Below are 115,343 nucleotides of genomic sequence, written 5' to 3' on the forward strand. Positions count from 1 at the left end.
ACCGATGCGCAGTTCTGCCTGCTGGAACCTCAAGGCCGGGCCCCAAACAGACAAAGCGTCAACCTCTTCCGCCAGTGGCTGATGGCGCATCTGGCGGAGACAGTCGACGTTTGATGGGCCTGGCGACCTAGCCGATTTTCACATTCATGGTGATGCGCGCCGTGAAGACCTTCACCCCAGCCTCGTCGAAGATCTCGACCGGGACAATCTTGTCGCCCGAAGTCTGCCAGTCGATTTCGCTACCGTCGGCAATCGCATGGATGGAGGTCTTGGCCTTGGCCAAGTACTCGACGGTCATGCCTTTGGGAATCCAGCGCGCGCCGCTGGGGATGGACACCTCGGTCATCATCCCGCCCGCCAGTTCTGCCGCGTTGCACAACGCGATCGCGTGAACGGACGCCAGGTGATTGGTGATTTCCTTGCGAAACGGCACCTTCACTTCACCGCGACCGGGGGTCAACACAGAAATTTCCGGGTTGATGGTGCCGAAATACGGTGCCATCTGGCAGGCCATATTGCTGAAAGCGGACGGGCCAACGCTTTGGTACATGCTGAGAGTCTGGCTCATGGGGGATCTCTGGTCAGGTGGATTGAAGTCACGGACAGAACATCATTCCTTTACAGAATATTGCTCTGTTACAGAACAATATTCTGTAAATGTCCGCCCTGTCAATCGCTCGTGCCTGGCCGTCGTTTCAATTACCATGGCCCCTTTTTGCCTGGGCCGAAAAATGGAACCTGTCGATCTCCTCGAGCGTTGCTACCCAGGGCGCCGTGCCGAGTCCAAGCGGCACATTCTCCGATGTGCCCTGGCGCTGTTTAACCAACAGGGCATAGAAGCAACCACCATCGACATCATCCGGGCCGAAAGCCAGATGAGCGTGGGAGCGATCTATCACCATTTCGATAACAAGGAAGGCTTGGTCGCGGCGTTGTACATGACCGCCCTGGATGACCAGGCACGGCTCAGGGACAGCTACCTCGGCGCTGTCACGTCAACCAGGGAATGGGTCCACGCCTTGGTGTTCAGCTACGTGGATTGGGTGGTCAGCCAACCCGATTGGGCGCGGTTCCAGTACCAGGCTCGCTTTGCGGTCGCACGCAGCAGCTTCAACGAGCGGCTCGCCGAGGCGAATGTCGCCAGGAACGCCGCGCTCAAGCAATGGTTCAGCGACCCTGCCCACCAGCAGGATTTGCAGGACCTGCCTTTTGAACTGATCCCGTCACTGATCATCGGTTCAGCGGAGAGCTATTGCCGCGCCTGGCTCTCGGCCCGAGTCAAACGCAGCCCTGAACTCTACCGGCAGCAACTGGCCGAGGCCGCCTGGCGCGCCGTTGGCGCTGGCGGCTGAGCAGTTCGCTCGCGTTTCTCCGGGTTCATGGCGCTCCCAGTCAACTCTGGCCGTTGCGCTCAAGCATCACCCAACACCGGGACTTAAAGTCGAAGTGCCAGGGGACATTCCCCCGCTCACAATTCCAAGAATAGAGCCACTTCAATGAGCCTGACCAAATCCCTGCCAGCGTGCCTGGCACTCAGCTTCGCGTCATTTGCCGCCCATGCAGCCGACGGCCCTCCTCCACCTTCCGTAAGCCAACCCAGCGGTATCAACCTGGGCGGCACCAGCTTCTACGACGGGTTTGCGGGGCCACCCGGGCTGACTCACCAGACCTACCTGAAGTTCAGCACCGCCAGCAGCATCAGGACCAACGGCGGCAAGAAAAACGGCGCCTTCGATGACCCGAAGATCAACGTCATCACGATGATCAATCAGCTGAGCTACTACTCCCCCGACACCTTCGCGGGAGGGGCGCACCTGGGGTGGAGCCTGCTGGTCCCCGTCGTCTCCCTGGACGGCGACTTCGGTGACAACGGTGCCAAGCTCAAGGACAACGCTACCGGCCTGGGCGATGTCACGGTCGGGCCACAGGTCCAGTTCGATCCGATCGTCGACGCCAGCGGCCGGCCGGTTTTCGTGCAGCGCATGGCCTTCGACACCATCCTGCCAACGGGCAAGTACGACAAAGACAAAGACCTGAACCCTGGCTCCAACCACTTCTCCCTGAACCCCTACTGGGCAGCGACCTGGATGCCGGCACCCCGTTGGGAAGTGAGCTGGAGACTGAACTATCTGTACAACTTCAAGAACGACGATCCGGCGAGCAGTTCGCAGCAGTTCTTTGAAGGGCAAGCGGTGCGCGACACCCAGTCAGGACAGTCGGCATGGGCCAACTTCACCGCCTCGTACGAAGTGTTTCCGAAAGTCTCGGTGGGCATCAACGGCTACTACTTCCGGCAGATCTCGGATGACAAGGTCAACGGCAACACCCTGACCGACTCCCGGGAAAAGGTGCTGGGCTTTGGCCCGGGTCTGTTCTGGAAAATCACCGAAGACAAAGCCTTCTGGCTCAACACCTATAAAGAAACCGGCGTCGAGAACCGCTCCCGAGCGGATTACCAGGTGCAGGTTCGCTACGTCCACAAGTTCTGATTGACGTGTAGGCCGGCTCACGCATGAGCGGGCTCTTTACCTGAGGTGATGCTTCATGAACGCACTCGACTCCATCGACAGCAAAAAATCACTGGGCGCCATCTGCCTGATGATGGTCATTTCCCTGGGGACTCTACAGATCCAGCCGATCCTGGGCGGTGCCTTGATCGACCAACTCGGCCTGCCGCTCAATGCAATCGGCGCTCTTTTCGCCGCTGAACTCATGGCGATGGCCATCGCTTGCGGGGTCTGCGCCCTGTTCATGGCGAGCGTCGACCGCCGTCGCTTCGCCCTGGTGGCCTTGTTGATCCTGGCATTGGGTAACCTGGCCAGCACACAACTGCACAGCCAGGCCGGACTGGTCATTTCCAGGATGATCTGCGGCGCCAGCGGCGGCGCGGTCATGGCGGTTGTCTATGCCACCGCAGCGCTGCGCACGTCCAAGGACGCGACTTTCGCGATCATCAACATCGGCAACCTGCTGTGGGGCATGCTGCTGGTGACCTCCATGCCGCTGGTCCTTCAAGCATTTGGCGTGAATGGCGCGTTTTCCCTGTTGGCGATCACCAGCGTGCTCGCGGCGCTGGGTTGCTGGAGAGTGCCCAAGCGCTACCCGGACGCCCATCGCGCGGCCAATGGCTCGATCCAGCCATTTGGTCTCACTGCCGTGCTGTTGATCCTGCTGTTTGCCCTGCTGTTCTTCGGCCACTCCGCCCTGTGGGTGTACCAGGAACGCATCGGCAAGAGCATCGGCCTGGAGCCCCAGCAGATTGGCGGAATCCTCGGCGGCAGCATCCTTGCCGGTGCCCTAGGCGCCGGGCTGGCCGGGCTGATCGGACGGCGCCTGGGCCTGCTGTTTCCACAACTGTTGAGCTTCGGCACGGCATTGCTGGCGACTTTGATCATGGTCTATGGCACCAGCCCCGTTGCCTTTATCACCACGGCCTGCCTGATCCATATGGTCTGGTTTTTCAGCCTGCCCTACCTGCTTTCCATGGCGGCGGAACTGGACCCTTCCGGCCGACTGGCAGGCCTGGGTAACGCTGCGATTTTCATCGGCCAGGGACTCGGCCCGTTTGGCGCCGCACTGGTCGTGGGCGAGGGACACTTGCGCGCGGTCGGATGGCTGGCCGCCTCAGCCTATCTGCTAGCCTTGGTGATCTCGTGCCTGGTCGTTGCACGCTTTCGCCGCGGCGTGAAACCTTCCGGGCCGGCGATGTCCCCGCAATCGGCCTGAACATGAACGAACCCGCACATTGACGAGATTGCCCGATGAGTATTCCATTCCCTCAAACCCCTGAATTTTCCGGCGCTCTCTATACGCCCAGCCGCATGGAAGCAGAGGTGTTCGATCTTGAGATCGAAGGCATCCTGCCCGCTTCGATCTGTGGGACTTTTTATCAGGTGGCGCCAGACCCGCAGTACCCTCCCATGCTGGGTAACGACATTTTCTTCAACGGCGACGGCATGGTTAGCCGCTTCAACTTTGCCAATGGCAAAGTCTCGATGCGACGCCGCTACGTGAAGACCGATCGCCTGCTGGCCCAGCGCCGTGAAGGGCGTTCGCTCAACGGCGTCTATCGAAACGTCTACACCAATGACCCCCTCGCGGCGAAAAACAACACCACCGCCAACACCACCGTCATCCCCCACAACGGCGTCCTGTTGGCGCTCAAGGAAGATGCCCTGCCTTGGGCGATGGATCTCGAAACCCTGGAGACCCTCGGCGAATGGAGCTTTGATGGGCAGATCAAAGCTGCGACGTTCACCGCCCACCCCAAGCTCGATCCGGTGACAGGCAACCTGCTGGCCTGCAGTTATGAGGCCAAAGGCGACGGCACGCCCGACCTGGCCTATTTCGAAATCTCGCCGGACGGAAAGCTGCTGCACGAGATCTGGTTCCAGGCGCCTTATGCGGCCATGGTGCACGATTTCGCGGTGACCGAACGCTACGTCGTGTTCCCGTTGATTCCGTTGACGGTTGACGTCGATCGCATGAAAAACGGCGGGCCGCATTTCCAGTGGCAACCCGACCTGCCCCAGCTGTTCGCCATCGTGCCGCGCAACGGGCGTGGGCAAGATGTGCGTTGGTTCAAGGGGCCCAAGGACGGTTTCCAGGGGCATACGCTCAATGCGTTCGATGAGGACGACAAGGTGTATGTGGACATGCCGGTCACCGGCGGGAATATCTTCTACTTCTTCCCCCAGGCCGACGGCTACGTACCACCGCCTGAAACCCTGGCCGCCAGCCTGATGCGCTGGACCTTCGACCTGAATGGCGCGCAGGAGGACGTTCAACCGCAGCCACTGACGGAATATCCCTGCGAGTTCCCACGGTGTGATGATCGCTACATCGGTCGAAAGTACCAGCATGGTTTCCTGCTCGCCTTCGATCCTGAGCGCCCCTACAACCCGGCGAATGGGCCAATCCCCTTCCAGTTTTTCAACCTGCTGGCGCACCTGGACCTGCAGACAGGCCGCACCGACGCCTGGTTTCCCGGCGACAGCGGATGCTTCCAGGAACCCATCTTCATACCGCGCTCGGCGGATGCAGAGGAAGCCGATGGCTACGTCGTAGCCCTGCTCAACCTCATCGCAGAGGGACGCAGTGAGCTGGTTGTGCTGGACACCCGTGACATGGCCAGCGGGCCCATTGCCCGCATCAGGATTCCCTTCCGGATGCGCATGTCGCTGCATGGCTGCTGGGCACCAATCGATTGATTGGCATCGGGTCCTGATGCCCGTCAATTAAGCACAATCCCTGTGGGAGCGAGCTTGCTCGCGATGGCGGCGGTTCAGTTACATGAGTATTGAACTGGCTGGCCTCATCGCGAGCAAGCTCGCTCCCACAGGTTTAGAGCCCTTTTCGCACCTCCCCTTGCTCCCCAGGTCCGCCAAAGGGACAGTCGCGCCAAAAAATACATAAATTCCATATTTTAGGATTTTTGTATAAATCCTACTTTACAGGATTTTATAGCAAGACTAGATTAACCCTCATTGCACCCTTCCTCTCTCCAGGAGCCTCCATGAAACTCGCAAGTTTTATTGTCCAAGGCCGTAGCAGCTACGGTGTGGTCGAAGGTGATCAAATCATCGACCTGGAATCGCTCAAGCCAACCCTTGGCAGCGATCTCAAACAGGCCATCGGTCATAACCGCCTGAACGAACTGAGCACTGCGCGCCTGGCAAGCCTGCCGCGTATCCCCTTGGCTGACGTGACCTTCCTGCCGGTGATCCCGAACCCGGGCAAAGTGCTGTGCATCGGCATCAACTACGCCACTCACGTGCGCGAAACCGGTCGGGAAATGCCGACCTATCCGATGATCTTTACCCGCTTCGCCGACAGCCAGACCGCCCACCTGCAACCCATCGTTCGCCCGACCGCGTCCCACAAGCTTGATTTCGAGGGCGAGCTGGCGGTGGTGATCGGTAAAGCGGCCCGCCACGTCAAACCTGCCGACGCGCTGGACTACGTCGCCGGTTATGCCTGCTACAACGACGGCAGTGTCCGCGACTGGCAGAAGCACACCATTCAGTTCGTCCCAGGCAAGAACTTCCCGAACACCGGTGGTTTCGGCCCCTGGCTGGTGACCGGCGACGAGATCGGCGACCCGCAGGACCTGGAATTGACCACCCGGCTGAACGGCGAAGTGATGCAGCACACCCGCACCAGCGACATGATTTTCGATGTGCGCCAGCTGATCGAGTACTGCTCCACCTTCACCGAACTGGCCCCCGGTGACGTGATTGTCACCGGCACCACTGGCGGCGTCGGAGCGTTCCGCGAGCCGCCGGTGTGGATGAAACCGGGCGACGAAGTCGAGATCGAGATCGCTCGAATCGGCACCCTGCGCAACAGCATCGTGGACGAGCAATAAGCATGGAAAACCTACACACCCCTGACGCCCTGCCCGAGCAGGATGGCGACAGCAAAGGCTCGAGCCTGGAGCGCATGCTGCGGGTACTCGACCTGTTCACCGAACAGAGCCCGATCTGGGCGGTGGACGACATGGGCGGCGCCTTGGGTTTTACCCGTTCGACGATCTACCGCTACGTGCGCGAATTGGCCGAGGCCAACCTGTTGTTCCAGGTCGAAGCCGGGCGTTATGCCCTGGGCGCGCGGATCATTACCTGGGATCGCCAGCTGCGCCTGAGCGACCCCCTCGTACGCGCCGCACAATCGCTTGAGCCCAGCTTCCCGCAGTGGAGCGAACATCAGGTGTGGCTGATCTGCCGGCTGTTCAAGGACCAGGTCGTGTGCATTCACCAGCACGGAGACCTGTTCAGTGAGGTCAGCTACTCCCGTGGCTCGCCCAGGCCTTTGTTCCTGGGGGCGACGTCCAAGGCGATCCTCGCCAACATGACCTCGCGCCAACACAGCCAACTGTTTCTCGACCACCCCGATGAAGTGCGCGCCAGTCAACTTGGCCAGACCTGGGAGGCATTTCGTCGCTCGCTGCAGCAACTGCGTCGCCAAGGCTATGTGGCCAGCGCAGGTGAAGTCGACGCGGGCGTCTATGGCCTGGCCGCGCCGATCTTCGATGGCGATGGCAAGGTCGTCGGCAGCATCAGTTGCGTGCGCCCGGTGCGAGAACGCGACAGTGCCCAGGAGGAGACACAAGGGCAGCAGATCCTTGCCCTGGCGCAGGAACTGTCGCAACGCATGGGTGCGCTCGCCAACCGCGCCAAGCCACTGGGCTGAGCCATCCGGAAGGGAATAACAATGACAACCCTCAAACGCATCAATACCCAGGTCCTGGTCATCGGTGCCGGTCCTACCGGGCTGACCCTGGCCAACCTGCTCGGCCAAGCCGATGTGGACACGCTGATCATCGATCGCAAGCCGGGCACCGTGACCGAGCCGCGCGCGGTTTCAATCGATGACGAATCCTTGCGCACCATGCAGGCCATCGGGCTCGATGCCGCCGTGCTGCGTGATGTCGTGCCCGGCTACGGCGTGCATTACTTCACCCGGCCCGGCGGTCGCTGCTTCGGCAAGGTCGAGCCGACCGGCAAGCTGTATGGCTTCCCCAAGCGCAACGCCTTTCGCCAACCGCTGTTTGAAAACACCCTCAGGACAGGTCTCGAACGCTTTGCCAGCCTGACGGCTCGGTTCAGCCACGAGCTGGTGGAATTCACCCAGGACCCACACGGCGTGTGCGCGCTGGTGCGTGACGCTGATGGGCAACTGATGGAAGTCCACGCGGCTTACCTGGTGGCCTGCGACGGCGGCCGTAGCCCGGTGCGCAAGCAACTCGGGATCGAGATGGTCGGCTCGAGCTTCTCCTCGCGCTGGCTGGTGGTCGATACCGACCAGGACGACGACCCCTTCTGGCAGACCCGCGTGTATTGCGACGCCAGACGCCCGGTGGTGGAAGTACCCGGCCCTCACCGTACGCGCCGATTCGAGTTCCTGCTCAAGCCCGATGAAACGGACGAACAGGTGCTCGACGAAACCTGCCTGCAAGCATTGCTGCGCCCGTTCAAGGGAGACGCGCCGGTTTCCATCGTGCGCAAGACGGTCTACACCTTCCACGCCCGGGTCGCCGAGCGGTGGCAGGTGCAGCGGGTGTTTCTCGCCGGCGACGCCGCGCACCTGACCCCGCCCTATGCCGGGCAAGGCATGAACAGCGGCGTGCGCGATGCCCACAACCTGGGCTGGAAGCTGGTCGGCGTGCTGAAGGGAAAAATGGCGGAAAGCGCACTGCTGTCCTACGAAAGCGAGCGTCGTGATCATGCATGGGCCTTGATCAAGTTGGCCTTGAACCTCGGCGTGGTCATGGCACCGGCCACCGTCCTGCGCGCTCGCCTGATCAGTGGTGCATTCGCCTTGATCGGCCTGTTGCCGCCGTTGCGCGATTATTTCCTGCAAATGCGCTTCAAGCCCAAACCCCGCTTCACCCGGGGCCTGGTGCTGACCGAGGGGCAAGCAGGCACGTTGTCCTGCGGACAGATGTTCCCGCAACCGATACTCACCGACGCCCACGGCCAGGAACGCCTGCTCGATGACGCCATCGGCGCCGGCTTCGCCTTGATTCAATACGGCGACCCGACCCGCCAGCGTATCGATGAACTCAAGCATGGCCTCTGGAGCCACCTTGAAGCCAGACGCATCCTGATCCTGCCCGCGTCTGTCCAGGCGATGCCGTCGATCCCCGGCTGCACGGTGCTCCAGGACCGTGAAGACCAGCTCAAAACCCTGCTGGGCGATTCGCACCCGTTCCTGCTGCTGCGTCCGGATCGCTATATCGCCGCGATTTTCGACAAGGCTACCGAAACCCGGGCCGCCGAATCGTTGCAGTCGCTGTTCGGCATCGCCGTGGCCCACAGCAGCGCAATCGAGCCGAGCATCGCGCCCGTCTTTCATTAAACCTTCAAGCACAGAGGTGGTTATGCAAACACTCCAGACTTCCACACCTGCACGCCTGTGCTACCTGCACCTGGCGAGCAAGGACGCGCAACGGCAAATCGATTTCTATCGACGGATGCTGGACATGGACAGCCAGGCGCAAGCCGATGGCAGCTGGATGCTCAGCGGCCCGCAACGCGCCATGCTCGTGTCTCCCGCCGACCACAGCGGCCTGCTCGCGGCGGCGTTCGACCTGGGCAGTCAGCCTCGACTGCAATCACTGCGGGTTCGCCTGCTCGGCAACGGCTGCGTCATCGAAGAGGTCGACTCGCCGCTGCTCGAAACGGGGGCTTTCCTGATCCGTGATCCCCAGGGCCGGCAAACGATATTTGGCGTCGCTCACCCCGCTCTCCAGGCCTCCGGCCAAGGCATGCCCGGCCGCTTGCAACATGTGGTGTTCCAGACCACAGAGCTGGAAGCCATGATCGATTTCTACGTCAACACGGTGGGCTTCACTGTTTCGGACAATGTCGTGGATGAGCAGACCGGCCAACTGATGACGTGCTTCCTGCGCTCGGACGACGAGCACCACACCTTGGCATTTTTCCGCGGTTCGAAAAACGAGTGGGACCACCACTGTTACGAAACCAACGAATGGAATGACATCCGCGACTGGGGCGATCGTTTCGCCAAGGAGCGCATCACCATTTTCTTCGGGCCCGGCCGACATGGGCCGGGCAACAACCTGTTCTTCATGGTGGTCGATGCCGATCGCAACCGCCTGGAGTTCTCGGCTGAGCTCGAAGTCACCGATGCCAGCCGCCAGCCCGGTGTCTGGGCACAGGAGGAATACACACTCAATTCCTGGGGCCGCGCCTGGATCAGGAGCTGAGCAATTTTCCCCATCGGCGTTTGCACCCTTGATTTCTAAACGAGGCGACCACCTGCCTCCAAAGGTAAAAGACCATGACGACTCAACCGCTCGTGCCCTACGCCATCAACGGCGACCAATACATCAACGGCACCTGGCGTGCAGGGCGCTCCGCACGCCGCCTGGACGACCGCAACCCTTTCAACGACGAACAGCTGCTGGAGATGCCCCTGGCCTCGATTGCCGATCTCGACGACGCCTATCAGGCAGCGCAGCAGGCGCAGGCAGCGTGGGCACAGCTGCACCCCACCCAGCGCGGCGCACAACTTGAAAAGCTCGCCCAGGTCATCCAGAACCGCCGCGAAGAAATCATCGACTGGCTGATCCACGAGTCCGGCAGCACCCGGATCAAGGCGAGCATGGAATGGCAATTCACGCTGAACCTGGTGCGCGAATGCACGACGATGCCGATGCAGGTAGAAGGTCGGATCCTGACCAGCTACAAGCCCGGCGAACAGAGTTTTGTCTTCCGTGAGCCCTTGGGTGTGGTGGGCGTGATCAGCCCATGGAATTTCCCGCTGTACCTGAGCATGCGCTCGGTGGTGCCGGCACTCGCCCTGGGCAACACGATTGTGCTCAAGCCCGCCAGCGACACAGCGGTGACCGGCGGCCTACTGATCGCCCACCTGTTCGAAGAAGCCGGCTTCCCCGAGGGTTCGCTCAACGTCGTGGTCGGCGCAGGCTCGGAAATCGGCGATGCCTTCGTCGAGCACCCGGTGCCGAGCCTGATTTCCTTCACCGGTTCGACGGATGTGGGGCGCAATGTCGGCCGTATTGCCACCGGAGGCAAACACATCAAGCGCGTGGCCCTGGAACTGGGCGGCAACGCGCCGCTGGTGGTGCTGGATGACGCCGATATCGAAATTGCGGCACACGCCGCGGTGGTCGGGCGTTTCCTGCACCAGGGCCAGATCTGCATGAGCGTCAACCGGGTGATCGTCGACCGCTCGCTGTATGCCGATTTCGCAGCGCTGGTGGTGGAGCGCGTGCGCAACCTCAAGATTGGTGATCCGACCAAGGCCGACACGGTGATCGGGCCAGTGGTCAATCAGAGCCAGCTCGATGGCCTGCTGCGTAAGCTCGACGGCGCCCGGAGTGCTGGCCTCAAGCAGCTTTGCGGCGGCCCGGCATCCGGGCTGGTGCTACCTGCCCATGTGTTCGGTGAAGTGGGAGCCGATCAGGAACTAGCCCGCGATGAGACGTTCGGCCCCCTGCTGCCGCTGCTGGTCGCAGAAAACGAAACCCATGCATTGGCGTTGGCGAACGCCAGCGAGTATGGCCTGTCCAGCGCCGTGTTCACCCGGGACATGGCCCGTGGCTTGAACTTCGCCCGTGGCATTGTGGCGGGCATGACCCATATCAACGACATCACCGTCGATGACCAGCCCAATGCCCCGTTCGGTGGTGAAAAGAATTCCGGCCTCGGTCGCTTCAACGGTCACTATGCCCTGGATGAGTTTACCCGTGCCCATTGGGTGACCTGGCAGCCCGGAGGCCATCACTACCCGTTCTGAGTCTTTGGCACCCTTGATCAGGCCCGGATCGGGCAAATCGACCCCTTTGCCCGATCCGTCAGAAAACAATAATAAATAGAGGCGAAAAATGAACCATTTAGCCTGCGTGTCCACCGATCAGGTTGTTCGCTCCGACCGCCTGATGAAATGGAAAGAGTTCATGAGCGATCACCTGGGGCGTACGCCGGACTATATAAAACGGCTGGAATCGACGTTCATCGACCCGTTGCATGAGAGCAACTTCCAGGGTCGGCTGGAGTACGGGGACCTGGGCCAGTTGCGTTTCTGTCGAATGACCGCCAGCGCCCATCGATATTCGCGCCACCTGAGCAAGGCGGTCGACGCCCTCGATACGCCGCGCATGTTGATCATGCAGGTGGCTGGTGTCAGTCATTTCGAGCAGGGCCAGCAAAGCAGCGTACTGGCCCCTGACGAAATGCTCCTGGTCGACTGCGGCAAACCTTTCAATGTGACCAGCACGCAAGGTTGCGAACACTTCATCCTGCTGTTCCAGGGTGCATCCGGGCAACTGGCGCAAACCGGCGACATGCACCTTAACGGTCGCAATGGACTGGGGCGGATGCTCATGCACCTGATCAGCGATGCCTACAATCAATATCCCTTGCTGAACAACCATTCGGCCGGGCTGATCGGTGACAGCATCACCGGGCTGCTGGATAACGCGCTGAAGAACAAACAGGAAGAAAAGCAACTCGAACACGACTTCCGCTTCTTCAAGCAGAACCGCCTCAAGGCGTACATCGAGCGCCACCTGGCCGACCGCGACCTGACCATCGAACGCATCGCCAACGCCGAACAGTGCTCGGTCCGCAGCCTGCACCGCGCCTTCCAGGATGAACTGGGGTGCAGTGTCAGCGAATACATCTGGCAGCGGCGCCTGTCACGTTGCGCCGAAGACCTGCGCAACCGGGAACATGCCCACCGCTCGCTCACCGAGATCGCCTACGCCTGGGGCTATGGCAGCAGTTCCCACTTCAGCCGGCATTTCAAATCGACGTTCGGCATGTCACCCAGACTGTTCCGCGACACCGCGAGTGACAGCCGGGAAAAATCGACAGCGGCTTGAGCCTGTTTCCAATTCCTATGGTTCACCATTGCCCTGTGGGAGCTGGATTCGGTGCTCACCACAAATCTTCTGTGGGAGCTGAGCTTGCTCCCACGGGGTGCTCCGGGGAGGCATGGGGCCGATGCTCACCACAGATCCCCTGTGGGAGCAAAGCTTGCTCGCGATGGCGGTGGGTCAGTCTGCCGTGATGTTGGATGTGCTGACGCTATCGCGAGCAAGCTTTGCTCCCACAGGGGCGGGTTCCTTAATTCCAGCCGCCGCCCATCACCTTGTACAACGTCACGCGGTTGCTCTGCTCGGTCAGGCGCAGGGTGATCAGGTCCTGTTGCGCGCTGTACAGGGAACGCTGGGCGTCGAGGGCTTCGAGATAGCTTTGCGAACCGCCACGGTATAACGCGTCGGAGAGTTCGAAGCTCTTGCGACTGGCGTCGGTCAACGCCTGTTGGGCCTCGATACGGCGATCCAGCGTGCTGCGCTCCGCCAGGGCATCGGCCACTTCCTTGAAGGCGCTCTGCAGTGTTTGCTGATAGGTCTGCACCTGAATCTCGCGCTCGGTCTTGGCCGAGTCCAGCGTCGCGCGGTTACTGCCGGCATCGAAGATCGGCAGGCTGATGCTCGGGGCAAATGTCCAGGCGCCACTGCCGGACTTGAACAGGCCGGACAGGGCCGAGCTTGAGGAGCCGGCATTGGCCGTCAGGCTGATGCTGGGAAAGAACGCCGCACGGGCGGCGCCGATGTCGATATTGGCCGACTTGAGCGTATGCTCGGCGGCCAGCACATCGGGGCGTCGTTGCAACAGGCTGGAAGGCAGCTCTGCCGGCACCTGCACCAGCGCCGCGGCCGATTCCAGGTACGCGCCCGGCAACAACTCTTCGGGAATGTCGCTGCCCACCAGCAAGCGCAGTGCGTTGCGATCCTGCAGGATCTGGCTTTCATACGCCGCCGCGTCGACCCGCGCCGACTCCACGGTGGTTTGCGCCTGGGCCACGGACAGACCGGAGGAGCCGCCCAAGGCGTGGCTGCGTTGGGTCAGTTCGTAGGTCGCCTGCTGGCTGCGCAAGGTTTCCTGGGCCAGGTGCAGGCGCTCGTTGTCGGCCGCCAGGGTCAGCCAGGCCGTGGCCACTTCGGCCACCAGGCTGATCTGCGTGCTGCGTCGGGTTTCGGTCAGGGCCAGATAGTCTTCCAGGGCTTCGTCCTGGAGGTTCTGCACCCGTCCAAACAGGTCCACTTCATAACTGCTCAAACCCAGTTGCGCACTGTAGTCATGGGTGGTGGCCGCCGAGCCCGTGTTGGACAACGAGCCGGGCGTGCGACTGTGAGTGCCACTGACACTGGCATCGATCGAAGGCAAGGACTCGGCGCGCTGGATACGGTATTGCGCCTGGGCCTTTTCAACGTTCAGGACCGCCAGGCGCAGGTCGCGGTTGTTGCTCAGCGCCAGGGACTGCAAGCGCGCCAGGCGGCTGTCGGTGAAGAAGCTTTGCCACTCGATGTCGGCGCTCACCTGGCCCTTGGGCGTGCTAGCGGCCGGCAGCCATTGCTCGGCGACTGGCGCCTCAGGGCGTTCATACTGCGGCGCCAGATTCATGCAGCCACCGAGCAGCGTGAGGATGGCCAGCAATGGCCAGCGGAACTTGATCATGCGTCACCTGACTGGGCGGATGGAACAGAGGTCGAAGCCGTGGAAACGCGACCGAAACGCCGGCGAATCTGCACGAAAAACAAAGGAACGAAGAAGATCCCCAACACCGTGGCGGACAACATGCCGCCCAGCACACCGGTACCAATGGCCTGACGTCCGGCGGAACCGGCACCGCTACTCAGGGCCAGGGGCAATACGCCGAACATGAAGGCCAGGGACGTCATGAGAATCGGCCGCAGGCGTTGGCGCACAGCGATCAATGTCGCCTCGCGCAAGCTGTTGCCCTGCTCTTGCAGGTGCTTGGCGAACTCGACGATCAGAATGGCGTTCTTGGCGGCCAATCCCACGGTGGTCAAAAGCCCGACCTGAAAGTACACGTCGTTGCTCAAGCCACTGACACGCGTGGCCAGCACCGCGCCCACCACCCCCAGCGGCACCACCAGCATCACCGAAAAAGGCACCGACCAACTCTCATAGAGCGCAGCGAGGCAGAGGAATACGAACAGCACCGAAATCCCGTACAGCAACGGTGCCTGCGAACCGGAAAGGCGCAACTGATAGGACTGCCCGGTCCACTCGTAGCCGATGCCCTCCGGCAATTGCTTGACCAGCGCTTCCACCGCATCCATGGCGTCCCCGGAACTGACGCCGGGCGCCGGATCGCCAACCACCTCCAGCGAGGCGTTGCCGTTGTAGCGCTCCAGCAACGGCGAGCCGTAGCTCCAGGAACTGCTGGCGAACGAGGAAAACGGCACCATTTCATCGTTGCTGTTGCGTACGAACCAGTGCTCCAGGTCAGCCGCCTGCATCCGCGCCGCAGCTTCACCCTGGACGTAGACCTTCTTCACCCGCCCCTGGTTGAGGAAGTCATTGACGTAAGTGCCGCCCAACGCCGTGGACAACGTGGTGTTGATGTCGCTGGTGCTCAGGCCCAAGGCCCCGGCCTTGCGATCATCGATGCTGACCTTGAGCTGCGGTGCGTCGTCCAGGCCATTGCTGCGTACCCCGAGCAAGCGAGGGTCCTGGTTGGCCAGCTCGATGAGTTTTTCCCGCGCCGCCACCAGCGCATCATGCCCCAGGCCGGCAAGGTCCTTGAGTTGCAGGTCGAAGCCGGACGTCTGTCCCAGGCCGCGCACGGCCGGCGGTTGCATGACGAACACATTGGCATCGCCGATGCTCGACAGCGCCATGGTCGCGCGCTGGGCGAAGGACGCCGCACCCTGCCCTGCGCCCGTGCGCTCGCTCCAGTCCTTGAGCCGGATAAAAGCACGGGCGCTGTTCTGGCTGTTGCCGTTCATGCCCAGGCCGGAAATGCTGATCAGCGCTTCGACTTCCGGCTGTTCGAGGAGGTAGCTTTCGAACTGCTTGACCACCGCTTGGGTGCGGCTGTCCGTGGCCCCGACTGGCAACTGCACCTGGGCCATGAGAATGCCCTGGTCTTCGTCAGGCAGGAACGAAGTCGGCAGGCTGAAATAACCGGCGGCCATCACCAGCAGCACCAGCCCATACACCAGCCAGCCGACGCGCCCGCGCTGCAAAATGCCCCCCACCTGGCGTTTATAGGCCTCGGCAGCCCGCTCGAACGTGCGGTTGAACCAACCGAAGAATCCGCGTTGAGCGCCATGGCCCTGACCATCGGACGGCTTGAGCAGGGTCGCGCACAATGCCGGCGTCAGCGTCATGGCGACGAGTACCGAGAGCACCATGGCCGAGACGATGGTGACCGAAAACTGCCGGTAGATAACGCCTGTGGAGCCGCCAAAAAACGCCATGGGAATGAACACCGCACTGAGCACCAGGGCGATGCCGACCAGGGCGCTGGTGATTTCATCCATCGACTGGCGCGTGGCGTCCAGGGCCGACAGCCCCTGCTCGCCCATTACCCGCTCGACGTTCTCCACCACCACAATCGCGTCGTCCACCAACAGGCCGATGGCCAGGACCATGGCGAACATGGTCAGGGTGTTGATCGAATAACCGAACAGCGCCAGCACGCCGAATGTACCCAGCAGCACCACCGGCACCGTGATCGCGGGGATCAACGTGGCCCGCAAGTTCTGCAGGAAAAGGAACATGATCAGCACCACCAGGACAATCGCCTCGCCCAGTGACTTGACCACTTCTTCGATGGACAGGCTGACAAAGGGCGTGGTGTCGTAGGCAATCACGTTCTTGAGTTGCATCTCCGTCGGATAGAACGGTTCCAGCTCCTTGAGCTTGGCCTTCACCGCCTCGCCGACGTTCAGGGCATTGGCCCCAGCGGCGAGCTGGACGCCCATGGCGGCAGCGGGTTTGCCGTTGAGGGCAGAACTGACGTCGTAGCTTTCACTACCCAATTCAACCCGCGCCACATCCCCAAGCAGCACCACCGCACCGTCGCTGGTAGACTTGACCACCACATTGCGAAACTCCTCGACGGTTTGCAGCTTGCTGCGGGCGCTGATGGTGGCGTTCAACTGCTGCCCCTTCACCGCCGGCATGGCGCCGAGTTGACCGGCAGAAACCTCGGTGTTCTGCGCCTCCAGGGCCGTGCTGACATCCGAAGGCATCAGCGCGTATTTTTCCAGCAGGGCCGGGTCCAGCCAGATGCGCATGGCATAGCCGGAGCCCAATGTCTGCACATCGCCGACACCGTCGATGCGGCTGATGGAATCGAGCAAGGTGCTGGAAATGTAATCCCCGATCTGCGTGCCGGTGACGCTCGGATTGTCGGAGGCCAAGGCGGCAATCATCAGGAAGTCCGAACCGCCCTTGGTCACGGTCAGCCCCTCGCTTTGCACCGACTGCGGCAGCCTCGACTCGGCCTGTTGCAGCTTGTTCTGCACTTGCATCTGGGCCACGTCCGGGTTGGTGCCGGCGGTGAAGGTCAGGCTGATGCTGGCGCTGCCATCCGAGCTGCTGGAGGCCGACATGTAGGTCAGGTTGTCCAGGCCCTTCATTTGCTGTTCGATGACCTGGGTCACCGAGTCTTCCACGGTCTTGGCCGAGGCGCCGGTGTAGGTCGCGGAAATGCGCACCGTCGGCGGCGCGATGTCCGGGTACTGTTCCAAGGGCAACTGGCTGATGGACAAGGCGCCAGCGAGCATGATGACGATGGCGATGACCCAGGCGAAAATCGGCCGGTCGATAAAGAAACGCGCCATGTTCAGCCCTCCTGCGCAATGGCAACAGGCGTCGCTTTCTGCGTACGGCTGCGGGTGCCGGCGTTCTGTGCCACGACGCTTTCACCGACCCGGACCTTTTGCCCGCCCTCGACAATCACCTGGTCTCCCGCGTTCAGCCCCGCCGTGACCCACCATTGGTTATCCACGGCGCGGTCGATGGTCAACATGCGCTGCTCGACCTTGCCATTGACCACCACCAGCACCGAAGTCGCACCGCTGGCACTGCGGGTCACCGCCTTCTGTGGAATCAGGATGGCCTTGTCATCCCGCGCCTGCTCCAGCACCGCTCTCACGTACATGCCCGGCAGCAACAGTCGGTCCGGGTTGGCGATTTGCGCCCGCAGGGTCACCGTGCCCGTGCCCTCATTGACGCTGACCCCACTGAACTTCAAGCGACCTTCATGGGCATAGGTGCTGCCGTCATCGAGCTTGAGGCTGATCCGCGCTTCACCTTCGCCATTGCTCTGCAGCACACCGCTGGCCAGGTCGCGCTTGAGCCGCAACAGTTCGGTGGTCGACTGAGTGACGTCTACATACATCGGGTCCAACTGCTGCACGGTGGTCAGTGCGCTGTCCTGGTTGGCCACCACCAGCGCGCCGGGCGTGACCGTCGAGGTTTCGATGCGCCCACTGACGGGGGAACTGATTCGGGTATACGCCAGGTTGATGCGTGCGGTGTCAACATCGGCCTGGGCCACTTGCACTTCCGCTTCGGCGGTCAGCAGGCTGGCCTGGGCATCCTCGTTGTCCTGCTGGCTGATGGCATCGATCTTTACCAACTGGGCGTCACGCTTGGCAGTGGCCTGGGCCGACTTCAAGGTGGCGCGTGCCTTGGCGAGGTTCGCCTGGGCCTCAGCCAATGCGGCCTTGTAAGAGGAAGCATCCAGTTGATACAGCGCCTGTCCGGCCTTGACCTCGGCCCCTTCGACAAACAACCGCTGCTGGACGATACCGCCAACCTGCGGGCGTATCTCGGCGATCATGAACGCCTGGGTGCGTCCGGCCAGCTCAGTGGTCAGCGCCTGGCTTTGCGGCTGCACGGTGATCACCGAGACCTTGGGCGGTTCGGGCGTGGGTGCCGATTCGCCGGAGCAACCGCCCAACATGAACAAAATGATCAAGCACACCAGGATGGCGGCGGTCACCAGGGATTTGGCGAATAATTTGGTCGACATAAATGCCTCTGCAGGACGGATGGTTCAAGCCAGGCGCCATACTGCGAGGCAAATGTGCAGGAAAATTGAAGATTGCCCGCCACCCTTGAATCTTCATCGCACCAGGGCCTAAATGGTCGGGCCATTCATCGAACTGCCCGAGCCCATGAAACTGAGCATCTCCACCAAGCTGTTTATTGCCGTCATGGCCAGCGTGCTGTTTGTCATCCTGAGCATGGGGGTGGCCAACGGCTGGAGCTTTGGCAACGGTTTTCTCGACTACCTCAACGAACAGGCACTGTTGCGCATGAAGCCGGTGCTACCCCGCCTGGCCAGTGCCTACGAACGCGAAGGCAACTGGGAGTTCCTGCGCAACCAGCCGGATCGCTGGTTCGAACTCCTGCGTCCGGAGCCGGGGGAAAACACCACCTACCCGGAACGGCCGCCCATGTCGATGTCCGACCTGACCGGGGCTGTGTTTCGCATCGCCCTGCTCGACCAACAAAAGCAATTGGTCATGGGCTACTCGGCGATTGCCGACGACGCGCTGATGCGCCCGATCGAGGTTGCCGGCAAAACCGTCGGCTGGCTGGCAGTGACGCCGTTCCAGAACGTGACCGAAGCTGGCGGTGAACGCTTTCGTCAGTATTTGGTGCGCACCAGCCTGGCCGTGGGCGTGCTCTCGTTGCTGTTGGCGATGCTGATTGCCTGGTGGATCGCCCGTACCCTGCTTGACCCGGTCAAGCGGGTGGCCGCCGCCACGCACCGCTTGGCCGCTGGGGAATACAGCAACCGCGTGTCGGTGGCCTCCAATGACGAAGTCGGTCAGTTGGCCCGAGACTTCAACCAACTGGCGTATACCCTGGAACGCAACGAAAAAATGCGCCGGGAATTCATGGCCGATGTGTCCCACGAACTGCGCACCCCGTTGTCGGTATTGCGCGGCGAGCTGGAAGCCATCGAAGACGGCGTGCGCACCCTCGACCCTTCCTCGATGAAATCGCTGCAAGGCGAAGTCAGCATGCTCAGCAAACTGGTGGATGATCTCTACGAACTGTCCCTGGCCGATGTCGGCGCGCTGACCTACCGCAAGAGCGAATGCGACCTCAACGACTTGCTGGACGGTTGCGTGGCGATGTTCCAGGAGCGCTGCAATGCCCGGCATCTGCGTTTGGAGCTGGAACTGCCGACAACACCGCTGCAGGTCGAAGCCGACCCCAAGCGTTTGCAACAACTGTTCAGCAATCTGTTGGAAAACGCGGTGCGCTATACCGATGAAGGCGGTGTGCTGCGCATTCGTGCCGCCAGCGAGGACGACGTCGTGCGCATCGACTTTCTCGACTCCGGCCCCGGGGTCGATGCGGATCAACTGCCGCGACTGTTCGAGCGCTTTTACCGCGGCGAAACCTCACGCAATCGCGCCAGTGGCGGCGCCGGCCTGGGACTGGCCATCTGTCACAGCATCGCCCTGGCCCATGGCGGCAGCCTCAGCGCCGATCACTCGCCGCTGGGCGGCCTTTGGCTGACCCTGCGCCTGCCACGGAATGCCTGAACATGACCCCTGACAGCCCAATCCTTATTGTCGAAGACGAACCCAAACTGGCTGCTTTGATGCGCGACTACCTGATTGCCGCCGGCTACGCGACCCAATGCCTGGACAATGGCCTTCAAGTGGTGCCGGCGGTACGGGCCAGCGAGCCACGGTTGATCCTGCTCGACCTCATGCTGCCGGGGCGCGACGGCCTGCAAGTCTGCCAGGAGCTGCGCAGCTTCAGTGCCGTGCCAATCATCATGATCACTGCCCGCGTGGAGGAAGTGGATCGCCTGCTCGGGTTGGACCTGGGGGCCGACGACTACATCTGCAAGCCCTTCAGCCCGCGTGAAGTGGTGGCCAGGGTCAAGGCGATCCTGCGGCGCAGCCCGCAACTACTCGTCACCGCGCCAGCCCGCCTGCTGATTGATGAAGACCGCTACCAGGCGTCACTCGATGGCGTCGCCCTGGACCTGACGCCCTTGGAACTGCGCCTGCTCAGCACGCTGGCCCAGTCCCCCGGGCGGGTGTTTTCCCGGGATCAGTTGCTCGACCGGATCTATTCCGATCATCGGGTGGTTACCGATCGTACGGTTGACAGCCATATCCGTAATCTGCGGCGCAAGCTTGAGCAGGCCTGCCCGGCGGAGAATCCTATCGAGTCGTTGTATGGGGTGGGTTATCGGTTTCAGCTTGCTGACGTTTGAAGCGTGGCTAAAACGGTGCGTCATGGTGAAAGGGAGGATGGGTACATATCCGTTTTTTCGGTAACGGCGGCTTAGGGTTCCGCCGAATAGATAATGGTTTGCGCACTACCCCCCGCAGCAGGCCGGCGAGTGAAATAGGTGTCGCCTTCGTCTGTCTGGATCTCGTAGTCGGCCTTGCTGGCGACCCGGCTCGCTGCATCGGTGTGCTTGATGATTTTCAGCACCCGCTGGAACTTCACGCCTTGCGTGCCGTTCTGGGCGGGGCCGGTGAGTACATTGACTTTCTGGAACCAACCTTCCTGCTTTTTGTTCGACACCAAGGTGCCGCTCAGTGCTTCAAAACGCTCAAGACGGGTAAATCCCCAGAGTGTCTGTTCCTCGACCACCTTGCCCGGGGTGGCGGAACCGGTGAAGACGAACAGGTTAAGGCTCGGATTGTCTTCGCAGAAGAAGTCATAAGGCACCAGACCGTCGACCATTCTCTTGCCGGGAACGAAACCCTTCTTATGAACCAGAAACATGAGCACCTCCACGCTGAAACACCAGCAAACGCTGAGTAAGTTTGAGCGCAAAGTCTACTGAGGCGGGGCGTACAGGGCCGTCAAGCCAATGTAATATCGTGTAAAGATCACGCCCTACGAGGCAAGCTGATTTCCACGGTCAGCCCACCGGACGGCTCGTTGTGCGCCAGGATGGAGCCGCCGTGTATTTCCACGGCCCTTGAGGCAATGGCCAGGCCCAGGCCGAAGCCGGCACTGGCTTCGTTCAAGCCACGTTCGAACGGGTTGAAGATGCTCTGTAGCCGCGAATGTTCAACACCCGGGCCCTGATCGCGGATCTGCACCGTCAGGCCGTCTGCGGCGCCATTGACCTCGGCCACGACCATCACCGTGGTGTTTGGCCGGGTATGGCGCACCGCGTTTCGAATGACGTTCTCGAAACACCGATACAACAGCTCACCGCTGACCCGACTGACAAACGCCGGGCATGCCTGCAAGGTGACCTGGCAGCCTTTCATTTGTGCTTCGAATCGGGCGTCCTCGACGATCACCGACAGCAACTCGACGACATCGATTGGCTCGCGCTCGATACTCTCCGGTCGCCCCTGCAGGCGTGCCAGGGTCAACAGCGCTTCGATCAGCGTGTCCATGCGCACCGACTCACGGTCGATGCGTTCCACCATTTCCAGGCGAGCCGGATCTTGCTGCAGCAGCCCGATGGCCGCTTGCATGCGGGTCAGCGGTGAGCGCAGTTCGTGGGAGATGTCGTGCAACAAGTGTTGCTGGGCGTCTACCAACAGCTTCAACTGGTTGGCCATTCGATCGCAGTCTTCGGCCAGATCGACGATTTCATCACGTCGCGCGCCCATGATCGGCTTGACCCGGGTCTCGAAGCGCCCCTGGGCCACGTCACTCATGGCGCGCCGAAGATAGGCCAGCGGCCATGCCAGGTAGAACGCCATGTAGCCGCTGAACAGCGCACTCATGACCGTGCCAATGATCAACGGCGTCCAGTGGCTGGGCCCTCTGTCGCCTTTCTTGCCCAGGGGATGGGTTGACTTGAGCGACAGCACGATGCCGTCCTTGCCGATGATCGATCGCTCGTAGGCCGGTTGCCGCACCGGCGTGCCGGCCAACAGCTGACCGGCGCTGTCATAGACGCCAACGGCCTGGTCATCCGGGTGTTCCCACACCGCCAGCAGTTGCCGGCCCGACTCGATGCCAAACTGTCGCAATAGCTGCTCTTCCGTGGCAAGGATCGTTTCCAGATGAGGATCACCAGGCCTGGAACTGCCCATGACGAAGAGACCCAACCCCACCAGAAACGTCAAGCTGGTGGCGAGCCAGAACGCCAGGAACAGTTTCCAGAACAGTCGGCTAGGCTTCATCATTCGGCGATCAACAGGTAACCGAGGCCCCGCACGCTCTGGATCCAGGCCTTGGCATCGGGGCGCGGTCCCAGCTTGTGGCGAATGCTGCTGATGTGCACATCGATGCGCCGGTCATAGCGAGTCAAGGGGCAGCCCAGGGCATTGAGCGACAGGTTCTGTTTACTCACCACCTGCCCGGCACAGCGGGCCAGTTCCTCGAGCAAACTGAACTCGGTGCTGGTCACCCCCAGTTCGCGCCCCTGCCAGAGCGCCTGGCGCTTGCCGGGCCACAGGACCAGCGGCCCGGTCCTGATTACTTCACTGGTGGACTGATCCACTGGCTGCACCCGGCGCATGATCGCCCGCAAACGCGCCACCAGCTCCCCCGGCGAACTGGGCTTGGGCACATAGTCATCGGCGCCCAGCTCCAGGCCGGTGATCTTGTCGATGTTGTCGCCACGAGCCGTCAGCAACACCACCGGCACCTGGCTCACGGCCCGAATGCGCCTGAGCACCTCGATACCCGACAATCGCGGCAGCATCACGTCCAGCACCACGATGCTGTAGCGACCGGACAGCGCTTGCACTTCGCCCTCCTCCCCCGTGTGCACGGCAGTCGCCTCAAAGCCTTCGCGCTCCAGGTATTGGCTGAGCATTCCCGTCAGTTCCTGGTCATCGTCGACTAGCAATACAGAGATCATGGGGCGCTCTTGAGTAGGTGTCGGCCCATTATCGCCCGTGCGCCGCGCACCGTCATCGCCGCAGGCCAACCTTTACCTAACTTGACATTGGGTTAACCGCACCAAACGCAGCGAACTTTTATGCTTGCTCACCACCAGCCCGCTCGCTCCCGCGGTGACTCGTCTTGCGGTGAGATATCCGCGTCCACCTACACCACCTGTCGATGTGTCCTGGATAAGATCTTGATGAATTTTTCGCGCCTGCTCTGCTCGGCTGCACTGCTGCTCAATGTCACACTTGCCCACGCCCAAGGCTTCAAGATTTCCGATATTCGTATCAACGGCCTCCAGCGCGTTTCCGCAGGCAGTGTCTTCGGTGCCTTGCCATTGAACGTCGGTGATAACGCGGATGAGCGGCGCCTGGTGGAGTCCACGCGTGCGCTGTTCAAGACCGGTTTTTTCCAGGATATCCAACTGGGACACGACGGTGATGTGCTGGTCATTACCGTTGTCGAGCGTCCCTCTATCGCCAGTATCGAGATCGAAGGCAACAAGGCGATCTCCACTGAAGACCTGATGAAAGGCCTCAAGCAATCCGGCCTGGCCGAAGGCGAGATCTTCCAGCGCGCCACCCTCGAAGGTGTACGTAACGAGCTGCAACGCCAGTACGTTGCCCAGGGCCGCTACTCGGCCACCGTCGACACCGAAGTGGTGCCGCAGCCGCGCAACCGCGTCGGCCTGAAGGTCAACATCAACGAAGGCACCGTGGCAGCCATCCAGCACATCAACGTGGTGGGCAACACGGTTTTCCCTGATGAAGACCTGATCGACCTGTTCGAGCTCAAGACCACCAACTGGCTGTCGTTCTTCAAGAACGACGACAAGTACGCCCGTGAAAAACTTTCCGGTGACCTGGAGCGCCTGCGTTCCTACTACCTGGACCGCGGCTACATCAACATGGACATCGCCTCGACCCAGGTGTCCATCACCCCGGACAAGAAGCACGTCTACATCACCGTCAACGTCAACGAAGGCGAGAAGTACACCGTTCGTGACGTCAAGCTCAGCGGCGACCTGAAAGTGCCTGAAGACCAGGTCAAGTCGCTGCTGCTGGTGCAGAAGGGCCAGGTGTTCTCGCGCAAGCTGATGACCACCACGTCCGAGCTGATCACCCGTCGCCTGGGTAACGAGGGCTACACCTTCGCCAACGTCAACGGCGTGCCACAGCCGCACGATGAAGACCACACCGTCGACATCACCTTCGCCGTGGACCCGGGCAAGCGTGCCTACGTCAACCGCATCAACTTCCGTGGCAACACCAAGTCCGAAGACGAAGTGCTGCGCCGTGAAATGCGCCAGATGGAAGGTGGCTGGGCCTCGACCTACCTGATCGACCAGTCCAAGACCCGCCTGGAGCGCCTGGGCTTCTTCAAGGAAGTCAACGTCGAGACCCCGGCCGTACCGGGCGTCGATGACCAGGTCGATGTGAACTACAGCGTCGAAGAGCAGGCTTCCGGCTCGATCAGCGCCAGCGTCGGTTTCTCGCAAAGCGCCGGCCTGATCCTGGGCGGCTCGATCACCCAGAACAACTTTCTCGGCACCGGCAACTACGCCAGCCTGGGCCTGACCCGCTCGTCCTACCAAAGCAAGTACAACATCGGTTTTACCGACCCCTACTTCACGCCGGACGGCGTGAGCCTGGGTTACAACGCGTTCTATAACGCCACCGACTACAACGAATACTACGATGACGATAATTCGTACTATTCCATCAACAGCTACGGCGCCGGCACCTCCCTCGGCTACCCGATCAATGAAACCTCACGATTGAATTTCGGCGTGACGGTGCAACATGACAGCATCGAACCGGGGACCTACAGCGCCGATGAGATCTACGATTTCATCGAGCGTGAAGGCAAGGACTTCACCAACTTCAAGGCCAACCTCGGCTGGTCGGAATCGACCCTGAACAAGGGCGTGCTGGCCACCCGTGGGCATTCGCAAAGCCTGAACCTGATGGCGACGGTGCCCGGCAGCGACCTGAGCTTCTACAAGATCGACTACACCGGGCAGACGTTCCTGCCGGTCAGCGACGCGACCTCGCTGCGCTTGCACACCAAGCTCGGCTACGGCAACAGCTACGGTTCGACCGACGGCCTGCCGTTCTATGAAAACTACACCGCCGGTGGCGAAGGCTCGGTGCGTGGTTTTGAAAGCGGCACTCTCGGCCCGCGCAACACACCGGCCACCGGCACCTATGCCAGTGCCGGCCAAGCGTACTACTCCGACCGGGACACCGAGTCACTGGGCGGCAACATACTCATCACCGGCGGCGTGGAATACCTGTTCCCACTGCCCTTCATCAAAGACAACAAATCACTGCGCACCTCGGTGTTCTGGGACGTGGGCAGCGTCTATTCCGACAAGTGCTATCTGAGCACCACCCAGGGATGCGACGGGGTCGATCTCAGCCAGATGGCCAGCTCGGTGGGGGTCGGGGTGACCTGGTATAGCCCGCTGGGCCCATTGAGCGCCAACGTGGCCTTTCCGGTCCGAACGCCGGATAACGCTGATACGCAGGTGTTTCAGTTTTCCTTGGGACAAACGTTCTGAAAGCGCTGGCCGGAACTGGTCGTAGGGCACGGATCTGCTATCTTGGATACAGACCTGAGTAGTTGCGATCCCATACGTATCCAGGTTTGAGCAATGGAGTGATGAAGTTGGAAGCAGTGGAACTGCTCGTTATTGATGAATGGGGCACATCATCTCTACGTGGCGAGTGTGATGTGATCATCGTCAATTACAATGCCGGTGAACTTTTGTTGGCGTGTGTAAGGTCGGCGTTTGCCGCCGGCGCTTCCAGCGTGATCGTGGTGGACAACGATTCCCACGACGATAGCCTGATGCTGGTGGAGCGAACCCACGCTGTCGGCGACTCGCTTCAAATCGTACGCAATGCCGCCAACCTCGGCTTCGCCGTGGCGTGCAACCAAGGTGCCCGCCTGTCAGCGGCTCCCAATTTATTTTTCTTGAACCCGGACACCGTGCTGGCCGCCGATGCCATAGACCACTTGCTGCTGGCACTGCGCAGCTCGCCGGAAATCGGCATGGTCGGAGGGTTCCTGTGCAACCCGGACGGCAGCGAGCAAGCCGGTGGGCGCCGGGTATTTCCAACGCCCAGACGCGCCTTCATGCGGGCTTTCGGACTTTCGCGGCTCTCAGCACTTTTCCCATCACTGTTGTCCGACTTTTTATTGCACAAGGAGCCGCTACCCGGCACCCCCATTGTCGTTGAGGCCATTTCCGGGGCTTGCATGCTGGTCAAGCGCGAAGCGATCGAGAGTGTCGGGTTATGGGACGAAGACTATTTCCTTCATTGCGAGGACCTGGACTGGTGCATGCGCTTCCATCAGGCCGGCTGGCGCGTGCTGTTCGTGCCAGATGCCCAGGTGATGCATGTATTCGGTGGCTGCAGTCGCCAGCGTCCCTATTTCGTCGAATGGCACAAACACCTGGGGATCCTGCGTTTCTATCGCAAGTTTTTCCGCCGCAAATACCCTGCCGTGCTATGGGTCAGCGTGGTGATCGGGGTCTGGTTTCGATTCAGCCTGATGGTCCTTCGTCACGCGGCTACCCGGTTTAAACATGCATGGAACCTACGATAAGAGACCCCAATTGCGGATAGGAATATTGGGCGGCTCCAGCCTCTTGGGCGAGCACGCCCTGCCATTGCTGGCACAAACCGGTCTCCCGACAAGCGCCTTCACTCGAAGCCTGCCCACGGTGTCCTGCCCCGGTGTGACGTGGCGAAATGCTGACGACTGGCACGGACTGACGCTGGACACCTTCCTGTCATTCGCCCCTGTCTGGGTGTTACCCGACTATCTGGAACGCCTGGCCAGCACCCACGTCAAACGCGTTGTCGTGCTATCCTCCACAAGCCGTTTTGCCAAGCAAACATCGCCCGATGCTCGGGAACGGGACGTGGCGCAACGCTTGATACGCGCAGAAGAACAGCTCGAGCAGTGGGCGATCGAACGGCAAGTCGAATGGGTGATCCTGCGGCCGACCATGATCTATGGCTTTGGTCGCGACAAGAACATCTCGCAAATAGCACGTTTCATTCAACGCTTCGGATTTTTCCCGCTTATCGGGGGCGGAACCGGACTGCGCCAGCCGGTGCATGCTGGTGACGTGATCCAGGCGTGCCTGTCCGCCATGAGCACGCCTGGCCTGCCCAGTGGCGGCTATAACCTCTCAGGGGGGAAGTCTTGCCGTATCACACGATGGTGAGGCGAATATTCCAGGCCATGGGGCGTCCGGAGCGAACGCTGCCCCTCCCTGCCCAGGTATTAAGCCGGGGCGTTTCGATCATGCGGTGTCTGCCGCGCTATCGACATCTTTCAAGTGCGCTGGTGGCGCGGATGAACGAGGACTTGGTGTTTGACCATTCGCCCGCCAGTGATTGGCTTGGTTTTGCTCCCAGGGCGTTTCATCTGATGGGTGAGGATTTGCCTGGTCGATAGGTGGGATGGTTTGGGTCTGGATTGCTTAGGGAAAAATGTGCTTCTCTGGGGCGGGGTGTATATCCGTTGCTGCGGTAACGGCGGCTTAGGGTTCCGCCCTTACGGCGGGTCACTTTTGGAAAAGCGCCAAAAGTAACCAAAAACGCTTTGCCCCACCACTCGGTGCCTCGCCTAGGCTCGGCATGCCTGAACGAAGGCATCGCTCCGTGGGCCGCCGCGAAGGGCCATCCATGGCCCAGCGCGGCTAACCCGGCATCCATGCCGGGTTGCCCACTGCGCAATACCTTCGTTCAGCCAGCGTGGTTAACGGGGCGCCCGAGATCAACGTCCACGCCGAGGCGGCCTAGTAGCCGACCTGGCTCTCCCGGTCGTACACCCATCAGAACTGTGGGAGCAAAGCTTGCTCGCGACGGCGGAGTCACCGTCGACGAGGATGTTGAAGGTCATGGCCTTGTCGCGATCTAGCCCTTGTCCCCTGTCTCCACGCCAGGCTCGTCGCGATGAACGTGGGCTTGCCAAGCGCCCCATTTGCTTTCGAAGTACGCCTGGTTTTTGTCCCAGAGGGCCTGGTACTCACCACTGGCGATCAGCTTCCTGAACGAAGCCTGCCCGTAATGATGGATAAACGCGTCTTCGGCGCAGACCGTCCGGTAGCCAGCCGCCTGCACGCGACGGCTGTAGTCGTCGTCCTCGAACATTCCGATACCGAATGCTTCATCCAGATACCCCACCTCTTCGAGAATGCCTCGGCGAAAGGCGACACAAAACATGGCGAGCATCGAGATATCGAACGACTGCCCCTTGTGGGCTTTGGTATAGCAGTCTGAAAAATCCTGCATCTGTTGAATGTCGGTGTAGGAAACTTCGATTTTCGCTTCGTTTCCTACCGCATTCGTGACCGGTCCGACCAAGCCGATACTAGGGTCTCTCAAATGCCGGACCAGCGGATCCAGCCAGCCGTCTGGCACTACCGTGTCGTTATTGAGCAACAGCAGTATGTCACCGTCGGCTTCTCGCAAGCCCTGGTTATTGGCCGCAGCGAAGCCTCGGTTGTCCGGGTTGAGGATGACCTTCGCGGTCGGCACTTCCTGGCGCAGGCGCTCGAGATAATCGCCCGTACCATCCTCCGAGCCGTTGTCGACGACAATGAGCTGGTAATTGGGCCAGGTGGTATTGCGCAGAATGCTGTTTACACATTGAATCGTCAGATTGAGGTTGTTGTACGTCACGAGCACGATGGAGACTTTTTCATACAGCCCGACGATAGCCAGTTGCATGCTATCGAATCGATCTTTCCAATCATTGGCCCGGGCAAGTTCTACGCGTCGTTTGTACAGGGCCAGGTCGCGCTCGGCCAAGGCACCCTCGATCTGCTCGATGAACTCATCGACTCCGGTTGCGAAGTACAACAGGTCTTTGTAAATGCTCATCTCCGCCAAAGGCGTGGAAATCACCGGCTTGCCTGCACTGATGTACTCGTAGAACTTCACCGGATCGACCGCGTGCGTCACGTTGTAGAGCCTGAAAGGAATCAGGCAGGCATCGAAATGATCCAGGTAAAGCGGCATTTGCGAGTAAGGCTTCCTGCCCAACAACTGGACATTGGGCTTGTGCTCAAGACCCGCCAGATCGTCGACAAAAATATCCCCCACCAGAATGAAGTTCCACTCTGGCCGCCTGTCCGCCAACGCCGCCAGCAAGGGATAATCGAGCCATTGCGCCAGGGCACCGTAGTAACCAATGACAGGCCCGGCAAGCCCGCTCAGCACATCATTGGTAAAGCAGTGCTGCCGAAAAAAAGCGAAATCCACCGCGTTTCGCACCAGCACGCAGCGTGGGTTATGGGCGCACCACTTGTGGTAAAGCAACGCGGCGGAAACGGTCACCAGGTCGGCCTGGACAATCAGGGTCTTTTCCTCGCTCAACAGCTGTTCGCCGATGTTCGGGAAACCATCCCAGTCATCCATGCAGTCATAGAGAATGCGCCAGCCATGCATGGTTCGCAGGCTGAGTGCCACGGGGCTCCAGTAAGCAATATGCACCACCGAGAGGGCGGTTCTGATCTGCATATCGGCGACCAGTGCGGCCATGGCGAGCAGCAAAGCCTGATGATTCTCAGGCGTCACCACTTTTTCGTAATACGCCTCTTGCACATCACGCTGCAGCGCCACTTCAAAAATATTGGGCGCCACTGAGGTCAACCGATAGAGCTGTCCCTGTTCCGGCACGCTGGAGGGGACGATATAAAACACCCGGTAACCATTGCTCGCAAACTGGTTCATCAACTGCTGCGGTCGCTGGAAGCGTGCAGCCCACTCAATGTTGGCGAAGCAGAGAATATCCAGGCGCCCTTTCGTGGTGAAATCCGGGGCGACGTCAGGGTTCGGCAACGGCTGTGGTGCGGTCGGATAGACGATTGCAGCGGCCGTCTCGGGGAATTCCTGCGTGGCGCTAAAACCATAACGCATCAACCGGAAAAGCGAGCGCAGTGGTCGGGTGAAACGCCACGAACGGGTGTTTTGCAGGAAGTCGACTTTTGCCAAGGCAATATCGCGCTCATTGATGGCCGCATCTCTTTGAGCCAAGGCGGCGTCGCGGTCGATCAAGGTGCTGTCGAGCTTAAGCACGTGGGTATCCATGCAGTGGAGTGCTGTCGCCCGGCGGCCACATGGAACTGAGGGACCCCGGTCGGTAGAACGTCGCCGTCAGGCTGCGGCGGGAGGAATGGCAGCCGCTTACCACGGGCGTGACAGCATGCCAGGAGTTATCCGAACGCACCAGGATCGCCGAATTGCCCACCAGGGGCTCGATCTCGGCCGCCACGGCAGTGGGATCGTTGCGGTGCAGGATGTTCAGGCACCCGCCGTCGTTGCGGTCCCAGGACTCATTGAAATACAGGATATGGGTGACCAGTTTATCGGGCAGGTCCGGATGCGCCCCCAGGCTCGCGCCAGGACCGTAATGAAAAACGTTGACCTCCATCGGCACGCTGCGCAGATCAATCCCGGCCAGCTCCGACATGGCCTCTCGATAGCCGGCCGAGCCAAGATCCTGCGCCAGCCTCAACCACGCCTCGCTCAGTTCTTCGGGGAAAGCGATGGTATGGGTGCCCATGTCTACCAGGGCGCGGGCCTCATAGTCATAGTTTTTTTCACCACCATAACCACTCACCGTCTTGAAGTGATCATGAGGGAAGGTCGCCGCCAACGCAGCGGCATCCTCGGCCGAATACAGACTGTCAATTTCAGCCCATGAGAACGGGTGAGACTTTAGCGCCGCTGGCGTGAGACGAGAGAGATCTAGCATTGTCTGTTCTTGTTCGCTGTCAGGTTTCTGATACCACGGGCGATGGAACGCAGTGGTGCGGTCATTCGGAATGAATTGGAATTCTGCAACTCAAGCATCCTGGCGTCACTGAGGGCCAGTTGCTGACTGAGCTGGGCAATCCGTTGCTGCTGGGCAAGCGTCTCTACTGCCGGCTCCGGCGCCGGCTCGATGACCTCAGGCTCCGGCACGGCGGGGCTTACCGGACATTCAGCCGGCAATGGATCACGCCCCTCGGCCGCGGCTTCGAGCAGGTTGGGTAGATGCTGTAGAAAAGCGCCCAACACCGGCTGGGACGAGGTTTTGCCCTGGCGGATGATCGCCGCGACCCGGTCCCAGTGCTCGACCAACCGATCCGCCGCCGCACGCGCCGCAGGCGATGGCCGGGTCTTGCCCACGCGCGCGAGGAACCATTGTGGATCGACCGTCGCCGCGTCCGGCAACGCATGGAGTGAATCGAACTCCGCCAGCGCCGTGTACTTGCCCGTGGTCAGATCCGCCGAGCAGAACACCGGGACGCCAAACGCCAGAGCGGTGATTGCCAGGTGATAGCTATGGCCGATCACCGCTTGGGCCTGGCTGAGAATTTCCGCCATCAGCAACGGCTCTGGCCAGAACGACAAGGTGATGGCCTGGGGCAGGCGCGCCGCAATGACCGACGGATCGTCACCCAGGACAGGGCCAATCGGCACCACCAGGAACTGATAGCCCTGGAACGCCTCGGCGTGGTCTTCGAACAGTTTTACAAAAGATTCCACCACATGAATGGCGTGGATCACGATGTAGGGCCCGGTCAGCCCGGCCTGCTCGCGCAGGCGAACGAACTCGGCGCCAGGCTGCTGCTCATCGATCAGGCGGGGCAAGCCGAACGCGGTGTCGGGCAGCACTTCGATCTCGGCCTGCTGGGTGAGCGCGCCGAGGGCATCGCGCGACAGCGCATCACGGACTCGCACGTACTGGCTCTGCTCAAGAGCCATCGTCAACAACGGCCTGGCCCAGTCGGGAATACTGTTGCAATGCATCCCGGGGGCATTCCACATGACCGGAACCCCGTGCTGCTGCGCGATGAGTGCAGGGGTCAGCCAATAACCGGTAGGGTGATGGATATTGGCGGTTGTCGGACCATAGCCGTGGGCAACGACTTTATCGAAGCGGATCAGGAAGCCACCGCCGATCAAAACACCATCCAGGCTGGCCGCTACATGAGGCAACTGCGTCAACGACGTCACCGCATAGGGCCATTCAGATCGGGTTTTCCCGTGATAGGAAAACCGATGCAGGTTGACTGAACCCAAGCGCCGGGCCAGCTCCGCCTCGGCAATGATCGGAAACAGCAGGTCACCGTAGTTTTCTACATCAAAGGTTCCGAATATAGCGACCTGCCACGTGCGCTCGTCCAGGTGTTGCGTCAAAACCTTCTCTCCTTGAGTCCCGCAGGCCTTGGCAAGCGCCTCGACTGGTCGAGGGTCGATCCTCTGCAAGCCCAGGTCAACCATGCCCAGGAAATTCTTGTGGTTCGGCAACATGTCGAACGCCAAGGGCGCCACCTGTTTCTCGATCAGTTGCGAGGTATCTTCCGTCGCGCCATGCAACAGCTTGAGCGTGACATGATAGCGCCCCTCGGCGAGGTTGGCCGGGAAGCGCACCGTGATCGCTGTGCGCCGCCAGCCATTCTCGGCCGGGCCTGGTTGCAGTGCGAAGTTGCCCCCGCCGATCACCAGCAGCCTGGCTTCCTGGATGGTGAAGCTGATGTTGGGTTGCGTGATCGACTCATGGAGCAACGCCTCGACGCGGATCTCGATGTCGTCGCCATACAGGTAACTGGAGGAGAGCTGCCGGGTGTTGGTGAAGCAGGCAGCGCTGATGTGCCCCTCTTCGGTCCCAAAGGCCATCCCCTCCTGCCCGCCCATGAATGACTTGCGCGTAACCGGTATGACCCCGCCACTGGCCCAGCGGCGTTGCTCGTCGCGCATGTCGAGCAAATGCAGCTCGGCCATTTCATCGGGCGAGCCGCTGGCAACGACCCGGCCTGCGCGCAGATAGATGACCCGGTGGCAAAAGCGCTTGACCATGCTCATGTCATGGGAGACGAACAGCAGCGTCGTGCCGTTGGCAGCCAGTTCTTCCAGCCGATTCAAGCATTTGAATTGAAACGAGGCATCGCCGACGGACAGGGCTTCATCGACGATCAGGATCTCGGGCTCGACACAGACCGAAACCGCGAAGGCCAACCGTACCAGCATCCCGCTGGAATAGATTTTGGTGGGCTGGTCGATAAAGTCGCCGATATTGGCAAAGGCGAGGATGTCATCGAAGCGGGTGTCGATTTCCGAGCGACTCAAGCCCAGCACCGCCGCATTCACATAGACGTTTTCCCGGCCAGTGAACTCCGGATTGAAACCGGACCCCAGCTCAAGCAACGCCGCAATCCGGCCATGCCCCTGGACACTGCCCCGGGTTGGCATCAACGTTCCGCAGATCAGTTGCAACAGGGTGGATTTGCCACTGCCATTACGGCCGATGATACCGACAGTCTCCCCCCTTGCGATAGTCAGGGAAACATCGTCCAGGGCCCAGAACTCGCGATAGAACCGCTTCCTGCCACGTACCAGCATCTGCAACAGACGGTCCTTGGGCGCATCGTAGATCTGATAACACTTGCTCAGGTTTTCGGCGCAGATGGCCACTTCAAACGACATCGGCAAAACCCTTCCATGAATCACGGCCATTATTGCGGCGTTACTGAATCAGTCCTTCGCTGGATGCTGCGGATGAGTTAAGCACAGATGGGATAAAAAACTGCGAATGAATCTACACTTGGCCTACCCTCCATGAGGATGCGACTCAAGAAGCATCCGCTATTGTCCTAAGGATCAAGCACCGATGCAGTCGTTCAGCACGTCCCCTGCCGCCATGGTCAAGAGTGTCCTGATCAATCGAATATTGATCTACGTGTTGATCCGCAGAGAAGTCATCGGTCGCTACAAAGGCTCGATGCTCGGTATTTTATGGTCGTTCTTCACACCGGTTTTCATGCTGGTGGTCTACACGTTCGTGTTCAGCGTTGTCTTCAAGGCCCGCTGGTCTGGCGGCGGAGAATCCAAGAGCGAATTCGCCCTGGTGCTGTTCGCTGGCCTGCTGGTGTTCAACCTGTTTTCCGAATGCGTGAACCGTGCGCCGGGCCTGGTGCTGGCCAATACCAACTACGTCAAGAAGATTGTGTTCCCACTGGAAACCCTGCCCCTGGTGTCCCTCGGCGCAGCGCTGTTTCACATGGGTGTCAGCGTCCTGGCCTGGCTGGTCTTCTATATCGTCCTGTTCGGTACCCCTCCGGTAACCGCTCTTCTGCTACCGGTGGTGCTGTTCCCATTGGTGTTGCTGACGCTGGGGATCTCCTGGTTTCTCGCCTCGATAAGCGTCTACCTGCGCGATATAGGCCAGTTCATCGGCATTATCATCACGGCGATGCTGTTCCTCTCACCGATTTTCTATCCACTTTCGATACTGCCCCAAAGCTACCAGGCCGCCCTGCAGGCAAACCCCCTGACGCTGCCGGTGGAAATGGTTCGCGATGTCATGTTCTGGGGCAAGGCGCCACAATGGGAGCACCTGGCCGCTTATTCGGCGATCTCCGTGCTGATTGCCTGCGCAGGGTTCGCCTGGTTCCAGAGGACACGCAAAGGCTTTGCCGACGTCATATGACGCTTGGTTGCGTGGCGCCCCATCCAGCAACCGCTATGATGATTCATGGCACGGCTGGAGCCTGGGCCTGTCTGATGATTGAAGCCAACATCGATCCTGCAAGACCGAGTTTGCGTTGCCGTATTGACCAAAGGACCAGAAAACCGCATGGACCAGATCAACCGTCTTGTTGATTGCATTGACAAATTGACTCGCTCAACACAATCCAGATCCATCGAAGCCTTGCAACTGGTCAAGGAAATCGAGAATCGAGATCGGCTTATCAAACAACTGAACCTTGATTCAAAAGCGCTTCGCACTCGCGTGTCACTTCAAGAAGGTGAGACCGGGCGACTGCGCGAGCAACTGCGGGCGGCTGAAAAGCGCCTCAAAGAGGTCGAGACACTACTCCAGACAAAAGAAAGCGAAGCTGTCGCGCTGTCCGATTGGGCGGTGGATTTGCGCGCCCAACTGGCGGCAAAGCAGGCTGAGCTGTTCAAGCTTTCGGACTGGGGCAACGCCATCGAACGCGCTCCGCTGCGTTATTCGATACGCAAGCAGTTGTACAAGCTATCGCGCCGGGTCTACGCCTGGCTGCCACTCACCGCCCAGCAGAAAAGCAAGCTGGCGCACCGGATTCGAAGCTGGTTGAAGCGCCGCAAGGCAACGCCGGGCGAATCAGCGGCGCCAGCAAGCCTCACCCCGTTGCAACACCTGCCACCGCCCGTAAACCTTGAAGTACCGTCTTGCCCCGGGCAACCCATGATCCTGATGTTCGGCGTGATTGACTGGCACTTCCGCATCCAGCGCCCGCAAAACCTGGCCAAGGAGTTGGCCCGGGCGGGACAAACGACATTTTATATCTCGAACCATTTTATCGACGATGAGGCCCCCGGCTTCGAAGTGGAACCCTTGGAGGGCTCCAACCGGCTGTTCCAGATCCGGTTCAAGGTGCTCGGCGCACCGGCCATTTATCATGCCCCACCGTCAGCTGCCGCGATCCGCCAGTTGTGCCAAGGCCTGGCCATGCTCCTGCAATGGGCGAACGTCGATGTCGTGGATTGCATCGTCCAGCACGCCTACTGGTTCCCGCTGGCAAGGCGTGTCCCCAACTCCACGCTGGTCTATGACTGCATGGATCACCATGAAGGCTTTGGCAACGTTGCCCAGGAGTTGCTCGACCTTGAAATCGCCCTGATGCGCAGGGCGGATTTGCTGGTGGCGACATCCGACTGGATCGAACAACACGGCAAGCGGGAAAACCGCAACGTCGAGGTGATCCGCAACGCCTGCGAGTTCAGCTTCTTCAGCCAACGTCCCGACAAAATCTATCGGGACCCCGCCAACAGAAAAATCATTGGCTACTACGGCGTCATTGCCGAATGGTTCGACCTGGACCTGATCAAGCAAGTCGCCCAGGCATTCCCAAAGCACCTGATACTGTTGATCGGCAGCGATACCGTCCAGGCGAAAAAATACTTCAAGGCCTGCCCGAATGTGGTCCTGGAAGGCGAAGTCCCGTACGCCTCCCTGCCTTATTATCTCTATGCCATGGACGTTTGCCTGCTGCCGTTCAAGGTCATGCCTTTGACCCTCGCCACCAATCCGGTCAAGGTCTATGAATACCTGAGCGCGGGAAAACCGGTGGTCTCGGTGAAACTGCCGGAGTTGAGCCAGTTCGGCAAGCTGGTCTGGGCGGTTGAGGAGCCGACCGAGTTCATCTCGGCCATACGCGATGCGCTGGACGCAGTGCCAGAAGCCAGCGCCACGCCAAAGGCGCGCCAATCGTTCGCCCGGGGCCAGACCTGGCAGCATCGGGCCGCCAGCTTGCGCAAGGCCATCGCAACATTGCCCCGGCCCAAAGTCAGCGTCGTGGTGTTGACCTACAACAACCTCGAACTGACCAAGGCCTGCCTCGACAGCCTGTTGACTCAGAGCCAATACCCGAACCTTGAAATAATCGTTGTCGATAACCACTCCAGCGACCAGACCCCGGCCTACCTCACCGCCTGGGCGAAGGGGCATCCAGACCGGATCGTCATCCTCAACCCGGACAACAAGGGATTTGCCGCCGGTAACAACCTGGGCCTAGCGGCAGCCAGTGGCGACTATCTGGTGGTCCTGAACAACGACACGGTCGTCACCGCCGGTTGGATCAAAGGCTTGATCCGTCATCTGCAGGACAACAAGGAAATCGGCATCATCGGCCCGATCACCAACAACATCGGCAATGAGGCCAAAGTCAGCACCGGCTATGACCGGTTAGAAGACATGCCCGCCGAAGCCGCGCAAATGACCCGCGCGCGCATGGGTGAGTGGTTCGAGATCAACACCCTGGCCTTTTTCTGCGTGATGTTCCCGCGTTCGACCTACGAGCAGATCGGTGGCCTGTGCGAAGAGTATGGCCTGGGGTTCTTCGAGGATGACGATTACTGCCGTCGCGTGCAGCGGCGTGGCATGCGCGCGGCCTGTGCCGAGGACGTCTTCGTTCACCACCACCTGTCCGCCTCGTTCGACACCTTGGGTGCCAAGAAAAAACAGGCACTTTTCGAAAAGAACCGGGCGATCTACGAAAGCAAGTGGGGATCCTGGGTCCCGCACACCTACCGAGACGTATAAGCACCCTTTTGCATGGCACCGAGGTGCTGAACAGCCGAGACGATATTTTGCCCAGATTCAGCCTGAAATACGCAGTGGTGTTGTTGGTTTTACTGGCGAGTGCGGTGGTCGGCGTATACGGTTTTTCGACGCTTGAACTGGCGTCCATGAACAGCGGCACCCGAACGATATTGCTGTCACTGGCAGGCCTGGCCGCCCTCACCGTCTTCACTCGCAAGCCACCGATCATTCTTTGCCTGGGTCTGCTGGCGTGCCTGTCCATTGTCTGCGCACAGATTTGGCCGGTGATGGTCGTCGCGGTGTTCGCACTGTCTTCGACCGTGCTCGGCAGGTGGCTGCTCAGGCAGGACGCCTTGGACGACTGGAGCGTCCACCTGCTGGTGGGAGCCGGTACGTTCGGCACACTGACAGGCCTGGCGGCCTACTTGCCGATCAACTACCCCTGGCTGTATGGCGCGCTGCTGTTGTTGCCGCTTGTATTGGGTCACAGGCACGTCACGTCGATAGGCCGTGAACTGTTGCGGCAAATCCGGGCCAGCCGCTCAGCGCAAACACCCCTCCAGACGGGGTTCGACGTACTGATCTGCAGCTTCGCCTGCCTCTACGTGTTGGTCGCCTTCATGCCGGAGGTCGGGCATGACGCGTTGGCCATGCACCTCTTCGTCCCGTCACACCTGGCCCAACAGCATCAATGGAAGTTCGATGCAAACACCTATGTGTGGGCGGTCATGCCCATGCTGGCCGACTGGATCTACAGCATTGTCTATATGCTGGCCGGTGAAACCGCCTCGCGCCTGAGCAACAGCGCATTCACCTTGCTGCTGGCCTGGCAGATCCGCAACATGACCCTCTGGGCCGGTGGCTCTGCCACAAGCGCCCGCTGGGCCAGCCTGATCTTTCTGTCAACGCCCCTCGCCTTCGCTGAAAGCAGCAGCCTGCATATCGAATCGGCGTGGACCGCCTTCATGATGGCCGGGACGCTGGCGATCCTGAAGGTCTCAAGCTTCACGCCGGAGCCCAGGGAGCGCCTGTCGCAATTGCTCCTGGCGGGCCTCCTGCTGGGCTTCGCCATGGCGACCAAGGCCGTGACCTTGAGCGTCCTGCCGGTCCTGCTGGTGATCCTCTTGCTGCACTACAAGGCCTGGGCTGTCCCAGGAATCGTCAAGACACTCCTGCTGGGCAGTGCCGGCCTGATACTGGCCGGTGCTACCCCTTACGTCTCTGCCGGGTACTTGACCGGCAACCCCGTGTTCCCGTTTTTCAATGCCATTTTCCATTCGCCGCTCTGGCCGGACATCGACTTCGAACCACCGGCCATTTTCGGTACCGGGGTAACCTGGGACACCCTCTATCGAATGGTCTTCAAGTCGCCGCAGTTCATCGAGGGGCGGGTTGGCGCGGCGGGCTTTCAATGGCTGCTGCTGCCCACGGCGGCCGTCGCCGTGCTGTTGAGCGGCAACAAGAAAGCCCTGTGCATCCTCCTGGTCGGCGCCGGCGCGATGTTCATGACGTTCCACTCAACAGCCTACCTGCGTTATGTGTTCCCCTCCTTCGCGCTGTTCTCAGTGATCCTGGCCCTGCCCTTTTCCGACGCCAGGATCTTCCCGCGCAGCCTCGCCATCGTGGCCGGTGCCGTGTTGGTCCTGACCAATACCCGTTTCATCCAGGCCGCGACTTACTATGGCGAAATCAAACCTTCTGCACTGTTGAGCACGGCAGGTCGGGACGCCTATCTATTGGAACGCCTGCCCATCCGAAAAATGGTCGACACCGTCAATGCCTTGAATACCGGGCATCAGCCCGTAGCGGTCTTTGCGTCGCCCTTGATGGCGGGTTTGCATGGCGATGCTCTTTACGCGTCGTGGTACAACCTGAAATGGAAAAGCGAGTTCGACGCGGCGGCCTCGCCATCAGAACTTGCCCAGCGCTTGCGCCGGCGCCAGGTGAGCTGGCTGGTGATCGACCTCAAGTCCCTTCCCCAGGCACCACTCGATCGGCTGCTCACGGTGTCCACGTCGTATGCCAGACTGGGTGACATGGAACTGCGCAAGCTCAATGACACGCACTACGAGCACCTGCTCAACCCAGAGCTGTCCAGCCTTGAGGGCTGGAGCCTGACGTCACCCTCGACCTACGACGCCGCGCGCAAGATCCTGACCGTCAGTGTCAAGACACCGGCAACCCAGCGTGTCGACGTGACGCCGGGGCTGACGTACATCAACAGCGTGTCGGCACGCTGCGCAACGACAGCCACGGCCGGAAGAATCCAGGCCAATTGGATGGACGAACAAGGCGACTTCATTACCACCAGCATCGAGACGTTTGACTGCACCACGCAATGGGAGACCCATGAGATGAACGTCGTTGCCCCTGCCAATGCCACATCCGTGATCATTTACGCATCCGGGCATACCGACACTCCCCTGGAGTTCAAGTCACTTTCATTCAGGCAATAGTTGGCGATATCGATGAACTCAAAAACAGCGCTTTTCACGGACGAGCAACGCGTCGCCGTCGTCATCCCCAGCTATCGGGTCACCGCTCATATAGGCGCCGTCATAGCGGCCATAGGGCCGGAGGTCTGGCGCATCTACGTGATCGACGATGCCTGCCCGGACGGTTCAGGCGGGCATGTCCTGGTCTCCTGTAACGACCCTCGGGTCAAGGTGCTGCCCCATGACGTCAACAAAGGCGTGGGCGGTGCGGTCATGACCGGTTATCGAGCCGCCCTCGACGACGGCGCGAGTATCATCGTCAAAGTCGACGGGGACGGTCAGATGGACCCGACCCTGATCCCGCTGTTCATCGAGCCGATCCTGGCGGGAGAAGCCGACTACACCAAGGGCAATCGGTTTTTCGATCTGGAAGAAGTCCAATCGATGCCGCGCATTCGCCTTTTCGGCAACGCCGTGTTGTCGCTGATGGCCAAACTGTCGACGGGTTACTGGGATCTGTTCGACCCCACCAACGGCTACACGGCGATTCACCGTGACGTCGCCAGGCTGTTACCCCTGGACAAGGTCAGCCAACGCTACTTTTTCGAGACCGACATTCTGTTCCGCCTGAATACCGTGCGCGCCGTCGTGGTGGATATTCCGATGGAAGCCCGGTACGGCGATGAGGTCAGTCACCTCAAGATCTCGAAAATCGTCGGTGAATTCCTGTTCAAACACCTGCGCAATTTCACCAAGCGCGTGCTCTACAACTATTATCTGCGCGACATGTCCCTGGCTTCGATCGAGCTGCCGATCGGGATTCTCATGTTCCTGTTCGGCATCTTTTTCGGCAGTTATCACTGGTATGAATCGGCACAGAATGGCATCGCGACGCCGGCCGGAACCGTGATGCTCAGCGCTCTGCCCATGCTCATGGGGTTGCAACTGATCATGGCGTTCCTCGGTTATGACATCGCCTCCGTACCCAGCAGGCCACGGCAATCCAGGCGTGGTAGAGCCACCTCATTGCGGGAAGAAAACTCATTAAAGCGCTGAGAGAGATTTTATCGGACCCGTCGCTCAAGACATTGGATGTCGATGGCAGCGAACGCCTGGAACTTCACGGCAAAGTGCTTGAACGCAAGCGAATGCTTCGGGAAGTATTCGTGGAGTTCCACCACGCGTTTCATCGCCTGGCAGACCGCTATTTCAAGGTCGAAGGTCTTGAGGTGGAGTTGGGGGCAGGCATCGCGCCCATGCGCAATTCGTACCCTGAAGTATTGGCGACGGACATTGTCGCCACCGAGCAACTGGACATGGCGCTCAATGCCGAGGCAATGAGCCTGGACGATCATTCGGCCAGAGTATTTTACGGCCAGAACTGTTTTCACCACTTCCCTCATCCCGATCGTTTCTTCACGGAGCTGGAAAGAACCCTCAAGGTCGGCGGCGGCGCCATATTGATCGAACCCTTCCACGGCCCCTTTGCCGCTTTTCTCTATAAGCGCCTGTTCAAGTCCGAAGGCTTCGATATGCACTTCCCGTCTTGGGAAACCCCGTCGACCGGGCCCATGAACGGCGCCAACCAGGCCCTCAGCTACATCGTCTTCGTTCGCGACAGGCAGGCGTTCGAGCGCAAGCACCCGGGCCTGGAAATCGTCCACCAGGAAATCTGCGGCAATTATCTGCGCTACCTGATTTCCGGTGGCTTGAACTTTCGCCAGTTGCTGCCCGACGCGCTGATCCCTGTGCTCAAGGTCGTTGAAAAACTGCTGTATCCGTTGAGACGGGTATTGGCGCTGCACCACATCGTGGTCATCCGGAGGAAGTCTTGACCTTTATCCGGTACGGCGCCATCCAACTCGTGGCTTATGCGTTGGACATGGGAACCTTTTTGCTGTTGATGGCCTTGTTCAACGATCAACCCGTCCTGGCCAACATCGCCGGTAAAGGCGTCGCCGGTGTGTTCGCGTTCTTTTTGCATAGGCACTTCACGTTCCAGTCGACCGGGGGCAGCAGCAAGGTTCAAGCGGTGCGCTATTTCTCATTGCTTGCCATCAATATTCCGCTCGCTTCAGCGCTGTTCAGCGTGGGGCTGTATTTCGTCAACAGCCCTGCCCCGGTGAAATTCGTCTCCGACGTGGTCTGTGTGGCCCTGACCTACTGGATCAGCAAACTGTTCGTGTTCCATTCCGCTGCGCGCCCGCCTGTTCCCGCTGACCGCGGCGAAGGCGCATGACGATGAAGCTACTGATTACCGGCGCGACAGGCTACATCGGACAACGCTTGTCTGTCCTCGCGGCGGCAAGCGGACACGAGGTCGTGTGCGCCACGCGCCAGCCGTGTCCCGCCACCTATACTTGGCTCCCTTATGACCTGCGGGGCCCGGCGCCCGAGTTCCCGGCGGGCACCCAGGTGTTGATCCATTTGGCGGCCGACACATCGACAAGCGCTGACGCCGACGCGGACGACGAAATAAAGGCGGCCCAGGCACTGATCCGTTGCGCCCAACAAGGCTCGGCCAGGTTCATCTTCATCTCCAGTCAAACCGCCGAGGCCACGGCCCCTGGCGTTTATGGCCGGACAAAATGGCGTATCGAACAGCACGTGCTGGCCGCCGGGGGCAGCGTGATCCGTCCCGGCCAAGTGTATGGTGGCCCCGAACGCGGGCTCTTTGGCCTGTTGTCAGGGCTGGTGCGCCGAAGCCCGTTTATTCCGATCCTGATGCCGGCGCCTGGCGTACAACCTATTCATGTCGACGACCTGGCAGCCTCGATACTGGCGGTCGTCGAGCGGGATGACCTTCACGCCGAAATCCTCAATCTGGGCGCCGTACAGCCGATTGCCTTTGGCCGCTTCCTGATGTCGATTGCCGCGCACCGGGTGCGTGCCGCTCGCCTGCCTGTCCCTCTGCCGGTGGCATTGCTCAGGCTATTGCGCCTGTCACTCGGACAATCCTTGAGCGCCAAACTGGGCCTTGAACGGATTTTTTCCCTCATCCACCTGCCGCCCATGGACAGCGAACGTTCCTTGCAGAAACTCGGCATCCGGTTGCGCCCCCTTGCCCACGGCATGCATCGCTCCGGCCATGGGCAACGTCGTGGGCTTCTGCAAGAAGCCACGGTGCTCTTGCACTACCTGCTCAAACGCCCGCCGCAAAAAAGCCTGGTCAGTCGCTACGCCAGGGCGTTGGAACGTGCGGGCAAAACCCGATCCATCATTCATTCACGCTTGCTGATGCGCTGGCCGATATTCCTGGCGCTCCTGGACAATCCCGGTGTCCTGCACAAGCCCGACGGCCAGGAACTGGCCTGGCGCCTGCAGATTGCACTCGGTATTGCCGAAGCCAGCCCTCAGGGGGCGCAGGTGTTTCTCGGCACCCAACAGCCGCGCAGCCTGATCGCCACGCTGGTTGCGCTGGGACTCACCTCGGTCAAAGCGCTGGCGTGGAAGATAGCGGCGCTGTTGGGCCGCCCCTTTGCCCGCCAGTTGTTGCTTGGAAGTGAAGCCCACCGTGAAGCCTGAATTTGATGTGATCATTGTCGGCAGCGGCCCGGCCGGGACTTCGGCGGCCTATCCGCTGGTCAAGGCGGGCCTGAACGTCCTGATGGTCGACGCCCAGGCCAATACAGGCTCAGCGCCGCCGCCGACGCGTCCATTTCTCAGCGCCAGGGCAAACGATGAGCATCAGTGGAAATGGATGATCGGCGAACACTTCCACGCCTTGAACCAACTGGACGCGGTATCGCCCAAGCTGAAGACGCCGACCCACGCCCATGTCTTCGAAGGGTTCAGCGCCCGCAATCGCATCGAGACCGACAACTTTATCGGCATCGGTTCACTGGCCACCGGAGGCCTGTCCAATGCCTGGGGTTGCGGCGTGGCAACGCTCGGGGCCAGCGACTTTGCCGGGCTACCCATCGATTGTTCCGAGATGCAGGCATCCTATGAAACGGTATCTCGCCGGATCGGTATCAGTGGCCGGATCGACGACGACCTCTCAAGCTACTTCGGCCTCGATGAGTGGTCGCAACCGCCCCTGCCGTTGGACACACTGCACCAGCGTCTGCTCGATCAGTACACCCGGCGCCGCTCGGCGTTTCCCGAACTGGGGTTTCGCCTTGGCCGCTCCAGGGTCGCCGTATTGAGCCAGCCGCTGGACGAGCGCAAGGCTTGCGACCTGTCTGGAAACTGCTTGTGGGGCTGTCAGAACCAGGCCTTGTACAGCGCCTCGCAAGAGCTGCAAAAACTCAAGCAATACCCTGGGTTCCAGCACGTCCAGGACTTCCTCGTGGAGGATCTGCAGAAACTGGACGGTGCATGGGCGATCACCGACCATCGCTCCGCCCGGCGCTTCTGCGGTACGCGCCTGCTGCTGGCGGCGGGCACCCTGGCCACGACCCGGCTCGCCCTCAAGGGCTTGAACCATTCGGCCCCGATACCGCTGCTGTCATCACCGACGGCCGCCTTCCTGCTGTGGCTGCCAAAAATGCTCGGAACCCCAAGGGTGTCGACATTCGGCCTGGGCCAGCTATCGTTCGCCTTGACGCTGACGGCCAGTACCACGGCTTTCGGTTCGACGTTCAGTACCACAGGCTTGCCGATGACCGAGTTTGTCAGCCGGATCCCCATGAGCAAACGCTACAGCATCGAACTGCTGAAAAACCTGCTAAGCGCTTGCCTCGTCGGGAACATCTTCCTTCCCGGGCACCTGTCCAATAACACCGCGGTCCTGCGCCCCGACGGCTCGTTGCGCATCAACGGCCAAGCACATCCCGAGCTCCCCGGGCTCATGAAAACTGCCGAGGCAACGCTGCGCCGGATCTATTGGAAAATGGGCGCACTGTTGATGCCCATGAGCTTCACCGTCGGCAAGCCGGGGGCGGATATCCATTATGCGGGAACCCTGCCCATGCACTCGACGCCCAGGATCGGGCAGACCGATTGCATTGGCGAAGTCGCGGGCCTTGGCGGCGTGCATATTGTCGACGGCGCCTGCCTGCCCAGCCTTACCGAGAAATCCCACACGCTGACCCTCATGGCCAACGCGGACCGGATAGCACGCTCACTCGTAACAACGATAGGAAATCAAAAGGCATGACCCGCAAGGTACTCTGCATCGTCGGTACGCGTCCGGAGGCCATCAAAATGGCCCCCGTGATCAAGGCGCTCCAGGCCCAAGACAATATCGTTTGTCGGGTGCTCGCCACCGCCCAGCACCGAGACCTGCTGGATCAGGTGCTTGAGGGCTTCGCAATCACCGCCGACCTGGACCTGGACATCATGCGCCCCAACCAGTCATTGGCGGCGCTGACCTCACGCTTGCTGCTTGGACTCGACGGCGTACTGCAAGCCGAGAAACCGGATGTCGTGCTGGCTCAAGGCGACACGACCACGGTCATGAGTGCTGCACTGGCGTGTTTCTACCTGCGGATTCCCTTTGGCCATGTCGAAGCGGGCCTGCGTACCGGGGACCTCGGCAATCCGTTCCCCGAAGAAGCCAACCGGGTGATCGCCGGCAAGCTGACCCGCTGGCATTTCGCGCCCACCCAGCAGGCCGTGGACAACTTGCTGCGTGAGGGTGTCGCCACCAGCGATATCACCCTGACCGGCAATACCGTAATCGATGCCTTGCTGATGACGGCCGCACAAGACTCCACTTTGGCTATCCCACTGGATGCCAGCAAACGCCTGGTGCTGGTGACCGCCCATCGCCGGGAAAACTTCGGCGAACCGTTCCAGAATATCTGCCAGGCACTCAAGCACCTGGCCGAACGGAATCCGGACATCCAGATCCTCTATCCCGTCCATCCCAACCCGAACGTCAAGGATGTCGCGCACCAACTGCTCGGGCGGACCCCGAACATCATCCTCTGCGCACCGCTGGATTACGCGCCGTTTATCGCGGCAATGAAGCGCTCGTACCTGATCATCAGTGACTCCGGGGGCGTGCAGGAAGAGGCCCCGGCCCTGGGCAAACCGGTGCTGGTCCTTCGAGAGGAAACCGAACGCCCGGAGGCGGTCGACCTCGGCGTGGTCAAGCTGGTCGGCACCAACCGGGACACCATCGTCGAAGCAGCACAGCGGCTGCTCGATGATCCGCAGGCTTATCAGGCCATGGCACGCGGGGTGTCCCCCTATGGCGATGGCAAGGCCGCCGCGCGCATCGTCGACGTTTTAAGGCAGCACTTGCAGCCATGCGCATGATCTACCTGTCCCCGTTGCCATGGGCCAGCTTCAGCCAGCGCCCCCATCACTTCGTCAACTGGTATCACAACCAGACCGGCGCGCCAGTACTCTGGATCGATCCGTACCCGACGCGTTTACCCACGCTGAACGATTTCAAGCGCAAGCCGCCTGTTGCCGACCGGCAAAACGTCACCGTTCCGCCCTGGTTGCAGGTCTGCAAACCCCGGAGCTTACCCATCGAGCCTATTCCGGGCTCGGCCATGCTCCTCAAGCGACTGTGGTGCAACCTGTTCAAAGAGGCCGCGGCATTTTCCGCAGAAGGGTCGCCCTTGATCTGTGTCGGAAAACCTTCCGAATTGGCCCTGCAACTGCTCGCCCTCATCCCTGCAAGCCATGCCGTCTACGATGCCATGGATGATTTCCCGGCCTTTTATCAGGGCCTGTCACGCAGGTCCATGGAACGTCGCCAGGCACAGCTCATTCGACGGGTATCCAAAGTACTGGCGTCCTCCAACCCCCTTCGCGACAAACTCCTGGGCACAACCGACCAGGTGGAACTGGCCCTCAATGCCTGTGACATGCACGCACTGGCGCCGGTCGAAAGCCTGGACTTCGGTGCCAAGCAACAGGTACTCGGCTACGTTGGCACGCTGGGGCGTTGGTTCGATTGGGAGCTGGTCATCGCGCTGGCGCAGGCCAATCCTGGAAACCGCATACGGCTGATCGGCCCCCTCTTCACACCGCCGCCTTGCGTATTGCCCGCCAACATCGAGCTGCTCGCCGAATGCTCCCACGCCAGTGCAATCGCCGCCATGGCAACGTTTTCGGTGGGCTTGATCCCGTTCAAGCTCAACCGCCTGACCGCCTCGGTCGACCCGATCAAATACTACGAATACCGCGCCCTCGGCCTGCCCGTCATCTCCACTCGCTTCGGTGAAATGGCCCTGCGCGACCGGGAACCGGGCGTCTGGATCGTGGATCAAGGCACCGATCTGGGTAAAACCGCCATGGAAGCACTCGCCAGCCAAAGCGACCGCTCGACTGTTCAACAATTTCGTCAGGCGCACCTTTGGGCTCAGCGTTTTTCTGCGATCAATCTCAAAAACGGCAAATAACGGCCGATACCCAGGATAAGACCCCGCGACTGGGGCGCAGGACAGAACGGTAGGTCAGTCATGACAGAGATTTATTTGCTGATAGCGCACGGCACGGACCAGGGCGAAGCTTACGTTCTGGGCTGGTTCGACGACCGGAGCAAAGCCCGGGAAGTGGCCGAGCAGAAAGAATGGGAAGCGTACCGCGCCAGCCTGAAGGAGAAACATCCTTGGTCCAGCCACAAACCGCTGGCGCCGGACCAGACGGACTATCGCCGCTACTGGATCAAGACCATTTCCAAATTCGAGCATGTGCCAGTGCCCAGATCCTTTGCGGTTCATTGATCACCACGCATGAATATTCAACGAAACGAGCGATATCGGTAGCGGTCTAGACGATTAAGCCCATCCGATGAGAGCGTTTTTATGTTGAAATTCCTTGGCGGTACCGTAGGCATCATTTTCCTGATTGGCCTGATCGTGGTGATTGCGCTGTTCAAGTTCATTTTCTGAGTGTGGCAGCGGCGATCATTGCCTTGGCGTTCCACCTCCCTGGAGAGCAGTTCGCAATAACATGACAATCACAGGGACGGATAAGGCTGACTGGGAGCCGCTGCAACTTGAATGGCATCAAGGTTTCGCCTTCGTCGACGGTGTGCTGCTGGGCGACGGGCAAGTGCCTGATGTGTACATCATGCTCAACCCCGAAGGTGCATACCCCAGCGCGATAGCACAATCTGCCAGTGCTGGGCGTTATCCGCCCTCGCCCTTGCTGGCCGATCAGCCGGTTTGGCGACATCGACGCAACCATTGGGTCTTGCGCGACGCCCTGCGTGATTACTACCTGCTTCCAGCCTACCGGGAGCGCCACGGCTACCACGCGCTGCAGGCCCTGCCGTTTCGCTTCGACAACGGCCTGGAAAGCCTCGGCCACCAGTACTGGCGCGACGCAACCGGCGCCTATTGGTTTGGCGACTACGCGATCAGCCGAATCCCCGAGGCACGACCCGACAGCCTGGCCCTGTTGCCAGCGTCGCCAGCCTCGGTGACGTCAGCCTCTGCCCTGTTCAGCGACGGAGTGAATATCTTTCTGCAAGGGCTATTTATCGCCAGCGCCACGGCGCGGGTGCGCTATTGCAACCACCCTTCCTATCGAGTGATCGACGATCAGGTCTACAAGGGCTTCAAGCCCCTGCATCAGAAGGACGGCACGCCGCTGCCGATCGCAAACCCCGACGACTTCCAGATGCTCGCCCATCGCTGGGGCACCGATGGGCAATCGATCATCGTGCAAGCGCAGCAAGGGTCGAGCATTTCATATGAATACTTCTACCGCATCGACAATGCCGACCTGGCGACCTTCACCGTGCTTAACGAACGCTACGCCAAAGACCGGCACCGCGCCTATTACCTGACCGGCAAGAGCATTCGCTACGTTGGCGATTTCCACCTGCTCAAATGCTGGCAGCCAGTGTTTGATGAGTGCGGCAGCGTGGTCAGCGCCAGCGAACGCGAGCATGATTATTTTGCCGTGGACGACACATTCGTCTACGCCGCCGGAACCCGCTTGCGTGATGCCCATGGTCCGAGTTTTCGCCACTTGGGGTTCGACTATTACCGTGATCATCAGCACGTCTACAGACGCCAGAAACGCCTTGATGTCGACGTGGAAAGCTTCGTAGTGACCCAGCTCTATCGTAATGACCAGGATTACGCGCCCGTGCTGGTCGGTGACAAGCACGGCCCGCTGGGTTCTGGCGGCATCATCGATGCGGCCATGCAAGAGGCATGGGCTCCTTACTTCGAAGCCCATCCGCAGTTGAAGGACTATTGGTGGCACCGCCTACAGGCCCTGCCTGAAACATCGCAAACGCCTGCAGAAACCCTGCCCTTGCGTGCCATCGGCCAGGGTTTCGAGCTGGGCCGCCAGGTGTATTTCCGTGGACGCGTGATCAACGGGCTGGACGCGGCAAGTTTCAAACTGCTGGACACGCACCTGTGCGGCGATGCCCAGGGTTTGTATCTGATCCCGTTTCATAACGCCGAATCCGAGGTACCTGAACGATTTTCCCAGGAGCCCGCGGAGCATTTCCGCTCACTGGGTGCGCCCTACCTGACTGACGGTAAGACCGTGTTCTGTCACCGGATTTTTTACCACGTCCCGGAACCGATTCGTAAGGCGCAAGCGGCCACGTTCGAATCCTGCGGTCATGGTTGGGCCAAGGATCGGGATGCGGTGTATTACTACGGCGAGGCGAAAAAGCGGCTACATCCCTCGGACACCCGCATTCTCGGCACCTATGCCATCAGCCCTAGCCTGATTCTCTCGGAGGGCAAGCCACTGGATGTGGCATTCGACCCTGATGAAGTCCGCGTGCCCCATCCCGACTTCCTGCAACTGGGCACGCGCAAGTTGTTCTGCCACCGACGCCCGCTGAGCGCCAAGCGGATCGACCTGACGACCCTCCAATTCCTGAATGACCGCTACGCCCGTGACCAACATCGAATCTATCACTACGACGGTTATGCAACCCTGACCGAAGTCGACGAAGCGCATTATCGGGAATCGCTCGGCCATCGATGACGACCTCTCCATCAGCGACCGCTGTAAAAATTTTTTTAAAGAAAGCCCAAGGGATAACTGATGATCACACGATTCTCATCGTAATCCGCACTGTTGAATCCACGGCGCACACTTGCATTGCGCCAACGCAAAGCCAGATTTTTCAGCCGACCGCTCTGAACCACATACCCAAGCTCACTCTCACGCACCCACTCCGAACCATCATCGACGCGTTGTAACCTTACGTCGTCACCGTGGACATAGCGGGTCATCAATGACAACCCCGGAACGCCATAACCAGCGAAATCCAGGTCGTAACGTAACTGCCAGGATCGCTCCCCCGGGTTGTCAAAGGCATGGTTGAAAGTATTGTTCGCCAGGTAGATGCCCCCAGTACCGGAGACTCTCATCCAGCCAGTCTCACCGCTGACCTGTTGCCAACCAAGACTGAATGTATGCTGATCAATGCCCAGGCCGATCACCAATGACGCCGTTCGATTATCCAAACGACCAGCCTTGGCTGCGCCGTCGTCCTTGCCCCAGAAATAACCCAGGTTAGTGTTCAAGGTGACGCTCGGGGATAACGACCAGCGCTGGTTCAGACCGACATATTGCTGCTGGTAGATGTCCTTTAACTGCCCGCTCCATAAACGCAATGTGGTGCTTTTAGAGGCTGGGCGGTAGTCGGCTCCTAGATAGTTGAACGCATCGCTATGAGCGCTACCGAAAGCCAGGTCCTCCATGGATGAATCATTACGCAAACTGGTTTTGTTGAATTGCCCAGCGAAAAGCGTCCAGTACTTCACATCCTGCGAAGACAACTGCGTCCCTTCGAACGTTTGTGGCAACGCTCGGAAGTCGTCGGCGGTGATAATCGGCAGGTTGGGCATCCATTCGCCCACTTTCAATTCGGTGGCGGAAATTTTCGCTTTAAGGGCAACCCCAAGCCGGCCAAAGCTGCCCGCCGGGTCCCCATCACCGTCCTTGGGCAATAACAACGCGCCGTAACGTCCCGCCCCACCGTCCAGCTTGACGGCGTACTTGCCCAATACATCGGCACCCACGCCAACGGTACCTGAGGTAAAGCCGGATCGAAGATCGAAAATAAAGCTCTGTGTCCATTCCCGTGCCTGGCCCTGTGCGGCATCAGGCGCAGTGAAATGACGTTCGAAGAAGAAGTTTCTGAAGGTCAGCGTTGCCTTGCTGTCCTCAACCAAACCTTGGGCGAACACCCCAGGCGACAGCAATCCGACACACAGTAAAATGCCAGCGAGACGCAGCGTTATTGTTTTCACGACCATGATTCCCCTGTTGTTGTTATTGAAGGGCACACGCGGTCTGCTCTCCCTCGGGAAACGACTTGTCGAATCGCCGGAGGGATGGAGCTGATCGATGGTTGGATCGGATATTTCAGTAGGTGCGAATGGACCAAAAAGGGCCCGAGATCACGGAACCCTGTTCGGCCAGGCACAGCAGGAGGGGCGCCTGGTTAGCGCCCCTCCTCGGGTCAGATCAGACCTGCGGAGCGCAAGGCGTCGGCGATTTCGCGATCAGCGCCTTCCGCCAGTGGCAGCAACGGCGAACGCACCGTGGCGTGATCCAGAATCCCGCGCGCTACCAGGCCATGCTTGAGCGCCACCGTGCCTTCCATGTGGGAGCCACGGTGGTAAACGTTGCGGGTGACTGGCAGCAATTTGTCATGGATGGCACGAGCGGCCGGATAATCCCTGCGCTTGCCGGCGGCGATCAACTCGATCAACGGCTCAGGCGTCAGGCTGCCGTAGCCCACCAATGCCCCGTCCACATCGAACATGGTGTGCAACAGGTATTCGTCATGGCAGGTGAGGATCTGCAGGTCCGGAACCTCACGACGTACCACCGGGATCTCAGTGTCCCAACGGCGCATGTTGCGTACGCCGTTCTTCATGGCGAAAACCCCTGGCTGCTTGGCGATTTCCAACTGAGTTTCCAGGTCATAGGTGGCTTTGGTCACATCCGGGTACTGGAACAGAATCAGTGGCAGACCGCTGTGCTCATAGATCGCCCGATAACGGTCCTGTGCGGCCCCCTTCTGGTAGCCAAAACGCAGCCAGCCATGAGAGGGATAAACCAAGCCCGCGCTGGCGCCTGCGTCAACGGCACGCTGGGCTTCTTCGGCTGCCACTTGGGTGCCTTCCCCCGTAATGCCAGCAATGATCGGGATCCGCCCGCCTACCGATTCCTTGAAGCTCTGAATCACCGAGGCCTGCTCGGCTTGGGTGAGGAACGTGCCCTCTCCTGCGTGCCCCAGCACCACCAAGCCCTTGACGCCATCGAAGCTACCCAACCAGGAACCAAGCTTCTGGATCGCATCATGGTCGACCTTGCCGTCGCGGGTAAACGGAGTGACTGGAGCCGGTACCAGGCCTTTGAGATCAATCGTGTTCTTAGTACTCATTTTATTTCCTCTGGTTTACTAAGTGTCCGCAACTGACGCGTGCAGGAACGCAAGCAATACAATCAAGTATCACTTGGGGTTTATTGGAGATTACGTGTGCAGCTAATTAATCAATGATCCGGCGTAACACTTATCAAGGCGAAAGTTCCTCCAGTATTCGCCCCTTGGTTTCAACAGCAAACAATGCAGTGACACAACCGGTGATGATTAATATCACTGCGAATATGCCAAACACATAATGCGCACCGACATTGGTTACTGTCAGACCCACCACCAACGGCCCCGTGGCGGACCCCAAGCGCAACCAGGCACTGCCCAGTCCGGTACCCAATGCACGCAGGCGCGTGGGATAAAGCTCTGCCGAGTACAGATAAAGTGAGAATGTAACGGTTTGCACCAGTGCGTACCCGAGGCCGGCCAAGAGCAGGATCTGCAAGGGTGACGTCGCACCGGTCAGCGCCAGGACCGACAAGGGAATTGCAGCCAGAAACAGGGCCCCCATATACCAGCGGCGGCGACCGAACCTGTCGATCAACAAGGCGCAGATGACGGCGGCAACCACGCCAGCCCCCGACGTGATAAAGCCGTAAGCCAAACTGGTGTCCAGGGGCAGATTGAAATGTTGGCGATAAAGCGTTGGTAACCAGGTGATCAAGCCATTGGCAACCATGTAGGCACCAAACCACATTGCCCAGATGACCATGGACCGTTTGAAATACATGCCATGGAACAGCTCACGCCAACCTTGAGTAGCGCCAGGTCTTGCTATCTGAGGCACTTCCACGGCGGGCGCAAGTTGCTTGCCGGCTTTCAAGACGCTGTTTTCCAGGCGCGTCACAATGCGATCAGCCTCTTGCAATCGACCTTTAGAGGCCAGCCAGCGTGGCGACTCGAAGAGAAAGAAGCGCAGCGGGATCAAAATCGTGGCAGGGACAAGGCCTACGGCGAACATGGCTTTCCAGCCGTAGATCGGTACCAGCAGGTAACCAATGATTCCCGCGCCTACCAGACCGAGCAGAAACATGACTTCATAGAGCAGAAAAAACTTGCCGCGTTTTTTCGAACCAATCAGTTCGTTGACATAAGCGCTGGCGACCGGCACCTCGCCTCCCGTGCCGATGCCTTGCAAGAAGCGAAACAGGATCATGGAGCCGGCGCTCCAGGCGAACAGACAGGCCACATCCATGGCAACGAATAGAAGAATGGTGAACGTCAGCACTTTCATCCGCCCGATACGTTCAGCCAACCAACCAAAGAACACCGCACCCAACAACTGGCCCAGGTAACCGAACGATAAAATCATGCCGATCTGGGTCGCGGTCAGGTTCCACTCCTTGGCCAATACCGGCATCGCATAGGCAATCGCGATGACTGTATAACCATCAAAGAATGTGGCGGCACCAATAATATTCCTGGCCCAGAAGACCTGCCGGGTAATAGGCAAACGTTCAAGTCTCGCACTGATATTCGCTTGGCTTTTAAGCCCTTCAGTCACAGGTTCTGTTTCTAAGTTTTGCATCAACATGGCACTTCCTTCTTATTTTCAATATTGTCGGGGCGTGCAGGTGCGAGCGTTGTGAATTTCACAATGCTTGAAGTTCATTGAGTAACTAACGGGCTTTAGCGTGAGCCCGTGTAATCATGACTAGCTTTTAGAAGTTCGAACCGATACTTCCATTGGCCTCCAGTGCCTTGCCAATATCCTTGGCAGCTTCCAGGGTAGAGCTCAGTGCGCGGCTTTTAAGCTCGTCCGCCGTACACCGGACTGAAGGGGCGGCAATGCTGATCGCTCCCACTGGATATCCGTCGATGTCCAGCACGGGGACCGCGAGAATTCTCAATCCCTCGGTGAACAGGGATTCAGTCAACACGAAGCCATTGTCGCGAATTTGCCCAAGCAACTCCGACAGCGGACGCTCCAGGGCGTGTGGCTTCATGATGAATGGCGTCGTGGGGGTGAGTTCTTGGACTTTCTGCACCTGATGCTCCGGCAGGAAGGCAAGGATCGACTGGCCGATGGCCGTCTGGGTTGCAGGCACCGTGGTGCCGATGCGGATATCCACGCCCAATCGGGTGATGCCCGCCCGCACCCGCTCCAGGTAGAGCACATCGGCGCCCTGCAGGACGGCAAAGCTGGCAGCCTCGCTGGTTTCACTGACCAGGCTTCGGAGGATAGGTCGCACAATGCTGCGCAAATCAGTCCGGGCTATAGCATGAAAGCCCAGATCCAGCACCTTGAGCGTCAACGCAAAACGACGGCTTTCCGGAATTCTGGAGACATACCCCAAATCTACCAACGTGTTGAGCATGCGGAAGGTCGTACCAGGATCAAGATCGGCCGTCGCAGCGATCTGACTCAAGGTCAACTCATCGTTTTCGGCAGTGAACGATTCCAGTACGCGAAACCCCTTGGCCAAGGATTGAACGGTGCTTCGAGCCTTCTTTTCGTCCCAACCCTGGATCGGATCGGAGCTGCCTTCTGAATGCTTTGGAGTCTTGATCATTTTTTTCGCTCTTTTTTGATTTTTTCGGATTGCGAAATTATTTTCTTTCAATTAGGATATTATTTTGGCGGCGCCTTGTCCTATATCTATTGGGACAATTTTTTATTGTTTATATGTATTTTTGATATATGGGATAGATCGTCCCCCGCCATTCAGCCCTCAGGCCCTGGCAGCGAGACGTTTTCGATAAGTAAGTATTGAGCGCTCGTCGACCTGAACAATCACCGTCCTAATACGATGTGCTTGCAAAGGCGCGCGGATGACAGATGAGAATATATTTTACATCTGGAGCTTAAACGTCCGGTTTAGGAGCCCTACCTTCCCCCGCTGAGATGCAGGCAACGAATTGCCTGCATTCCTGCGCTCGAGCGCAGTTGATAGTGGAGAACGTCGTCGTTACCACTTAGAACTCCGTCACGACCGTCACCCCTGCCGTGTCAAACCGATCCATGTTCATGAGCGCATCAATTGATTGTTCGAGGCTGATGGTCTTGCCCACCAGTTTTTCAGGCGCCAGCTTGCCAGACGTGATCATCTCCATCATCGCGCCGTAACGGTGAGCCTGCATGCCATGGCTGCCACAGATCTCCAGCTCGTAGGCAATGACCTTGCTCATGGGGATTGCCGGCGTGCTCTGGTCCGCCAGCATCAAACCGACCTGGACGTGCCTGCCGCGCCGTCTCAGATTATTGATGGAGTTGAAGCAGGTCGTTGGATGGCCCAGGGCATCCAGCGAAACATGAGCGCCGCCCTTCGTAATCTCGAGTACCGCCTCGGTCACATCCGCCACGCGGCTTGCGTTGACCGTCGCAACGGCACCAAGCGACTGGGCAAGCTTGAGCTTGTCGTCGCAGATATCGATGGCGATGACGTTCGCCCCGATAGCGTTGGCGATCATTACCGCGGACAACCCCACACCGCCACAGCCATGAACCGCCACCCATTGGCCCGCCGAGACCTTGCCTTGATCGACAACCGCGCGGAACGAGGTGACGAACCGACAGCCCAGGCTCGCCGCCGTGGCGAAATCCATGTTTTCAGGCAGCGCGACCAGATTCAAATCCGCCTTGTGAATCCCCACGTACTCGGCGAAAGAACCCCAATGGGTGAAGCCCGGCTGAAACTGGCTGTGGCACACCTGCTGGTTGCCGCTATTGCATTCCGGGCACGCCCCACAGCCACCGACAAAAGGCACGGTGACGCGATCGCCCACCTTCCACCGAGTGACATCCCGACCCACCTCCGCCACGATCCCTGCCAATTCGTGACCGGGCACGTGGGGCAGCCGGATGTCAGGATCATGACCTTTCCAGCCATGCCAGTCGCTTCGACAGACGCCCGTGCCAAGGACCTGAACCACCACACCGTGACGCTCGGCGGTCGGGTCTTCGACAGTCATCAAACGCGGGGGTTGGGAAAAGGCTTCGTAAACTACGGCTTTCATGAGGATCCCTCTACTTTAGAAAAGCGCTATGCCTGAATCCGGGTTCGCGGACGGGCCTGGCCGCGAACCAACGCCAACAGTAACCACAAATCCCCGACGCGTAAAAATCCCTGTCTCTTAGAGGTTGCAGCTGTACTGGTATTCGAAGGGGAAGAATACGGTATCGACCACCAATGAAAACGGCGCGTCGATAAGCAAGAATGGGATCAGCTTCCCCTTGGACGTGCCCACCAGCCACCAGTCAAACCGCAGGCCGATATAGGGGCATCGGTGTTTGTCGTAATCCATCCGCATCGCGGTGGCCATGCAGCCGCTCAAGCTGGCGATCAGAATCAGCAGAATCACTTTTTGTAGCACGTAATGTCCTTATTACTTCTTTGCGAAGAGCTGGATAGACGCTTTCGCTAAAAGCGAGTCACCCTTCATATCAAGATGGCCTTAAACCCAGCGCAAAGAAGGATCCTTTGAGGTCAGCCGTCGACGTCCAAGCTTCCACCGAGTGACATCCCTCCCCACCTCCGCCACTATCCTTGCCAATTCGTGACCGGGCACATGGGGCAACTGAATGTCAGGATCATGACCTTTCCAGCCATGCCAGTCGCTTCGGCATGCGCCCATGCCAAGGACCTGAACAACCACGCCGGATGGCTTTCTGCCACTTATCTCAGCGTCCACGCTTTCAATCGGACGGTGTATTCACTACATTGAACGTAACTTTGCTCCTTCGACACGGACTGTCATGACTACCCTATCCCCGATCAGCCCTGCCATTCCCATCCAGATCCCGACTCGCTCTGCCGTCGCGGCATCGCCTGCAACAGTGATAGAGAGCGCTGATGTCTTGCCGGCTCGACCAGCGGCAATCGTCAGCCTGGGCAACCCCGTGGCCGATATCGAATCACAGACCTATTCCCGACTCGGGCAACTGCCCGGCCAGGAGACTGTTCGTGTTTGGGAAAAGGCAGGTCAGGACGCTGTCACTAACGTCATGGGAATCAACCCCAAATCGCTGTCGATCGCCAACCGCTTCCACGGCCTGGGTGCAGCCTTGGTAGAGCAGTTCGCCAAGAGCGGTTCGAGCATTTCCCAGTCAGTGCTCCATACCACCGCGGACAAGGCTCACAACGCCGCCGAGATAAAATCCGAACAGACGCTGCTGCACAATAAAGCCGATAACCTGATCAGCCTCAGCATCAAGACCGCCAGCGGCAAGACGGTCACCTTCAGCCTGACCAGCCAGGACGATGGACTTGGCGTTCAAGCCACGGTAGACGGTGGCCCGCTGAGCGAGGACGAACTCAAGGCGATTGGCGTTCTGGGCAGTGCCTTCCAGGCCGCTGTCGACGGGTTGACCGCCGTGCCTCCCAAGCTCGACCTGGGCAAGCTGACGCAGTTCGACTCCAGCGTATTGGCATCCATTGATCTGAACGCCAAGCTCAAGGGCGTGGACGGTGAGGACCTGATCCTTGCCTACCGCGCCGACAGCCAGAGCCGCACCACGCAAATGAGTGGTCCGGATGGCGAATTGAACCTGAGCGTGGATCTGAAGAACAGCGCAATCCTGGGCGATGCCAAGCAACAGGCCAACGCCCTGAACAGCTACCTCGCCCAGCTTGAGCGAGTACAGGAGCGTGGCAACGCCAAGGCTGCCCTGATGGAGATGTTCAAGGACGCCTTCAGCGCCATGAACAGCCACTATCCACAGGGCGCTACCCCGTCACAGCCACTGACCCGTAACGCGACGGACAAAGGCCTGCTGACTGGGCTGGCAGACTTCGAGGCGTCCATCAAACAAACCAACAACGCGTCCAACCCGATGCGCCTGTCTGAAGTCGATAGCTTTGCTTATACCCTGTCGCAAAAAACTGTCGTTGCAGGTTCCATAATGAGCAATCGCAGCGTCGATCAAGTCCAGCAATCGAGTCTAGCGGCCAGTTACCACAAGAGCCTGAAGGGCGGGAAAGCCCCCGTGCTAGGCACAACTACCGACTCGCAGAACTATCTCTACGTAGAAGTGAATGACAAGGCCAGCAGCTCGGCCAGCCTCGCCTACAAGGACGGCCGACTGACCAGGGCCTCTGTCACGCAAAACGCCAGCCAGGGCACACGGACACAGCAGTACGTCCTGGGCAAAATGGTTGAAGAGACAGTGGTGCCGAAGGAAGCTTCAACCAGCCGCAGTCACTTGGTATTGCTGGAATACGCCGCCAAGCAAAGCAAGAAGTCCCAGGATGCGCAGGAACAATCCATGTTGAAGGAAGCGCTTGCTACCCTGCACAACTCGGTGCTGCTGCAGGAAAACCCTTCGGCACTGGTGCGTTGAAAGCAAAGACAGTCGACTCGGCCTGCAGGATGAAAGTGGATACTGACGGTTTTCCTGGCGATGATTTGCTTTGCGCTGGGCCGCGCCGTGCAGTGGTCTAGCGAATCACGTAAAGTTTTTCAGCATGCAACTGATCTACGTCAAGCCCGTTCAGCGCACAACAAATACCTTGGAGCCTGGCTTTTAATGGTCATGTTCCAGGGTTTGCCATGGACCTTTTGCTTAAGCTAATCAATGGTGGAGCTGGCAGTCTGGCTTCCTACTTGGCAGCCCACGTCCTACTTTGTCTGTTGCCAGCGTTTTTCATTGCCGGGGCCATGGCAGCACTTATTCCCAAAGCCAGCATCACTCACTGGCTGGGTCGGCATGCACCTGTCTATGTTTCCTACCCTGCGGCGGCACTGGCCGGGTCACTGATTGCCGTCTGCTCATGCACCATTGTTCCTTTGTTCGCGGGCGTTTACCGCAAAGGCGCGGGTATCGGCCCGGCGATCACCTTTCTGTTTTTTGCCCCGGCAGGAAATATCATGGCCCTCGCCTATACCGGCAACATTCTGGGAGCAGAGTTTGCAATTGCCCGTTTGATTCTCTGCCTGATCTTCGGCATCGGTATTGGCTTGATAATGGCGACTCTATTCTGGAAAGACGACCTGACCCACGATGCACAGGCAGATGCCCTGTTCGCAGAGAAGGCCAGCATTTCCGGACCTGCCCTGGGCATTCTCCTATCTCTGGTGGCCCTGCTGATAGCGGGCACCTTGAGACTGTGGCCCCTGACCGCAGGCCTGATCAGTATCAAAGTCCCGCTTTTCTGGGCCCAGGCGTGGCAGGACACCCTGTTTGACTGGGTACCATATGACGCCAGCAAAGGAGAAGAAGGCGTGAGCTTGCAAGGGTCTGTACTCATCGCCCTGCTCCTGATGATTGCCGCCACGGCCAAGCGTGGTCTGGATAACATCACCGAAGGTGCCAACAGCTGGACATGGGTTGCACTGGGCCTGACCGCCAGTACTTTGCTGATCGCCTCGATGCGCCTGACGCCAGAACCTGGCATGTTGGTTTTCATCTTCACGGGTCGAGTATTCGGTGTCGCACTGGCCCTATTGTCTGTTTGGTACTTTGCCCGAAAACTGCCAGCCGAAGACTGGCAAGGCTGGCTGTGGGAAGCCTGGCGCTTCGTCAAGCAGATATTTATTGTGCTGGTGGTGGGTGTATTCATCGTCGGCATGGTTCGCCAGGTTATTCAACCCGAGTGGATTGAAAGCCTTGCAGGCAGCAATTCCGTGCTCGCCAATGCCATAGCAGTAGGGTTCGGCGTGTTCATGTACTTCCCCACCTTGGTAGAAGTGCCCGTCGCCCGCATGTTCCTCGATCTTGGTATGCATCCTGGCCCGCTCCTGGCCTATCTGATGGCAGATCCTGAACTTAGCTTGCAGAGCATGCTCATGGTGGTGGCTGTGATTGGTCGCAAGAAGACCGCCGCCTACGTTGGGTTAGTCGCGTCGTTCAGCATCGTGGCAGGCCTGCTCTACGGTGCCTGGGTCGATGGCACCGGCTGGCGCACCCTTGCTGCAGGGGTGGCGGTCGCGCTGGCCATAACCGCTGCAATCTGCCAGTTGATCCGTTCTCAGCGTCAACAAACAGCAAGCTGACTTTCACATCAGGGAGCTTCCAATGCTGAACATCAAAATCCTCGGTTCAGGATGCGCCAACTGCAAGAAACTGGAGGCCGTAGCCCGTCAAGCTGCGCAGAATCTTAATATCCAGGCCGAATTCGAAAAGATCACTGACATGGGCAAGATGATGACTTATGACATCCTCTCCACGCCGGCTCTGGTGATCAACGAGAAGGTTGTCAGCAGCGGGAAAATTCCGACGGTTGCGGATATTCAGGGCTGGATTTCGACGGCGGGCGCTGCCAATTCCTCCACATGCACGTAGCCCGATAAGGTTCATGCCGTCCTGCCTGGCAGCTTCATATCGCCTCGGCATGCCTGGGTAAAGCGATGGAAATCAAGGCGGCCAGCAACACGAATGCGCTTGATATCCAAAGGCATGCGCCCAATCCAAACACCTGGTAAATCCAGCCAGAGAGCACGGTGCCGATCAAGCGCCCCATGGCGTTCGACATGTAATAAAACCCCACATCCAGCGACACGCCGTCTTCCTTGGCGTAGGACACGATCAGGTAGCTGTGCAGCGACGAATTCACGGCGAACAAAGCACCGAAAACCATCAGTCCACCCAACAGCACCATTTGTTGCGACAGCCCGGTGTCCAGACCGAGCGCAATGGCCGCGGGCAGACCCGCCAGTGCAAGTGCCCACAGAAACGCCGCACGACCATCCGGCACGTGACCTCGTTTCTTTCCAGTGATGTTGGGCGCGAACGACTGGACGATGCCGTAGCCAATCACCCAGGCCGCCAGGAAGCCGCCAACCTTCCAGAAGTCCCAGCCAAACACGCTGCTCAGGTACACCGGCAAGGCCACCACGAACCAGACATCGCGGGCGCCGAACAGGAACATCCGCGCCGCAGAAAGGATGTTGATCGCCCGGCTCTTGGACAGGATGTCACGAAACTTGGGCTTGGCTTTGGCCTTGCCCAGGTCCTTCTTCAACAGGATCAGGCTACTGATCCAAATCAACGCCAGCCCCCCCGCCATGGTCAGCAACGCGCCTTTGAAACCGACCCATGCCAGCAAAGCTGCGCCAAGAAAGAAGCCGACACCCTTGAGTGCGTTCTTCGAACCGGTGAGGATCGCCACCCACTTGTAGAGCTTGCCCTGTTGCCCATCGGGAACCAGAAGTTTGATGGAGCTTTTGGCGCTCATCTTGTTCAGGTCTTTGGCAATTCCCGAAAGTGCCTGAGCAGCCATCACCCATGGGATGCTCAGCCAGGCTACCGGCACCGTCAGCATTAGCAGCGCCGCGACCTGGAGCCCCAGCCCGATGTTCATGGTTCGGTTCAGGCCAAGCCGAGCGCCAAGATAACCACCCACCAGGTTGGTAATCACACCAAAGAGTTCATAGAACAGAAACAACGCCGCGATTTGCAGCGGGCTGTAGCCCAAGGCGTGAAAGTGCAGCACCACCAACATGCGCAAAGCGCCGTCGGTGAGGGTGAAGGCCCAGTAGTTGCCCGTCACGAGCAGGTACTGCCGCACTTGCGGAGCGAGGGCGAACAACGCTTTCATAGCCGCTCCTCAGACTGCCAGACCGACCATTTTGGCCAGTTCGACTGTGCGATTGGCATAGCCCCACTCGTTGTCATACCAGGCGTAAAGTTTGACCTGGGTGCCGTTGATGACCATGGTCGACAGCGCATCGATGATCGATGAACGCGGGTCGGTACGGTAGTCGATGGATACCAGCGGGCGCTCCTCGAAACCGAGTATGTCTTTGAGCTCATTCTCGGCAGCGTCCTTGAGCAACTGATTGACCTCTTCGACGGTGGTGGCCCGTTCGACTTCAAAGACACAATCAGTCAGCGACGCATTGGCCAGCGGCACACGTACGGCGTGACCATTCAGGCGCCCACGCAGCTCCGGGAAGATTTCGGCAATGGCGGTGGCCGAGCCGGTACTGGTTGGAATCAGGCTCATGCCGCAGGCCCGCGCACGACGCAGATCCTTGTGTGGCTGATCGAGAATGCTCTGGGTGTTGGTCAGGTCGTGAATGGTGGTGATCGAACCGTGACGAATACCCAGCTTTTCGTGGATGACTTTCACGACTGGGGCCAGGCAATTAGTAGTGCAAGAGGCAGCGGTGACGATACGGTGCTGCGCCGGGTCGAACAGGTGCTGGTTGACGCCCATGACGACGTTCAACGCGCCTTTTTCCTTCACCGGCGCGCACACCACCACACGCTTGACCCCCTGGTCCAGGTAAGCCTGCAGCACCGCGACGGTTTTCATCTTGCCGCTGGCTTCAATCACCAGATCGCAGCCCGACCAATCTGTGTCGGCAATCGCCTTGTTGGCCGTGACTTTGATCCGCTTATTGTCGATGACGACACTATCGCCTTCGGCGCGGGCTTCGTTGTTCCAACGGCCATGCACCGAATCGAAGTTGATCAAGTGTGCATGAGTCGCCGCGTCACCCGCTGGATCGTTGATCTGCACGAATTCGAACTCAGGCCAACTCCAGGCAGCCCGCAGAGCGAGGCGACCGATACGACCAAATCCATTGATGCCAACTTTGATAGTCATGTTGTTGTGCTCTGTTGTCAGTGGGCGTTCGACTGGTTGTCGAACTAGCCGATACAGGAGGGAGGGCTCCTGTTACTCATGATCATTGTTCCTGAGGCTACAGCGTGCCAATCAGCGTAATGAGGCGGTCTGCCTTTCACAGCACACGGCTGCACGCTCAGGGCGGTCACCCATTTCATCAAGGCGTTTGGCATCAGGGCTTAACCAGAACTTGTTGCTTTCCAGCGTAGTGGTCAGCACTTGATGAACCCAATCGGGGAGATTCGGGTGCAGTCGGTAATACACCCATTGGCCTTGCCGACGGTCCGAAAGCAGGCCGCAAGTGCGCAACTGCGCCAGGTGCCTGGAGATTTTTGGCTGACTCTCGTTCAACGCGCAGGTCAGCTCGCAAACACAAAGCTCTCCTTCACTAGTGATGAGCAGCATGGTGCGCACGCGGGTGTCATCTGCCAGACATTTGAAAACAGTGGTCGGTGTCAGATGGTCAGCCATATCGATTCTCAGCGGACAGAACACGGGCTTTGCTGGTCATTGTGAAGCCTCGACTAATATACGGTTTTTCGAATATATGGTTTTACGAATAATAGATAAACCCCTCCCTTCGGAAAAACTCGAAAGTTGCCCGCTAAACAGGCACATCGCGAACAAATCGCATCAAGCTGGGCATGATGTAGGCCGCATCCTGGCCGACACCTCTAAGTGTCGCTGAAGCAAAATTCCGTTGTTTCGGCAGACCGACGAAATACAGCCCAGGCAGATGCTTCGCCTGCCCGTTACGATGAGCCCAATATTCATTGCCTGCGCATTCCAACCCGCTCAAAAACTCCAGGTTCGGGCGAAATCCTGTAGCAAACACCAAACTATCCACCTCAGTGTGCTGCCCATCAGCCCAGATCACGCCGGTTGGTGTTATCGCCTCGAACATCGGCTTGCGCTCGAAAAGCTTTTGCTCAAGGGCTCGACGATAGATCCCGTCATCGAGCACCGGCGTACTTTGATCGCTCAACCAACGAGTCTTTTCCAACCCTGACCACTTCAGCCACGCATGAAAATCCAGGCCGAGTATCTTCTGCGGAAAAAACCGAATCGGCTCCCTGCTCGCCAGCACGACTTTGCCCACATGAGCCAGTTCATAAGCGATTTGAACAGCCGAGTTTGCAGCACCGACCACAACCACTCGCTGCCCACCAAAGCCATCGGCATTTCGATATTGCGCGCTGTGCAAACTGCGCCCGAGAAAACCCTGAAGCCCTTGAATATCTGGAATGAAAGGCTGATTGAATCCACCCGTGCAGACGATCAGCGCCTTGGAACAAAAATCTTCCCCATCGTCCGTTTGAAGCCGAAACAGCCCGTGCTCTCTGCGTACATGCTGTACGCGGGTGGACTGACGAACTGGCAAGTTGAATGCCTTTGCATAGTCCTCCAGATAGCGCACGACATCATCACGAAGTGGGTAATGATCAGGTTCCGCCGGGAAGCGCATGCCCGGCAATGACGAGTAAGCCGCTGGAGAAAAAAGCTTCAGGCTGTCGTAGTAATTGCGCCAATTCCCTCCCGCAGATCGCTCGGCATCCAGAATCAGGAACCTGAGGTTGTGCTGCTGCAAATACCAACCACAGGCTAATCCTGCCTGGCCAGCGCCAATTACGATGACATCCATGACTTCATTTATTACATTCATATATGCACACTCATGCACACTAAAAGACAAAAAAAATCAGGACGTACCTGGGCAACAGAACGGGGCCAGGCTTTTCATATGCTCAAGAATGGCTTCGAGGCGTGCCACCACCGCCGGACCGTCCACCTCGTAGAACATCTGCCTGCTGACCTTGGTGCCGCGGACAATACCTGCCTCTAACAGCATTTGCAGATGTCGGGAAACAACTGAACGCTCCTGGGGCAATCCTTGCGCAATCTCGCCGATATCGGCGCGCCCCAGTTGCATCACACGCTTGAGCACAGCGACACGCGAAGGCTCACAAAGTGCCTTGAAGAAAGCGCCATCGAGAGACTCGATGGCAGCGTCAATTGCGCGGGTTCGGTGAAGGATTCGATCAGTCATGCAACCGACTATATGTGCATGCTTATGCACGCGTCAACACTCTGCAATGAGACGGTCCCCAAGCATTGCACTTTCTGGAAGGCCTATAGCCTAGGGAGTGAGATGTCCGTACCCGGCCGCACGGGTGAAGTCGGCCAAATGCCAAATATCACCGTTCGCCCCCCAAGTGCCATCGACAACTTCCTGGATCTGTATTGAGGTCAGCAACTGGCGCTGATCCTCCGTTGCCAGGCTCGACTGTATTGCGCAATGCAATTCACGTACGTAGCGCTGGCGCATCGGTGCATCAAGAACGCCGGCAGGCACCTTGACGATGACAATGCATGGAACGACCCTGACATGAAGAGCAACGCCTCCACACAGCCATTCATCGGCCTGAATTTCCTCAATGAGTACCCAGCACAAAGCACGCTGCTGAGGGGTATCGCCCATGTGTTCATTAAGTATTGCCACGTCGCTCACGCTTCGAAGCAACTGTTGGCGCTGTGGCTGATTGAAAGCTCCCGTAGGCACCTTGATCAAGATGTTTGGCATGGCAAAACCTCACTGTTAATTGGAAGCGCCATTGGGCCAGTTATCTCTCCACTCCATAAGTGACCGATTCGCCTTCTTTCGGGCATAATCGGACAATGTACGATTTCACTGTTCTAGTCTTTCCCGAGTCGTTCGCCTCAAGCGTGGCGGCCACCCTGGACATCCTCGGCACCGCCGCGACACTTGCGCAGCGCCAAGGCCTCGCCGTGCCACGCTGGCGAGTTTGCGGGCCGCAGCCAGGGCTGATTACGCTAGGGCAAGGCATGCAACTGTTGGTCGACGAACTGACGACAGACGTCGAGGACAACTCCTGCTGGGTCATTCCGGGCCTTGGCATCAGCGACTTCGACGCGCTGCTGCAGCGTCTTGAAGAAGACTGGGTACTTCAGGCACTGCCAGCGCTGAGGGCACATGTGAATGAAGGCAAGGAGATTGCCGCCTCGTGCTCGGCTGTCTTTCTCCTGCATGCCGCAGGATTACTGGACGGTCGAAAGGTAACGACCTCCTGGTGGCTCGCCCCTTGGCTGTCGAGCATTGCGCCTGACTGCATTGTCGACCCCAACGTCATGGTGCTTTGCGATCCCCCCTTGACGACCGCTGGCGCAGCCTTCGCGCAAACTGACCTGATGCTGCACCTGCTGCGCAGGCGCCTGTCCCCGACGCTCGCCGACTATGTGGGCAAGGCTCTTCTACTCGACGGCCGACAGTTGCAATCCCCATTCATCAACCCAGCGATCATGGCCCGGGGTAATACACTGGTCGCCAACCTCACCGCCTATATAGAAGCCTGTCTGCCCCATCCTCCTAGCGTTCCGAGCCTTGCGGCGTACGTGGGCATGTCTGAGCGAACGCTGTCCCGGCACCTTCGAAAAGCAACCGGCCTTTCAACCCAATATTTGATCCAGCGTGTGCAGCTGAACAGGGCCCGCGTGCTACTGGAAACCAGCAGACACTCCGTTGAATCCATCGCCGAGCAGGTGGGATACCAGGATGCCACGGCCCTGCGGCGACTTATGCGCCGCCTGTTGAACGCATCCCCAAGACAACTGCGCCAGTAAGATCCAGTTTTAACTTTCAAAAGCGAAAATCGCAGACATGAAAAAACCCGACGCTGTAAAAGCCAACACACTGAGTGATGCGCATCGTCACCCAGCGTAGTGCGACAGCGATTCCCGAGGCTATAGCATCAGACCGCAATCCGGTGCCGTCTCTTACGACAATGGCACAACCGTGAGCCTGTTTGATTCGACCGTCGCAGTCATCTGCATTGCCTGCGGATAAGCCAGCAGACACTCAGCGATGGCAGGCTCCAGCTCGACCCGCACTCGCCTTGTCAGGGCCCGAGCACCGAAGCGTGGGTCATGCTTTCGGCACAGCCAGTCGCTTGCCGCAACGTCCAGGACCAGCGTACGTCGATGCTGACCGAGCCGTTGGTTGAGTTTGTTCAGTTCGATCTGCAACAACGCTTCCAGCCATTGGCTTTCGATGCGTTGGAAAACCAGGATGCGATCAATACGGTTTAGAAATTCCGGTTCGAACCAGGCGTGCAACGCTAGCTCCAACATAGCCTGCTCACCTTGTGGGGCGATGCCGAGCCAGCGCCGCCAACCGCGTGAAAAACGTTCCCTGTAGGTGGTCGCTTGCCGGGCTCCAATGTTGCTGGTCATGAAGATCAGGCTATTGCGAAAATCCAGCGTTCGGCTACCGCCCGCCAAGGTCAGCTGGCCGTTCTCAAGAATGCCCAACAAGCTGCGCACCACTTCCTTGCTGGCCTTTTCCAGTTCATCGAACAGCACGATGCCTGGGCGACTGTAGGTGCCTTGAATCAATTCGCTATTGAACAGACTGACGCCCTCTTTACTCCCCACATAACCAGGTGGCGCTCCGGTGAGCGCCGCCGAGTAATGCTCCTGGGCCAAGGTGTGCATGTCGATGCGACAAAAAGCATCGGCGCGACCGTGTATGGCCAGTGCCAGCAGACGGACGATTTCGGTCTTGCCGACACCGGTCGGCCCCATGAACAGGCTCACCGTCAACGGCCTCTCACGTTCACCAATATCGACCTTAACCACGTTCAGCAACGCCTCGACCGCGCTCATGGCTTGTTCTTGGCCGACAATTCGACTGCGCAACAACGCCATGACTTGGGCGGGATTGAAGGCGAAGCGTGAGGTCAACAAATCTGCTGCCGGTGATGCGCTGGTCAGGCTGGGCTGTGGGTGGTTTGGGTCGATGCGATCGTTCACGAAAGGCATGGTTTAGCCTGCGTGTTTTTCTTTACCGTCGTGGGGAATCTCTCCCACCGGGCAATGAGCCACGCCGACGGTGCTACGGGTCAGTTTTTCGACGTTTTCCCGGGCTTTCTGCGCGTCCAGTACCCAGGTGCGGTAAAAGTCGAACGGGCAGTCAGCCACTCCCTTGTCGCCATCCCCGGAGTTGTAGACCCCGGTGTAACCGCGATGCAGCAGCTTGAACAAATGATTCTGTGATTGGTCGTTCGCTCGCGCATCGCGGATTTGCGAAACGGATAATTGTGCGTACTGAATGCCCATTTCCTCTTCACCGCATTCGCCCAGGGTGCGACCGTCGAAGCCAATGATCGCCGAGTGACCAAAGTAGGAATAAACCCCATCGAAGCCGGCCGCATTGGCCACTGCCACATAGCAATTATTGGCCCAGGCCATGCTTTTGGACATCATCACCTGCTGCTCTTTGGCCGGGTACATATAGCCCTGGCAACGGACGATCAACTCCGCTCCTTTCATTGCACAGTCGCGCCAGATCTCCGGGTAGTTGCCGTCATCACAAATGATCAAGCTGATTTGCAGGCCCTTGGGACCCTCGCAGACATAGGTCCGGTCACCCGGATACCAGCCTTCAATGGGGCACCAGGGAATGCACTTGCGGTACTTCTGGACGATTTCGCCCTGGTTATTGATCAACACCAACGTGTTGTACGGGGCTTTGTGGGGATGTTCCTCATGCCGCTCACCGGTCAGTGAAAACACCCCCCACGTGTCAGCCGCACGGCACGCGGCGGAAAAGATCGCCGTCTCTTCGCCTGGAATGCTGGCGGCAGTCGCCATCATCTCATCGTGGTCGTACATGATGCCCATGGTGCTGTATTCAGGAAACACCACCAGGTCCATGCCGGGGAGACCGCTTTTCATACCGGTGATGATGTCGGCAATCTTGCGGGCGTTTTCAATGACCTCGGCTTTTGTATGCAGCCGCGGCATTTTGTAATTGACGACCGCGACACCCACGGTGTCCGGGCTGCTGGAAATATCACCATGACGCATGAAATTTACCTCTGTTAATGGCTGATCATCCAAGGTCTGGAGCCGGTTTTACTCTTGAGCCCCTGTGGATTCTCTTTGGTCGGGGCCAGCGGTTTGCTCGGTGCGCAACAACTGCACCCACTGGGATGACGACGGTTCTGCTGGTACTCGCCAAGCGTCTGCGGCACGTGGGCACTTCGCTCGTTGGTCGCCATGGCCTGGCGTTGACTGCTCGACAACGTCGTCAGTGCCGGCGCAGACAACAGCAACCGCCCTCCTGGGCCCGCACAAGACGGGCACTGGCACGACTCGTGCCGTTGGGCCATGGGCCGCAACATTGTGAAAGAGCCACAGGTTTGGCATTCGTACTCATAAGTCGGCATGGCACTCTCCAGACATTGATCGAGCTCGGGCGTGTCTCACAGGTCCGGGGCAATCGGCAGATCGATACTGCCGTCGAGGTGTTTGATGGGGCCGTTGGCGTTGGGGTTGATGTCGAACTCGAAGATTTCGGTGGGTAACCAGAGGGTCGCGCAGGCGTTGGGGATGTCGACCACGCCGCTGATATGCCCTTGCACCGGCGCAGAGCCCAACAGTGCATAGCCTTGGGCGGGCGAATAACCAAACTTGGTCAAGTAGTTGATCGCATTCAGACAGGCCTGGCGATACGCGATATTGACGTCCAGGTAGTGCTGTTTTCCGGCTTCATCCACCGAGATACCTTCAAAGATCAGGTAGTTCTGGTAGGTCGGGATAATCGGGCTGGGTTTGAACACCGGGTTCTTGATCCCGTACTTAGCCATGCCGCCCTTGATCAGCTCGACTTTCATATGCACCCAGCCGGCCATCTCGATAGCACCGCAAAAGGTGATCTCGCCGTCGCCCTGACTGAAGTGCAGATCCCCCACCGACAACCCGGCGCCTTTGACGTACACCGGGAAGAAAATCTTCGAGCCCCGGGACAGGTCCTTGATATCGCAGTTACCGCCATGTTCGCGCGGTGGCACGGTGCGTGCGCCGGTGGCCGCAGCATCATCCCGGGCCTGGCCCTTGAGCTTGCCCATGTGCGCGGTGGCGGCCAGCGGCGCGTTGGCCAAGGGCGGCACGCGGGTCGGGTGGGTGTCGATCAGCTCCTGCTCGCGGCGGTTCCAGTCGCCGAGCATTACCGGGTCGGGCAGGCAACCGATCAATCCGGGGTGGATCAGGCCGGCAAAGTTGACCCCGGGAATGTGCCGCGAGCTGGTGAACATGCCTTTGAAATCCCAGATGGCTTTCTGTGCGCTGGGAAAGTGATCCGTGAGGAATCCGCCACCGTTCTGCCGCGAGAAGAAACCGTTGAAACCCCACATCGATTCGGCCTTGGCGCCGATGTCCAGCAGGTCGACCACCAGCAGATCCCCCGGCTCGGCGCCATGCACGCCCACCGGACCGGACAGGTAGTGCACGGTGGACAGGTCGACGTCACGCACATCCGAGGCGTCGTCGTTGTTCTTGATCGCGCCGGCGGTCCAGTCATAGGTCTCGAGAATAAAATCATCCCCCGGCTTGACCCAGCAGGCCATGGGAATGTCCGGATGCCAGCGGTTGTGGATCTGTTCGTTCTCGGTGGCGGGCTGGTTGAGGTCGACTTTGATCAAGGTATCGGTCATGGCGAAGCTCCTGAACATTAGGGATGTACCGCGTTGGAACCAGTCTCGAATGGCGGCACGAATCGGCCAATACGTTGGATGACGTACCCCTTTGAGCTGGCTGTCCAGCTGCTACAAAAGGGGCCTATAAACCATCGCGCCGCCCGATCGCGCCTACACGGAGAGATAGCGACTGATGGTGGCTTCGTCGACCTTGTCGCGGGTCTCCTCAATCACGAAGCGACCCTTCTCGATCACCAGGAAGCGGTCGGCGATTTCCAGGGTGAATGACAGCACCTGCTCGGAGACCACAATGGTCAGGTCGCGCAGGTGGCGGATCTCTTTCAAAGTGCGGGCGATGTCCTTGATGATCGACGGCTGGATGCCCTCAGTGGGTTCATCGAGCAACAACACCTTGGGATTGGTCGCCAGCGCCCGGGCAATGGCCAGTTGCTGCTGTTGCCCGCCTGAAAGGTTGCCACCCTTGCGCGAGCGCATGTCGTGGAGTACCGGAAACAACGCATAAAGGTCTTCGGGCACCTGGCCCCGGGCCGATGCCGGCAGGCCGGTCTGAATGTTTTCCAACACCGTCATGCTGGGAAAAATCATCCGCCCCTGAGGCACATAGGCGATGCCGTGCTCCACCCGCTCGTGGGTTTCCAGGTTCGAGACTTCCTGGCCATCGACGCAGACCTGCCCCCGCCACTGCGGAAGGATGCCCATCAAGCTCTTGAACAGCGTGGTCTTGCCCATACCGTTGCGTCCCATCACGGCGACGATTTCGCGTTTGGCCACGGCCAGGTCGAGGTCGTGGAGGATCTGGCTCTGGCCGTAACCACAGGACAGCTTGTCTACGTTGAACATGCCTGCTTCCTCAATGGCCTAAATAGACTTCGATGACTTTCGGGTTGTTCTGCACCGACTCCATGCTGCCCTCGGCCAGGACCTTGCCCTGATGCAGCACCGTGACCTTATGGGCGATGCTCTTGACGAACTCCATGTCGTGTTCGATCACCAGCACCGAGCGTCCCTGGCTGATGCGCTTGAGCAGTTCCGCAGTCTGTACGCGCTCGTTGACGCTCATCCCGGCGACCGGTTCATCGAGCATCAACAGGTCAGGGTTCTGCATCAGCAGCATGCCGATCTCCAGCCACTGCTTCTGGCCGTGGGACAGCAGGTCGGCCTGCTGCTGCAGCAGTTCGCCGAGAAAGATCTCCCGCGCCACCTCTTCAACCCGGGCAATCACCGCGGCACTGCGTTTGAAAAACAACGCGCCAAACACCTTGCGCCCCGCCGGGTAGGACATCTCCAGGTTCTCGAACACCGTGAGGTTTTCGTAGATCGACGGGTTCTGGAATTTGCGCCCGACGCCGGCACGGACGATGTTGTACTCGCGCATCTTGGTCAGTTCCTTTCCATCGAACTGGATGCTGCCGCTGGTGGCGCGGGTCTTGCCACAGATCAGGTCGAGTACCGTGGTCTTGCCTGCGCCGTTGGGCCCGATCACCACCCGCACTTCATTGCGGTCGATGTACAGGTTGAGGTTGTCCACGGCCTTGAAACCGTCGAAGGACACCGTCAGCCCCTCGATAACCAGCACCGGCTTGTTCATTTGAAAACCCACGGCGGTCATGGCTGCGTCTCCAGCGAAGGACGTTCAGGAGCCGGGGTCGGCGGCGCAGTGCGCGACGTCTCCGGCAGGGGCGCGGCAACGGCGGCTTGCTGCGGGGTACGCCGTAATAAACGGCCAAGGGCCTGGCGGCCATGGCTGTCCCAGAGTCCGGCCAAGCCATTGGGAAAGTACATGACCACGGCAATGAACAGCCCGCCCATCAGGTACAGCCATAGCTCGGGGAAGGACTCGGAGAAATAGGTCTTGCCGTAGTTCACCAGCAAGGCCCCATACACCGCGCCGAGCAGCGACATGCGCCCGCCGACGGCGGCAAAGATCACCATCTCGATGGACGGCACGATGCCGACGAACGAAGGCGACATGAAGCCCACCTGCAAGGCGAACATGGCGCCGCCAATGGCCGAGAAGGCAGCGGCGATGCAGAACACGAAAATCTTGAAACTGGCCACGTCATAACCGGAGAAGCGCACCCGCTCCTCTTTGTCGCGCATCGCCATCAGCAGCCGCCCGAGCTTCGACGCGAGGACGAAACGGCCGATGAAAATGCAGCCGAACAGCAAAGCCGCGTTAATGAAGTACAAAAGCAACTTGGCGCTGTCGCTGCGCAGGTCCCAGCCGAGCAGCGTCTTGAGATCGGTGATGCCGTTGACCCCGCCGGTCAGACCCTGCTGGCCGACGATCAGCACCGTGAGAATCAGCGCGATGGCCTGGCTGACGATGGAGAAATAAACATCCCCCACCCGCCGCTTGAACAGCGCCATGCCAATGATGAAGGCCAGCACTACCGGAACCAGGATCACCGCCAACAGGGTGAAGCTGAAGCTGTGGAACGGCACCCAGAGCCACGGCAGTTCGGTGATCTGGTTCCAATCCATGAAATCCGGAATGCCCGGCGTCGACTGGATTTTGGTGCTCTGCGGGTCGGAGGCTTCGAGCTTGAGAAACATCGCCATGCAGTAGCCGCCGACGCCGAAGAACACCCCCTGCCCGAGGCTGAGAATGCCGCCATAGCCCCAACACAACACCAGGCCGACAGCGACGAAGGCATAGGTCAGGTACTTGCCCACCATGTTCAGGCGAAAGGCATCCAGGGTCAGCGGGAAGACCACGAAAATCAGCAGCGCCAACAGGCCCACGCCCAACAGGTTCTGCTTGCCCGCCAGCATCTTGTCTAAAAGCTTCATTGGCTCGCCTCTACTTGCGCACTTTGATGGAGAACAACCCTTGAGGGCGCAACATCAGGATCAGGATGACCCCGGACAGGGTCAGTACCTTGGCCATCGAACCACTGAGGAAAAACTCCGAGATCGATTGGGTCTGGGCAATGACGAACGCCGACGCAATAGTGCCGAACAGGCTTTGTGCGCCGCCGAAGACCACCACCAGGAAGGTGTCGACTATGTACTGCGAGCCCGCGGTGGGCCCGGTTGAGCCAATGGTGGTAAAGGCCGCGCCGGCCACCCCCGCGACACCGCAACCGAGGGCAAAGGTCATGCGATCGACCTTGCGCGTATTGATGCCCACGGCACGGCTCATCAACCGGTTCTGTACCGTAGCCCGTACTTGCAGACCCCAGCGCGAGCGGTAGAGCAAGAGAAAAATGGCCCCGGTGAGCAGCAGGGTCAGGGCCATCATGAACAAACCGTTGCGCGGAATCTCGATGGACTCGGTGAAGTTGAACGAGCCCATCAGCCACTCCGGCGGCGTGGCGCTGACTTCACGGGCGCCGAACACCGAACGGAAGGTCTGTTGCATCACCAGGGACAGCCCCCACGTCGCCAGCAGCGTGTCCAGCGGACGTTTGTAGAGCCGACTGATCATCGCCCACTCCACCAGCCAGCCAATGGCCCCGGCCACCAGAAACGACAGGGCGATGGCGATGAAAAAGTAATAGGGTTGAAACCACGGGGTGAAATGGCTGGTCAGGCTCGAACAGACATAGGTGGTGTAGGCGCCGATCGTGAGGAACTCGCCGTGGGCCATGTTGATGACCCCCATCTGGCCGAAAATGATCGCCAGCCCCAATGCCATCAACAGCAGCACGCAGAACACGGACAAGCCGTTGAACCCCTGCATCGCCGCGATGGCACCAAATTCCGATAGCCATTCCATGATGATGGACTCCTGCTTGGAGGGAGGATGTGGAAACCGTTGGGGCCCCATCACCAGCCAGCCATCTCCTACACAACGCCCGTAGGAGCTGGCTTGCCAGGGATGACGCCAGCCCTTACTGGTAGCCTTTAGGGAAAGGATTCGGTTCGATCAGATCAGACTCGTAAACCACCTTGAACTGACCATCGGGCTGTACTTCACCGATGCGGGTCTTGCTCCACAGGTGATGGTTTTCATGCACTTTGACGTAGCCTTCAGGCGCGGTTTTCAGCTCGATGCCCGGCGAGGCTGCAACCACTTTGTCGACATCGAAACTGCCGGCTTTTTCCACCGCAGCCTTCCACAACCATGGGCCCAGATACGCGGCCTGAGTCACGTCGCCGATCACCGAATCCTTGCCGTACTTGGCCTTGAAGGCGTCGACGAAGGCCTTGTTGTTGGGGTTGTCCAGGCTCTGGAAGTACTTCATCGAGGCATAGAAACCGGCCATGTTCTCGCCGCCGATGCCCAGCAATTCATCTTCGGTGACCGAGAGCGTGAGCAAGGTCTGCTTGGCCGAATTGACGCCCGCCGCATTGAGTTGTTTGTAGAAAGCCACGTTGGAGCCACCCACCACTGCGGCGAACACCACGTCGGGTTTCTTCAGCTTGACCTTGTTGATCAGCGAACCGAACTGGGTGTTGCCCAAGGGGTAGTAGTCTTCGCCGACCACGGTACCGTGCAGCACGTTTTCAATGTGCTTGCGGGCGATCTTCATCGAGGTGCGTGGCCAGATGTAATCCGACCCCACCAGGTAGAAGGTCTTGGCGCCCTTGGTCTTGGCGATCCAGTCGAGGCTGGCGAGGATCTGCTGGGTGGCTTCCTGGCCCGTGTAGATCACGTTCTTCGACTGCTCCAGCCCCTCGTAGAAAGTCGGGTAGTACAGCAGACCGTTTTCCTTCTCGAAGATCGGCAGCACAGCCTTGCGCGAGGCCGAGGTCCAGCAGCCGAACACCGTGGCCACCTTGTCGTTGACCAGGAGCTTCTTGGCCTTCTCGGCGAAGGTCGGCCAGTCGGAGGCGCCGTCTTCCTGGATCACCTTGATCTGCCGACCGAGGATGCCGCCTGAAGCGTTGATCTGCTCGATGGCCAAGCGTTCGGCCTGGATCGAACCGGTCTCGGAAATCGCCATGGTGCCGGTGGCCGAGTGCAACTGGCCGACCGTGACTTCAGTGGCGGTCACCGCCAGGCCGGTGCTGTTGGCCTCGTCCGCCCATACACCCTGGCTGAACACACTGGCAGCCAGTAACGACAGGGCCGCCGCCCCTAGCGCCAAGCGGCGCGGCAACAGGCCTTTAGTCCGGATCAATGGTGGTTGCATGCTGCTACTCCTCTGCGGTGACGCTGGTGGTACGCCCTATGGCGGCCAGCAACGGTGGTGGTATCAGCATGGAGGGGCATCTCGACGACGGGTATACGCAGCCTGACGTAAGCGCATACGTCATTTGACGTAGGGAAAAATGCACCAAGGCGGCGCAGGCTATTGCTCCAGGTCCCGACCGACCGGCACTGCGCGGACGCGCGCGCAGGCACCAGCTGGCGCGGCAAGACGGCGTGGTGCAGGGCATGAAAATTGCTCGGCTATCCGCCACGGGCACACCCGCCAGGCACGGAGCGCCTTGACCCCAGGAGTCTTTCACCGTGCTTCCACCTGGCACCCAGCGCATCGCCAAGATCCGTCGCGACTACAACAGCTGGGTCGCCGACGAAACCATGGAAGACTACGCCCTGCGTTACACACCAAAGTCCTTTCGCAAGTGGTCGGAACTGCGCATCGCCAACACCGCCCTGGGTGCGGTGTCGTTCCTGGCCCTGGAGGCGATTGGCGGGGTGCTGGCCCTGAGCTACGGCTTCACCAACACCTTCTGGGCGATCCTCGCCGTGAGCCTGATCATCTTCCTCACCGGCCTGCCCGTCAGCTACTACGCAGCCCGCTACGGCGTCGATATGGATCTGTTGACCCGCGGTGCCGGCTTCGGCTACATCGGCTCGACCATCACCTCGCTGATCTACGCCAGCTTCACCTTTCTGTTCTTCGCCTTGGAAGCAGCGATCATGGCCCTGGCCTTGGAGCTGTACTTCCATATCCCATTGGCCTTTGCCTATGTGATCTGCTCTGTGCTGGTGATCCCCCTGGTGGCCTATGGGGTGACCCTGATCAGCCGCCTGCAACTCTGGACCCAACCGTTGTGGCTGGCGCTGCTGGTGCTGCCCTACCTGTTTGTACTGCTGAAAAACCCCGAGGCCTTCAGCGACTGGACCAGTTTTCAGGGCCGTGATACCGGCGGCGGCGATTTCAATCTGCTGGCGTTTTGCGCGGCCTGTACCGTGGCCCTGTCCCTGGTGACGCAGATCGGCGAACAGGTCGACTACCTGCGCTTCCTGCCGGAAAAAACCGCGGCCAACCGCAAGCGCTGGTGGGCCGCCCTACTCTGCGCCGGCCCCGGCTGGATCCTGCCCGGCGCCCTGAAAATGTTCGCTGGCGCCTTCCTGGCGCTTCTCGCCCTGCAACACGAGATCCCCATCGAGCGCGCTACGGAACCGACCCAGATGTACCTGGTGGCCTTCGGTTATGTGTTCGCCTCGCCGGAATGGGCCCTGGCGGCCATGGTGCTGTTCGTCTTCGTCTCGCAGATGAAGATCAACCTGACCAACGCCTACGCCGGCTCCCTGGCCTGGTCGAACTTTTTCGCCCGGGTCACCCACAGTCACCCCGGCCGCGTAGTTTGGCTGGTGTTCAATGTGGCGATTGCCCTGATGCTGATGGAACTGGGGGTATTCGACGTCATCGACCAGGTGCTCGGTCTCTACGCCAACATCGCCATCGCCTGGATCGGCTCGGTGGTCGCCGACCTGGTGATCAACAAACCCTTGGGGTTGTCACCGAAACACATCGAGTTCAAGCGCGCTCACCTCTACGACATCAACCCGGTGGGCGTCGGCTCCATGCTGATTGCCTCGCTGCTGTCGGTCCTCGCCCACTTCGGTCTATTTGGTGCGCTGGCCCAGGCCGCCCCGCCCTTCGTCGCCCTCGGCACCTCGCTGGTCATGACCCCGCTGCTGGCCTGGGCCACCCGCAGCCGCTATTACATCGCCCGCACCAGCGATCCGCTACTGCTGCAACCGGTGGCACCGAGCACGCAGATCACCTGCGGCCTGTGCAGCAACCCGTTCGAAACCGCCGACATGGCTTTCTGTCCGGCCTACAGCACGCCCATCTGCTCACTTTGCTGTTCGCTGGACGCGCGTTGCGGCGATCGCTGCAAACCCCACGGGCGTCTGTCGGCGCAGTTCGAAGCGCTGTTGCATTGGTTGCTGCCCAATGCAACGGTGCCACGCCTGCACACCCGGCTAGTGCATTACTTGGGCCTGCTGCTCGCACTGATCCTGATGCTCAGCGGCGCTCTGGCGCTGATCTATGGCCAGGCCTCCCAGGGGCTGCCCCACTCGCCGCAAGCCCAGGCGACGCTGTACCAGGCATTTTTCAAGGCATTCCTGACGCTCTCGGTACTGGCGGCCATTCTCGCCTGGTGGGTGGTTCTGACGCGGGAAAGCCGCCACGTGGCCCAGGAAGAATCGGACCGCCAGACCCAGTTGCTGATGCAGGAAATCGAAGCCCACCGCTTGACCGACCAGGCCCTGCAAGATGCCAAGGAGGCTTCCGAGGCGGCCAACGCGGCCAAGAGTCGCTACGTCACCGGACTGTCCCACGAACTGCGTACGCCGCTGAACAGCATCCTCGGTTTTACCCAGATCCTGCAGCGCGACGCGGCCATGCCGGAGCAGCATCAGGATGCCCTGGCGACCATCCTGCGCAGCGGCTCGCACTTGCTGTCGCTGATCGACGGCCTGCTCGATGTGGCCAAGATCGAGGCCGGCAAACTGCGCCTGGAAGCGACGGAAATCCCCTTCCCGGAACTGATCCACGATCTGGAGCTGATGTTTACCCCACAAGCCCGGGACAAAGGGTTGCGCTTTCGCCTGGAGCTGATCGGCAAGATGCCGGCGGTGGTGCGAGGCGACGAAAAGCGCGTCCGGCAGATCCTCATCAACCTGTTGGGCAATGCGGTCAACTTCACCGACAGCGGCGAGGTCTGCCTGCGGGTCAGTTACATGCGCGAGACGGCAACCTTCGACATCATCGACACGGGTATCGGCATCGACCCCGAGCACATCGAGCGAATCTTCCAGCCTTTCGAACGCGGTGATCTGATGCGCCAGGACAAGGGCGTTGGCCTGGGCCTGACCATTACTCGCATGCTCACCTCGTTGATGGGCGGCGAGTTGCAGGTCAAGAGTCAGCAGGACAAGGGCACCTGTTTCCAGGTGCGCCTGTTTCTCTCGCAAGTACGGGTGCCGCAGGCGGTGATCCATGTCGAACACGACATCATCGGCTACCAGGGGCCGCGGCGTCTGGTGCTGGTAGTGGACGACCATGTGGACCATCGCAAGGTCCTCAGCGGCATGCTCACGCCCCTGGGCTTTGAAGTGGTCCAGGCCAGCAACGGCCAGGAAGCGATTCGCCAGGTCGCCCTGCTGGGGCCGGACCTGATCCTCATGGACCTGTCTATGCCGACGATGGATGGTTGGGAAACCAGCCGGCTGATCCGCCGCAATGCGTTGTCCACGGCACCGATCATCGTGATATCGGCCAATGCCTTTAACGACGAGCGCGAGCGCAGCCTGGCCAGTGCCTGCAACGACTACCTTGCCAAGCCGGTACACACCCCGGAGCTGCTCGAACGGATCCAGAAGCAGCTCGACCTGCACTGGCTGCGCCGCGAAAAACCAGCCCCTGCGACATTCCCCGAACCGGGGATATTGCCCTCACAGCCTGACCTCATCGCCCTCGGCGAACTCAGCGCCATCGGCTACGTACGCGGTCTGCACGAAAAACTCGACGCCATCCAGGCCGAGACGCCAGCCACCGCCCCTTTCATCAGTTCGCTACGCAAGCTGCTGAAAAACTTTCGCCTGGACGAAATCAACCGCGCCCTCAAGGAGGCAGAAGATGAATGCACTGACCACAGTCGCTGAACCCGGTGTCGTGCTGATTGTGGACGACACCCCGGACAACCTCGCCATGCTCTCCGACGCCCTCAACGATGCCGGCTACATGGTGCTGGTGGCCCTCGACGGGCTCAGCGCCCTGAACCGCATCGAACGTCGGCGTCCGGACCTGATCCTGCTGGATGCGATGATGCCGGGCCTGGACGGCTTCGAGACCTGCCGGCGGATCAAGGAGCACCCGGCCAACGCCGATATTCCGGTGCTGTTCATGACCGCGCTGACGGAAAGCAGGCATGTGGTCCAGGGCTTTGAAGTGGGTGGCAGCGACTACGTGACCAAGCCGATCCAGACCGACGAAGTGCTGGCCAGGGTCGCCGCGCACCTGCGCACCTCGCGCATCCTGCTGTCGGCCCGAGCGGCGTCACAGCCAGCCGCGCCGAGCCTGGACGACGAGCCGGCGCACAGGGTGCTGTCGGCACGCTTTCAGCTCACTGGTCGGGAAGTCGAGGTTCTGCGCTGGGTGGCCTGCGGCAAGACCAACCGCGACATTGGCACCATTCTCGATCTGAGCCCACGCACCGTGAACAAACATCTGGAACATGTGTATGTGAAGTTAGGTGTAGAGACGCGCACAGCAGCGACCTCCGTGGCGTTGTCGGCCATGACCGATTCTCGCAACAGTGCTTCAAGGTAAGCCGCGATAAACAGATGTATTGTTGGATGAGCACTAGGGCCGTTTCGTCCATGACAGAACCTGGTGGATGAAGCAGGAACGTTGGAAACGGCTTTGGATTTTCAGCCCAGCCACCCAGGCATTGGCGACGTGGCTGACATTACCCGGATTGCGCGGGCACCGGCAAACACCACACCGCACAAGCTAACGAGACCATCGCGGCATAACATTTCGCGATCCAGAATATCCGAGGGAGTAATTGTGGTAGTAATTTTTCAGACATGAAAAAGCCCAACCTTTTCAGATTGGGCTAAGTCATTGAAGAATATGGTCGGGACGGAGTGATTCGAACACTCGACCCCTAGCACCCCATGCTAGTGCGCTACCGGACTGCGCTACGCCCCGACTAGGCGTGAATCTTGTTCCGCTTCTCAACGGAACGCTCAGGAATATATCGCAAGCTTTTGAAAACTGGAAGTATTTAAAAGCAGAAATTTATTTCTTGAGCACCACCAGAACATCTTCAAGCTCGGCGATCATCTGGCGGATCATCTGTTTGTACTGGGTTGTATCGTCTTTGGCCTCATCACCGGAGAGGCGCAGACGCGCTCCGCCGATGGTGAACCCCTGGTCATAGAGCAGCGCGCGGATCTGCCGGATCATCAGCACGTCTTGGCGCTGATAATACCGACGGTTTCCGCGGCGCTTGACCGGGTTGAGTTGAGGAAACTCCTGCTCCCAATAGCGCAGCACGTGCGGTTTTACCGCACACAGCTCGCTGACTTCACCAATGGTGAAGTAGCGTTTGCCCGGGATGACGGGTAGTTCGTCGTTATGACTTGGTTCCAGCATAAGCCTCAACTCGGGCCTTCAACTTCTGCCCTGGACGAAAGGTGACCACACGGCGAGCCGTGATCGGGATTTCTTCTCCCGTTTTCGGATTGCGGCCAGGCCGCTGGCGTTTGTCCCGCAGGTCAAAATTGCCAAAACCGGACAATTTGACCTGTTCGTTGTCTTCCAGAGCGTGCCTGATTTCTTCGAAAAACAGTTCGACCAATTCTTTGGCCTCCCGTTTATTCAGGCCCAGCTCCTCATACAGACGTTCCGCCATCTCAGCTTTCGTCAGAGCCCCCATACGTCACTTCCTTAACGTGGCGTTCAACCTGGTTTCGAGCGAGGTGAGGATATTCTGCGTTGCGGTATTCACCTCATCGTCATTAAGAGTGCGCGATGGATGCTGCCAGGTCAAGCCGACTGCAAGGCTTTTTCTATGCGGATCAATGCCTTTACCCTGATACACGTCAAATAGCCTGAGGTCCGTGAGCCATTCGCCTGCATTTTCACGGATTACGTCCACCACAGCGCTGGAAGCAACGTCACGGTCGGCCAGCAACGCAAGGTCACGACGCACTTCAGGAAAGCGCGATAACTCCTGGAATTTCGGCATTTTCCCCAGCGCCACTTCGGCCAGGACCAGCTCGAAAACGAAGACCGGACGATCAAGGCCCAGGGTTTTCGACAATTCCGGGTGAATGGCACCGACATAGCCGACTTCACGCCCGTCTCGTTCGATGCGCGCGGTCTGCCCCGGGTGCAGCGCCGGGTGCTTGCCCGGGACGAAAGTGAACGCGTCGAGCGCACCGGCGAAGCCCAGCACCGCTTCGACGTCAGCCTTGACGTCGAAGAAGTCGACGACATCGCGACCTTGCGCCCAGCCTTCCGGCAAGCGGCTACCACAGACGACACCGGCCAGCATCGGCTCTTGCTTCAAGCCTTCCAGCTGACCGACAAAACGCAGGCCGCTTTCGAACAGCCGCACGCGATCCTGCTGGCGGTTCAGGTTGTGCTGGAGCGACTTGACCAGGCCTGGCCACAGGGACGAGCGCATGGCGGCCATGTCGTTGGAAATCGGATTGGCCAGCAACAGCGGCTCGACACCCGGATTGAACAGCTCGAACTGACGAGGATCGATGAAGCTGTAGGTGATCGCTTCCTGATACCCACGGGCCACCAGCAGGCGGCGCAGTTCCGGCAGGTCGCTGCGGGCTTCAGCTTTGGCCTGTGGGGCCAGGCGTGCTTGCGGGTAGCGAACCGGCAGGCGATTGTAGCCGTACAAGCGGGCCAGTTCTTCGATCAGGTCGACTTCCAGGCTGATATCGAAGCGATGGCTTGGCACTTCGACGCGCCACTGCCCTGCCCCATCGGCGCTGATGTTCAGGCCCAAGGCGCTGAGCAGTCGTTCGACTTCGGCCGGGTCCATTTCCATGCCCAGCATCTGGGTGATGCGCTGGGCACGCAGGGTGACCGGGGCAATCTTGGGCAGGTGCTGTTCGCTGACCGTCTCGATGATCGGGCCGGCTTCACCACCCGTGATATCCAGCAGCAGGCCTGTGGCGCGCTCCATGGCTTCACGGGCCAGTTGCCAGTCCACGCCACGCTCGTAGCGGTGCGAGGCGTCGGTGTGCAGGCCATAGGAGCGGGCCTTGCCAGCGACGGCGATCTGGTCGAAGAACGCACTTTCCAGGAATACATCGCGGGTCGTCGTGGAGACACCGCTGTGCTCGCCGCCCATTACGCCAGCAATTGCCAGGGCACGGGAGTGGTCGGCAATCACCAGGGTGTCGCTGCGCAGGGTCACTTCCTGGCCGTCGAGCAGCACCAGCTTCTCACCCTCTTCGGCCATGCGTACGCGGATGCCACCGTTGATTTCGGCGAGATCGAACGCATGCAGCGGCTGACCCAGCTCCAGCATCACATAGTTGGTGATGTCGACAGCGGCGTCGATGCTGCGCACGTCGGCGCGACGCAGGCGCTCGACCATCCACAGCGGCGTCGGCTTGGACAGGTCGACGTTACGGATCACACGACCCAGGTAACGCGGGCACGCGGCCGGCGCCAGGACTTCAATCGAACGCACTTCGTCGTGCACGGCCGGCACGCTCGCAACCACGGGACGCGTCACTGGAGCGGCATACAACGCGCCGACTTCACGGGCCAGGCCGGCCAGGGACAGGCAATCGCCACGGTTCGGTGTCAGGTCGACCTCGATGCTTGCATCGTCCAGGCCCAGGTATTCACGGATGTCCTGGCCAACCGGCGCATCCGCCGGGAGTTCCATCAGGCCATCGTTGCCTTCGCCAATCTGCAGCTCGGCCTGGGAGCACAACATGCCGTTGGACTCGACGCCGCGCAGCTTGGCTTTCTTGATCTTGAAGTCGCCCGGCAGTTCGGCACCGATCATGGCGAACGGGATCTTCAGGCCCGGGCGCACGTTGGGCGCGCCACAGACGACCTGGAAGGTTTCCGCGCCATTGCTGACCTGGCAAACCCGCAGTTTGTCAGCGTCTGGGTGCTGCTCGGTGCCCAGCACCTCGCCCACTACCACACCGCTGAAATCACCGGCGGCCGGCGTGACGCTATCGACCTCAAGGCCGGCCATCGACAGGCGAGCAACCAGCTCGTCCCGACTTACCTGCGGGCTTACCCAGCCGCGCAGCCATTGTTCACTGAATTTCATCCTGCTCCCCTAATAGATTCGTTACGGACTGCGACCTAGGCCTTGTACGTAAAGTGCCTGCGCGACGATCATGCTGCGTTGAAAACAGGCTCGGAATGCTCATTTACAACCAGTAGACTCCGCTTCCTCGCCTGTTTTCGCCTTGCCTGATCGCCGCTCGGCGACTTTTCGTACAAGCCCTAGCGAAATTGCGCAAGGAATCGCAAGTCGTTGTCGAAGAACAGGCGCAAGTCATTCACACCGTAACGCAGCATGGCCAGGCGCTCGACGCCCATGCCGAAGGCAAAGCCCGAGAACTCTTCCGGATCGATCCCGGACATACGCAGCACGTTCGGGTGAACCATGCCGCAGCCCATGACTTCCAGCCAGCCAGTCTGTTTGCAGACGCGGCAGCCTTTACCGCTGCACATCACGCACTCCATGTCGACTTCAGCCGATGGTTCGGTGAACGGGAAGTACGAAGGGCGGAAACGCACGGCCAGTTCTTTTTCGAAGAACACCCGCAGGAACTCTTCGATCGTTCCTTTCAGGTCGGCGAAATTGATGTCGCGATCAACCAGCAGGCCTTCGACCTGGTGGAACATCGGCGAGTGGGTGATATCGGAGTCGCTGCGGTACACACGGCCTGGGCAGACGATGCGGATCGGCGGCTGTTGCGATTCCATGGTGCGGACCTGTACCGGCGAGGTATGGGTGCGCAACAGCATGTTCGCGTTGAAATAGAAGGTGTCGTGCATCGACCGGGCCGGGTGATGGCCTGGGATGTTGAGCGCTTCGAAGTTGTGGTAGTCGTCTTCGACCTCAGGGCCTTCGGCAATGCCGTAGCCGATGTGGGTGAAGAACTGCTCGATGCGTTCCAGGGTCCGGGTCACCGGATGCAGGCCACCGGAAGTCTGGCCACGGCCAGGCAGGGTCACGTCGATAGACTCGGCGGCGAGCTTGGCAGCCAGATCCGCCTCCTCGAACAACGCCTTGCGCGCATTGAGGACCTCTGTGACACGCTCCTTGGCAACGTTGATCAGCGCACCGACCTGCGGGCGCTCTTCGGCTGGCAGGTTCCCCAGGGTCTTCATCACCTGAGTCAACTCGCCCTTCTTGCCAAGGTAGTGAACCCGGATTTGCTCCAGGGCATTGATATCTTCAGCGCTTTGCACAGCCTCTAGTGCTTGAGCGACCAGCGCGTCCAGGTTTTCCATGTACAGACTCCAGATACGAAATAGGGGAAGAGCTTTAAGGCTCTTCCCCTATTTATGACGTTTGACACCTGGGCCTACAGATGTAGGCCCCGGTGACTGCCGGGGGTACTTAAGCCAAGGTGGCTTTAGCTTTCTCGACAATCGCAGCAAACGCCGCTTTTTCGTTCACTGCCAGATCAGCCAGAACCTTACGGTCGATCTCGATGGACGCTTTTTTCAGGCCAGCGATGAAACGGCTGTAGGACAGACCGTTAACACGAGCACCAGCATTGATACGAGCGATCCACAGAGCGCGGAACTGACGTTTTTTCTGACGACGGTCACGGTAGGCGTATTGGCCTGCCTTGATTACCGCTTGCTTGGCAACACGGAATACGCGGGAACGCGCGCCGTAGTAGCCTTTAGCAAGTTTCAGAATTTTTTTGTGACGCTTACGGGCAATGACGCCACGCTTTACACGAGCCATGAGTTACTTCCTCTATTCTTGATCCAAAAATTAACGAAGGCGCAGCATGCGCTCGACTTTTGCCACGTCAGACGGATGCAGCAAGCTGCTACCGCGCAGTTGACGCTTACGCTTGGTCGACATTTTGGTCAGGATGTGGCTCTTGAAAGCGTGCTTGTGCTTGATACCGTTAGCAGTTTTCAGAAACCGCTTAGCAGCACCACTTTTAGTCTTCATCTTTGGCATGTTCGGATACTCCGCATTCAGTTGATAAACATAATCGCAAGGCCTGCCGTGCCCTGGTGATTACTTCTTCTTTTTCGGGGCGATGACCATGATCAGCTGGCGTCCTTCCATCTTAGGATGCTGTTCGACCGAACCGTACTCGAGCAGGTCTTGTTCAACCCGCTTGAGGAGTTCCATCCCCAGCTCCTGGTGGGCCATCTCACGGCCGCGGAATCGCAAGGATACCTTGGCCCTGTCCCCATCACTCAGGAAACGTACCAGGTTGCGCAGTTTTACCTGGTAATCCCCTTCCTCCGTCCCTGGACGAAACTTGATTTCTTTTACCTGAATCTGCTTCTGGTTTTTCTTCGCCGCGGCAATCTGCTTCTTCTTTTCGAAGATCGACTTGCCGTAGTCCATCACCCGGCAAACCGGTGGGACTGCGTCTGCGGAAATTTCTACCAGATCAAGCTTGGCTTCTTCAGCAATACGAAGCGCTTCATCAATCGAGACGATGCCAATCTGCTCGCCGTCAGCGCCAATTAACCGAACCTCGCGTGCCGAGATATTCTCGTTGATCGGGGCTTTCGGTGCAGCTCGTTTATCTTGTCTCATTTCACGCTTAATAATAATTACTCCAAATCTGGGCGACCACGCCGGGAAACCGCTTGCGCGAGAAACTCAGCGAATTCGGCGACGGGCATCGAGCCCAGGTCAGCACCTTCACGAGTACGCACAGCGACAGTCTGCATCTCGACCTCCCGATCTCCAATAACCAAGAGAAAGGGAACCTTGAGCAAAGTATGCTCGCGGATTTTAAAGCCGATCTTTTCATTTCTCAAGTCGGACTTGGCACGAAATCCGCTTTGATTGAGAGTTTTTTCGACTTCGGCGGCAAAATCTGCCTGTTTATCAGTGATATTCATGATCACTGCCTGGGTCGGCGCCAGCCACGCAGGGAACGCACCCTCGTAGTGTTCGATCAGAATCCCGACGAAACGCTCGAACGAACCGAGGATCGCGCGGTGAAGCATGACCGGGTGCTTGCGGCTGTTGTCTTCGGACACATATTCAGCGCCCAGACGGATCGGCAGGTTGAAATCGAGCTGCAAGGTACCACACTGCCACACACGACCGAGGCAATCTTTCAGCGAGAATTCGATTTTCGGACCGTAGAAGGCCCCCTCGCCCGGCTGCAGGTCGTACGCAAGGCCCGCGCTATCAAGGGCGGCGGCCAGGGCCGCTTCGGCGCGATCCCACAGCTCGTCGGAGCCAACGCGTTTTTCCGGACGAGTGGACAGCTTCATCTCGACTTCGGTGAAGCCGAAGTCCCGATAGACGTCCATGGTCAGCTTGATGAAGGCGGCGGATTCGGCCTGCATCTGCTCTTCGGTGCAGAAGATGTGTGCATCGTCCTGGGTGAATGCACGCACGCGCATGATGCCGTGCAGCGCACCCGACGGCTCGTTGCGGTGGCAGGCACCGAACTCGGCCAGGCGCATCGGCAGCTCGCGGTAGCTCTTCAAGCCCTGGTTGAACACCTGCACGTGGCATGGGCAGTTCATCGGCTTGATGGCGTAGTCGCGGTTTTCCGACTGGGTGGTGAACATGTTGTCGGCGTAGTTGGCCCAGTGCCCGGATTTCTCCCACAGGCTGCGGTCCACCACTTGCGGCGTCTTGATTTCCAGATAGCCGTTCTCACGCTGGACCTGGCGCATGTACTGCTCGAGCACCTGATACAGGGTCCAGCCGTTCGGGTGCCAGAACACCATGCCCGGGGACTCTTCCTGGGTATGGAACAGGCCCAGGCGCTTGCCGATCTTGCGGTGATCGCGCTTCTCGGCTTCTTCGATGCGCTGGATGTAGGCCGCCAGTTGTTTCTTGTCCGCCCAGGCAGTGCCATAGACGCGCTGCAACTGCTCGTTCTTCGCATCGCCACGCCAGTAGGCGCCGGACAGCTTGGTCAGCTTGAAGGACTTCAGGAAACGCGTGTTCGGCACGTGCGGGCCACGGCACATGTCGACGTATTCTTCGTGGTAGTACAGGCCCATGGCCTGCTCGTCCGGCATGTCTTCCACCAGACGCAGCTTGTAGTCCTCGCCACGGGCCTTGAAGACTTCGATGACTTCGGCGCGCGGGGTGACTTTCTTGATGACGTCGTAATCTTTCTCGATCAGCTGCTGCATGCGCTGTTCGATGGCCGCCATGTCTTCCGGCGTGAAAGGACGCTCGAAGGCGATGTCGTAATAGAAGCCTTCGTCGATGACTGGCCCGATGACCATCTTCGCGCTTGGGTACAGCTGCTTGACCGCATGGCCGACCAGGTGCGCGCAAGAGTGGCGAATGATCTCCAGCCCCTCTTCATCCTTTGGCGTGATGATTTGCAGCGTGGCGTCGCTGTCGATGACGTCACTGGCGTCGACCAGCTTGCCGTTGACCTTGCCGGCCAGGGTGGCCTTGGCCAGGCCCGCACCGATGGATGCGGCGACCTCGGCTACGGAAACCGGGTGATCGAATGAACGTTGACTGCCGTCGGGAAGAGTAATAGTTGGCATGGCGCCTCCTCTCCTAGTGGTGACCCCTACCAAAGGTCACGTGGGTTGGGATGAGCCAGTACAAGATCCAGTCCAGGCCATTCAATGACGAACGCCTGCCTTACAGCGGCAGGAGCCTTGCGGCCAACCGGAAAACCGAACCAGAGTGACTGGGATTCAAATCAGGGTTATTTCGAACATTTGCCGCCGGGACGAGTTGTCATCCACAGCCTGGAAATACCCGAGCCCGGCATGCTAGCACAGATGAACGGTCATCGCCGCGCTGGAATTGAAGCAGGCGTAAATCCAGGGTTTTTATGCCAGAGTGCTGAACTGAACCGAGCGCAACGCCTCAGATATCAAGACATCGACCCGAAAGGAGCATCTTCGCATGCGTCTCAATACATTGTTTGCAGTAGTCGCCCCCCTCGCCCTGCTGCTTCCACTGACCGCCCATGCCGACTGGCCCAAAGGCGAGCGCGAAAAATACATGGCCCAATGCACCGAGGCGGCAACGCCCCAGATCGGCCCGGCCGCTGCCAAGGCTCATTGCGCCTGTGGCGCCGATGCGATCAAGTCCTATCCAGCCGCGGACATCCAGGCCTTGATGGACAACAAGGCCACCCCACAGCTGCAGCAAAAGGCACTGGGGGAGATCGCAAAATGCAAGGCCGACAACAAGGCGAAAAAGTGAGAAAGCAGGGTTCCTGAACAGGCCCGGCAGGGTTGAAAAGCTCTGATTTCAGGCTTTTTTGAACGATTTATTCAGGTTTTACAGCTTTTTTTATCGTCTTTACTTTCGGCTGAAAGCCTTTAAAACCGGGCCTTTCAGCGGGTAAAGGCAGTAAAGTAAACACGACTGATTGGCAAACAGCGCGTCTGGGGGGGTCCCAAATCGAACATTTCGACTATGATACCCGGGTGTGCCCAGTTGGCCTGAGCAGCACAGTACACTGAAAATATATGTTTCTTGGAGATACACCATGTCTAATCGCCAAACCGGCACCGTTAAATGGTTCAACGATGAAAAAGGCTTCGGCTTCATCACTCCTCAAGGTGGCGGTGACGACCTGTTCGTACACTTCAAAGCTATCGAAAGCGACGGTTTCAAAAGCCTGAAAGAAGGCCAGACCGTTTCCTTCGTGGCTGAGAAAGGCCAAAAGGGTATGCAAGCTGCACAGGTTCGCCCAGAGTAATTTCTCGGCGCACTAAAAAAACCCCGTCCATGTGACGGGGTTTTTTGTGGGCGATTGAAAACCGCCTGTCAGCCGCAGTTCACCCGGTTGACTACCAGGTTGGCATCGGTATTGAGGTTCAGGCGATCGGAGCGGTACTCAAGCGTCACCATGTCGTTGGGCTTGAGGATCCGGGCAATCTGCGCGCCGGCACGGGTACGAGCCTGCTCCAGCAATTGTGGCGAGGCCTGCTTGCCAATGGCGAACTCGGCGCCCTTTGCTTCGCAGCGGCTGTGACCGGTCTCGGTCGCCACGGGTTCGGGGGTCGATTCCGAGGTGCTGCTGCAACCGCTCAAGACCACAGCGGCCAACAGAGTACTCAATGACGCGAGCTTCCAAGGCATGAAGCCTCCTTTTTCGATAAATAAACAGAGAGCGTGCGACAACCCAAACGGCGCTTGGTTTCAACACCACAGCCCTCGGTCTGGCTCATCCGGAAAACCAGCAGTTTGCCTGAGCCGCTACCGCTGTTCAGACATGAATCGTGACTGGATATGAACGCCGCTCAATAAACGTCGATGTAATCGAACGGAGGATTGGGCCAGTTATCCTTCAGCGCATTGTAGATCTGCATGACCCAGACCTCGTCGCTGGCAGCGACCCGCCCGACATATCCCGAGCCCTTCGCCCAGGTCTCGAGCCGAAACAGCAAACCATCGATGTCAGCGCCACCGACCACACCCGAGGACAAATAGGCGATACCGCCCTTGGTCACGCGCAGCTGGGTATGCTCGTCATCACTGGCCGAAGCCAGTAATTGGCGAACCGCCTCGAGGGTCAGGCCATCCGGAGCGTTCAAATCGATCTGCACGGCGGGGCTCCTTTAAAAACAAAAAAAAGAGTGTCGCACAGCCCTCCTCCAATGCCTAAGTCGCAGTGCCAAACCGGGGGCAAAAATGCTTAACTCCACTTACAGCCCTCCAACTCGCGAGCCCTACCATGAGCACCGTCAGCATCGAAGCCACCATCAATGCCAAATGGTCGGAGGGCCATAGCTCCTATAGCCCGAGCAGCCCCGAGGAACTGGCAATCATCGGCATAGAATTGCTGGTGAGGGAACTGGGGACGGAGGTCGCCCGCAACTTCATCCAGCAGGCATTCGAACGCTACCCGAGCGTGGTCGACGCCGTGGACTGATACTCACGCACCCGCAGGCCCAACCTGCGGGCGCATAGCCAGGCAGGTTACTTGAGGCGCGCCAGGCGCTCGGTCAGCAGGTCGAAGAAGCCCTGGGCATCACCGTTTTCCACCCAGAACGCGTTCTTCGGTGCTTTCAGGCCATCGTACCAGTCGACGATGGTCTGCCCGAACGTCGGGCCCTCGCGACTGTCCACGACGACATTGACCGAACGACCAGTGAACAACTGCGGCTTGAGCAGATAGGCAATCACCGTCGCGTCATGCACCGGCCCGCCCGTCATCCCGTAGTGCTCCATGTCGCCCTTGACGTATTCGTTGAGGATATCGCCCACCAGCTTGCTGGCATTGTTGTTCAGCGCCGCGATCTGCTTCAGGCGCGCTTCGCTGGTGAGGATCTTGTGGGTCACGTCCAGCGGCAGGTACGTCAGCTTCACGCCGCTCTTGGCCACGACCTCGGCCGCCTGCGGGTCGGCGAACAGATTGAATTCAGCCACCGGCGTGATATTGCCGCCGTTGAAATGCGCACCGCCCATGATCACCACTTCCTTGATGCCCTGGACGATATCGGGCTCCTGCACCAGCGCCAGGGCCAGGTTGGTCTGCGGGCCAAGCATGGCAATGGTGATGCTGTGTGGCTTGGCCGCCTTGAGCGTGTCGATCAGGTAGTTGACGGCATTGCCTTCGGCCAACCCTTTCTTCGGCTCGTGCACGGTGACACCCGACAGGCCTTCCTTGCCATGGATGTTTTCCGCGTAGATCGGCGTGCGCATCAACGGTTTCGGCGCACCGGCATACACGGGCACGTCTTCGCGCCCCGCCCATTCCCGGGCCAGGCGAGCGTTGCGAGAGGTCTTGTCCAGGCGCACATTGCCGGCGACGGTGGTCAGCGCACGGATATGCAGCTCCTCGGGCGACGCCAGGGCGAACAACAGCGCCACCACGTCGTCAGCCCCTGGATCGGTGTCGATGATCAGGTCGATTTTTTCCGCCGCCTGGGCGCTCGTAGCAGTGATCAATGACAAAAGCAGCAGACTCCGGATCAGTTGATGCATTTTCTGAGCATAGCGGTGCATGGCGCACTCCTTGTGCAGGGTTGAAGAGGGTTAGAACGTCACTCCAGCGACCAGCACGATATTGCAGTACGGAGAGCACTCGCCTGTGCGAATGATCGCCCGCGCCTGTCGGCTGATGATCTTGAATTGTTCATGGCTGACCAGCTCCCGCTCGCCCAGCGCACCCTCGGCATGCAGCGCCTCCAGGGTCGTCAGGGCCGACGGTTGTTTATCGAGGATCTCCTCGGCCAGGACATGGCTTTGCACCTGCATTTCGCTGAGCACCACCTTCAAGGTACTGACAAAGTCAGGAATGCCATGGGTCAGGGCCAGGTCGATCAATTCGACATGGGGCGGCACGGGCAGGCCGGCATCACCGATGACCACCTTGTCGCCATGGCCCAGGGAAGCGATCAGTCGTGACAGTGCCACATTCAACAACGGCGTCTTTTTCATGATTTGAAAGCCTGTACTTCCAGCAACGTGGGGATTGAAGGCTGCGCGCCCGCGCGGGTGACCGACAGCGCGGCGGCGGCCTGGCCGAAACGAATCGCGTCGACCTCGCTTTTGCCGCTGGCCAGGGCTGCCGCGAAGCCGCCGACAAAGGTGTCTCCGGCCGCCGTGGTGTCCACTGCCTTGACCCGTGGGGCCGGGAAGTGTTCGAAGCTGGCGCCGTTGGCAAACATCAACCCCTGGGCACCCAGGGTTACGATCACCTTGCCGGCGCCAGCGGCGATCAGATGCGCCGCGGCGGATTCGGCGGTTTCCAGGGAGTCCACCGCCAGTTCGCTCAAGACCGCTGCTTCGCTTTCATTGGGAATCAGGTAGTCGATGCAGGCGTACCAGTCGGCCGGCAATCTCCGCGAGGCTGGCGCCGGGTTGAGGATGACGATTTTGCCTAACTCACGAGCGCGCTTGAGGGCGTGGCCGACGGTGGCATCCGGCACTTCGAGCTGGCAGATGACAACATCGGCGCTTTGCAGCACTTCATCGACACTGTCCAGGACCTCGGCGGTGAGCGCACCGTTGGCACCGGCGACGATAACGATCGCATTCTGGCTGTTGTCGTCGACGACGATCAGCGCCACGCCGCTGGCCCCCTCCACCACGCTGACCGCCTGGCAGTCGATGCCCTCGGCCAACAACCCGTTACGCAATTGTTCGCCGTAGGCATCATTGCCCACGCAACCGACCATCGATACCTGCGCCCCCAGGCGCGCGGCGGCCACCGCCTGGTTGGCCCCCTTGCCGCCCGGGATGGTGGAGAACGACTCGCCGATCAGTGTTTCACCACCACGCGGCAGACGCGGCGCCCGGGTTACCAGGTCCATGTTCAGGCTGCCTATTACCACTACTTTTGCTGGCATACATCACTACTCATCAATTCGGTTCAGCGGTATTGGGCGAATGTACCGGACAGCGGTGCAGTCGACTCTCGCAGGACAATACTCGGCGTCACGATCCGCTGCTCGGTGGCAAGGCCCGGCGTCGCAATTCGTCGCAGCAGCACTTCGGCCGCCATCTCGCCAAGTTGCAGGATCGACTGCCCTACCGTGGTCAACGCCGGGTAGACATAACGGCTCATCTGGATGTCATCGAAACCGATGACCGACAGTTCGCTGGGCACGCGCACGTTACGTTCAGCGGCGGCGCGCAGCACACCGATGCCGATCATGTCGTTGGCCGCAAAAATCGCGCTCGGCGGCTGCTGTTCAAGCAGTTGCGCAGCGGCGCGGTAGCCGCCGGTACTGGTGAAATCGCTCTCGAGCATGCGCTCGACGGGCAGCTCGATCCCGGCCTCTTTCAACGCACGGCAGTAACCGGCCAAGCGCATTTGCGCCACGCTGGTGTTGGCCGGGCCACCGATGAAGGCGATATCGCGGTGACCCAGCTCCAGCAGGTGCCGGGTCGCCAGGTAAGCGCCGTATTCATGATCGATACGCACCAGGTCTGCGTCGACGCCCTCGAGCCCGCGGTCGACGATCACCATGGGCGTGCGCACGTTGGACAGCCCCTCGGCCAAGCCGACATCACCGCCGGCGGACGCGAAGATCAGGCCATCGATGCGCTTTTCCAGCAGCACCCGCAGGTAGCTGCGCTGCTTGTCCGGGTTGTCGTCGGAGTTGCACAGGATCACGCAATAGCCGTTGCGCTCACAGTAATCCTCGATCCCCCGGGCCAACTCGGCAAAGTAAGGGTTGAGGCTGTTAGGCACCAGCAGGCCGATGGTCGCCGTGGTCTTGGCCTTGAGCGACCGGGCCACGGCGCTGGGCACGTAGTCCAGGCGCTCGATGGCCGCCTCGACCTTGAGCCGCACTTCCTCGCTGACCGGTCGCGTCTTGTTCACCACGTGGGATACGGTGGTGTAGGAAATCCCGGCGAGCGCTGCTACATCCTTGATCGTCGCCATGGTTCAGCCCCGCCGACTGGCGCGCTGGCTGCGATAGGTATCGAGCACGACTGCCACCACGATCACCGCACCGGTAATGATGCGCTTGGTCGGCTCAGTAGCGCCGATTTGCGCCAGGCCCGCCGCCAGCACGGAGATGATCAGCACGCCAAAGAAGGTGCTGATGACCGAACCGCGCCCACCCATCAAGCTGGTGCCACCGATGACCACGGCAGCGATGACTTGCAGCTCAAGCCCTGAACCGGCGTTCGGATCCGCCGCTTCCAGGCGCGAAATCTGGAACAGCGCAGCCACACCGGCCAGCAAGCCCATCAGGCTGAACACCAGGATCTTGTAAGGCTTTGGATTGATACCGGCCAGGCGCACGGCTTCTTCATTGGTGCCGATGCCGATCAGGTAACGGCCGAACACCGTACGGGTCAGCACTGCCTGGGCAATGAAGATCACCAGCAAGGCGATGATGAACGAAGGTGAGATGCCAAAGGCGATGGGATTGGACAGCCAGGCGAACGAGTCGCCGATGTAGGCGGTCCGGGAGCCGGTCATCTGGTACGCCAGGCCTCGGGCCATTTCCAGCACGCCGAGGGAGACGATGAACGATGGGATCCGCCACGCCACGGTGATCGAACCGGTGACCGTACCCGCCAGCGCCGCTACGGCCATGCCGAGCAAGGCCGATGGCCAGACGCTCCAGCCCCAGCCGAGCACGGCCACGCTGACCGTCGATGCCGCGAGCGCCAGCACCGACCCCACCGACAGGTCGATGCCACCGATGATCAGGATGAACGTCATGCCGACCGCCAGCACCATGAGGTCCGGAATCTGGTTGGCCAAGGTACTGAAGGTGTCATAGGACAGGAAATGGCTGCTCAGGGCCGAGAACAGCGCGACCATGGCCAGCAGCGCGCCGGCCAGGCCCAGGTAGGTCCCGAGACCATAGAAGTTGCCACTCGATTTGCCGACGGCAGGTGCGGTTTTCATGAAAAATCCCTAGGCGCTGCTTCATTGAGCAACGCATCACGTTTCTGGTAGCCGGCGAATGCGGCGGCAAGCAAGTCATCCTGGGTCCAGCTGTCGCGCTCGAAGGTGTCGATCAGGCGTCCGGCGGACAGCACGCCGATCCGGTCACAGATCAACATCAGCTCCCGCAGGTCGCTGGACACCACGACCAGCGCCTTGCCCTGGCGCGTCAGCTCGCCGAGCAGCGCATAAATGTCGAATTTGGCGCCAACGTCGATGCCACGGGTCGGCTCGTCGAACAACATGACCGCGCAATCGCGTTCGAGCCAACGCCCGATCACGACTTTCTGCTGGTTGCCACCCGACAGCTCGGACACCAACTGGGTCGGGCTGGAACTGCGGATGCGCATGGCATTGACCTGCCGCTGTGCCAAGGCCAGTTCAGCATCGCCATTGACCAGGCCGGCGCTGGAAATCTCCGGCATGTTGCCCAGGGCAATGTTGGCGGCGATGGATTGGGTCAGCAGCAGGCCTTCACCCTTGCGGTCTTCGGTGATCAACGCGATGCCATGGGCCACCGCATCGGACGGGGAGCGAATGCTCACGACCTGGGCCGGCGAACCCAGCGCCACCGTGCCGCTGTCGGCGGTATCGGCACCGAAGATCAGCCGCAACAGTTCGGTGCGCCCTGCCCCGATCAGGCCGGAGACACCGAAGATCTCGCCACTGCGCACTTCAAAGGACACGTCGCGGACCTTGTCGGAGCGTGTCAGGCCTTTAACCGTCAGCGCCGGCGCGCCGATCTGGCGTGGGCCCAGGTCGATATGCTCGCCCAGCTCCCGGCCGACCATCAGGGTCACCAGTTGCTCGCTGTTGTAGTTGGCCATCGGCTCGACGCAAACCAGGTTGCCATCGCGCAGTACGGCAATGCGCTGGGCGACCCGCGCCAGTTCTTCGAGGCGATGGGAAATGTAGATGATCGACACGCCGCGAGCCTGCAGACGAGTGATCTGCTCAAAGAGCATCTCGACTTCACGGGCCGTCAGCATCGCCGTCGGCTCATCGAGAATCAGCACATGGCAGTCGCCGATCAGGTTGCGGGCGATCTCGACCATCTGCTGGTGACCGATCCCCAGTTCGCCGACTAGCGTGTCGGGATCGATTGCATCCAGCCCCACCTGGGCCATGGCCTCGATGGCCGCCTTGCGCAATTGCTTGCGACTGATCCAGCCGCCGTGGTTGGGCAGGTTGTCGAGAAACAGGTTTTCGGCCACGGAAAGCGTCGGCAGCAGGTTGAGTTCCTGCATCACCATGCGCACGCCCAGCTCTTCAGCCTGGGTCCGACTGCCAGGACGATAATCCTGACCTTGAAACTGCATCTGCCCGGTCGTCGGCGTCACCAGCCCGCCGATGATCTTGGATAAGGTACTTTTGCCGGCGCCATTTTCGCCGGTCAGCGCCAGCACTTCACCGCGCATCAACGTCAGGTTGATATCGGTCAGTACAGGCTGGGCATAGGTCTTGCCGATACCGCTGACGCACAGGACAGCGTTCGGGTCGAGAACGGACATAACAAACTCTCCAATGCGCTCGCCCGGATGGGCGAGCACCGTTGTGTCGCCAGGATAACTACTTGGTCACCAGCTCGACCGGAGTTTCGATAACGCCGTTGATACCGCTGTCGACTTTTTCGCCCTTGAGGATCTTCAGCGCCGTCTCGATGCCGAACACGGCCTGCTTGGCGGCGAACTGGTCGGCCGTCGCCAGGACACGACCATCCTTGAGCATCGGCTTGATGGCATTGATGTTGTCGTAGCCGACTACCTGCACCTTGCCCGCCTTGCCCGCCGCGCGCACGGCCGATACAGCGCCGACCGCCATGCTGTCGTTACCGGCCAGCAGGGCCTTGATGTTCGGGTATTCGCTGAGCATCGACGCGGCAACCTGGTTGCCCTTGTTGATTTCCCAGTCACCCGATTGCAGGGAAACGACCTTGACCTGCGCCGCCTCCATCGCGTCCTTGAAGCCCGCGGTGCGTGCCTGGGCATTGGTGGTGGTGGACACGCCTTCGATGATGCCGACTTCGTCACCGGCCTTGAGCTGCTTGGCCAGGTACTCGCCCACCAGGCGCGCCCCTTTGCGGTTGTCCGGGCCTACGAACGGCACATTGATGTTCTTGCTTTTGACGACGGCCGGATCGAGCTGGTTATCGATGTTGATCACGGTGATGCCAGCGTCGACGGCTTTCTTGATCACCGGCACCATGGCCTTGGAATCCGCTGGCGCGATGATCAGCGCATCGACCTTGGACACGATCATCTGCTCGACGATGCGAATCTGGTTGGCAGTGTCGGTTTCATCCTTGATCCCGTTGGAGATCAGGTCGAAATCGGCGGAGTGTTCCTTCTGATAAGCCTTGGCGCCGTCTTCCATGGTCAGGAAGAACTCGTTGGCCAGGGATTTCATGACCAGGGCGACCTTGGGTTTTTCTGCGGTCTGGGCGAATGCCGAGGAGATAGGCAGCGCAGCGGATGCGGCCGCGAGCATGGCAACAGCGAGAAGGCGTCCAGCGAATGGCAACTTCATGGGTTCACTCCGATCTTATGATTATTGTGAGCAAATCAATGCACGGAACGCCGCGCAAACGTTTGCGTGAAGTGAACTATGGTAAGGCTTCGGGGATTTGTCAACGTTGCGGTTTCATCCGCAACGTCGCAGTTCAGGCCGTCGTATTGACCACCGTACCCGAACTGGCGCCCTTTGCCAGCTCCGTGACCAAACGGCCGGTGACCTCCAGCAACGCGCCACTGGTGTCGGCGATCTGTCCCTGGGCCGCCATGACCGCCGAGGTCTTGGCTTCCGCCGTTGGGTAGTCGCGCGCCTGTGCGGCGGCCAGTTGTTGCTGCTGCTCCCTGAGCTGTTGCTGAAGCTCTTGCATCCGCTTGAGCAAAATCTGGACGGCAATGCTCTGGGTGCTGCCGCTCTCTTGTGCCTGATCGGTCGCTTCCGCGCCCGCCCCCGCACGGACTTTGCCGGGCGTTTGCGTCTCGCCAAGGGCCTCATCGGCGGCCTCGGTACTCGCCTCATTCAAGGCCTTCAGGGTGGCTGCGGACTGACCGCCGATGGTCACGGCCGCCGCGTTGGGAAAGCCGACTGTAAACGACATGACAAAACTCCATGGGTGGGATTCCTACGCAGGACATCGCCCGCCAAAGCAATTTCTTTAGCGCTCGCGCAAATCCGCCACAGGCCAGAGCGGTTGATCCACCCATTTATGCCAGCCAATAAAAAATTCCTTTCGCCTACACCAAAACGAAAAAAGTGCTGTCAGACGATTTTCTTGAATTTTAAGCAGTTGCGTAATTGCCTACGGTTAAATACTGTATGCACGTACAGCTTAATAAGGATAATCCTGTGGCCCCGCCCTCCGCTGCAACTACCCCTTTAGATTCCTATACACGACTCGGCCTGCGGGTCTCGAAAATCATCAACGCCCCCACCGCGCAAAAAGCCAAGGCAGCCCTGATCTTCCGTCTTCCCGACGAGCCGGTGGATGAGTGGGAGCGCCTGCTGGAAGAAATCGACGAGAACGACAACGTGACCCTCGCCTATCGCGACGATGGTGGTGTGCAGGTTTTCTGGGTTGTGCCGAAGGAAGATTGAGTCTGATGAGTGTTCGCTGTTTAGCTTTTTTGCTTGTGTTTATCGCCATGGGCGCACAGGCCGGTGCTCCGCGCACCTTCAACGAAGCCAAGAAAGTCGCCTGGAAACTCTACGCGCCACAATCCACCGAGTTTTACTGTGGCTGCAAATACACCGGCAATCGCGTGAACCTGGCCGCCTGCGGTTATGTACCGCGCAAGAATGCCAGCCGCGCCGCTCGCATCGAGTGGGAGCATATTGTCCCGGCGTGGCAGATCGGCCATCAGCGTCAATGCTGGCAACAAGGGGGTCGCAAGAACTGCACCCGCTATGACCCGGTCTATCAACGGGCCGAGGCCGACCTGCACAACCTGGTGCCGAGCATCGGGGAAGTGAACGGTGATCGCAGCAATTTCAGTTTCGGCTGGCTGCCGGTGCAGAAGGGTCAGTACGGCTCATGCCTGACCCAGGTGGACTTCAAGGCCAAGAAGGTCATGCCCCGCCCTTCTATCCGGGGCATGATCGCCCGGACCTATTTCTACATGAGCAAGCAATATGGCCTGCGCCTCTCGAATCAGGACCGGCGCTTGTATGAGGCCTGGGACAAGACCTACCCGGTCGAAAGCTGGGAGCGTCAGCGCAACCAGAGCGTGGCGTGCGTCATGGGCCGCGGGAACGAGTTCGTGGGGCCGGTGGACATGAAGGCCTGCGGCTGAGCTGGCATTTATGAAACTGTGGGAGCGAGCTTGCTCGCGATAGGGGCATGTCAGTCAACATCAACATTGGCTGATCCACCGCTATCGCGAGCAAGCTCGCTCCCACAGGTTTTGTGGCTTGACTGGCTTATTTGTGCTGCCCGATTACTGGGCCGTCGGGTAATCCACCACCAACGTCTCGATGTTGCGTTTTTTCGCCCGGACCAGGGCAGCCGTCACCTGTTCCTGCTTGGCTTCGGCCTCAGCCTTGGAGCTGAAAGGACCGACCAGGACGCGCTCCTTGCCGTTTTCCCGCACCACGTTCGACATGAAGCTGTGTTCGATGAGCCAACCGGTCAGGTCGCTGACCGCCTGCGGCGTTTCGCCGCGAACCTCGACGGCCCACTGCGGCGCGGCAGCGGCGGCCGGTGCGGAGGTCGCTACGGGTTTGGGTTTCGGTGCTTCGACGTCACGCCCCTCACCGCATCCTGCCAGCACCAATACCGCAATAACCCAAGCCAATTTGCGCACAACGTTTCCCTCGGAAGACATGAGGGACGGATTTTAGCACCCGTGCCCCTCAAGATCGCCGCAAACAGTGCTCAAAACACGAGAATCCTGCCCGGCGTCTCTGTATAGTCGCACCCTGGGAATTAATGCTGCATCTGTACGTCAGAAAGAGGCACCCACATTGTGACACTTAGCACTAATCTATAAGCAGTACCGACATCTGCACTGTCTGAATCAGGTGCCCTATAAAGCAATCAAGGAGAACACCATGCTGATACTCACCCGCAAAGTCGGTGAAAGCATAAACATTGGTGACGACATCACGATCACCATTCTGGGCGTTAGCGGCCAACAGGTCCGGATCGGCATCAACGCCCCGAAAAACGTTGCGGTGCATCGCGAAGAGATTTACCAGCGTATTCAGGCGGGCCTCACTGCCCCCGACAAGCCGCAAACTCCCTGAGCCTTGCTGCAGTCCGTAGCCAGCCCGTTTGCATCGCCGCAATGGCTGGCTAAAGATTCTGGTCGACCGTGTCTTACCCTGCCCATCCCACTTCTTTTCGTCCAGCCCGTTGAACCGATACTAATGACATGGCGCTTAGCATGGCTGTCAGACGTTTCGTTTTAATGATGACGAAGCGGGCGTTCGCGGCCGGTCAACCCAGGCTCACGCCCCGCGCCATGCCCGTGGCGGCGATCATCATCAAGATCAGCAACAAAGCCTCGATGTGGCTGATCCGTGCAAACCGGCCAGCTTTCGAAGGATCGATCGCAGCCCCTTTGCTCAGCGCCATCCGCCATTTGATCAGGGCGATCATTGGCGCGATCTCAAGCAACAGGATCAGCAGGAGCAAGGTCATCTTCAGGTGAAACAGCGGTTGGTGCAGGTAATAATCCGTGCCTTTTTCGTACCCGCCAAACGCCCGCATCCCACCAGTCACCAACAACACCAGCGCCGACAGGCCCCACAGATTGTCAGCGACCAAGACACTCCGAACCGCATCCACACCGCTCGCCAGGCGTCGCAGCGCCGTGCCGCGCGTCAGCACCGCCCAGAACCCGAGGGCGAAGGCCAGCAGATGAATTGCCGCGAGAGACCAATGAGCCAACATGGAAGAACCCTGTCAGAGAGAACGTCGAATCGACCTGACAGTACTAGCTCATAAAACAATGAATGCCAGGCTGGTCACAAAAAAATGTGGGAGCGGGCTTGCTCGCGATGGCGGTGTATCAGTCGACAATAATGTTGTCTGACATTCCGCTATCGCGAGCAAGCTCGCTCCCACAGGGGTATTGCGAACGTTAAAAGATTTTAGTCCGCCAGACGCCAGGTCGTGCCGCCCTTCCCATCTTCCAGCACCACGCCCATGGCAGTGAGCTGGTCGCGGATGCGGTCGGATTCGGCCCAATCCTTGCTGGCGCGCGCAGTCAGGCGCGCCTGGATCAACGCCTCGACTTCGGCGGCATCCACGCGGCCTTCAGCGCCAGCCTGCAGGAAGTCATCGGCTTCGAGCTGCAACACACCCAGTACGCTGGCCAGTTCTTTCAGGCGGGCCGCCAGACCGGCCGCGGCATTGAGATCGCTCTCACGCAGGCGGTTGATCTCACGCACCATCTCGAACAGCACCGCGCACGCTTCCGGCGTGCCGAAGTCGTCGTTCATCACTTCAGTGAAACGCGCCACGAACGCTTCGCCACCGGCGGCCGGCACGCTCGGCAGGCCCTTCAACGCGTGATAGAAACGCTCCAGGGCACCCTTGGCGTCCTTGAGGTTGTCTTCCGAGTAGTTGATGGCGCTGCGGTAGTGGCTCGACACCAGCAGGTAACGCACGACTTCCGGGTGGTACTTGTCGAGCACGTCGCGGATGGTGAAGAAGTTGTTCAAGGACTTGGACATCTTCTCGCCGTTGATCCGGATCATGCCGCAATGCATCCACGCGTTGGCGTAGGTCTTGCCGGTGGCCGCTTCGCTCTGGGCGATTTCGTTTTCGTGGTGCGGGAACTCCAGGTCGCTGCCGCCGCCATGAATGTCGAAGGTCTCGCCCAGGCAGCAGGTGGACATCACCGAGCATTCGATGTGCCAGCCCGGACGCCCGGCGCCCCATGGCGATTCCCAGCTCGGCTCACCCGGCTTGGCGCCCTTCCACAGCACGAAGTCCAGCGGGTCTTCTTTCGACTCGTCGACTTCGATACGCGCGCCGATGCGCAGGTCTTCGATCTTCTTGCGCGACAGCTTGCCGTAGCCCATGAACTTGGCAACGCGGTAGTACACGTCGCCATTGCCCGGTGCGTAGGCGTAGCCCTTGTCGATCAAGGTCTGGATCATGCTCAGCATGCCAGGGATGTGGTCCGTGGCACGGGGCTCCAGGTCCGGCTTGAGGATATTGAGGCGCGCCTCATCCTCGTGCATGGCCTTGATCATGCGCTCGGTCAGCGCATCGTAAGGCTCGCCGTTTTCGCGGGCACGGTTGATGATCTTGTCTTCGATGTCGGTGATGTTGCGCACGTAGGTCAGGTCATAACCGCTGAACCGCAGCCAGCGGGTTACCAGGTCGAAGGCGACCATGCTGCGACCATGACCAATGTGGCAGTAGTCGTACACGGTCATGCCGCAGACGTACATGCGGACCTTGTTGCCATCCAGCGGCTTGAAGACTTCTTTGCTCTTGGTGAGCGTGTTGTAGATCGTAAGCACAGGGTTTCCCTTAAGACTTGATCACTGACCCCAGGAATCGCGCAAGGTCACGGTACGGTTGAATACCGGAGCACCGGGTTTCGAGTCCTTGATATCCGCGCAGAAGTAACCTTCGCGCTCGAACTGGAAACGGTCTTCCGGCTGTGCGTTGCCCAGCGAAGGCTCGGCACGACAACCAGTGAGTACTTGCAGGGAGTCAGGGTTGATGTTGTCCAGGAAGCTGGCGCTGTCTTCGGCCTTTTCCGGGTTCGGCGAACGGAACAGGCGATCGTAGAGGCGCACTTCGCACTCGACGCTGGCGGCGGCCGGCACCCAGTGGATCACGCCCTTGACCTTGCGACCTTCCGGGTTCTTGCCCAGTGTGTCGGGATCGTACGAGCAACGCAGTTCGACGATGTTGCCGTCGGCGTCCTTGATGGCCTCGTCGGCGCGGATCACGTAGCTGCCACGCAGGCGCACTTCGCCGGTAGGCTCCAGGCGCTTGTAGCCTTTAGGCGGCTCTTCCATGAAGTCGTCACGGTCGATGTAGATTTCCCGGGCAAACGGCAGGACGCGCACGCCCATGTCTTCTTTCGGGTGGCGCGGCAGTTCGAGGTTCTCGACCTGGCCTTCCGGGTAATTGGTGATGACCACTTTCAGCGGACGCAGCACGCACATGGCGCGCGGGGCGCTGTGGTCGAGGTCGTCACGGATGCTGAATTCCAGCATGCCGAAGTCCACCACGCCGTCGGAACGGTTGGTGCCGACCATTTCGCAGAAATTGCGGATCGACTTGGGGGTGTAGCCGCGACGACGGAAGCCCGACAGCGTCGACATGCGCGGGTCATCCCAGCCGTTGACGTGCTTCTCGTCCACCAGTTGCTTGAGCTTGCGCTTGCTGGTGATGGTGTAGTTCAGGTTCAGGCGGCTGAATTCGTACTGGCGCGGGGTGGCCGGCACCGGCAGGTGCTCGAGGAACCACTCGTACAACGGACGATGGCTTTCGAACTCCAGGGTGCAGATCGAATGCGTGATGCCTTCGATGGCGTCCGACTGGCCGTGGGTGAAGTCATAGTTGGGGTAAATGCACCATTTGTCGCCGGTCTGGTGGTGATGGGCGTGACGGATGCGGTACATGATCGGGTCGCGCAGGTTCATGTTCGGCGAAGCCATGTCGATCTTGGCACGCAGCACCCGAGCGCCGTCCGGGAACTCACCGGCGCGCATACGGGCGAACAGGTCCAGGTTCTCTTCCACGCTGCGGTCACGGAACGGGCTGTTCTTGCCCGGCTCGGTCAGGCTGCCACGGTATTCCTTGGCCTGCTCGGGGGTCAGGTCGCACACGTAGGCGTTGCCGGCCTTGATCAGTTCCACTGCCCAGTCATGCAACTGGTCGAAATATTGCGAGGCGTAGCGCACCTCACCGGACCATTGGAAGCCCAGCCATTTGACGTCGCTTTCGATCGCGTCGATGTATTCCTGGTCTTCCTTGGCCGGGTTGGTGTCGTCGAAACGCAGGTGCGTGACGCCGCCGAACTCCTGGGCCAGGCCGAAATTCACGCAGATCGACTTGGCATGGCCGATGTGCAGGTAGCCGTTGGGTTCTGGCGGGAAGCGAGTGACGATCTGTGTGTGCTTACCCGAGTCCAGGTCCGCCTGGATGATCGGGCGCAGGAAGTTGACCGGCACGGCCGGGCCGGTCTTGGAATTCGAGGTAGGGTCGACAGTGGGCTTGCTCATAGGATCCTTGAACAGACAAGTGCGCGGCCGGGTGCGGCCTGATAAATCAAAGCCCGTATCATAGCCGATGCTGTCAAGCACCTGACAGGCCAGGCCGGCAAACGATTGAATTTAATCGACGGCCAGATGAAAAACAGCCTCGAAATTCGTGCCCGGCACGCTAAACTGCCCAGCCTGGCCGATTACAGCCAGACCGGTTGCGGGCAGTGAAGCCCCGAAACCCACGAATTCCTTGAAAGAGTACCGATCATGAGCAAAGTCAAACTGACCACCAACCACGGCGACATCGTCCTGCAACTGAACGCCGAGAAGGCACCGCTGACCGTTGCCAACTTCGTCGAGTACGTCAAGGCCGGCCATTACGAAAACACCGTGTTCCACCGCGTCATCGGCAACTTCATGATCCAGGGCGGCGGTTTCGAGCCCGGCATGAAGGAAAAGAAAGACAAGCGCCCAAGCATCCAGAACGAAGCCGACAACGGCCTGCCGAACAAAAAGTACAGCGTTGCCATGGCCCGTACCATGGAGCCGCATTCGGCCTCCGCGCAGTTCTTCATCAACGTGGCGGACAACAGCTTCCTGAACCACAGCGGCAAGACCACCCAGGGCTGGGGCTATGCAGTGTTCGGTGAAGTGATCGAAGGCACCGACGTGGTCGACAAGATCAAAGGCGTTTCCACCACGTCCAAGGCCGGCCACCAGGATGTCCCGGCAGAAGACGTGATCATCGAGAAAGCCGAGATCATTGAGTGATATTGCTGATTTCAGACTTGCATCTGGAAGAGGAGCGCCCGGACATCACCCGGGCGTTTCTGGATTTACTCGCCACACGCGCCCGCTCGGCGCAAGCGTTGTACATTCTGGGCGACTTTTTCGAAGCCTGGATCGGCGACGATGCCATGACGCCGTTCCAGCGTTCCATCTGCCAGGCCCTGCGCGAATTGAGCGACAGCGGCACGGCCATCTTCCTGATGCACGGCAATCGCGACTTCATGCTGGGTCAGGCCTTTTGCAAAGCGGCCGGCTGCACCCTGCTCAAGGACCCGAGTGTCGTGCAGTTCAATGGCGAGCCGGTGCTGCTGATGCACGGCGACAGCCTCTGCACCCGCGACGAAGGCTACATGAAGCTGCGGCGCTGGCTGCGCAACCCGGTCACGCTGTTCGTCCTGCGGCACCTGCCGCTGGGCAGCCGCCAGAAGCTGGCGCGCAAACTGCGCAGCGAAAGCCGCACGCAGACACGCATGAAAGCCAATGACATCGTCGACGTCACGCCCGAAGAGATCCCACGGATCATGCAGCAATACGGCGTGAAGACCTTGATCCACGGCCACACCCATCGGCCCGCCATCCACAAGTTGCAACTGGGCGAACACGCCGCCCGGCGCATTGTGCTGGGGGATTGGGACAAGCAAGGCTGGGCGTTGCAGGTGGACGAACAGGGGTTTGCGTTGGCGCCGTTTGGGTTTGGTAATGCGCAGTTGGCGTTGCCAAGCACCTAAAGACCGCAGATCTCCTTTGTGGGCGCGAGCCTGTGGGAGCAAAGCTTGCTCGCGATGAACGATGACACGGTCTTGCAGTTGAACCATGTCGCCTGCATCGCGGGCAAGCCTTGCTCCCACAGGTACGCTCCCACAGGGTGTTGTGTGTGGATCAATGCCCCGCCGATGCAGGCCCAGCCTTCGCCGCGAACGGCGGCTTCGCCAGCCACACCAGCACGATCAACCCCATGAACGCCCAACCCAGCAGCGTGAAGTAATCCACGGTGGAGAGCATGTACGCCTGGCTGTTGAGGACCTGCTCGAGCCGGGCATAGGCCGGGGCACTCGCACCACCGAGTTGGTTGAGTGCTTCGCGGGTGGCCGGCTCGAAAGTGCTGATGCTTTCGCTCAGGTAGGCGTGATGCTGGTCGGCCCGGCGGATCCAGATCCAGGTGGTCAGGGACGCGGCAAAGCTGCCACCCAGGGTCCGCAGGAACGTCGCCAGCCCCGCGCCGTCGGCAATCTGGTGCGGCGGCAGGTCCGACATCAGGATGCTCAGGGTCGGCATGAAGAACAGCGCCACGCCGATGCCCATGAACAACTGCACCATCGCAATGTGCTGGAAATCCACCTCGTTGGTGAACCCGGCCCGCATGAAGCAGCTCAGGCCGATGGCCAGGAACGCCAGCCCGGCCAACACGCGCAGGTCGAACCGGTGGGCGTACTTGCCGACGAAAGGCGACATCAGCACCGGCAGGATACCGATGGGCGCCACCGCCAGCCCGGCCCAGGTCGCGGTGTAGCCCATCTGGGTCTGCAACCACTGCGGCAGGATCAGGTTGATGCCGAAGAACCCGGCGTAGCCCCCCACCAGCACAATGGTGCCGATGCGAAAGTTGCGATAGGCGAACAGGCGGAGATTGACCACCGGGTGACGGTCGGTCATTTCCCAGATCACGAACACCGCCAGGGCAATGATCGAAATCAGCGCACCAATGATGATGAAGTTCGACTCGAACCAGTCCAGGTCGTTGCCTTTGTCGAGAATCACCTGGAGCGCGCCAACGCCAATGATCAGCGTGATCAACCCCACGTAATCCATCGGTTGATGGCTGGTGACCACCGGCCGCGCCTTGAGCTGCTGTTGCACCACGAGCGCGGCGAAGACGCCGATGGGCACGTTGATGAAGAAGATCCACGGCCAGCTGTAGCTGTCGGTGATCCAGCCGCCGAGGATCGGCCCGGCAATCGGCGCCACCACCGTGACCATCGCCAGCAACGCCAGGGCCATGCCGCGCCTGGCCGGCGGGTACACGGCAATCAGCAAGGTCTGGGTCATCGGGTACAACGGCCCGGCCACCAGCCCTTGAAGTACACGAAAGCCGATCAGCTCCGGCATCGAGGTGGAAATACCACACAAGAACGACGCGAGCACGAACAGCATCGTCGCCCACAAAAACAGTTTCACCTCGCCAAACCGCCGGCTCAGCCAGCCGGTAAGCGGCAAGGCGATGGCGTTGCTCACCGCGAACGAGGTGATCACCCAAGTGCCCTGCTCCGAGCTGACACCCAGGTTGCCGGAAATAGTCGGCAAGGCAACGTTGGCGATGGTGGTGTCGAGCACTTGCATGAACGTCGCAAGCGACAGCCCGATGGTGCTGAGCAACAGGCTGGGCGGCGTGAAAGACGCGTTATTGCTCATTGCGAAATCCTATGAAGCGAAGGTGGCGAAATCCCTTAGGGCAAGACACAAACCCTGTGGGAGCCAGGCTGTTGGCTGTGTGGGAGCAAAGCCAACAGCCTTGCTCCCACAGGTTTCAGAGGTTGGCCTGCAATTGCGATCAGCGCTGCACGGTCTTGCTCGCCACCGCACTGTTGTCGTGGATCAGGCGGGCGATCATCGCGTCGGCATCGGTCAGCTGCTGGTCGTAGACCTGGGTGCTGAACGAGGCTTTCTGCGGTGGCTGCTGGGCCAGTACCGGGCCGCTCTGGTCGTGCAGGTCGACACTGACCAGGGTCGACAGGCCGACCCGCAGCGGATGCTTGGCCAGCTCCTGGGCATTGATGTGAATGCGCACCGGCACCCGCTGGACGATCTTGATCCAGTTACCGGTGGCGTTCTGCGCCGGCAGCAAGGCAAATGCGCTGCCGGTCCCGGCGCCGAGGCTGTCGATGGTGCCGCTGTACTTCACATCGCTGCCGTACAGGTCGGCTTCGATGTCCACTGGCTGGCCGATGCGCATGTCGCGCAGTTGGGTTTCCTTGAAGTTGGCGTCGATCCACAGCTGATCCAGCGGGATCACCGCCATCAACGCCGTACCCGGCTGCACCCGTTGGCCCAGTTGCACGGTGCGCTTGGCGACATAACCGGTGACGGGTGCGATCAAGGTACTGCGGGCGTTGGCCAGGAAGGCCTGGCGCAGTTGCGCGGCGGCGGACTGCACATCGGGATGGGACGACACCACGGTATCGTCCACCAAGGCGCTGGTGGTCTTGAGCTGTTGCCGGGCATTGGCCAAGGCGTTCTGCGCCGAGGTCAGGTCATCCCGGGCGTGAGACAGTTCCTCCTTGGAAATCGCCCCGCCGGCCGCCAGGTTCTTGCGTCGGCTGTAGTTTTCCTGGGCCTTCTGCACTTCGGCCTCTTGCGCATTGACCTGCGCCCGCATGCCATCGACGTTGCTGTACAAGCCACGCACCTGGCGCACGGTCCGGGCCAGGTTGGCCTGGGCACTTTGCAGCCCGACTTCGGCATCGTTCGGGTCGAACTGCACCAGCACCTGGCCTTCACGCACCAGGTCGCCGTCGTCGGCCCCGATGCTCACCACGGTGCCGGTGACCAGCGGTGTGATCTCCACCACGTTGCCGTTCACATAGGCATCGTCGGTGCTTTCGCTCCAGCGGCCATACAGTTCGTGCCAGGCCCAGACGCCCAGGCCCGAGAGAATGACCAGCAGCGTCAGTGTCAGCAGCATGACCTTGCGCTTGCGTGGGTTGCTGTCTTGCGCATGTTCGGATTGAGTCGTTTCGGCAGTCGCCATGACAAGTACCTCGAATCAGTTATTTGGCGTGGTAGCAGCCGGGGTGGCCGCCGCCAGGGTCTGGGCTTCGAAACCACCGCCCAGGGCCTGCATCAGTTGGATCGACAAATCGATCTGGTCGGCATTCAGGTTCGCCAGTTGGCGCTGGGCCTGGAGCAATTGCTGCTCGATGCTCAGCACGTCCAGGTAATTACCGATGCCCGAGCCGTAGCGCTGGACCACCGTGTCGTAGGAGCTCTGTGCAATATCAGTGGCATGTTGCTGGGCGCCGATCTGGCGAGCGATGTCACGCAATTGGTTGATGGTGTCGCTGACATCGCCAAGGGCCGTGACCAGGCTCTTGTTGTATTGCGCCACCGCCAGGTCGTAATCGGCGTCCCGGGCATCCAGGTCCGCCCGCAAGCGGCCGCCATCGAAGATCGGCAGCGACACCGTCGGCCCAACATTGAAGAAGCGGCTGGCCGAACCGAACATCGCATCGCCAAGCAACGACCGGGTTCCGGCGGCTGCGCTCAAGTTGAGATTGGGGTAGAAGTTGGTCTTGCCAGCCTCGATGTTCTTGCTCGCCGCCTCGACCCGCCAGCGTGCCGCGACCAGGTCCGGACGCCGCCCCAGCAACTCGGCCGGCAGGTTCGATGGCAAGGCGACCGCGCTGGCTTGCAGCACGTTGGGCCGGGGGATTTCATTGCCGCGGTCAGGCCCCTTGCCCAGCAACACCGCCAGGGCGATCTTGGCGCTTTGCAGGCGTTTCTCTGCGTCGATCAGGGTTGCATCGGCGCTGGCTTCCAGGCTTTCGGTCTGCTGGAACTGATATTCGCTGTCGATCCCGGCAGTGAGGCGGCGCTTGCCCAGGTCGAGCATCTGCCGGGTGCGCTTGAGGTCCTCTGAGGCCAGGTCATAAATGATGTGGGCCTGGCCCAGGTCGCTGTAGGCCCGGGCCACGTCGGCGGCCAGGGTCAGTTGCGCGGCCTGGCGATCGATCTCGGCGGCGCGGGCCTGGCCGAGGGCGGCTTCCCAGGTGGCACGCTGGCCGCCCCAGAGGTCGAAGTTGTAATTGAAGTCCACACCTAACGTGCGCAGGGTGCTGTACGCCCCGCCCTGCCCTTGCGGGTCCTGGTCACGGGACAGGCGCGAACGGCTGGCACCACCGCTGGCATCGAGGGTCGGCAGGCGCGCCGCGTTGGCGGCATAGGCGGCGGCACTGGCCTGATGGACCCGGGCGCTGGCGATCTGCATATCCGGGCTATCGCGCAGGGCTTCACGAATCAGGCCATCGAGTTGCGGGTCGCCGAGGCTCTTCCACCAATCGCTTTTCGGCCACGCGGCCTGCGACAGCGTGACACCATTCAGCGATTGCCCAGCCTTGAGGCTCTGGGCCTCCAGGCTGACGCCTTCGGTCTTCAGGCCGCTGTAGCTGGCACAGCCAGCCAGGCTCATGGCCAAGACCACCAGGCTTAATCGGGTACGCAAGGTTCTACGCTTCATTTTTCCCCCATTCGCGACACGGTGATGGGGTCACCGGCGGCGAGCAGAATTTTCTTGAGGATCTGTTCGAGGGTTTGCAGCTCCTCGGGGCTGATGGCGCCGGCCAACTGGTTCATGGCTTCGGCACCGATAAACGGCAGGCGATCGGCGAGGGCCTGGCCGGCTTCAGTCAGCACCAGGCGCACTTGCCGGCGGTCCTGGGCGGAGCGTTCACGGGCCAGGAAACCTTTCTGCTCCAGGCGATCGAGCATCCGCGTCATCGAGCCGCTGTCCAGGGACAGGTAACGACACAGCTCGGCCGGCGTCTCGATGCCGTACTGGGCCATGATGATCAACACCTTGAACTGCGCGGCGGTGATGCCGACAGGTTCCATGTGAGTGTCGATGATCCGATCCTTGAGCAGCGCGGTGCGGCCGAGCAGCATGCCGAGATGGCAATTGTGAAAGTTGTCTGGAGTGAAATGCTTCATCTGACCACCGTTTGCTGCCTAGGCAGTGAATGTATGTCGAGATATTACTGCTTAGGCAGCAAATGTCAATCGAATAGTTAGCTTGCTATTCACATGAAGTGAGTGGGAGCTGGTCCTGTGGGAGCAAGGCTTGCCCGCGATAGCATCACCTCGGTTCGACTGATAGACCGAGTTGCCTATATCGCGGGCAAGCCTTGCTCCCACACAAGCCCGCTCCCACAAAGGGGGGTTCGGGGAAGGTTAGAAATCGCGCTTGTAGAAGATGTCCAGCGAGCTGGCGACGCCGCTCGCGGCTTCGAGGTAGACCTTCTTGCTGAGCTTGTAGCGCAGGGCGATGGTGTTGGCCGGCTCGAACACGCCGACGCCGTAGCGCAGGCTGAGTTTTTCCGACAGGTTGCCGCTGGCGACCACGCTGGTGGCATTGCCGCTGCCCTGGGTGTCGAGCTGGAAATCCTCGATCCCCAGGTTATTGGCCAGGCTGGTGGTCACCCCCGAGCTGCCCATCAACCCCAGGCCCAGCGCCGCCTGGGCGAGCATGTTGTTGTCCTCGCCGGTGGTGCTCAGCGGCCGGCCCAGCACCAGGTAGGACAACGCCTGTTCCTGGCTCATGGCCGGTTCCGAGAAGATTTGCGTGGTCGGTTGTTCGGCGCTGCCGCTCAAGCGGATGCCGGCGATCACGTCGTCGGTCTGGCGGATCGCTTCGATGTCCAGGTAGGGCTGGTCGATGGGCCCGGCGAACAGCAGCCGCGCCCGCCGCACTGTCAGCCGTTGCCCGTAGGCCCGATAACGACCGTCGTTGAGCCAGAGCTCGCCGCGGGTGTCCATGTTGTCGCCGATGTGAACCTGGCCCTGCACGTTGGCGGTCAGGCCGAAACCCGAGAACGCGAGCTTGTCCTGGCCGACGATCACGTCGATGTCCATCGCCATGGCCAGCGGCGCCTTGCCCTCTTCGGTCTGGTGGCCGACGATCACCGTGTCATCCGAAACCTTGACGGTGGACGGCGGCAGTTCGCGGATGGTGATCTCGCCTTTGGGCACCAGGACCTTGCCGGCAATGGAAAGCCGCTCACCGTGCATGGTGATGTTCAGGTCGGGCGCCACATCGAGCACCGCATAAGGCTCGACGGTGACTGGCAGTTGCGAACCCTTGAGGGCCAGGTTCATGGTCAGGGCGTCGCCCCAGCCGATGTTGCCGTTCAGGCTGCCCTGCCCGCTCTTGCCACTTTTCCAATTGCCATTGAGCTGCACCGCTTCGCCGGTAATCGCTGCCCGCATCTGCAAGGCTTCAAGGCTGACCGGCAGTTCCGGGCCAGACACTTCACCGTCGCTGAGCACCAGGTTGCCGTTGACCTGGGGCGCAAGCAGACCACCAGACAAGGTTCCGCTGCCGTTCAGGTGACCGGTGAGGGTTTCCACCATCGGCACGAATGGCCGCGCCACGGACAGGTCCAGGCCGGTCAGGCGGAACGAGCCGCTGACGGGTTTGCTGGCCGGTATGGGGTTGATTTGTGCCTGGAGCATCAGTTCGCCGAGCCTGGCGCCGACGAAATTCAGGTCGGTGTCGATGCGCTTGGGGGTCAGGCGGCTGTTGAGCGTCAGGGTCTGGTAGGGGAAGTCCAGCCATTGCGCCTTATCGCCCTCCTTGTCCCGAATCCGTAAAGTACCGCCGCTGGCGTCCACCAGGATCCGGCCATTCGGACCGCTGGCCGGCAGGTCCAGTTGCAGGTCCGCGTTGAGCCGGCCCTGCCAGGCAAAATCCTTGGGCATCCACTGGGCCAGGCTTTCGATGGGGAATTGCTTGAGGTGATAGCGCAACTTCGGTTCCGGCATCAGCCGCTGGTCCTCACCGCACAGGCTGGCCTCGCCTGAACGCCAGCAATGCGCGCTGACGTTGAGCGTGCCATCGGCCAGGCGCTCCAGTTTAGCCGGGGCTTGCAGGCGCCAGGCTTGACCGCCGGCCTGCACGTCGCCGCTGGCCAGGCGCCCGCGCCAATTGCCTTGGTCGAGCGCGCCATCGAGTGCCAGGGTCGTGTCGAGCTGCGGCCCTTGCAAGTCGAGGTTGAGTGCTTGCCGTTTGATGTCGCCCTGTCCGCTGACCGTCAGCACGCCCAGTGACGTTTCGCCGGCGCGGATACCGCTGGCCTTGAGGTCGAGCTTGCCGCGCTGGGCGCTGTCGAGGATCGCATCCAGGTTCAGGCTTTGCAGGCGGTTGTCCTGGAAGGCCAGTTGCGTGCCTTGCAGGCCGAGCTTGCCTTGGGGGGCTTTGAGCGTGCCGGCCACGTCGACACGGCCGACGACTTGGCCGCGCAATTGCGGCCAGAGCTGAGCCAGGCGTGCGAGCTTGATGTCGATCTGGCCGGTCAGCTTCTCTTGCAGGCTGCCGCTGCCGTTGATGCGGTTATCCCCCAGGCGAATATCCAGCGCGCTGAGCTTCCACTGCTCGCCAGCGCCGCTGGCCTTGGCCTGGAACACCGCGGGCTGGCCACGCAGTTTGCCCTTGAGGTCCAGGTCCGCGTCGAGATCGAGGCGATCGTTCTTCATCATCCCTTTGCTGCGCAACGGCCCGGCCAGGGTCCCGGGCAGTTCGCCAAGCCAATACGCCGGGTTGATGGCCGACAGTTGCAGCGCCGTGTCCCAGGCAATGCCCTCGACAAATTGCAGGCTCAGGTGCCCTTCGGCCTTGCCCTGCCCCGCCGCGAGCTTGAGCTGCGGCAAATGGATTTGCGTCAGGTCGCCACTGAACGGGCTGCCCAGGCTGAAGGCCCCGGCGGGTCCGTCCAGCGCGGCCTGGAAGTTGCCCAGGTATTGGCCATCGGTGTAGGAGACTTCGCCGTCGAAGCTGCGCAGCGTCACCTGTGGCTCGTCGATCAGCGGATAGAGGCGATGCCAGGGGAAATCCAGCCAGGCGACTTTCGCCTCGGCGCGCAGGCCTTCGCGCCAGTCCAATTGGCCGCTGAGTTTCAGGCTTTGCTGATCGCCGGCATCCAGATCCAGGCCGGCGATCTGCGCGCCGTTGGCGTCCACCGTGCCTTGCAGCAACAACGCCACCGGCCCTTTTTCGGCGGGCAGCGTCGCCTTGCCGAGCAGTTGATAGCCGTTTTTCAGATCGCCTTCGCCGGTCAATTCCAGTTGATTGAGCAACAACGTGTCGGGCAAATCGGCACTGGCCTTGAAGCCGTCGGCGGTGATGCGCACCTTGGCGGGCAGGTTGTCCGCCAACGGTTGCAGCTCACCGTTCAACTGGCCTTGCAGGTAACCGCTGCTGTCGGCCTTGAGGTTGAGGGTCTTGAGCAGGTTGCCGTCGACTTTCAGGTCCAGGGCCCAGGGCGTTGCGCCCGGCGCCGGCAAGGTCAACCGGCCCTCGGCGTTCAACGGCCAGTCGCCGCCCGGCTTCAGCAGACCGGAGAGTTTCAGGCTCAGCTCATCGCGCTGCAACTGCACCGAATCGATCTGCATGCCCGCGGCGGTCCAGTGGGCAACCAATTGCAGGCCCTTGAGCTGCTCGCTGCCGTTGAACGACAGGCTGCCGACCTGCACGTCGCCCAGTTCGATGGCGAGTGGCAAATCCAGGTCCGGCAAGCTGATCGGGCCGCTGCTCGGCTCATCGGCAGAGGCTGGCAATTGCAAGGCGACCTGGTCGGCCTTGAGCTGTTCGATGCACAAGGTCATGCGTGCCAGGCACAGCGGCGACCAGGCGAATATCAGCCGATCCACTTCCACCCGACTGGCGTCCTGCTGCCACAGCAGGTGATCGGCGCTCCACTGTCCGCCCAGCCGCCCCTGGAAATTCTCCACGGTCAGCCCCGGCACCAGGCCGAGGGCCCAACGGCTGCCCAATGCCGTGCCCAGCACCACGCTCAAGGCCAGCACGAGCGCCACCAGTACCCCGGCGAGCGCCAGCAGCGTTATCTTCAAACCACGCGTCACAGCTCAGGCCCCATGGAAAAGTGCAAGCGGATACCACCGTCGTCGTCCATCGCATGGGCCAGGTCGAGGCGGATCGGACCCACCGGCGAAACCCAGCGCACGCCGACGCCCACGCCGGTCTTGAGGCTCGGCAGTTCAAGGCTGTTGAACGAGTTGCCCTGGTCGATGAACGTCGCCACCCGCCATTTTTCCGCGATTGAATATTGATACTCGAGGCTGCCGGCGACCATGTAGCGACCACCGATACGGTCGCCCTCGGCGTTTTCCGGCGACAGGCTCTGGTAGTCGTAACCCCGCACGCTCTGGTCGCCACCAGCAAAAAAGCGCAGGGACGGCGGGATGGATTTGTAGCCATTGGTGGCGCTGCCGCCGATCTGCGCACGCGCCAGCAAACGATGCTTGTCGAACACCGTGGTCAGGCCCTTGACCATGGCGGTGCCGTATAAAAGGTTGTTGTCCGAGCCGAGCCCTTCCTTGGCGACCTTGGTGTCGAACTGCAAGCGGTAACCGTTGTGCGGATCGATGCGGTTGTCGCTGCGCAGGTAGGAATAGCTGAGGCCCGGCATCAGCAGTGTGCTCAGGCCCGCATCGTCGCCGAGGCGATATTCCTCGCGCTGCCACTTGAGCGACACCACCCGCTGCCAGCCGCTGGGCAACTTGCTGTGCCATTCCGGGCCCACGGTGAGCAGTTTGCTGAGGCTGTCGGTGCCGGCCAGTTCTTCATATTGATAACCGCCGGCGTAACGTATCTTGTCGGTCAGCGGCGGATCCAGCGGCACGTCGTACCACAGGCCGACGTTCTGCCGGGGCGCCGACACTTCCGCTTCCCAGCCATAACTGTGGCCCTGGGGGTTGACCCAGTGACGCGTCCAATTGGCTTTGACCCGTGGGCCGACATCGGTGGAAAAACCCAGGCCCAGGCCCATGGTGCGCGGCTTGCGCGTGTCGAGCTTGACCGCCACCGGGATCACGTTGTCAGTGGCCGCCGTCGGTGCGGCATCCACCCGGACGCCTTCGAAATAACCGCTCGATTGCAGGGCCTGGTTGAGCTCTGCAATGAGTTCGGAGTCGTACGCCGTGCCGGCCTTGAACGGCACCATGCGCTGCAGCAGATCTTCGTCGAACGGCGTATCACCCTCAAAACTCACCGGGCCCAAGGCATAGCGCGGGCCGCTGTCGTAAATCAGTTCGATGTCGGCAATGCCCGCCTGGGGGTCAACCAACAGCTTCTGCTGGGTGAAACGCCCGCTGAAAAAACCATAGCGCGAGGCCTGGTTCTGGATGATTCGCTTGGCGTCTTCGTAGCGCCCATGGTTGAGCACCGCGCCGGGCTTGAGGGCGGCGTTGCTGGGTACGCGAAAGGCTTTGAGCGATGCCGCCGGGCCATCAATGCGCACGGTGACGTTGCGCAAATGCACAGGCTCGCCGGGGTCGATGGTCAGCACCAGGCGTGGGTCCTTGCCGCCCTTGACCTCACTGTCGATCTGCGGCTGGTAGTAGCCCAACGCCTGGGCGGCCTTGCGCG

Annotated in this window: 101 protein-coding genes, 1 tRNA gene and 2 pseudogenes (2 of these 104 only partly in view); 42 read left to right on the forward strand and 62 right to left on the reverse strand. The window is 60.0% G+C overall.

Annotated elements, in window-relative coordinates; all coding sequences use genetic code 11:
• A protein-coding gene (locus tag KI235_RS19640; RefSeq protein WP_013693743.1) for a LysR substrate-binding domain-containing protein crosses the window boundary here: on the forward strand, positions 1-114 show its final stretch. It extends 801 nt beyond the left edge of the window; only the last 114 of its 915 coding nucleotides appear in the window; the start codon falls outside the window, past its left edge; it ends in the stop codon at positions 112-114.
• A 13-nt stretch (positions 115-127) separates the two neighbouring features.
• On the opposite strand, the gene KI235_RS19645 is transcribed toward KI235_RS19640, so the two are convergent.
• Positions 128-568 (reverse strand): hotdog fold domain-containing protein, encoded by a 441-nt coding sequence (locus KI235_RS19645; RefSeq protein ID WP_003203463.1) that lies wholly within the window; start codon positions 566-568, stop codon positions 128-130.
• 163 nt (positions 569-731) lie between these two features.
• Between KI235_RS19645 and KI235_RS19650 the strand changes: the two genes are divergently transcribed.
• The 10 genes from KI235_RS19650 (at position 732) to KI235_RS19695 (ending at position 12,370) form a co-directional block, all read left to right on the forward strand.
• Complete coding sequence (locus KI235_RS19650) at positions 732-1,352, forward strand: TetR/AcrR family transcriptional regulator (protein ID WP_003203465.1); 621 nt, start codon at positions 732-734, stop codon at positions 1,350-1,352.
• A gap of 144 nt (positions 1,353-1,496) precedes the next feature.
• Complete coding sequence (locus KI235_RS19655; protein ID WP_003203467.1) at positions 1,497-2,489, forward strand: transporter; 993 nt, start codon at positions 1,497-1,499, stop codon at positions 2,487-2,489.
• A gap of 55 nt (positions 2,490-2,544) precedes the next feature.
• The gene (locus tag KI235_RS19660; protein ID WP_003203469.1) at positions 2,545-3,726 is read left to right on the forward strand and encodes an MFS transporter; all 1,182 of its coding nucleotides are present in this window, start codon (positions 2,545-2,547) and stop codon (positions 3,724-3,726) included.
• Between the two features lie 35 nt (positions 3,727-3,761).
• Positions 3,762-5,210, forward strand: coding sequence for a carotenoid oxygenase family protein (locus KI235_RS19665; RefSeq protein WP_212795259.1), 1,449 nt, complete (start codon positions 3,762-3,764; stop codon positions 5,208-5,210).
• A gap of 305 nt (positions 5,211-5,515) precedes the next feature.
• On the forward strand, positions 5,516-6,367 hold the full coding sequence (locus tag KI235_RS19670) for a fumarylacetoacetate hydrolase family protein (RefSeq protein WP_003203474.1): 852 nt from the start codon (positions 5,516-5,518) through the stop codon (positions 6,365-6,367).
• Between the two features lie 2 nt (positions 6,368-6,369).
• On the forward strand, positions 6,370-7,191 hold the full coding sequence (locus tag KI235_RS19675) for an IclR family transcriptional regulator C-terminal domain-containing protein (protein WP_003203477.1): 822 nt from the start codon (positions 6,370-6,372) through the stop codon (positions 7,189-7,191).
• A 21-nt stretch (positions 7,192-7,212) separates the two neighbouring features.
• On the forward strand, positions 7,213-8,859 hold the full coding sequence (locus tag KI235_RS19680; RefSeq protein WP_003203480.1) for a bifunctional 3-(3-hydroxy-phenyl)propionate/3-hydroxycinnamic acid hydroxylase: 1,647 nt from the start codon (positions 7,213-7,215) through the stop codon (positions 8,857-8,859).
• Positions 8,860-8,881: 22 nt separating this feature from the next.
• Positions 8,882-9,730, forward strand: a complete 849-nt coding sequence (locus KI235_RS19685; RefSeq protein ID WP_003203482.1) for a VOC family protein — start codon at positions 8,882-8,884, stop codon at positions 9,728-9,730.
• A 74-nt stretch (positions 9,731-9,804) separates the two neighbouring features.
• The gene (locus tag KI235_RS19690; RefSeq protein ID WP_027911970.1) at positions 9,805-11,283 is read left to right on the forward strand and encodes an aldehyde dehydrogenase family protein; all 1,479 of its coding nucleotides are present in this window, start codon (positions 9,805-9,807) and stop codon (positions 11,281-11,283) included.
• Positions 11,284-11,371: 88 nt separating this feature from the next.
• Entirely contained in the window at positions 11,372-12,370 is a 999-nt protein-coding gene (locus KI235_RS19695) for a helix-turn-helix domain-containing protein (RefSeq protein WP_003203486.1), read from the forward strand.
• Between the two features lie 244 nt (positions 12,371-12,614).
• Here KI235_RS19695 and KI235_RS19700 read toward each other — a convergent pair whose 3' ends face one another.
• Genes KI235_RS19700 through KI235_RS19710 form a run of 3 tightly spaced genes read right to left on the reverse strand, consistent with a single transcriptional unit; the run spans position 12,615 to position 18,351 of the window.
• Positions 12,615-14,012, reverse strand: coding sequence for an efflux transporter outer membrane subunit (locus KI235_RS19700; protein ID WP_013693749.1), 1,398 nt, complete (start codon positions 14,010-14,012; stop codon positions 12,615-12,617).
• On the reverse strand, positions 14,009-17,155 hold the full coding sequence (locus KI235_RS19705; RefSeq protein WP_013693750.1) for an efflux RND transporter permease subunit: 3,147 nt from the start codon (positions 17,153-17,155) through the stop codon (positions 14,009-14,011). The genes KI235_RS19700 and KI235_RS19705 overlap by 4 nt, the downstream gene beginning before the upstream one ends.
• A 2-nt stretch (positions 17,156-17,157) precedes the next feature.
• A complete protein-coding gene (locus KI235_RS19710) occupies positions 17,158-18,351 on the reverse strand; it encodes an efflux RND transporter periplasmic adaptor subunit (RefSeq protein WP_038857587.1) in 1,194 nt (397 codons plus the stop codon).
• 112 nt (positions 18,352-18,463) lie between these two features.
• Between KI235_RS19710 and baeS the strand changes: the two genes are divergently transcribed.
• Both baeS and KI235_RS19720 read left to right on the forward strand, forming a co-directional pair.
• Positions 18,464-19,882 (forward strand): sensor histidine kinase efflux regulator BaeS, encoded by a 1,419-nt coding sequence (baeS, locus tag KI235_RS19715; RefSeq protein WP_003203492.1) that lies wholly within the window; start codon positions 18,464-18,466, stop codon positions 19,880-19,882.
• A gap of 2 nt (positions 19,883-19,884) precedes the next feature.
• The gene (locus tag KI235_RS19720) at positions 19,885-20,568 is read left to right on the forward strand and encodes a response regulator (RefSeq protein WP_003203494.1); all 684 of its coding nucleotides are present in this window, start codon (positions 19,885-19,887) and stop codon (positions 20,566-20,568) included.
• 71 nt (positions 20,569-20,639) lie between these two features.
• Here the strand turns inward: KI235_RS19720 and KI235_RS19725 are convergent, their stop codons facing one another.
• The 3 genes from KI235_RS19725 to KI235_RS19735 all read right to left on the reverse strand — a co-directional run bounded on the left by KI235_RS19725 (position 20,640) and on the right by KI235_RS19735 (position 23,139).
• Positions 20,640-21,089: a hypothetical protein gene (locus KI235_RS19725; RefSeq protein WP_003203497.1), complete on the reverse strand. Its 450-nt coding sequence runs from the start codon at positions 21,087-21,089 to the stop codon at positions 20,640-20,642.
• A 107-nt stretch (positions 21,090-21,196) separates the two neighbouring features.
• Complete coding sequence (locus KI235_RS19730; RefSeq protein WP_003203499.1) at positions 21,197-22,459, reverse strand: ATP-binding protein; 1,263 nt, start codon at positions 22,457-22,459, stop codon at positions 21,197-21,199.
• Positions 22,456-23,139 (reverse strand): response regulator transcription factor, encoded by a 684-nt coding sequence (locus KI235_RS19735; RefSeq protein WP_003203501.1) that lies wholly within the window; start codon positions 23,137-23,139, stop codon positions 22,456-22,458. The genes KI235_RS19730 and KI235_RS19735 overlap by 4 nt, the downstream gene beginning before the upstream one ends.
• A 225-nt stretch (positions 23,140-23,364) precedes the next feature.
• On the opposite strand from KI235_RS19735, the gene bamA reads away from it, so the two are divergent.
• The 3 genes from bamA to KI235_RS19750 all read left to right on the forward strand — a co-directional run bounded on the left by bamA (position 23,365) and on the right by KI235_RS19750 (position 27,411).
• Positions 23,365-25,731, forward strand: coding sequence for an outer membrane protein assembly factor BamA (bamA, locus tag KI235_RS19740; protein WP_039012472.1), 2,367 nt, complete (start codon positions 23,365-23,367; stop codon positions 25,729-25,731).
• Positions 25,732-25,838: 107 nt separating this feature from the next.
• Positions 25,839-26,783: a glycosyltransferase family 2 protein gene (locus KI235_RS19745; RefSeq protein ID WP_051003473.1), complete on the forward strand. Its 945-nt coding sequence runs from the start codon at positions 25,839-25,841 to the stop codon at positions 26,781-26,783.
• Positions 26,784-26,808: 25 nt separating this feature from the next.
• Positions 26,809-27,411 (forward strand): NAD(P)-dependent oxidoreductase, encoded by a 603-nt coding sequence (locus tag KI235_RS19750; protein WP_212795260.1) that lies wholly within the window; start codon positions 26,809-26,811, stop codon positions 27,409-27,411.
• 694 nt (positions 27,412-28,105) lie between these two features.
• Here the strand turns inward: KI235_RS19750 and KI235_RS19755 are convergent.
• The 4 genes and pseudogenes from KI235_RS19755 to KI235_RS30495 all read right to left on the reverse strand — a co-directional run.
• The gene (locus KI235_RS19755; RefSeq protein WP_212795261.1) at positions 28,106-30,271 is read right to left on the reverse strand and encodes a glycosyltransferase; all 2,166 of its coding nucleotides are present in this window, start codon (positions 30,269-30,271) and stop codon (positions 28,106-28,108) included.
• Positions 30,264-30,950 (reverse strand): 2OG-Fe(II) oxygenase, encoded by a 687-nt coding sequence (locus tag KI235_RS19760; RefSeq protein ID WP_003203512.1) that lies wholly within the window; start codon positions 30,948-30,950, stop codon positions 30,264-30,266. The genes KI235_RS19755 and KI235_RS19760 overlap by 8 nt, the downstream gene beginning before the upstream one ends.
• Complete coding sequence (locus tag KI235_RS30490; protein ID WP_232002354.1) at positions 30,944-32,464, reverse strand: polysaccharide pyruvyl transferase family protein; 1,521 nt, start codon at positions 32,462-32,464, stop codon at positions 30,944-30,946. Before KI235_RS30490 ends, KI235_RS19760 begins: the two co-directional genes overlap by 7 nt.
• A pseudogene (locus KI235_RS30495) lies at positions 32,444-33,667 on the reverse strand (ABC transporter ATP-binding protein); the annotation flags it as partial. The gene KI235_RS30490 and the pseudogene KI235_RS30495, both read right to left, overlap by 21 nt.
• Positions 33,668-33,851: 184 nt before the next feature.
• On the opposite strand from KI235_RS30495, the gene KI235_RS19770 reads away from it, so the two are divergent.
• The 12 genes from KI235_RS19770 (at position 33,852) to KI235_RS19825 (ending at position 49,570) form a co-directional block, all read left to right on the forward strand.
• Entirely contained in the window at positions 33,852-34,670 is an 819-nt protein-coding gene (locus KI235_RS19770; protein ID WP_003203515.1) for an ABC transporter permease, read from the forward strand.
• Positions 34,671-34,973: 303 nt separating this feature from the next.
• The gene (locus KI235_RS19775; RefSeq protein ID WP_232002350.1) at positions 34,974-37,268 is read left to right on the forward strand and encodes a glycosyltransferase; all 2,295 of its coding nucleotides are present in this window, start codon (positions 34,974-34,976) and stop codon (positions 37,266-37,268) included.
• Positions 37,269-37,315: 47 nt separating this feature from the next.
• On the forward strand, positions 37,316-39,724 hold the full coding sequence (locus KI235_RS19780; protein WP_230494381.1) for a phospholipid carrier-dependent glycosyltransferase: 2,409 nt from the start codon (positions 37,316-37,318) through the stop codon (positions 39,722-39,724).
• Between the two features lie 12 nt (positions 39,725-39,736).
• Positions 39,737-40,759, forward strand: a complete 1,023-nt coding sequence (locus KI235_RS19785) for a glycosyltransferase family 2 protein (RefSeq protein WP_028236806.1) — start codon at positions 39,737-39,739, stop codon at positions 40,757-40,759.
• 110 nt (positions 40,760-40,869) lie between these two features.
• Positions 40,870-41,538, forward strand: coding sequence for a methyltransferase domain-containing protein (locus KI235_RS19790; protein WP_223472192.1), 669 nt, complete (start codon positions 40,870-40,872; stop codon positions 41,536-41,538).
• A complete protein-coding gene (locus KI235_RS19795; protein ID WP_003203525.1) occupies positions 41,535-41,942 on the forward strand; it encodes a GtrA family protein in 408 nt (135 codons plus the stop codon). Before KI235_RS19790 ends, KI235_RS19795 begins: the two co-directional genes overlap by 4 nt.
• Positions 41,943-41,944: 2 nt before the next feature.
• Positions 41,945-43,228, forward strand: a complete 1,284-nt coding sequence (locus KI235_RS19800) for an NAD-dependent epimerase/dehydratase family protein (RefSeq protein WP_027913023.1) — start codon at positions 41,945-41,947, stop codon at positions 43,226-43,228.
• Positions 43,218-44,804 carry an FAD-dependent oxidoreductase gene (locus KI235_RS19805; protein WP_013693760.1) on the forward strand — a complete coding sequence of 529 codons (1,587 nt, stop codon included), beginning with the start codon at positions 43,218-43,220 and terminating at the stop codon, positions 44,802-44,804. Before KI235_RS19800 ends, KI235_RS19805 begins: the two co-directional genes overlap by 11 nt.
• Complete coding sequence (gene wecB, locus KI235_RS19810; RefSeq protein WP_003203533.1) at positions 44,801-45,910, forward strand: UDP-N-acetylglucosamine 2-epimerase (non-hydrolyzing); 1,110 nt, start codon at positions 44,801-44,803, stop codon at positions 45,908-45,910. Before KI235_RS19805 ends, wecB begins: the two co-directional genes overlap by 4 nt.
• The gene (locus KI235_RS19815; protein WP_039012477.1) at positions 45,901-47,007 is read left to right on the forward strand and encodes a glycosyl transferase; all 1,107 of its coding nucleotides are present in this window, start codon (positions 45,901-45,903) and stop codon (positions 47,005-47,007) included. The genes wecB and KI235_RS19815 overlap by 10 nt, the downstream gene beginning before the upstream one ends.
• A 60-nt stretch (positions 47,008-47,067) precedes the next feature.
• Positions 47,068-47,331 carry a hypothetical protein gene (locus tag KI235_RS19820; protein ID WP_003203536.1) on the forward strand — a complete coding sequence of 88 codons (264 nt, stop codon included), beginning with the start codon at positions 47,068-47,070 and terminating at the stop codon, positions 47,329-47,331.
• 229 nt (positions 47,332-47,560) lie between these two features.
• The gene (locus tag KI235_RS19825; RefSeq protein WP_003203538.1) at positions 47,561-49,570 is read left to right on the forward strand and encodes a DKNYY domain-containing protein; all 2,010 of its coding nucleotides are present in this window, start codon (positions 47,561-47,563) and stop codon (positions 49,568-49,570) included.
• A 35-nt stretch (positions 49,571-49,605) separates the two neighbouring features.
• Here KI235_RS19825 and KI235_RS19830 read toward each other — a convergent pair whose 3' ends face one another.
• From KI235_RS19830 to KI235_RS19860, 7 genes and pseudogenes are all read right to left on the reverse strand, one after another.
• On the reverse strand, positions 49,606-50,850 hold the full coding sequence (locus KI235_RS19830; protein ID WP_027913021.1) for an OprD family porin: 1,245 nt from the start codon (positions 50,848-50,850) through the stop codon (positions 49,606-49,608).
• Positions 50,851-51,056: 206 nt separating this feature from the next.
• Positions 51,057-51,986, reverse strand: a complete 930-nt coding sequence (locus tag KI235_RS19835; RefSeq protein WP_003203542.1) for a dihydrodipicolinate synthase family protein — start codon at positions 51,984-51,986, stop codon at positions 51,057-51,059.
• Between the two features lie 133 nt (positions 51,987-52,119).
• Entirely contained in the window at positions 52,120-53,511 is a 1,392-nt protein-coding gene (locus KI235_RS19840) for an MFS transporter (RefSeq protein WP_003203543.1), read from the reverse strand.
• Between the two features lie 127 nt (positions 53,512-53,638).
• Positions 53,639-54,490, reverse strand: a complete 852-nt coding sequence (locus KI235_RS19845) for an IclR family transcriptional regulator (protein ID WP_003203545.1) — start codon at positions 54,488-54,490, stop codon at positions 53,639-53,641.
• A 403-nt stretch (positions 54,491-54,893) separates the two neighbouring features.
• The gene (locus KI235_RS19850) at positions 54,894-55,934 is read right to left on the reverse strand and encodes a zinc-dependent alcohol dehydrogenase family protein (RefSeq protein WP_003203546.1); all 1,041 of its coding nucleotides are present in this window, start codon (positions 55,932-55,934) and stop codon (positions 54,894-54,896) included.
• Positions 55,935-56,051: 117 nt separating this feature from the next.
• Positions 56,052-56,291: a YceK/YidQ family lipoprotein gene (locus tag KI235_RS19855; RefSeq protein WP_003203548.1), complete on the reverse strand. Its 240-nt coding sequence runs from the start codon at positions 56,289-56,291 to the stop codon at positions 56,052-56,054.
• Positions 56,292-56,417: 126 nt separating this feature from the next.
• Positions 56,418-56,576: pseudogene (locus KI235_RS19860) on the reverse strand (alcohol dehydrogenase catalytic domain-containing protein); the annotation flags it as partial.
• Between the two features lie 241 nt (positions 56,577-56,817).
• On the opposite strand from KI235_RS19860, the gene KI235_RS19865 reads away from it, so the two are divergent.
• From KI235_RS19865 to KI235_RS19875, 3 genes are all read left to right on the forward strand, one after another.
• Positions 56,818-58,257, forward strand: coding sequence for a hypothetical protein (locus KI235_RS19865; RefSeq protein ID WP_033028203.1), 1,440 nt, complete (start codon positions 56,818-56,820; stop codon positions 58,255-58,257).
• A gap of 209 nt (positions 58,258-58,466) precedes the next feature.
• Entirely contained in the window at positions 58,467-59,909 is a 1,443-nt protein-coding gene (locus tag KI235_RS19870; protein ID WP_053162971.1) for a permease, read from the forward strand.
• Between the two features lie 22 nt (positions 59,910-59,931).
• Positions 59,932-60,198 carry a thioredoxin family protein gene (locus KI235_RS19875; RefSeq protein WP_013693766.1) on the forward strand — a complete coding sequence of 89 codons (267 nt, stop codon included), beginning with the start codon at positions 59,932-59,934 and terminating at the stop codon, positions 60,196-60,198.
• A 34-nt stretch (positions 60,199-60,232) separates the two neighbouring features.
• Here KI235_RS19875 and arsJ read toward each other — a convergent pair whose 3' ends face one another.
• The 6 genes from arsJ to KI235_RS19905 form a co-directional block, all read right to left on the reverse strand.
• Entirely contained in the window at positions 60,233-61,453 is a 1,221-nt protein-coding gene (arsJ, locus tag KI235_RS19880; RefSeq protein ID WP_003203557.1) for an organoarsenical effux MFS transporter ArsJ, read from the reverse strand.
• Positions 61,454-61,462: 9 nt separating this feature from the next.
• Entirely contained in the window at positions 61,463-62,467 is a 1,005-nt protein-coding gene (locus KI235_RS19885) for an ArsJ-associated glyceraldehyde-3-phosphate dehydrogenase (protein ID WP_003203559.1), read from the reverse strand.
• A gap of 111 nt (positions 62,468-62,578) precedes the next feature.
• A complete protein-coding gene (locus KI235_RS19890; RefSeq protein WP_003203561.1) occupies positions 62,579-62,959 on the reverse strand; it encodes a metalloregulator ArsR/SmtB family transcription factor in 381 nt (126 codons plus the stop codon).
• A 133-nt stretch (positions 62,960-63,092) separates the two neighbouring features.
• Entirely contained in the window at positions 63,093-64,151 is a 1,059-nt protein-coding gene (locus KI235_RS19895) for an NAD(P)/FAD-dependent oxidoreductase (protein ID WP_027913016.1), read from the reverse strand.
• A 36-nt stretch (positions 64,152-64,187) separates the two neighbouring features.
• A complete protein-coding gene (locus KI235_RS19900; RefSeq protein ID WP_003203566.1) occupies positions 64,188-64,535 on the reverse strand; it encodes a metalloregulator ArsR/SmtB family transcription factor in 348 nt (115 codons plus the stop codon).
• Positions 64,536-64,625: 90 nt separating this feature from the next.
• Positions 64,626-65,069 (reverse strand): tautomerase family protein, encoded by a 444-nt coding sequence (locus tag KI235_RS19905; protein WP_039012486.1) that lies wholly within the window; start codon positions 65,067-65,069, stop codon positions 64,626-64,628.
• Between the two features lie 95 nt (positions 65,070-65,164).
• On the opposite strand from KI235_RS19905, the gene KI235_RS19910 reads away from it, so the two are divergent.
• A complete protein-coding gene (locus KI235_RS19910; RefSeq protein ID WP_003203570.1) occupies positions 65,165-66,127 on the forward strand; it encodes a helix-turn-helix domain-containing protein in 963 nt (320 codons plus the stop codon).
• A gap of 153 nt (positions 66,128-66,280) precedes the next feature.
• On the opposite strand, the gene KI235_RS19915 is transcribed toward KI235_RS19910, so the two are convergent.
• The 9 genes from KI235_RS19915 to urtA all read right to left on the reverse strand — a co-directional run bounded on the left by KI235_RS19915 (position 66,281) and on the right by urtA (position 75,083).
• Entirely contained in the window at positions 66,281-67,324 is a 1,044-nt protein-coding gene (locus tag KI235_RS19915) for an AAA family ATPase (protein WP_003203572.1), read from the reverse strand.
• Positions 67,325-67,327: 3 nt separating this feature from the next.
• On the reverse strand, positions 67,328-68,371 hold the full coding sequence (locus tag KI235_RS19920) for an aliphatic amidase (protein WP_003203574.1): 1,044 nt from the start codon (positions 68,369-68,371) through the stop codon (positions 67,328-67,330).
• A gap of 14 nt (positions 68,372-68,385) precedes the next feature.
• Positions 68,386-68,733: a zinc ribbon domain-containing protein gene (locus KI235_RS19925; RefSeq protein ID WP_003203576.1), complete on the reverse strand. Its 348-nt coding sequence runs from the start codon at positions 68,731-68,733 to the stop codon at positions 68,386-68,388.
• Between the two features lie 36 nt (positions 68,734-68,769).
• Positions 68,770-69,999 (reverse strand): formamidase, encoded by a 1,230-nt coding sequence (gene fmdA / locus KI235_RS19930; RefSeq protein WP_003203578.1) that lies wholly within the window; start codon positions 69,997-69,999, stop codon positions 68,770-68,772.
• Between the two features lie 153 nt (positions 70,000-70,152).
• Positions 70,153-70,842 carry an urea ABC transporter ATP-binding subunit UrtE gene (gene urtE, locus KI235_RS19935; protein ID WP_003203579.1) on the reverse strand — a complete coding sequence of 230 codons (690 nt, stop codon included), beginning with the start codon at positions 70,840-70,842 and terminating at the stop codon, positions 70,153-70,155.
• 10 nt (positions 70,843-70,852) lie between these two features.
• Positions 70,853-71,611, reverse strand: a complete 759-nt coding sequence (urtD, locus tag KI235_RS19940) for an urea ABC transporter ATP-binding protein UrtD (RefSeq protein WP_003203582.1) — start codon at positions 71,609-71,611, stop codon at positions 70,853-70,855.
• Positions 71,608-72,795, reverse strand: coding sequence for an urea ABC transporter permease subunit UrtC (urtC, locus tag KI235_RS19945; protein WP_212795262.1), 1,188 nt, complete (start codon positions 72,793-72,795; stop codon positions 71,608-71,610). The genes urtD and urtC overlap by 4 nt, the downstream gene beginning before the upstream one ends.
• Positions 72,796-72,805: 10 nt before the next feature.
• A complete protein-coding gene (gene urtB / locus KI235_RS19950; protein ID WP_003203586.1) occupies positions 72,806-73,723 on the reverse strand; it encodes an urea ABC transporter permease subunit UrtB in 918 nt (305 codons plus the stop codon).
• 115 nt (positions 73,724-73,838) lie between these two features.
• Positions 73,839-75,083, reverse strand: coding sequence for an urea ABC transporter substrate-binding protein (urtA, locus tag KI235_RS19955; RefSeq protein WP_003203587.1), 1,245 nt, complete (start codon positions 75,081-75,083; stop codon positions 73,839-73,841).
• A 320-nt stretch (positions 75,084-75,403) separates the two neighbouring features.
• Here urtA and KI235_RS19960 point away from each other — a divergent pair, with 320 nt between their 5' ends.
• On the forward strand, positions 75,404-78,799 hold the full coding sequence (locus tag KI235_RS19960) for an ATP-binding protein (protein WP_212795263.1): 3,396 nt from the start codon (positions 75,404-75,406) through the stop codon (positions 78,797-78,799).
• Positions 78,774-79,466, forward strand: coding sequence for a response regulator (locus KI235_RS19965; protein ID WP_013693775.1), 693 nt, complete (start codon positions 78,774-78,776; stop codon positions 79,464-79,466). The genes KI235_RS19960 and KI235_RS19965 overlap by 26 nt, the downstream gene beginning before the upstream one ends.
• Positions 79,467-79,773: 307 nt before the next feature.
• Here the strand turns inward: KI235_RS19965 and KI235_RS19970 are convergent.
• The 9 genes from KI235_RS19970 to thrS form a co-directional block, all read right to left on the reverse strand.
• Positions 79,774-79,850, reverse strand: a tRNA-Pro gene (locus tag KI235_RS19970).
• 90 nt (positions 79,851-79,940) lie between these two features.
• Complete coding sequence (locus KI235_RS19975; protein WP_003179985.1) at positions 79,941-80,297, reverse strand: MerR family transcriptional regulator; 357 nt, start codon at positions 80,295-80,297, stop codon at positions 79,941-79,943.
• On the reverse strand, positions 80,278-80,580 hold the full coding sequence (gene ihfA / locus KI235_RS19980; protein ID WP_002553164.1) for an integration host factor subunit alpha: 303 nt from the start codon (positions 80,578-80,580) through the stop codon (positions 80,278-80,280). Before ihfA ends, KI235_RS19975 begins: the two co-directional genes overlap by 20 nt.
• A 3-nt stretch (positions 80,581-80,583) precedes the next feature.
• Positions 80,584-82,962: a phenylalanine--tRNA ligase subunit beta gene (gene pheT, locus KI235_RS19985; RefSeq protein WP_212795264.1), complete on the reverse strand. Its 2,379-nt coding sequence runs from the start codon at positions 82,960-82,962 to the stop codon at positions 80,584-80,586.
• 179 nt (positions 82,963-83,141) lie between these two features.
• Complete coding sequence (gene pheS / locus KI235_RS19990; RefSeq protein ID WP_003203624.1) at positions 83,142-84,158, reverse strand: phenylalanine--tRNA ligase subunit alpha; 1,017 nt, start codon at positions 84,156-84,158, stop codon at positions 83,142-83,144.
• 109 nt (positions 84,159-84,267) lie between these two features.
• Entirely contained in the window at positions 84,268-84,624 is a 357-nt protein-coding gene (gene rplT, locus KI235_RS19995; protein WP_002553161.1) for a 50S ribosomal protein L20, read from the reverse strand.
• 30 nt (positions 84,625-84,654) lie between these two features.
• Positions 84,655-84,849, reverse strand: coding sequence for a 50S ribosomal protein L35 (gene rpmI / locus KI235_RS20000; RefSeq protein WP_002553160.1), 195 nt, complete (start codon positions 84,847-84,849; stop codon positions 84,655-84,657).
• Between the two features lie 60 nt (positions 84,850-84,909).
• Complete coding sequence (gene infC / locus KI235_RS20005; protein ID WP_169432615.1) at positions 84,910-85,461, reverse strand: translation initiation factor IF-3; 552 nt, start codon at positions 85,459-85,461, stop codon at positions 84,910-84,912.
• Positions 85,461-87,383, reverse strand: coding sequence for a threonine--tRNA ligase (gene thrS / locus KI235_RS20010; RefSeq protein ID WP_003203626.1), 1,923 nt, complete (start codon positions 87,381-87,383; stop codon positions 85,461-85,463). The genes infC and thrS overlap by 1 nt, the downstream gene beginning before the upstream one ends.
• A 370-nt stretch (positions 87,384-87,753) precedes the next feature.
• On the opposite strand from thrS, the gene KI235_RS20015 reads away from it, so the two are divergent.
• Both KI235_RS20015 and KI235_RS20020 read left to right on the forward strand, forming a co-directional pair.
• Positions 87,754-88,056, forward strand: a complete 303-nt coding sequence (locus tag KI235_RS20015; RefSeq protein ID WP_003203628.1) for a hypothetical protein — start codon at positions 87,754-87,756, stop codon at positions 88,054-88,056.
• 289 nt (positions 88,057-88,345) lie between these two features.
• On the forward strand, positions 88,346-88,558 hold the full coding sequence (locus tag KI235_RS20020) for a cold-shock protein (protein WP_003179963.1): 213 nt from the start codon (positions 88,346-88,348) through the stop codon (positions 88,556-88,558).
• A gap of 68 nt (positions 88,559-88,626) precedes the next feature.
• Here the strand turns inward: KI235_RS20020 and KI235_RS20025 are convergent, their stop codons facing one another.
• Both KI235_RS20025 and KI235_RS20030 read right to left on the reverse strand, forming a co-directional pair.
• A complete protein-coding gene (locus KI235_RS20025) occupies positions 88,627-88,941 on the reverse strand; it encodes an I78 family peptidase inhibitor (protein ID WP_003203630.1) in 315 nt (104 codons plus the stop codon).
• A 161-nt stretch (positions 88,942-89,102) separates the two neighbouring features.
• The gene (locus KI235_RS20030) at positions 89,103-89,408 is read right to left on the reverse strand and encodes a hypothetical protein (RefSeq protein ID WP_003203632.1); all 306 of its coding nucleotides are present in this window, start codon (positions 89,406-89,408) and stop codon (positions 89,103-89,105) included.
• Between the two features lie 128 nt (positions 89,409-89,536).
• On the opposite strand from KI235_RS20030, the gene KI235_RS20035 reads away from it, so the two are divergent.
• Complete coding sequence (locus KI235_RS20035; RefSeq protein WP_003203634.1) at positions 89,537-89,734, forward strand: hypothetical protein; 198 nt, start codon at positions 89,537-89,539, stop codon at positions 89,732-89,734.
• Positions 89,735-89,781: 47 nt separating this feature from the next.
• On the opposite strand, the gene KI235_RS20040 is transcribed toward KI235_RS20035, so the two are convergent.
• The 8 genes from KI235_RS20040 to KI235_RS20075 all read right to left on the reverse strand — a co-directional run bounded on the left by KI235_RS20040 (position 89,782) and on the right by KI235_RS20075 (position 97,325).
• The gene (locus tag KI235_RS20040) at positions 89,782-90,810 is read right to left on the reverse strand and encodes a nucleoside hydrolase (protein WP_003203636.1); all 1,029 of its coding nucleotides are present in this window, start codon (positions 90,808-90,810) and stop codon (positions 89,782-89,784) included.
• Between the two features lie 30 nt (positions 90,811-90,840).
• Positions 90,841-91,245, reverse strand: coding sequence for a D-ribose pyranase (gene rbsD / locus KI235_RS20045; protein WP_003203638.1), 405 nt, complete (start codon positions 91,243-91,245; stop codon positions 90,841-90,843).
• Complete coding sequence (rbsK, locus tag KI235_RS20050; RefSeq protein ID WP_028236732.1) at positions 91,242-92,156, reverse strand: ribokinase; 915 nt, start codon at positions 92,154-92,156, stop codon at positions 91,242-91,244. Before rbsK ends, rbsD begins: the two co-directional genes overlap by 4 nt.
• 23 nt (positions 92,157-92,179) lie before the next feature.
• Complete coding sequence (locus KI235_RS20055) at positions 92,180-93,199, reverse strand: LacI family DNA-binding transcriptional regulator (RefSeq protein WP_013693779.1); 1,020 nt, start codon at positions 93,197-93,199, stop codon at positions 92,180-92,182.
• Between the two features lie 3 nt (positions 93,200-93,202).
• A complete protein-coding gene (locus KI235_RS20060; protein ID WP_003203644.1) occupies positions 93,203-94,180 on the reverse strand; it encodes an ABC transporter permease in 978 nt (325 codons plus the stop codon).
• Entirely contained in the window at positions 94,177-95,730 is a 1,554-nt protein-coding gene (locus KI235_RS20065) for a sugar ABC transporter ATP-binding protein (protein ID WP_212795265.1), read from the reverse strand. Before KI235_RS20065 ends, KI235_RS20060 begins: the two co-directional genes overlap by 4 nt.
• A 58-nt stretch (positions 95,731-95,788) precedes the next feature.
• On the reverse strand, positions 95,789-96,745 hold the full coding sequence (locus KI235_RS20070) for a sugar ABC transporter substrate-binding protein (RefSeq protein WP_013693782.1): 957 nt from the start codon (positions 96,743-96,745) through the stop codon (positions 95,789-95,791).
• 133 nt (positions 96,746-96,878) lie between these two features.
• The gene (locus KI235_RS20075; protein WP_003203651.1) at positions 96,879-97,325 is read right to left on the reverse strand and encodes a hypothetical protein; all 447 of its coding nucleotides are present in this window, start codon (positions 97,323-97,325) and stop codon (positions 96,879-96,881) included.
• Positions 97,326-97,543: 218 nt separating this feature from the next.
• On the opposite strand from KI235_RS20075, the gene KI235_RS20080 reads away from it, so the two are divergent.
• On the forward strand, positions 97,544-97,822 hold the full coding sequence (locus tag KI235_RS20080) for a DUF1654 domain-containing protein (protein ID WP_033033092.1): 279 nt from the start codon (positions 97,544-97,546) through the stop codon (positions 97,820-97,822).
• 5 nt (positions 97,823-97,827) lie between these two features.
• The gene (locus KI235_RS20085; RefSeq protein WP_013693784.1) at positions 97,828-98,517 is read left to right on the forward strand and encodes an endonuclease I family protein; all 690 of its coding nucleotides are present in this window, start codon (positions 97,828-97,830) and stop codon (positions 98,515-98,517) included.
• Positions 98,518-98,661: 144 nt separating this feature from the next.
• Here the strand turns inward: KI235_RS20085 and KI235_RS20090 are convergent, their stop codons facing one another.
• Entirely contained in the window at positions 98,662-99,027 is a 366-nt protein-coding gene (locus KI235_RS20090; protein WP_003203657.1) for a hypothetical protein, read from the reverse strand.
• Between the two features lie 247 nt (positions 99,028-99,274).
• Between KI235_RS20090 and csrA the strand changes: the two genes are divergently transcribed.
• Positions 99,275-99,469, forward strand: a complete 195-nt coding sequence (csrA, locus tag KI235_RS20095; RefSeq protein WP_003179932.1) for a carbon storage regulator CsrA — start codon at positions 99,275-99,277, stop codon at positions 99,467-99,469.
• Between the two features lie 193 nt (positions 99,470-99,662).
• On the opposite strand, the gene KI235_RS20100 is transcribed toward csrA, so the two are convergent.
• The 3 genes from KI235_RS20100 to KI235_RS20110 all read right to left on the reverse strand — a co-directional run bounded on the left by KI235_RS20100 (position 99,663) and on the right by KI235_RS20110 (position 103,420).
• Positions 99,663-100,118 carry a DUF2214 family protein gene (locus KI235_RS20100; RefSeq protein ID WP_039012622.1) on the reverse strand — a complete coding sequence of 152 codons (456 nt, stop codon included), beginning with the start codon at positions 100,116-100,118 and terminating at the stop codon, positions 99,663-99,665.
• Between the two features lie 200 nt (positions 100,119-100,318).
• Entirely contained in the window at positions 100,319-101,701 is a 1,383-nt protein-coding gene (gene cysS, locus KI235_RS20105; RefSeq protein WP_212795266.1) for a cysteine--tRNA ligase, read from the reverse strand.
• A gap of 21 nt (positions 101,702-101,722) precedes the next feature.
• Positions 101,723-103,420 carry a glutamine--tRNA ligase/YqeY domain fusion protein gene (locus KI235_RS20110; protein WP_003203664.1) on the reverse strand — a complete coding sequence of 566 codons (1,698 nt, stop codon included), beginning with the start codon at positions 103,418-103,420 and terminating at the stop codon, positions 101,723-101,725.
• Between the two features lie 249 nt (positions 103,421-103,669).
• On the opposite strand from KI235_RS20110, the gene KI235_RS20115 reads away from it, so the two are divergent.
• Positions 103,670-104,173 carry a peptidylprolyl isomerase gene (locus tag KI235_RS20115; RefSeq protein WP_003203665.1) on the forward strand — a complete coding sequence of 168 codons (504 nt, stop codon included), beginning with the start codon at positions 103,670-103,672 and terminating at the stop codon, positions 104,171-104,173.
• Positions 104,170-104,919 (forward strand): UDP-2,3-diacylglucosamine diphosphatase, encoded by a 750-nt coding sequence (lpxH, locus tag KI235_RS20120; RefSeq protein ID WP_003203667.1) that lies wholly within the window; start codon positions 104,170-104,172, stop codon positions 104,917-104,919. The genes KI235_RS20115 and lpxH overlap by 4 nt, the downstream gene beginning before the upstream one ends.
• A gap of 151 nt (positions 104,920-105,070) precedes the next feature.
• Here lpxH and KI235_RS20125 read toward each other — a convergent pair whose 3' ends face one another.
• The 6 genes from KI235_RS20125 to KI235_RS20150 all read right to left on the reverse strand — a co-directional run.
• A complete protein-coding gene (locus KI235_RS20125; protein WP_003203669.1) occupies positions 105,071-106,600 on the reverse strand; it encodes a DHA2 family efflux MFS transporter permease subunit in 1,530 nt (509 codons plus the stop codon).
• A 139-nt stretch (positions 106,601-106,739) separates the two neighbouring features.
• On the reverse strand, positions 106,740-107,936 hold the full coding sequence (locus KI235_RS20130) for an HlyD family efflux transporter periplasmic adaptor subunit (protein WP_027913010.1): 1,197 nt from the start codon (positions 107,934-107,936) through the stop codon (positions 106,740-106,742).
• Between the two features lie 15 nt (positions 107,937-107,951).
• The gene (locus KI235_RS20135) at positions 107,952-109,421 is read right to left on the reverse strand and encodes an efflux transporter outer membrane subunit (protein WP_027913009.1); all 1,470 of its coding nucleotides are present in this window, start codon (positions 109,419-109,421) and stop codon (positions 107,952-107,954) included.
• On the reverse strand, positions 109,418-109,891 hold the full coding sequence (locus KI235_RS20140; RefSeq protein WP_013693787.1) for a MarR family transcriptional regulator: 474 nt from the start codon (positions 109,889-109,891) through the stop codon (positions 109,418-109,420). Before KI235_RS20140 ends, KI235_RS20135 begins: the two co-directional genes overlap by 4 nt.
• Positions 109,892-110,131: 240 nt before the next feature.
• Positions 110,132-113,818, reverse strand: coding sequence for a translocation/assembly module TamB domain-containing protein (locus KI235_RS20145; protein ID WP_039012626.1), 3,687 nt, complete (start codon positions 113,816-113,818; stop codon positions 110,132-110,134).
• Positions 113,815-115,343: the 3' portion of an autotransporter assembly complex family protein gene (locus tag KI235_RS20150; protein ID WP_003203680.1), read on the reverse strand. It continues 199 nt past the right edge of the window; the window shows 1,529 of its 1,728 coding nt (coding positions 200-1,728); the start codon falls outside the window, past its right edge — the gene reads right to left on this strand; its stop codon occupies positions 113,815-113,817. Before KI235_RS20150 ends, KI235_RS20145 begins: the two co-directional genes overlap by 4 nt.

Origin of the sequence: Pseudomonas sp. St386, assembly GCF_018325865.1 — a bacterium.
GTDB classification, from domain to species: domain Bacteria; phylum Pseudomonadota; class Gammaproteobacteria; order Pseudomonadales; family Pseudomonadaceae; genus Aquipseudomonas; species Aquipseudomonas brassicacearum.

Coding starts and splice junctions, on each gene's coding strand:
- KI235_RS19645 (WP_003203463.1), bottom strand. CDS start 568: ATGAGCCAGACTCTCAGCATGTACCAAAGCGTTGGCCCGTCCGCTTTC.
- KI235_RS19650 (WP_003203465.1), top strand. CDS start 732: ATGGAACCTGTCGATCTCCTCGAGCGTTGCTACCCAGGGCGCCGTGCC.
- KI235_RS19655 (WP_003203467.1), top strand. CDS start 1,497: ATGAGCCTGACCAAATCCCTGCCAGCGTGCCTGGCACTCAGCTTCGCG.
- KI235_RS19660 (WP_003203469.1), top strand. CDS start 2,545: ATGAACGCACTCGACTCCATCGACAGCAAAAAATCACTGGGCGCCATC.
- KI235_RS19665 (WP_212795259.1), top strand. CDS start 3,762: ATGAGTATTCCATTCCCTCAAACCCCTGAATTTTCCGGCGCTCTCTAT.
- KI235_RS19670 (WP_003203474.1), top strand. CDS start 5,516: ATGAAACTCGCAAGTTTTATTGTCCAAGGCCGTAGCAGCTACGGTGTG.
- KI235_RS19675 (WP_003203477.1), top strand. CDS start 6,370: ATGGAAAACCTACACACCCCTGACGCCCTGCCCGAGCAGGATGGCGAC.
- KI235_RS19680 (WP_003203480.1), top strand. CDS start 7,213: ATGACAACCCTCAAACGCATCAATACCCAGGTCCTGGTCATCGGTGCC.
- KI235_RS19685 (WP_003203482.1), top strand. CDS start 8,882: ATGCAAACACTCCAGACTTCCACACCTGCACGCCTGTGCTACCTGCAC.
- KI235_RS19690 (WP_027911970.1), top strand. CDS start 9,805: ATGACGACTCAACCGCTCGTGCCCTACGCCATCAACGGCGACCAATAC.
- KI235_RS19695 (WP_003203486.1), top strand. CDS start 11,372: ATGAACCATTTAGCCTGCGTGTCCACCGATCAGGTTGTTCGCTCCGAC.
- KI235_RS19700 (WP_013693749.1), bottom strand. CDS start 14,012: ATGATCAAGTTCCGCTGGCCATTGCTGGCCATCCTCACGCTGCTCGGT.
- KI235_RS19705 (WP_013693750.1), bottom strand. CDS start 17,155: ATGGCGCGTTTCTTTATCGACCGGCCGATTTTCGCCTGGGTCATCGCC.
- KI235_RS19710 (WP_038857587.1), bottom strand. CDS start 18,351: ATGTCGACCAAATTATTCGCCAAATCCCTGGTGACCGCCGCCATCCTG.
- baeS (WP_003203492.1), top strand. CDS start 18,464: ATGGTCGGGCCATTCATCGAACTGCCCGAGCCCATGAAACTGAGCATC.
- KI235_RS19720 (WP_003203494.1), top strand. CDS start 19,885: ATGACCCCTGACAGCCCAATCCTTATTGTCGAAGACGAACCCAAACTG.
- KI235_RS19725 (WP_003203497.1), bottom strand. CDS start 21,089: ATGTTTCTGGTTCATAAGAAGGGTTTCGTTCCCGGCAAGAGAATGGTC.
- KI235_RS19730 (WP_003203499.1), bottom strand. CDS start 22,459: ATGATGAAGCCTAGCCGACTGTTCTGGAAACTGTTCCTGGCGTTCTGG.
- KI235_RS19735 (WP_003203501.1), bottom strand. CDS start 23,139: ATGATCTCTGTATTGCTAGTCGACGATGACCAGGAACTGACGGGAATG.
- bamA (WP_039012472.1), top strand. CDS start 23,365: ATGAATTTTTCGCGCCTGCTCTGCTCGGCTGCACTGCTGCTCAATGTC.
- KI235_RS19760 (WP_003203512.1), bottom strand. CDS start 30,950: ATGCTAGATCTCTCTCGTCTCACGCCAGCGGCGCTAAAGTCTCACCCG.
- KI235_RS30490 (WP_232002354.1), bottom strand. CDS start 32,464: ATGGTTGACCTGGGCTTGCAGAGGATCGACCCTCGACCAGTCGAGGCG.
- KI235_RS19770 (WP_003203515.1), top strand. CDS start 33,852: ATGCAGTCGTTCAGCACGTCCCCTGCCGCCATGGTCAAGAGTGTCCTG.
- KI235_RS19785 (WP_028236806.1), top strand. CDS start 39,737: ATGAACTCAAAAACAGCGCTTTTCACGGACGAGCAACGCGTCGCCGTC.
- KI235_RS19800 (WP_027913023.1), top strand. CDS start 41,945: ATGAAGCTACTGATTACCGGCGCGACAGGCTACATCGGACAACGCTTG.
- wecB (WP_003203533.1), top strand. CDS start 44,801: ATGACCCGCAAGGTACTCTGCATCGTCGGTACGCGTCCGGAGGCCATC.
- KI235_RS19815 (WP_039012477.1), top strand. CDS start 45,901: ATGCGCATGATCTACCTGTCCCCGTTGCCATGGGCCAGCTTCAGCCAG.
- KI235_RS19820 (WP_003203536.1), top strand. CDS start 47,068: ATGACAGAGATTTATTTGCTGATAGCGCACGGCACGGACCAGGGCGAA.
- KI235_RS19825 (WP_003203538.1), top strand. CDS start 47,561: ATGACAATCACAGGGACGGATAAGGCTGACTGGGAGCCGCTGCAACTT.
- KI235_RS19830 (WP_027913021.1), bottom strand. CDS start 50,850: ATGGTCGTGAAAACAATAACGCTGCGTCTCGCTGGCATTTTACTGTGT.
- KI235_RS19835 (WP_003203542.1), bottom strand. CDS start 51,986: ATGAGTACTAAGAACACGATTGATCTCAAAGGCCTGGTACCGGCTCCA.
- KI235_RS19840 (WP_003203543.1), bottom strand. CDS start 53,511: ATGTTGATGCAAAACTTAGAAACAGAACCTGTGACTGAAGGGCTTAAA.
- KI235_RS19845 (WP_003203545.1), bottom strand. CDS start 54,490: ATGATCAAGACTCCAAAGCATTCAGAAGGCAGCTCCGATCCGATCCAG.
- KI235_RS19850 (WP_003203546.1), bottom strand. CDS start 55,934: ATGAAAGCCGTAGTTTACGAAGCCTTTTCCCAACCCCCGCGTTTGATG.
- KI235_RS19870 (WP_053162971.1), top strand. CDS start 58,467: ATGGACCTTTTGCTTAAGCTAATCAATGGTGGAGCTGGCAGTCTGGCT.
- KI235_RS19875 (WP_013693766.1), top strand. CDS start 59,932: ATGCTGAACATCAAAATCCTCGGTTCAGGATGCGCCAACTGCAAGAAA.
- arsJ (WP_003203557.1), bottom strand. CDS start 61,453: ATGAAAGCGTTGTTCGCCCTCGCTCCGCAAGTGCGGCAGTACCTGCTC.
- KI235_RS19885 (WP_003203559.1), bottom strand. CDS start 62,467: ATGACTATCAAAGTTGGCATCAATGGATTTGGTCGTATCGGTCGCCTC.
- KI235_RS19890 (WP_003203561.1), bottom strand. CDS start 62,959: ATGGCTGACCATCTGACACCGACCACTGTTTTCAAATGTCTGGCAGAT.
- KI235_RS19895 (WP_027913016.1), bottom strand. CDS start 64,151: ATGAATGTAATAAATGAAGTCATGGATGTCATCGTAATTGGCGCTGGC.
- KI235_RS19900 (WP_003203566.1), bottom strand. CDS start 64,535: ATGACTGATCGAATCCTTCACCGAACCCGCGCAATTGACGCTGCCATC.
- KI235_RS19905 (WP_039012486.1), bottom strand. CDS start 65,069: ATGCCAAACATCTTGATCAAGGTGCCTACGGGAGCTTTCAATCAGCCA.
- KI235_RS19910 (WP_003203570.1), top strand. CDS start 65,165: ATGTACGATTTCACTGTTCTAGTCTTTCCCGAGTCGTTCGCCTCAAGC.
- KI235_RS19915 (WP_003203572.1), bottom strand. CDS start 67,324: ATGCCTTTCGTGAACGATCGCATCGACCCAAACCACCCACAGCCCAGC.
- KI235_RS19920 (WP_003203574.1), bottom strand. CDS start 68,371: ATGCGTCATGGTGATATTTCCAGCAGCCCGGACACCGTGGGTGTCGCG.
- KI235_RS19925 (WP_003203576.1), bottom strand. CDS start 68,733: ATGCCGACTTATGAGTACGAATGCCAAACCTGTGGCTCTTTCACAATG.
- fmdA (WP_003203578.1), bottom strand. CDS start 69,999: ATGACCGATACCTTGATCAAAGTCGACCTCAACCAGCCCGCCACCGAG.
- urtE (WP_003203579.1), bottom strand. CDS start 70,842: ATGTTCAACGTAGACAAGCTGTCCTGTGGTTACGGCCAGAGCCAGATC.
- urtD (WP_003203582.1), bottom strand. CDS start 71,611: ATGACCGCCGTGGGTTTTCAAATGAACAAGCCGGTGCTGGTTATCGAG.
- urtC (WP_212795262.1), bottom strand. CDS start 72,795: ATGAAGCTTTTAGACAAGATGCTGGCGGGCAAGCAGAACCTGTTGGGC.
- urtB (WP_003203586.1), bottom strand. CDS start 73,723: ATGGAATGGCTATCGGAATTTGGTGCCATCGCGGCGATGCAGGGGTTC.
- urtA (WP_003203587.1), bottom strand. CDS start 75,083: ATGCAACCACCATTGATCCGGACTAAAGGCCTGTTGCCGCGCCGCTTG.
- KI235_RS19965 (WP_013693775.1), top strand. CDS start 78,774: ATGAATGCACTGACCACAGTCGCTGAACCCGGTGTCGTGCTGATTGTG.
- KI235_RS19975 (WP_003179985.1), bottom strand. CDS start 80,297: ATGCTGGAACCAAGTCATAACGACGAACTACCCGTCATCCCGGGCAAA.
- ihfA (WP_002553164.1), bottom strand. CDS start 80,580: ATGGGGGCTCTGACGAAAGCTGAGATGGCGGAACGTCTGTATGAGGAG.
- pheT (WP_212795264.1), bottom strand. CDS start 82,962: ATGAAATTCAGTGAACAATGGCTGCGCGGCTGGGTAAGCCCGCAGGTA.
- pheS (WP_003203624.1), bottom strand. CDS start 84,158: ATGGAAAACCTGGACGCGCTGGTCGCTCAAGCACTAGAGGCTGTGCAA.
- rplT (WP_002553161.1), bottom strand. CDS start 84,624: ATGGCTCGTGTAAAGCGTGGCGTCATTGCCCGTAAGCGTCACAAAAAA.
- rpmI (WP_002553160.1), bottom strand. CDS start 84,849: ATGCCAAAGATGAAGACTAAAAGTGGTGCTGCTAAGCGGTTTCTGAAA.
- thrS (WP_003203626.1), bottom strand. CDS start 87,383: ATGCCAACTATTACTCTTCCCGACGGCAGTCAACGTTCATTCGATCAC.
- KI235_RS20015 (WP_003203628.1), top strand. CDS start 87,754: ATGCGTCTCAATACATTGTTTGCAGTAGTCGCCCCCCTCGCCCTGCTG.
- KI235_RS20020 (WP_003179963.1), top strand. CDS start 88,346: ATGTCTAATCGCCAAACCGGCACCGTTAAATGGTTCAACGATGAAAAA.
- KI235_RS20025 (WP_003203630.1), bottom strand. CDS start 88,941: ATGCCTTGGAAGCTCGCGTCATTGAGTACTCTGTTGGCCGCTGTGGTC.
- KI235_RS20035 (WP_003203634.1), top strand. CDS start 89,537: ATGAGCACCGTCAGCATCGAAGCCACCATCAATGCCAAATGGTCGGAG.
- KI235_RS20040 (WP_003203636.1), bottom strand. CDS start 90,810: ATGCACCGCTATGCTCAGAAAATGCATCAACTGATCCGGAGTCTGCTG.
- rbsD (WP_003203638.1), bottom strand. CDS start 91,245: ATGAAAAAGACGCCGTTGTTGAATGTGGCACTGTCACGACTGATCGCT.
- rbsK (WP_028236732.1), bottom strand. CDS start 92,156: ATGCCAGCAAAAGTAGTGGTAATAGGCAGCCTGAACATGGACCTGGTA.
- KI235_RS20055 (WP_013693779.1), bottom strand. CDS start 93,199: ATGGCGACGATCAAGGATGTAGCAGCGCTCGCCGGGATTTCCTACACC.
- KI235_RS20060 (WP_003203644.1), bottom strand. CDS start 94,180: ATGAAAACCGCACCTGCCGTCGGCAAATCGAGTGGCAACTTCTATGGT.
- KI235_RS20065 (WP_212795265.1), bottom strand. CDS start 95,730: ATGTCCGTTCTCGACCCGAACGCTGTCCTGTGCGTCAGCGGTATCGGC.
- KI235_RS20070 (WP_013693782.1), bottom strand. CDS start 96,745: ATGAAGTTGCCATTCGCTGGACGCCTTCTCGCTGTTGCCATGCTCGCG.
- KI235_RS20075 (WP_003203651.1), bottom strand. CDS start 97,325: ATGTCGTTTACAGTCGGCTTTCCCAACGCGGCGGCCGTGACCATCGGC.
- KI235_RS20080 (WP_033033092.1), top strand. CDS start 97,544: ATGCACGTACAGCTTAATAAGGATAATCCTGTGGCCCCGCCCTCCGCT.
- KI235_RS20085 (WP_013693784.1), top strand. CDS start 97,828: ATGAGTGTTCGCTGTTTAGCTTTTTTGCTTGTGTTTATCGCCATGGGC.
- csrA (WP_003179932.1), top strand. CDS start 99,275: ATGCTGATACTCACCCGCAAAGTCGGTGAAAGCATAAACATTGGTGAC.
- KI235_RS20100 (WP_039012622.1), bottom strand. CDS start 100,118: ATGTTGGCTCATTGGTCTCTCGCGGCAATTCATCTGCTGGCCTTCGCC.
- KI235_RS20110 (WP_003203664.1), bottom strand. CDS start 103,420: ATGAGCAAGCCCACTGTCGACCCTACCTCGAATTCCAAGACCGGCCCG.
- KI235_RS20115 (WP_003203665.1), top strand. CDS start 103,670: ATGAGCAAAGTCAAACTGACCACCAACCACGGCGACATCGTCCTGCAA.
- KI235_RS20125 (WP_003203669.1), bottom strand. CDS start 106,600: ATGAGCAATAACGCGTCTTTCACGCCGCCCAGCCTGTTGCTCAGCACC.
- KI235_RS20130 (WP_027913010.1), bottom strand. CDS start 107,936: ATGGCGACTGCCGAAACGACTCAATCCGAACATGCGCAAGACAGCAAC.
- KI235_RS20135 (WP_027913009.1), bottom strand. CDS start 109,421: ATGAAGCGTAGAACCTTGCGTACCCGATTAAGCCTGGTGGTCTTGGCC.
- KI235_RS20140 (WP_013693787.1), bottom strand. CDS start 109,891: ATGAAGCATTTCACTCCAGACAACTTTCACAATTGCCATCTCGGCATG.